The organism is Mycobacterium sp. M23085, assembly GCF_045343915.1.
Lineage (GTDB): Bacteria > Actinomycetota > Actinomycetes > Mycobacteriales > Mycobacteriaceae > Mycobacterium.
Genome location: NZ_CP174280.1, coordinates 519,043 through 634,385, shown reverse-complemented (window position 1 = coordinate 634,385; position 115,343 = coordinate 519,043). Strand labels below are relative to the sequence as shown.

Below are 115,343 nucleotides of genomic sequence, written 5' to 3'. Positions count from 1 at the left end.
GCGTCGCGCTGGTCCGCACCGCCGACCGCCGGCACCGTTTCCTGCTCACCAATCACCACATCCTGCTCGACGGTTGGTCGCTGCCCATCCTGCTGCGCGAGATCTTCACCAGCTACTACGGGCAGCGGCTGCCCGCCGCCGGCTCATACCGGGCCTTCCTCACCTGGCTGGCAGACCGAGACCTCGACGCCGCCCGGGAAGCCTGGGGGCAGGTGCTGTTCGGCTTCGAAACCCCCACCCTGGTCGGACCGCAGGACCGGCTGGGGCAGGGGCGACGCGGCTTCGAAAAGTCCCGGGTGCCCCAGCAGACCACGCAGGCCCTCGGCGAGCTGGCGCGTTCCTGCCACACCACACTGAGCACCGTCCTGCAGGCCGCCTGGGCGGTGGTGCTGACCTCGCTGACCGGTCAGCACGACGTCGTCTTCGGCACCCCGCGGTCCCGCGTCGGCCAGCTGGAGGTCGACGATGCCGAACAGATGGTGGGCCTGCTGATCAACACGGTGCCGGTGCGCGCCAACATCACCGCGACCACCACCACCGCAGACCTGCTGGCGCAGCTGCAGAACAGCCACAACGACGCGCTCGAGCACCAGCACCTGGCGCTCAGCGAGATCCACCGGGTCACCGGCCACGATCAGCTCTTCGACACGCTGTTCGTCTACGAGAACTACCCCGTCGAGAGCGGCATGACGCTGGGCGCCGACGGGCTGGCCATCGCCGAGTTCACCAACCGGGAGTACAACCACTACCCGCTGACGGTCGAGGCCCTGCCCGGCAGCGAGCTCGGCCTGCACGTCGAATACGACGCCGACGTGTTCGACACCGCCGGCATCGGGTCGCTCCTCGAGCGATTCCAGCGCGTCCTGGTGGCGATGACCACCGATCCCACCCAGCGGCTGTCGTCGGTCGAGCTATTGGACCGCGGCGAGCGCGAACTGGTGCTCTCCCGGCTGTCGGGCGCCGGTGTCGCGGCACCGGTCGGGGTGGCGCCCCAGTTGTTGGCCGGTGCGCTGGCGATCGCCCCGGAGGGGCCGGCGGTGGTCGACGGCGGCCGGGAGTTGTCATACCGCGAACTCGACGAGTGGTCGACCCGGTTGGCGCGGGTGCTCATCGACGCGGGCGTGGGCCCGGAGCGCGCCGTAGGTGTGGCGGTGGGCCGGTCCGCCGAACTGGTGGTGGCGTGGTGGGCCGTCGTCAAGGCCGGCGGCATCCACGCGCCGGTGGACCTCGACCATCCGGTCGAGCGGGTGGCCGCGGTGCTGAACGCCGTCGACGCGGTGTGCGTGTTGACCCGGGGCACCGACGAGGTCGTCGGCGCGGGTACGCGCCCGATCGTGCGCATCGACGGGCTGGACCTGTCCGCGCACAGCGCCGAGCCGATCACCGACGCCGACCGTCTGGCACCGCTGACCGCCCATGACACCGCTTACGCGATCTTCACCTCGGGCTCCACCGGCACCCCCAAAGGCGTGCTGGTGAGCCACGCGGGCCTACTGGGATGGACTGCCGCGCAATGCGATTCGTGTGGGCTGGACACCAACACGCGGGTGCTGATGGTGGCCTCACCGACATTCGATGCGTCGGTCGGCGAAATGTTGCTGGCGGCGGCGTCGGGGGCCGCACTGGTGGTGGCACCGCCGCAGGTATACGCGGGCGAACCGCTGACCGCCTTGCTGCAGAGCCAGCGCGTCAGCGCGGCGTTCCTGACCCCGACGGTACTGTCGTCGCTGGATCGCACCCGGCTGGCCGGTTTCGACACGCTGATGGTCGGCGGCGAGGCCTGCCCGAAGGAATTGGTGGCCGCCTGGGCGCCCGGGCGGCGCATGTTCAATGTGTACGGGCCGAGCGAAACCACCATCTGGGTCACCTCCAGCACACCGCTGTCGGCCGACGGTCCGGTGCGCATCGGCACCCCACTGCCGGGCGTCTGCGCGGTGGTGCTCGACGATTGGCTGCGGCCGGTTCCGGTCGGCGTGGTGGGCGAGTTGTATGTGAGCGGGCCGGCATTGGGCCACGGCTACCTGGGCCGGGCGGACCTCACCGCGGAACGATTCGTGGCCAACCCATTCGGCGGCGCCGGGTCGCGCATGTATCGCACCGGCGACCTGGTGCGCTGGACCCGCGACGGGGACCTGGACTTTGTCGGTCGCGCCGACAGTCAGATCAAACTGCGCGGCCAGCGCGTCGAATTGGGCGAGATCGAGAACACGCTGCTGGCCTGCCCGGAGGTCACCCAGGCCGCCGTCACGGTGCTGGACAGTAACACCGGTTCGCATCTGGTCGCCTACGTCACGCTCGACCACGCGGTCAGCGCCGACCGCGACGAGGACAACGTCGAAGAGTGGCAACACCTTTACGACGATCTCTACGGGGCCGACCTCGCGGCCGGCTTCGGCGAGGACTTCCGCGGCTGGAACAACAGCTACACCGGTGAGGCGATCCCGCTCGAGGAGATGACCGAATGGCGTTCGGCCACAGTCGATCGGATCATGTCGCTGCAGCCGCGTCGAGTGCTGGAGATCGGTGCGGGCTCGGGGTTGCTGCTGTCGCAGATCGCGCCGCAGGCCGATGAGTATGTGGCCACCGACTTCTCGCCGGTGGCGATCGAGAACCTGGCTCGCTCGATGGAGCAACTACACCTCCCATGGCGCGACCGGGTACAACTGCTGACCCAGCCGGCCCACGTCACCGACGGACTGCCGCGCGGGCACTTCGACACGATCATCTTGAACTCGGTCGTTCAGTACTTTCCGAACGCGGGATACCTGGCCGAGGTCATCGACAACGCCATGGAGCTGCTGGCACCCGGCGGGGCGGTGTTCATCGGCGACGTCCGTAACCACAGCCTGCAGGGCGCATTCCAGACGGCGATCGCGCTGGCCCGGGGCGGCACCGCAGTTACCGAAGCCGCCGAGCTGCACCAGCGGGTGCGCCACGCCATGCTCGGTGAAACCGAATTACTGTTGGCCCCAGAGTTTTTCACCACCTGGGCGGTCAACTGCCCGTCTGCCGGCGGCATCGACATCCAAGTCAAACGCGGATTCGCCGACAACGAACTGAACCGGTACCGCTACGACATCGTCATCCGCAAGGCTCCCGCACCCGTGCGCTCCGTCGCCGACGCCCCCACCTGGTCGTGGACCGAATGCGCGGGCCTGGACGGGCTGCGCGACGTGTTGGCGTCCCAATGGCCCGCCGTCATCCGCGTCGCCGACATCCCGCACGCCGGGGTCATCGCCGACGTCCGCGTCGAAACGGCGCTCGCCGAGGGACAACCCGTGGCCGAGGCCATCGCCCAGGCCGGCAACGTCCCTGACGCCGCCGTCGCCGAAGAGATACATCGCATCGGTGAATCCGTCGGGTATCGCGTCGCGGTGACCTGGGGAACCCAACCCGGCACGCTCAGCGCGGTTTTCGTCGACGCCGCCGACGCCGAACCCCTGACCGATCTCTACCTGCCTCCCACCGGGGCTCGGCGGCGCACCAGCTACGCCAACGACCCCCGCGCCAACACCAAGATCGGCGAGGTGCGCGAACGGCTGAGCGCATGGCTGCCGGAATACATGGTTCCGACACACATTGTGGCGCTAGAGGAATTCCCGATGACCTCGTCGGGCAAGCTCGACCGCAAAGCCTTGCCCGCACCGGAGTACCAGGACGTGGACCGGTACCGCGCCCCGAGTACCGCGGCCGAGGAGATCTTGGTCGGCATCTACGCACAGGTGCTCGGGCTGGAGCAGGTCGGCGTCGACGACTCGTTCTTCGACCTGGGTGGGGACTCTTTGTCGGCGATGCGCCTGATCGCCGCCGTGAACACGAGCCTGAACTCCAACCTTGGCGTGCGGGCGGTATTCGAGGCGCCCACTGCCGCGGAGTTGGCGCTCCTGGCCAGCGGCGACGCCGATCGTCCGGAGCCGCTGGTGGCGGGGGAGCGCCCGGCGGTGATTCCGCTGTCGTTCGCCCAGACCCGGTTGTGGTTCATCGACCAATTCCAGGGGCCCTCACCGATTTACAACGTCACCGTGGCATTGCGGCTGCGCGGACAGCTGGACTCCGCCGCCCTGGCCGCGGCGCTGGCCGATGTCGTGGGCCGCCACGAAAGCCTGCGCACGGTGTTTGCCGCGACCGACGGGGTCCCGCAGCAGGTGGTGATTCCCGCCGAGCAGATCGGTTTCGCCTGCGCCGTCGTGGATGCGCGCGGTTGGGCGGAAGACCGGCTACATGAACGGATGGCGGCGGCGGCCCAGTACGCCTTCGACCTGTCCAGCGAAAGCCCTTTGCACACAGAGCTGTTCACTCTCAGCGACGACGAACACGTGCTGGTGGTCGCGGTGCACCACATCGCCGCCGACGGCTGGTCGATCACACCGTTCGCGCGCGACCTGGGAGTGGCATACGCCAGCCGGTGTGCGGGACACGCCCCGGACTGGGCGCCGCTGGCGGTGCAGTACGTGGACTACACGCTATGGCAGCGCGCGTATCTGGGCGATGTGGAAGACAGCAACAGCCGCATCGCCGCCCAACTGGACTTCTGGGCGGACACGCTCGCCGGGCTGCCCGAACGCCTGCAGCTGCCCACCGATCGGCCCTACCCGCAGGTCGCCGACCACCGCGGCGCCCGCCTGGCGGTGGACTGGCCGACGGAGCTGCAGCAACAAGTGAACCGGGTGGCGCGTGAGCACAACGCGACCAGCTTCATGGTGATCCAGGCGGCGTTCGCTGCTCTGCTTTCGAAGATCAGCGCCAGTACCGATGTGGCAGTGGGCTTTCCGATTGCCGGGCGGAGTGAGCCCGCGCTCGACGAGCTGATCGGGTTCTTCGTCAACACCCTGGTGTTGCGGGTGGACGTGGCCGGGAATCCCACGTTCGCCGAGCTGCTGGCCCAGGTGCGCAAGCGCAGCCTGGCCGCCTTCGAACACCAGGACGTGCCGTTCGAACTGCTGGTGGAGCGCCTCAACCCCACCCGAAGCCTGACCCACCACCCGCTGATTCAGGTGCTGTTGGGCTGGGAGAACTTCCCCGGAGAGGTCAGCACCCCCGCAGCCGGGCTGGCGCTGGGCGACCTGCAGGTCACCCCGATGCCGGTACACACCGACACCGCGCGGATGGACCTGACGTTCTCCTTGGCCGAACGCTTCACCGAGGCCGGGCAGCGTGCCGGCATCGCCGTCACGGCCGAATACCGCACCGACGTGTTCGAGGCGGACACCGTCGAGACGATGATCGAACGGCTGCAGCGGCTCTTGACCGCCGTCACCGCCGAGCCCGACCGGCGGTTGTCCACCGTGGATCTGCTGGATACCGCTGAGCACGAACAACTTTCGACTTGGGGCAACCAGGCCATCCTGGCCGAGCCGATGCAGCCGGTGACGGTCGCGGGACTGTTCGCCGCGCAGGCGGCCCGCACTCCGGACGCGGTGGCACTGACGTTCGGGGACCGGTCGATGACCTACCGCGAGCTCGACGAGGCCGCCAACCAATTGGCGCATCTCTTGGTCGGCCGCGGGGCCGGCCCGGGACAGTTTGTCGCGCTGCTGTTTTCGCGGTCGGCCGAGGCGATCGTGTCGATCCTGGCGGTGCTGAAGTCCGGGGCGGCATATCTGCCGATCGATCCGGCGCTGCCGGCCGCCCGTGTCGAGTTCATGCTGACCGACGCCGCGCCGATGGCGGCGGTCACCACCGCCGATCTGGCCGACCGGTTCGACGGCTTCGACCTGATCGTCATCGACGTGGCCGACCCGGCCGTGGCGGCGTTGCCCACCACCGCTCCGGCCGCCCCGGCGCCCACCGACCTCGCCCACATCATCTACACGTCGGGCACCACGGGTGTCCCCAAAGGCGTTGCCGTCACTCAACACAACGTGGCTCAGCTCTTCGATGACCTGCGGCTCGGTTTCCCCTTGTCGGCGGGACAGGTGTGGACGCAATTCCACTCCTACGCGTTCGACTTCTCGGTCTGGGAGATCTGGGGTGCCCTGCTGCACGGCGGGCGCCTGGTGGTGGTGCCGGACGTGGTGGCCCGCTCACCCGAGGAGTTCCACGCACTGCTGGTCCGCGAGGGCGTGACGGTGCTGACCCAGACCCCGTCGGCGGTGGGACTGCTGTCCACCGACGGCCTGGACGCGACGGCGTTGGTGATCGGTGCGGAGCCGTGCCCACCCGAGCTGGTGGACCGCTGGGCGCCCGGCCGCGTCATGGTCAACGTCTACGGCCCGACCGAAACCACCATGTGGGCCTGCAAGAGTGCGCCGCTGCGGGCCGGCTCGGGATTCCCGCCGATCGGCTCCCCGGTGACCCGGGCCGCCTTCTTCGTCCTCGATGAGTGGCTGCGCCCGGTGCCCGCCGGCGTGGTGGGCGAGCTCTACCTGGCCGGTCAGGGTGTCGGCGTGGGGTACTGGCGCCGTCCCGGGTTGACGGCATCGCGGTTCATGGCCTGCCCGTTCGGCGAACCCGGCAGCCGGATGTATCGAACCGGGGACCTGGTGTGCTGGGGACCCGACGGCCAACTGCGCTACCTCGGCCGCGCCGACGAACAGGTCAAGATTCGCGGCTACCGCATCGAACTCGGTGAGATCCAGGCGGCCTTGTCCGCGCTTGACGGCGTGGAGCAGGCGGCCGTCATCGCCCGCGAGGACAGCCCCGGAGACAAGCGTCTGGTGGGTTATGTCACCGGGTCGGCGGACGTAACCAAGGCGCGTGCCGCGTTGGCCGAGCGGCTCCCCGCCTACATGGTCCCGACCGCGGTGGTGGCGCTGGAGTCGTTGCCGGTGACGGTCAACGGCAAGCTCGACGTCCGCGCCCTGCCGGCGCCGGAGTACCGGACCGTCGACAACTACCGCGCCCCGAGTACCGCGGTCGAGGAGATCCTGGCCGGCATCTATGCCCAGGTTCTCAATGTCGAACGCGTCGGGGTCGACGACTCGTTCTTCGACCTGGGCGGCGATTCGCTGTCCACCATGCGCCTGGTCACCGCGATCAATGCCACGCTGCACAGCGACCTTCCGGTGCGCGTCGTCTTCGAGGCGCCCACCGTTGCGCAACTGGCGCCCCGCGTCGCCGAGAGCGCGGGCGGGCTGGAGCCGCTGGTGGCCGGGGAGCGGCCCGAGGTGGTCCCGTTGTCGTTCGCGCAGAACCGGTTGTGGTTCGTCGACCAATTCCAGGGCCCCTCACCGCTGTACAACATGGCGGCCGCGCTGCGGTTGCGCGGGCAAGTCGACGCCGAGGCACTCGGCGTCGCGCTGGCCGACGTGGTGGCCCGTCACGAAAGTCTGCGCACCCTGTTCCCGGCGCACCAGGGAACCCCCCGGCAGGTGGTGGTGCCCGTCGAGCGCGCCGAATTCGGTTGGGACGTCGTCGACGCCACCGCATGGTCGGCGAGCCGGCTGGACGACGCCATCAAGGCGGCGACACGCTACACGTTCGACTTGGCAAACGAAATCCCGATTCGGGCACAGCTTTTCGCGGTCGCCCAGGATGAACATCTGTTGGTGATCGTGGTGCACCACATCGCCGCGGACGGCTTGTCGCTCACGCCGCTGGGCGCCGACTTGAGTGTCGCCTACACCAGCCGCTGCGCCGGACAAGCCCCCGGATGGGCCGAATTGGCAGTGCAGTACATCGATTACACGCTCTGGCAGCGTGCCCAATTCGGGGCTTTGGACGACAGCACCAGCCGCATCGGCGCTCAGCTGGCGTATTGGGAGCAGGCCCTGGCCGGAATGCCCGAACGGCTGCAGTTGCCCACCGATCGGCCCTACCCGCCGGTGGCCGATCAGCGCGGCGACAGCGTGGTGGTGGAGTGGCCGGCGGAGTTGCAGGAGCAGGTTCGCCGACTGGCCCGCGAGCACAACGCGACCAGCTTCATGGTGGTGCAGGCCGCTTTGGCGGTGCTGCTGTCCAAGATCGGCGCGAGTTCCGATGTGGCGGTGGGCTTCCCGATCGCCGGCCGGCGCGACCCCGCCCTCGACCAGCTCGTCGGGTTTTTCGTCAACACCCTGGTGCTGCGCGTCGACCTGGCCGGCGACCCCAGCTTCGCCGAACTGTTGCAGCGCGTGCAGACGCGCAGCCTGGCGGCGTTCGAGCACCAGGACGTGCCGTTCGAGGTGCTGGTGGAACGCATCAACCCGACCCGGAGCCTCACGCACCACCCGTTGGTGCAGGTGATGCTGGCCTGGCAGAACTTCGCCGGGCACGACGACCCGGCCGCCGGTCTGGCGCTGGGCGACCTCGAGGTCACGTCCGTGCCGGTGGAGGACCAGTCGGCCCGCATGGACCTGGTGTTCTCGCTCGCCGAACGCTGGAACGCCGCCGGTGCGGCCGCCGGCATCGGCGGGCGGGTGGAGTTCCGCACCGACGTGTTCGACGCGGCGACCATCGAGACGCTGATCGCCCGGTTGCAGCGGGTGTTGACGGCGATGACCGCCGACCCCACGCACCTGTTGTCATCGGTGGACCTGCTCGACGAGGCCGAGCACACCCGCCTGAAAGAGCTTGGCAACAACGCCGTGTTGACCGCCCCGGCCGGCGCACCGGTGTCGGTGCCCGAACTGTTCGCCACCCAGGTCGCCGCCGCGCCGGACGCCGTCGCCCTGGTGTGCGAGGGCCTGTCGGTCACCTACCGCGAGCTGGACGAGGCGTCGAACCGCCTGGCGCATCGCCTCGCGGCTGAGGGAGCGGGCCCCGGACAGATTGTGGCGCTGCTGTTTTCGCGGTCGGCCGAGGCGATCGCGTCGATCCTCGCGGTGCTCAAGACCGGGGCGGCCTACCTGCCGATCGATCCGTCCTCGCCGGAGGCCCGGATCGAGTTCATGCTCGGCGACGCCAGGCCGGTCGTCGCGGTCACCACCGCCGACCTGGCCGGCCGGTTCGACGGGTACGGCGTGACCGTCATCGACGTCAACGATCGGCGCATCGACACCCTGCCCGAAACCGGGCTGCCGCTGCCGGCGCCGGACAGCATCGCGTACTTGATCTACACCTCGGGCACCACCGGTGTGCCCAAAGGCGTTGCCATCACTCATCGCAACGTGACTCAGCTGCTGGGATCGCTGGACGCCGGCCTGCCGACCGCAGGGGTGTGGTCGCAAAGCCACTCGCTGGCGTTCGACGTGTCGGTGTGGGAGATCTTCGGCGCGCTGCTGCGCGGCGGCCGACTGGTCGTGGTGCCCGAATCCGTCGCGCGTTCCCCGCAGGATTTGCACGACGTCCTGGTCGCCCAGCAAGTCAGCGTGTTGACCCAGACGCCATCGGCGGTCGCGATGCTCTCACCCGAGGGCCTGGAGTCGGTGTCGCTGGTCATGGTGGGTGAGGCCTGCCCGGCCGAGGTGGTGGACCAGTGGGCGTCCGGCCGGGTGATGGTCAACGCCTACGGCCCGACCGAGACCACCATGTGTGTGACCATCAGCGCGCCCCTGGCGCCGGGCTCGGCCGCCAACGGGCCGGTGCCGATCGGGTCCCCGGTGCCAGGGGCGGCGCTGTTCGTGCTCGACGAGTCGTTGCACCCGGTGCCGCCCGGCGTGGTCGGTGAGCTGTATGTCGCCGGACTCGGTGTGGCCGCGGGGTATGTGGGCCGGCCCGCGCTGACCTCGTCGCGGTTCGTCGCCTGCCCCTTCGGGGGAGCCGGAACCCGGATGTATCGCACCGGTGACCTGGTGCGCTGGAACGCCGACGGGCAACTGCAGTACTTCGGCCGCGCCGACGAACAGGTCAAGGTCCGCGGCTACCGCATCGAACTCGGCGAAATCCAGTCCGCACTGGCCGCACTCGACGGCGTCGACCAGGCCGTGGTCATCGCCCGCGAAGACCGCCCCGGCGACAAGCGCCTCGTCGGCTACATCACCGGCAACGCCGACGCGGCGCTGGTGCGCACCGCGCTGGGCGAACGGCTGCCCGCCTACATGGTGCCGGCCGCGGTGATGACGCTGGACGCAATTCCGTTGACCGCCAACGGCAAACTCGACACCCGCGCGCTGCCCGCGCCCGAATACACCGCCGGCGAATACCGCGCCCCGCAAACCCCCACCGAAGAGATCTTGGCCGGCATCTACGCCGAGATTCTGGGCGCCGAACGTGTCGGCATCGACGACTCCTTCTTCGACCTCGGCGGCGACAGCATCTCCGCCATGCGGTTGATCGCCGCGATCAACGCCAGCCTGGACGCCGACCTCGCGGTGCGCGTCGTGTTCGAGGCGCCCACGGTCGCCCAGCTGGCACCCCGGATCGGCGAGGGCGGAACCGGACTGGAGCCGTTGACGGCCGGTGAGCGACCCGCGGTCGTCCCGCTGTCGTTCGCGCAGAACCGGTTGTGGTTCCTCGACCAATTGCAGGGCCCCTCACCGGTTTACAACATGTCGGCCGCGCTGCGACTGGACGGCCCGCTCGACGCCGAGGCGCTCGGCGCCGCGCTGGGTGACGTGGTGGCCCGCCACGAGAGCCTGCGCACCCTGTTCGCCGCCCCCGAGGGGACACCGCAGCAGGTGGTGATGCCGGTGCACAACGCCGACTTCGGCTGGGAGGTGGTCGACGCCAGCGGCTGGTCGGCAAGCCAGCTGGAAGAGGCGATCGGTGCCACGGCCCGCTACACCTTCGACCTGGCGGGCCAGATCCCGTTGCGGGCAGAGCTTTTCCGGCTCAGCGACGACCAGCATGTGCTGGTGGCCGTGGTGCACCACATCGCCGCCGACGGCATGTCCATCACCCCGCTGGTGCGTGACCTGGGGGTGGCCTATGCCAGCCGGGCCGCCGGGCGCGGGCCGGACTGGGCGCCGCTGCCGGTGCAATACGTCGACTACACGCTTTGGCAACGCGCGCAATTCGGCGATCTGGACGACGCGAACAGCCGCATCGCGGCCCAGCTGTGCTACTGGGAAGAGGCCCTGGCCGGAATGCCCGAGCGGGTGCAGCTGCCCACCGACCGGCCGTACCCGCTGGTCGCCGACCAGCGCGGCGCCACCGTCGAAATCGACTGGCCAACCGAGCTGCAGCAACGCGTCGGCGAAGTCGCGCGCCGGCACAACGCCACCAGTTTCATGGTGCTCCAAACCGCGCTGACGGTGCTGCTGTCCAAGATCGGCGCCAATCCCGATGTGGCGGTGGGCTTCCCGATCGCGGGCCGGCGCGACCCGGCGCTGGACGAGCTGGTGGGCTTCTTCGTCAACACCCTGGTGCTGCGCGTCGACGTCGCCGGTGACCCCACCTTCGCCGAGGTGTTGTCCCAGGTGCGCCAGCGCAGCCTGTCCGCCTACGAGCACCAGGACGTGCCGTTCGAGGTGCTGGTGGAGCGCCTCAACCCGACCCGCAGCCTGACGCATCACCCGCTGGTGCAGGTGATGTTGGCCTGGCAGAACTTCGCCGGCCACGACAGCGGCCCGGCCGCCGGGCTGTCCCTGGGCGATGTCGACGTCACGCCGATGCCGGTCGACACCCAGACCGCCCGCATGGACCTGACCTTCTCGCTGGGCGAGCGCTGGACCGACGGCGGCGAACCCGCCGGGATCGGCGGCACCGTCGAATTCCGCACCGACGTGTTCGACGCGGCCAGCATCCAGGCGCTGATCGACAGGTTGCAGCGCGTGCTGCTCGCGATGACAGCCGATCCCGCCCAACCGGTTTCGTCGGTTGACCTGCTCGACGAGGCAGAGCACGCCCGGCTCGACGAGATCGGCAACCGCGCCGCGCTGAGCGTCACGGCGGCCCACACCGATGCCATCCCGGCGCTGTTCGCCGCGCAGGTGGCCCGTACCCCGGAGGCGGTCGCGCTGGTCTGCGACGGCCACTCGCTGACCTACCGCGAGCTGGACGAAGCGTCGAACCGGTTGGGACACTTCCTGACGGAGCGCGGCGCCGGCCCGGGACAGACTGTGGCGCTGCTGTTTTCGCGGTCGGCCCAGGCGATCGTGTCCATCCTGGCGGTGCTCAAGTCCGGTGCGGCCTACCTGCCGATCGACCCGGCGCTGCCCGAGTCCCGGATCGGATTCGTGCTCGACGACGCCGCCCCGATCGCCGCGATCACCACCGCCGAACTGGCCGACCGGCTCGACAGGTACGACATCAAAGTCATCGATGTCAACGACCCCGCCATCGACGCCCAGCCCGTCTCCGCATTGCCGGCCCCGGGACCCGAGAATCTCGCCTACCTGATCTACACCTCGGGCACCACCGGTGTGCCCAAAGGCGTTGCCGTCACGCATCGCAACGTCACCCAGCTGCTGACGTTCGGAGACTCGGGACTGCCGCGCACCGGCGTCTGGTCGCAATGGCATTCGCTGGCCTTCGACGTCTCGGTGTGGGAGATCTTCGGCGCGCTGCTGCACGGCGGCCGGCTGGTGGTAGTGCCCGAATCGGTGGCCCGCTCGCCCGAAGACCTGCACGCATTGCTGGTGGCCGAGCAGGTCAGCGTGCTCAGCCAGACCCCGTCCGCGGCCGGTGCGCTCTCGCCCATCGGGCTGGAGTCGGTCACGTTGGTGGTGGCCGGTGAGGCCTGCCCGTCCGAACTGGTAGACCGGTGGGCGCCGGGCCGGGCGATGATCAACGCCTACGGCCCGACCGAAGCCACGGTGTATGCGGCCATCAGCGCGCCGCTGGAAGCGGGATCACCCGGTGTGGTGCCGATCGGCTCCCCGGTGCCCGGCGCTGCGTCGTTCGTGCTCGATGAGTGGCTGCGGCCGGTGCCCCCCGGCGTGGTCGGCGAGCTGTACGTGGCCGGCGCCGGCGTGGCCTGCGGCTATTGGCAGCGCTCCGGCCTGACCGCATCGCGGTTCGTGGCCTGCCCGTTCGGCGAGCCGGGAGCACGCATGTACCGCACCGGCGACCTGGTGCGGTGGCGCGCGGACGGTCAGCTGGACTACCTGGGCCGCGCCGACGAGCAGGTCAAGATCCGCGGCTACCGCATTGAACTCGGCGAGGTGCGCGCGGCGCTGGCCTGGGTGGACGGCGTCGAGCAGGCGGTCGTGGTGGCCCGCGAGGACCGCCCCGGTGACAAGCGCCTCGTCGGTTATGTCACCGGCACCGCCGACCCGGCCGCGGTGCGTGCCGCGCTGGCCGAGCGGCTGCCGGCTTACATGATCCCGACGGCCGTGGTGGTGATGCAGGCGCTGCCGCTCACCGCCAACGGCAAGCTCGACACCCGCGCCCTGCCCGCCCCGGACTATCAGGACGCCGACCGATACCGCGCCCCGGACAACGCCGTCGAAGAAGTCCTGGCCGGAATCTACGCCCAGGTACTCGGGCTCGAGCGGGTCGGCGTCGACGACTCCTTCTTCGACCTGGGCGGCGACAGCATCTCGTCGATGCAGGTGGTGACGCGGGCGCGGGCCGCCGGGCTGGTGTGCAAGACGCGCGACATCTTCGTCGAACAGACCGTGGCCCGGCTGGCCCGGGTGGCCGAGGTGGTCGACGCCGAATCCGCCGTGGCCGACGAGGGCCTCGGGCCGGTGCAGGCAACCCCGATCATCCGGTGGCTGCAGGAGGTGGAAAACGGTGGCGGCCAGGTCGCTCAGTTCAACCAGGCGATGCTGGTGCAGGCGCCCGCCGCGGTCACCGAGGACGACGTCGTCGCGGTGCTGCAGGCCCTGCTGGATCGCCACGCCATGCTGCGGCTGCATGTGGACAAGGACGCCGCCACCGGCTGGTCGCTGACGGTGCCCGAGCCCGGCTCGGTGGATGCCCGCGGCTGCCTGCACGCGGTGGACGAACTGTCCGAGGCGGCGGTCATCGAGGCACGGTCGCGGTTGAATCCGGCCGCCGGGGTGATGCTCAGCGCGGTGTGGGCGAACGCCACCCGCCAACTCGTGGTGATCGTTCACCACCTGGCCGTCGACGGCGTGTCCTGGCGAATCCTGTTGCAGGACTTGAACATCGCCTGGGCCCAGCATCACGGCGGGCAGCCCGTCGCGTTGCCCGCCGCCGGCACCTCGTTCGCCCGGTGGTCGTCGCGGCTGGCCGAACATGCGCACCACCCGGACGTGGTGGGTCAGGCCGACACCTGGAAACGGGTGGCGGCCACGCCCGCGGCGTTGCCCGCGGTGCGGCCCGAGGTGGACACCTTCGCCACGGCCGGACACCTCTCCATGGAGCTCGACGCCGAGACCACCGGGATGCTGCTCGGTGACGTGCCGGCGGCGTTCCGCGCCGGGGTGCAAGACATCCTGCTGATCGCGTTCGGGCTGGCGTGCGCGGAATTCGCCGGCGTCCACGACGCTCCGGTCGGCATCGACGTCGAGGGCCACGGACGGCACGAGGAACTGAGCCGCGACATCGACCTCTCCCACACCGTGGGCTGGTTTACCACCAAGTACCCGGTTGCGCTTGCGGTGCAAGGGGTTTCGTGGGCGCAGGTGGCCGCCGGCGGCGCCGCGCTGGGCGCGGTGGTCAAAGACGCCAAGGAGCAGCTGCGGGCCCTGCCGGACCCGCTGAGCTACGGCTTGCTGCGCTACCTGAACAGCGACGTCGACCTGGCCGCCGCGGACCCGCCGATCGGCTTCAATTACCTGGGCCGTCAGGGCGGTGCGGCCGAACTCACCGACGACATGTGGCGGCCCGAGCCGGACGGCTGGTCGGTCACCCGCGCGGCGACCGCGATACCGATGCCACTGATGCACACCGTCGAGTTGAACGCGGTCACCGTCGACTCCGCGGGTGGCCCGCGACTGCACGCCAACTGGACCTGGGCGCCGTCGGCGTGCAGCGACGAGCAGGTCACCCGGCTGGGCCAATTGTGGTTCGAGGCCCTGGCCGGCATCTGCGCCCACGTGCGATCCGGAGGCGGCGGGCTGACGCCGTCGGACATCGCGCCCGCCCGCCTGAGCCAACAGCAGATCGACCAGCTCGCGCGGCGATATGACATCGCCGACGTGCTGGCGCTGACCCCGGTCCAGCAGGGCCTGCTCTTCCACGCCAACACCGCAGAGGCGACCGAGGACCTCTACGCCGGGCAGCTGGACATCAGCATCGCCGGCCCGCTCGACCCCGACCGGCTGCGCGATGCGGTGCAGACGATGATCGGCCGGCATCCCAACCTGGTGGCCCGGTTCTGCGACCAATACGACGAGCCGGTGCAGATCATCCCTGCCGACCCGGCGGCGTCCTGGCAATACCTGGAGCTGGACGGCGACGCCGACGCCGACGCGCAGGTTCAGCGGCTGTGCGCCGCCGAGCGCGCCGCCGTCTGCGGTGATCTCGCCGAACAACCCACCTTCCGGGTGGCCCTGGTCCGCACCGGGCCGGACCGGCACCGGCTGGTGCTGACCAATCACCACATCGTGCTGGACGGCTGGTCGATGCCGATCCTGCTGGGAGAGATCTTCGCCGCCTACTACGGCCAGCGCCTGCCGGCGGCGGCGCCCTACCGGGGCTTCGTCGACTGGCTGGCCGAGCGTGACGTCGACGCGGCCCGCGCGGCGTGGGCCGAGGTGTTCGCCGGCTTCGACGCCCCGACGCTGGTCGGCCCGCAGGACCGAACCGAGCCCGGACAGCAAAGCGTCGAGTCGTTCGCGCTGCCGGCCGAGCTCAGCCAGGCCATCAGCGACCTGGCCCGGTCCTGCCACACCACCGTCAACACCGTGCTGCAGGCGGCCTTCGCGCAACTGCTGTGCGGCCTGACCGGCCAGAGCGACGTCGTGTTCGGCACCACCGTGTCGGGCCGCCCCGCCGAGGTCGCGGGCGCGGACACCATGGTGGGCCTGCTCATCAACACCGTGCCGGTGCGGGCGAACATCACCGCGACCACCACCACCGCCGAGCTGCTCGACCAGCTGCAGGGCGCCTACAACCACACGCTCGACCACCAGCACCTGGCGCTCAACGAGATGCATCGCATCACCGGTCAGGACCAGCTGTTCGACACCCTGTTCGCCTACGAGAACTACCCGATCGACGCCAGCGCGCTGTCGGCCGATCAGGAGCTGGCCGTCACCGACGTCACCAGCCGCGAATCCACCCACTACCCGCTGACGGTGCAGGCCCAGCCCGGAAAGGAACTGCGCCTGCAGGTCGAATACGACACCGATGTCTTCGACGCGGCACGAATCGCAACGCTGATCGAGCGGTTGCGCCGACTGCTGGTCGTCATGACGACCGACCCGGCGCGGCGACTGTCGTCGATCGACGTGCTGGACGACGCCGAACGCGACCGGCTGGACGGCTGGGGAGACCGGGCCGTGCTGACCGAGCCCAGCACACCGACGTCGATCCCGGCGTTGTTCGCCGCGCAGGCGGCGCGCAGGCCCCGCGCCGCGGCGGTGACCTTCGAGGGCCGGTCCATGTCGTACCGGGAGCTCGACGAGAAGTCGAACCAGTTGGCGCACTTGCTGACCGAACACGGGGTAGGCCCGGGCGAGTCCGTGGCCCTGCTGTTCGGAAAGTCGGCCGACGCGATCGTGGCCATCCTGGCGGTGCTGAAAACCGGTGCGGCCTACCTGCCGATCGATCCGGCCCTGCCGGCGGCCCGCATCGACTTCATGCTCGCCGACACCGCGCCGATGGCCGCGGTCACCGTTGCCGAGCTGGCGGGCAAGCTGGACGCCCACCACCTGACCGTGGTCGACATCAACGACCGCGCCGTGGCGCGTCAGCCCCGCACGGCCCTGCCGGCGCCGGCTCCCGAGCACGTCGCGCACATCATCTACACGTCCGGCACCACCGGTGTGCCCAAGGGCGTGGCGGTCAGCCACCACAACGTGACCCGGCTGTTCGACGCGGCGGCCGTCGGCGTCGAGCTGTCGGCCGACCAGGTGTGGACCCAGTTCCACTCGTATGCCTTCGACTTCTCGGTCTGGGAGATCTGGGGCGCGCTGCTGCACGGCGGTCGGCTCGTCGTGGTGTCCGACGCGGTGGCCCGCTCGCCGATGGAATTCCACGCCCTGCTGGTCGCGGAGCAGGTCACCGTCTTGAGTCAGACGCCGTCGGCGGTGCGCATGCTGTCGCCGCAGGGCCTGGAGTCCGCGGCGCTGGTGATCGGCGCCGAGCCCTGCCCGCCCGAGCTGGTGGACCGCTGGGCGCCCGGCCGGACGATGCTCAACGTCTACGGCCCGACCGAAGCCACGATCTTCTCGTCGATGAGCACACCGTTGGCCGCCGGTGCGGGAGCGCCGCCGATCGGCTCCGCGGTGCCCGGGGCGGCGTTGTTCGTCCTGGACGGGTGGCTGCGCCCGGTAGCGGCGGGAGTGGTCGGCGAGCTCTACGTCGCCGGTCGTGGCGTCGGATACGGGTACATGCGCCGGCCGGGGTTGACCGCCACCCGGTTCGTGCCCTGCCCCTTCGGCGAGCCCGGAACGCGCATGTATCGGACCGGGGACCTGGTGTGCTGGGGTCGCGACGGCCAGCTGCAGTACTTCGGCCGGGCCGACGAACAGGTCAAGATCCGCGGCTACCGCATCGAGGTCGGCGAAATCCGCTCGGCCCTGGCCGCGCTGGACGGCGTCGAGCAGGCCGTCGTCATCGCCCGCGAGGACCGGCCCGGCGACAAGCGCCTCGTCGGCTACATCACCGGCACCGCCGATCCCGCCGAAGCCCGCGCGCAGCTGGCCGAACGGCTGCCGAGCTACATGGTCCCGGTCGCGGTGGTGCTGCTCGACGCGCTGCCCGTGACCCTCAACGGCAAGCTCGACGTCCGCGCCCTGCCGGCACCCGAATACTCCGCGGCCGGATTTCGCTCGCCGACCACCCCCACCGAGGAGATCCTGACCGGCATCTACGCCCACGTGCTCGGCGTCGAGCGGGTCGGCGTCGACGACTCCTTCTTCGACCTGGGCGGCGACAGCATTTCGGCCATGCGCGTCATCGCGGCCGTCAACAGCGCCATGGACGTCGGCCTCGCGGTCCGGGTCATCTTCGAATCGCCCACCGTCGCCCAGCTGGCGCCGCGCGTCGGCGAGGACACCGGGCGGCTGGACCCGCTGGTGGCGGGCGAGCGTCCGGCCGTGGTCCCGCTGTCCTTCGCGCAGAGCCGGCTCTGGTTCCTGGACCAGCTACAAGGGCCGTCCCCGGTCTACAACATGGCGGCGGCGTTGCGGATGCACGGACCGCTCGACGCGCGGGCGCTCGGCGCGGCACTGGCCGACGTGGTGGCCCGCCACGAGAGCCTGCGCACGGTGTTCGCCGCGACCGGGGACACGCCGCAGCAGGTGGTGATCCCGGTCGAGCAAGCGGAGCTGAGCTGGCGCACGGTGAACGCCGGCGGCTGGTCGGCCAGCCGGCTGCGCGAGGCCATCGACGCCGCGGCCCGCGAAACCTTCGACCTGGCCACCCAGATCCCGTTGCGCGCTTCGCTTTTCCGCATCGCCGACGACGAGCACGTGCTGGTCGCCGTGGTGCACCACATCGCCGCGGACGGCTGGTCGCTGCGGCCGCTGGTGCGCGACCTGGGCGTGGCGTACGCCAGCCGGCGCGCCGGGCGGGCCCCCGACTGGGAACCGCTGCCGGTGCAGTACGTCGACTACACGCTGTGGCAGCGCGCCCAGTTCGGCGAACTCGCCGACAGCGGCAGCCGCATCGCCGCGCAGCTGGCCTACTGGCAGGACGCGCTGGCCGGCATGCCGGAGCGGCTGCAGCTGCCCACCGACCGGCCCTACCCGCAGATCGCCGACCAGCGCGGTGCGGCCGTCGACGTGGACTGGCCGGCCGACCTGCAGCAGCAGGTCGCCGGGCTGGCCCGCGAGTACAACTCCACCAGCTTCATGGTGGTGCAGGCCGCCCTGGCGGTACTGCTGTCCAAGATCAGCGCCAGCACCGACGTGGCGGTCGGCTTCCCGATCGCCGGCCGGCGCGACCCCGCGCTCGAGGACCTGGTCGGGTTCTTCGTCAACACGCTGGTGTTGCGCGTCGACCTGGCCGGCGATCCGACCTTCACCGAACTGCTGGCGCGGGTGCGCACCCGCAGCCTGGAAGCCTTCGAGCACCAGGATGTGCCGTTCGAGGTGCTGGTGGAACGGGTCAATCCGACCCGCAGCCTGACCCATCACCCGCTGGTGCAGGTGATGCTGGCCTGGCAGAACTTCGCCGGGCAGGACAGCGAACCCGGCGCCGGGCTGGCCCTGGGCGACGACGTGCAGGTCACCTCGATACCGCTGGACACCCAGGTCGCCCGCATGGACCTGGTGTTCTCGCTCGCCGAACGCTGGACCGAGGACAACGAGCCCGCCGGGATCGGCGGGCGGGTGGAATTCCGCACCGACGTGTTCGACCCGGACACCATCCGGGCGCTGATCGCGCGGCTGCAACGCGTCCTGGAGGCCATGACGGCCGATCCCACCCGCGCCCTGTCGACAGTGGATCTGCTCGACCGGCGTGAGCACGCCCGCCTGGACGCCCTCGGCAACCGCGCGGTGCTGACCGCGCCGCCGACCACCGACGCGTCGGTGCCGGCGTTGTTCGCCGAGCAGGTGGCGCGCACCCCGGACGCGGTGGCGCTGCGCTGCGCCGACCGCTCCTGGACTTATCGGGAGCTGGACGAGGCCGCCAACCGGCTGGCCCACCGCCTGGTCGGCCTCGGCGTCGACCGTGGCGAGCGGGTGGCGCTGCTGTTCGGTCGTTCGGCCGAGGCGATCGTGGCCATCCTGGCGGTGCTCAAGGCCGGCGCCGCGTACCTGCCGATCGACCCGGGGCTGCCGGCCGAGCGGATCGGGTTCATGCTCGCCGACGCCGCGCCGATGGTCGCGATCAGCACCGCCGAACTCGCCGAGCGACTGTACGGCCACCACATCGTGGTCATCGACGTCGGTGATATCGGGGCCGCCGCCGGGCACGCCCAGCCGTCGACCCCCCTGCCGATGCCGAGCCCCGACGACATCGCCTACCTGATCTACACCTCCGGCACCACCGGTGTCCCCAAAGGCGTTGCCGTCGCTCATCGCAATGTCGCCCAGCTGCTGGCGTCCGGGGAGTCCGGCCTGCCCCGCGAGGGCGTCTGGTCGCAGTGGCATTCGCTGGCGTTCGACGTCTCGGTGTGGGAGATCTTCGGGGCGCTGCTGCAGGGCGGTCGCCTGGTGGTGATCCCGGACTCGGTGGTCCGCTCGCCGGACGACTTCCACGCGCTGCTGGTCGCCGAAAAGGTCACGGTGATCAGCCAGACCCCGTCGGCGGCGGACGTGCTGTCGCCAGAGGGGCTGGAGTCCGCGGCCCTGGTGGTCGCCGGTGAGGCCTGCCCGACCGAGCTGGTCGACCGCTGGGCCCCCGGGCGCGTGATGGTCAACGCCTACGGCCCCACCGAGGCGACGGTGTACGCCGCGGTCAGCGCGCCGCTGCAGGCGGGATCGCTCGTCGTGCCGATCGGCTCCCCGGTGCCCGGGGCCGCGGCGTTCGTCCTGGACGAAGCCCTGCGACCGGTGCCGCACGGCGTGGTCGGCGAGCTGTACGTGGCCGGCGGCGGCGTCGCGGTCGGCTATTGGCGCCGCGCCGAGCTGACCGCGTCACGCTTCGTGGCCTGCCCGTTCGGGGCGCCCGGCGCGCGCATGTATCGCACCGGTGACCTGGTGCGCTGGGGCGCCGACGGGCAGCTGCAGTACCTGGGCCGCGCCGACGAACAGGTCAAGATCCGCGGCTATCGCATCGAACTCGGCGAGGTGCGCTCGGCACTGTCCGCGTTGGACGGCGTCGAGCAGGGCGTGGTCGTCGCCCGCGAGGACCGGCCCGGGGACAAGCGCCTAGTCGGCTACATCACCGGGGGAGCGGACCCGGTCGAGATCCGCGCCCGACTGGCCGACCACCTGCCGGCCTACATGGTGCCGGCGGCCATCGTCGCGCTCGACACGCTGCCGTTGACGCCCAACGGCAAGCTCGACGTGCGGGCCCTGCCGGCACCCGAATACCGCGACGTCGACCGGTACCGCGCCCCCGGCACGCCGATCGAGGAGACCCTGGCCGGCATCTACGCCCAGGTCCTGGGCGTCGACCGGGTCGGCATCGACGACTCCTTCTTCGACCTGGGTGGGGACAGCATCTCCTCGATGCAGGTGGTGACCCGCGCCCGGGCCGCCGGCGTGGCGCTGCGGACGCGCGACATCTTCACCGAGCAGACCGTGGCCCGACTGGCGCGGGTCGCCGGTCTGACCGACGGCGAGTACGGGGTGGCCGACGAGGGCGTCGGCGAAATTCCGGCCACGCCGATCATTCGCTGGCTGCGCAGCGTGGACGGCCCGGTCGACCAGTTCAACCAGACCATGGTGGTGCAGGCACCGGCCGGCGTCACCGAGGCCGACGTGGTGACGGTGCTGCAGGCCCTGCTGGACCGGCACGCCATGCTGCGGCTGCGCGTCGACGACAGTGCCGGTGAGGATGTCGGCGAATGGTCGCTGACGGTGCCCGAGCCGGGCTCGGTCGACGCGGCCCAGCGCGTGCACGCGGTGGACCAGTTGTCCGACGCGGCGGTCATCGAGGCGCGGTCGCGGTTGAACCCGGCCGCCGGGGTGATGCTGAGCGCGCTGTGGGTGGCTTCCACCGGCCAGCTGGTGCTGATCATCCACCACCTGGCGGTCGACGGTGTGTCCTGGCGGGTGCTGCTGGAAGACCTCAACGTCGCCTGGGGCCAGCACCACCACGGGCAGCCGATCGCGCTGCCCGCCGGTGGAACGTCGTTCGCCCGGTGGGCCACGCTGCTGGTCGAGCACGCGACGGCACCGGCCGTGGTCGCGCAGGCCGATGCCTGGCGGCAGGTCGCCGCGACGCCGGCCGCGCTGCCGGCGGTGCGGCCCGAGGTCGACACCTACGAGACCGCCGAGAACATGTCGGTGACCCTGGATGTGGAGACCACCCGCACGCTGCTCGGCGAGGCGCCGGCCGCGTTCCACGCCGGCGTCAACGACATCCTGCTGGTCGGCTTCGCGCTGGCCTGGGCCGAGTTCCTGGACCCCGACCTTGCCGACGGCACCCCCATCGGCATCGACGTCGAAGGCCACGGCCGCCACGAAGAGCTGGCCGCCGGGGTGGACCTGTCCCGCACCGTGGGCTGGTTCACCACCAAGTACCCGGTGGCGCTGAACGTCGCGGGGCAGGTCGACGGGCTGTCCTGGGCGCAGGTCACGGCCGGTTCGCCGATCCTGGGCGCGGTGATCAAGGACATCAAGGAACAACTGCGCGCGCTGCCGGATCCGCTCACCTACGGATTGCTGCGCTACCTGAACGCCGAGGTCGACCTGGACGGCGCCGACCCGACGATCGGCTTCAACTACCTGGGCCGGTTGGGCGGCGCGGCCGCCGAGCTCTCCGACGAGTTGTGGCGGGTCAGCGCGGACGGCTCGTCCGTCACCGCCATCAGCACCGCGGTGCCCATGCCGCTGATGCACACCGTGGACCTCAACGCCGGCACCATGGACACCGCGGACGGCCCGCAGCTACACGCCAACTGGACGTGGGCGGCCTCGGTGCTGGACCGCGAGCAGGTCGCCCGGCTGAGCCGGTTGTGGTTCGAGGCCCTGGCCGGCATCTGCGCGCACGTACGTCGCGGCGGCGGCGGCCTGACCCCGTCGGACGTCGTCCCGGCCCGCCTGGACCAGCAGCAGATCGACGAGCTCGAGCGGCGGCAGCGGATCGCCGACGTGCTGCCGCTGACCCCGCTGCAGGAGGGCCTGCTCTTCCACGCCAACACCACGTTGGGCGGCGGGGATCACCTGTACGTGGTGCAGCTCGACCTCACCCTGACCGGCCCGCTGGACGGGGACCGGCTGCGCGACGCGATGCACACCGTGGTCAGCCGGCACCCGCACCTGGTCGCCCGATTCTGCGACCAATTCGACGAGCCGGTTCAGATCATCCCCGCGGATCCGGCGATGGCGTGGCAGTACCTCGAGTTCGAGCCCAACGGCAGCGAGCCCGAACAGCAGATCCGCCGGCTGTGCGCCGCCGAGCGCGCCGCGGTCAACGACCTGGCCGACCAGCCGGCCGTCCGCGCGGCGCTGGTGCGTACCGGTCCCGACCGGCACCGGCTGGTCCTGACCATTCACCACATCGTGCTCGACGGCTGGTCGGTGCCGATCCTGCTGAACGAGACGTTCGCCTGCTACACCGGGCAGCGGCTGCCCGCGCCCGCGCCGTATCGCAGGTTCGTCGCCTGGCTCGCCGACCGCGACCTCGACGCAGCGCGTGCGGCCTGGCGTGAGGTGCTGGCCGGCTTCGACACCCCGACGCTGGTCGGGCCGCCGCAGCAGCTGGAACTCGGCGCCCGCGGTGTCCGATCGTTTGCGCTGTCCGAGGACACCACCCGGGCGCTCAGCGAGCTGGCCCGTGCCGGCCGCACCACGGTCAGCACCGTGCTGCAGGCCGCGTGGGCGCAGCTGCTGGCCTGGTTGACCGGCCAGCACGACGTCGCCTTCGGCACCACGGTGTCGGGCCGGCCGGCCGACGTCGTCGGCGCCGAATCGATGGTCGGCCTGATGATCAACACCGTTCCGGTGCGCGCCCACATGACGGCGGCCACCACCACGACCGAGCTGCTCGACCAGATGCAGCGCGGCCACGCCGAGACGCTCGATCATCAGCACCTGGCGCTCAGCGAGATTCACCGGATCACCGGCCACGACAAGCTCTTCGACACCCTGTTCGCCTACGAGAACTATCCGCTGGACACCTCGGCGATGGCGGTCGACCACGAACTGGCGATCGCCGACGTCAACATGTACGAGCGCAACCACTACCCGCTGACGATGCAGGCCGCCCTGTCCGGTCAGGAACTGGGCCTGCGGGTGGAATACGACACCGCCGTGTTCGACACATCCACCATCGACGCGCTCGGCGACCGGTTCGAGCGGGTGCTGCTCGCGATGACCGCCGACCCGGACCGGCCGCTCTCGGCGGTGGACCTGCTGGACGCGCCGGAGCGCACCCGGCTGGACGAGATCGGTAACCGCGCGGTGCTCGCCCGGCCGCTGCCCGCGCTGCCGTCGATTCCCGCCCTGTTCGACGCGCAGGTCGCGGACCGGCCCGACGCGGCGGCGGTCAGCTGGGGCAGCACGTCGATGACCTACCGCGAACTCGACGCGGCCGCCAACCGGCTGGCGCGGCTGCTCACCGAGCAGGGCGCGGGCCCCGGCGAGTCCGTGGCGCTGCTGTTTTCGCGGTCGGCGCAGGCGATCGTGGCGATCCTGGCGGTGCTCAAGACGGGGGCGGCGTATCTGCCGATCGACCCGGCCGCGCCGGGCACCCGGATCCGTTTCATGCTCGACGACGCCGCGCCGGTCGCCGCCGTCACCACGGCGGGTCTGCGGTCGCGGCTGAACGGGTCCGACCTGACCGTCATCGACATCGAGGACCCGCGGATCGACACCCAGGCGAGCACGCCGCTGCCGGCGCCGCCGGCCGACGGCATCGCCTACGTCATCTACACCTCGGGCACCACCGGTGTGCCCAAGGGCGTCGCGATCACCCATCGCAACGTGACGCAGCTGCTGGACTCCCTGGACGCGGGCCTGCCGCGGGTGGGCGTGTGGACGCAGAGCCACTCGTACGCCTTCGACGTGTCGGTCTGGGAGATCTTCGGTGCGCTGCTGCGCGGCGGGCGGCTGGTCGTGGTGCCCGAGTCGGTGGCCCGTTCGCCGAAGGACTTCCACGCCCTGCTGGTCGACGCTGGGGTCACCGTGTTGACCCAGACCCCGTCGGCGGTCGCGATGCTCTCGCCGGAGGGGCTGGACGCGATGTCCCTGGCGGTGGTCGGTGAGGCCTGCCCGGCCGAGGTGGTGGACCGGTGGGCGCCGGGGCGCGTGATGATCAACGCCTACGGCCCCACCGAGACCACCATGTGCGTGGCGATCAGCGCCCCGCTCACGCGCGGATCCGGGACACCGCCGATCGGGTCGCCGGTGGACGGCGCGGCCCTGTTCGTGCTGGACCCGTGGCTGCGGCCGGTGCCCGCGGGCGTCGTCGGCGAGCTGTATGTGGCCGGCGACGGTGTCGCGGCCGGGTACGTCGGGCGGGCCGGGCTGACGGCGTCGCGGTTCGTGGCGTGCCCGTTCGGAGCGCCCGGAACGCGCATGTACCGCACCGGCGACCTGGTCTGCTGGGGCGCCGACGGGCAGCTGCGCTACCTGGGCCGCGCCGATGAACAGGTCAAGATCCGCGGCTACCGCATCGAACTCGGCGAGGTCCAGGCCGCGCTGGCCGCCGTCGACGACGTCGACCAGGCCGTGGTGATCGCCCGCGAGGACCAGCCCGGCGTCAAGCGTCTGGTGGGCTACATCACCGGTACCGCCGACCCGGGCGAGGTGCGCACCGCGCTGGCCGAGCGGCTGCCGGTCTACATGGTCCCGGCGGCGGTGGTCTCGCTCGACGCGATCCCGTTGACGCCCAACGGCAAACTCGACACCCGCGCCCTCCCCGCGGCGCAGTACACCGGCACCGGGTACCGGGCCCCGTCCACCACCACCGAGCGGGCGGTGGCCGACATCTACGCGCAGGTGCTCGGCGCCGAGCGGGTGGGCGCCGACGACTCCTTCTTCGACCTGGGCGGTGACAGCATCTCGGCCATGCGCGTGGTGGCCGCGATCAACGCGAGCCTCGGCGTTGAACTCGCGGTACGCGACCTGTTCGACACGCCCACCGTCAAGGGACTGAGCCAGCGGCTGCAGGCCGACGCGACCGGCGCCGACGAGCTGGTTCCGGTGCAGACGCTGCGGAACGGGTCGGGCGTGCCGCTGTTCTGCATCCATCCGGCGGGCGGGGTGAGTTGGCCCTACCAGGTTCTCGGGAGATACCTGGATTGCCCGATCTTCGGCATCCAGCAAATCCCAAACGCCGGCGCGGCGCCGCGGTCCATCCGCGAACTGGCCGAGATCTACGCCGACCGCATCCAGGACGTCTACGCCAGCGGGCCCTACCACATCCTGGGCTGGTCGTTCGGCGGCGTCGTCGCCCACGAGATCGCGATCGAGCTGCAGCGCCGCGGCCGGGTGATCGGGCGACTGATCCTGCTCGACGCCCAACCCGGCATCGATGACGGCATCGCCCTGCCGGAGCACGCGCTGAGCGAGCAACAGGTGCTCGACGACGTGCTGCGCGAGTCGGGGGTCGCCGACATCTCCCGGCACCGGCAGCTCGTCGATCTGCTCGTCGGCAATCTCCACGACAACATCGAGCTCTACCGGCTGCACGAGCCCGGTCTGTTCGACGGCGACATCAGCGTCTTCGCCGCGGTGCGGGATCAAAGCGATCGCAGTTCGCTGCTGGCCCGCTCCTGGGAGCCCTACGCCTCGGGGGACGTCTTGACCTACCCGGTGGATCGCACCCACAACGAGATGCTGTCCGTCGACTCGGTCGAGATCTACGCCGAACAGCTCAGGCATCTGGTCCGCGCCCAGCGTCGTCGCGAACTGGCCCCGCACGAGCGGTTCAACGCGGCGTCCGGCGACGGCGAGCCGCCCGCCAAGTGATGAGCGGTTTCGCCGGTGGGTGGCGGTGCGATCCACTTCACAAATCCGTCGATCGCGGAGATCACCACCCGTCGATCACCGCCGTACGTGGTCCGTTGCAGCAGTTTTGGCGGAGCTCACGCGCGCTTCGGTCCGGGCAGCGGTAGGGTCAAAGGCGTGTGTGGAGTCACCGGGGAGGTCCGGCTCGACGGGCAGGCGCCCGATGTAGCGGCGGTCTCAGCGATGGCCGCGGTGCTGACACCACGGGGCCCGGATGCGGGCGGCGCCTGGTCGCAGGGCCGGGTCGCGCTTGGCCATCGTCGGCTCAAGATCATTGACCTGACCGAAGCCGGCGCCCAGCCGATGGTCGACTCGGAGCTGGGGCTGTCGCTGGCCTGGAACGGCTGCATCTACAACTACAAGGAGTTGCGGCAGGAGCTCAGCGGGTACGGCTACCGCTTCTTCTCGCACAGCGACACCGAGGTGCTGATCAAGGCCTACCACCGCTGGGGCGACGATTTCGTCAGCCACCTGTTCGGCATGTTCGCCTTCGCCATCGTGGAACGCGACAGCGGGCGGGTGCTGCTCGGCCGGGACCGGCTCGGCATCAAGCCGCTGTATCTGACGGAGGACAATCACCGGGTCCGGTTCGCCTCGACACTGCCGGCGCTGTTGGCCGGCGGCGGCGTGGACACCCGGATCGACCCGGTCGCCCTGCACCATTACATGAGCTTTCACTCGGTGGTGCCCGCGCCGAACACCATCCTGCGCGGGGTCCGCAAGGTGCCGCCGGCCTCGCTGGTCGCCATCGAGCCCGACGGCAGGCGCACCGTCACCACCTATTGGGCGCCCGACTTCACCCGGCACGCCGACCGCGCGGACTGGTCGGAGCGCGACTGGGAAGACGCCGTGCTGTCCACGCTGCGGCTGGCGGTCAAGCGCCGCCTGGTCGCCGACGTGCCCGTCGGTTGCCTGCTGTCCGGGGGCGTGGACTCCAGCCTGATCGTGGGTCTGCTCGCCGAAGCGGGCCAGCACGGGCTGTCGACCTTCTCCATCGGCTTCGAGTCGGCGGGTGGCGTCAAGGGCGACGAGTTCCAGTACTCCGACATCGTGGCCAAGCGCTTCGAGACCGACCACCACCAGATCCGCATCGAGACCGACCGGATGCTGCCCGCGCTCGACGGCGCCATCGGCGCGATGAGCGAACCGATGGTCAGCCACGACTGCGTCGCCTTCTACCTGCTCAGCCAGGAAGTGGCGCGGCACGTCAAGGTCGTGCAGTCCGGTCAGGGCGCCGACGAGGTGTTCGCCGGCTACCACTGGTATCCGCCGATGGGAGACCCCGCCGCCGCCACCCTCGAGGGTGCCGTCGCCCAGTACCGCGGCGCCTTCTTCGACCGCGACACGGCCGGAGTCGAAGCGCTGGTCGGACCGGGCATCGTCGCGCCCGGCGACCCCAGCCTGCGGTTCGTCACCGAACACTTCGCGCGGGCCGGCGCCGAAACCGGGATCGACCGCGCGCTGCGGCTCGACACCACGGTGATGCTGATCGACGACCCGGTGAAGCGGGTCGACAACATGACGATGGCCTGGGGGCTGGAGGGCCGGGTGCCGTTCCTCGACCACGAGTTGGTCGAGCTGGCCGCGACCTGCCCGCCGGAGTACAAGATCGCCCACGAAGGCAAGGGCGTGCTGAAACAGGCTGCGCGGCGGGTGATTCCGGCGGAGGTGATCGACCGCCCCAAGGGCTACTTCCCGGTCCCGGCGTTGACCCACCTCGAAGGCCCGTACCTGGAAATGGTCCGCGACGCCCTCTACGCGCCGACCGCCAAGGAGCGCGGCCTGTTCAACACCGACGCGGTCGACGCGCTGTTGGCGAACCCGAACGGCAAGCTGACCCCGCTGCGCGGCAACGAGCTGTGGCAGATCGCCCTGCTCGAACTCTGGTTGCAGCGTCACGGTGTAACGGGCCCGGTTGCATGACCACCGCCGATCCGTCCGGCGACCACACCGAGGCGATCACGCTCGGTCTGCACGACGCGTCGCCGCCCGAGCTCGTCGACGCGATGGCCAAGGATGTCGAGCTCGAATTGGGTTGGGGCCGGCTGATTTTCGGGCAGACCTTCGCCGATTCCCAGCATCTGGTCGAGGCGCTGCGCCGCGAGGGACCCGGCCGGCGTGACATCTGCATCTATGCCCGGGAATCCCACGTGGTGGTCGCGGAGGCGCCCACCGAGCTGTTCATCGACCCGAGCCACACCTACCGGCTGCGGTTCACCGCTGAGACCAAGAACCTTGCGCCGTCACCGCTGGGCGTGACCGTGCGCACGCTCAACGACCCGATCGACGCCGACGCGATGAATCGCGTCTATGTGCGCTGCGGCATGGTCCCGGCCGGCGTCGACGTGATCTGGGACAACCATCAGCACGTGCCGGCGGTGAAGTACCTGCTCGCGGTGCGCGACGAGGACGAGGCGGTGGTCGGCACCGTCACCGGCGTGGACCACAAGTTGCTGTTCAACGACCCGGAAGAGGGGTCGAGCCTGTGGACCCTGGCGGTCGATCCGGCCGCCGGGTTGCCCGGCGTCGGCGGCGCCCTCACCAAGGCGCTGGCCGAGCACTTCCGCAGCGCGGGCCGCGCCTACATGGACCTGTCGGTGGCGCACGACAACGCCGCCGCCATCGGCCTCTACGAGAAGCTGGGTTTCCGCCGCGTCCCGGTGCTCGCGATCAAGCGCAAGAACGCGATCAACGAGCCGCTGTTCAGTCCGCCGCCCGAGACGATCGACGACCTCAACCCTTACGCCCGGATCATCGCCGACGAAGCGCTGCGCCGCGGGATCTGGGTCGAGGTGCTCGACGCCGAGACCGGCGAGATGCGCCTGACCCACGGCGGGCGCAGCGTCATCACCCGGGAATCGCTGTCCGAGTACACCTCCGCGGTGGCCATGTGCCGCTGCGACGACAAGCGGCTGACGCGGCGCCTGGTGTCCGAGGCGGGCATCACCGTGCCCCGCGCCCGGCTGGCCACCTTCGACGAAAGTGACTTCGCGTTCCTCAAGGAGGTCGGCGAGGTCGTCGTCAAACCGACGCGTGGCGAGCAGGGCAAGGGCATCACCGTCGGGGTGGTCCCGGACAACGGGCCCGACGACCTCAGTTCGGCCCTGGCACGGGCGCGGCAGCAATACCCGGACGTGCTGATCGAGCAGCGGGTGACCGGCGACGACCTTCGGCTGGTGGTGATCGACGGCCGGGTGGTGGCCGCCGCGCTGCGATTGCCGCCGGAGGTCATCGGCACCGGGGAGCACAGCGTGCGGGACCTGATCGCGGCCGAGAGCCGGCGGCGTTCGGCGGCCACCGGCGGCGAGTCCCGCATCCCGCTCGACGATCTCACCGAGTCGACGATCGCCGAAGCCGGCTGGACGCTGGACGACGTGCTGCCGCAGGGGACACGGCTGCGGGTTCGCCGCACCGCCAACCTGCATCAGGGCGGCACCATCCACGACGTCACCGCGCAGGTGAACAGCGAACTGTGCCGCGTCGCGGTGACCGCGGCCGAAGCGATCGGCATCCCGGTGACCGGCATCGACCTGCTGGTGCCCGACGTGACGGGCGCCGATTACGCCTTCATCGAAGCCAACGAGCGCCCGGGGCTGGCCAACCACGAGCCGCAGCCCACGGCCGCGGCCTTCATCGACTTCCTTTTCCCCGGCCACCCCGGCCAGCCACAGCCCTGGACCCCCGAGGAATCCCGGTCCGATCGCGGCTGACCCCGACGGGCGCTGCGCCGGGGCGATACCCCGCGTAGGGCTAGTGACGGGCGGCGGTGGGTATCTCTGTCAAACCAGAACGGAGGCTGCATGAGTGCGAGCGCGCAAACCAAAACCATCTCGACCCATGTGCCGGCGCGGCTGGACCGGCTGCCGTGGTCGCGGTTCCACTGGCGCGTGGTGGTCGGCCTGGGTGGGGTGTGGGTGCTCGACGGGCTCGAGGTCACCATGGTGGGCAACGTGTCGGCCCGGCTCATGGAGCACAACAGCGGCATCTCCCTGAACGCCGCGCAGATCGGCATGGCGGCTGCCATCTACATCGCCGGGGCCTGTTCCGGGGCGCTGTTCTTCGGTCACCTGACCGACCGCTTCGGGCGGCGAAACCTGTTCATCCTCACTCTGGCCATCTATCTGGTGGCCACCGTCGCGACCGCGTTCGCCTTCGCGCCGTGGTATTTCTTCGTGGCCCGTTTCTTCACCGGCTCCGGCATCGGCGGCGAATACGCCGCCATCAATTCGGCCATCGACGAGCTGATCCCGGCGCGGGTCCGCGGCCGGGTCGACCTGGTGATCAACGGAACCTATTGGGTGGGTTCGGCCGCCGGCGCGGGCGGGGCGCTGATCCTGCTGAACACCTCGAACTTCCCGGCCAACGTCGGCTGGCGGCTGGCCTTCGGCATCGGCGCCATCCTGGGCATCTTCGTGCTGCTGGTGCGGCGCAACGTCCCGGAAAGCCCGCGCTGGCTGTTCATCCACGGCCGCGACGAGGAGGCGGAGCGGATCGTCGGCGACATCGAAGAGGCGGTCCAAAAGGAGACGGGCGAACCGCTGCCCGAGCCCCAGGGCAAGGCGCTGCGGATCCGTCAGCGCACGACGATTTCGTTCCGGGAGATCGCCGCGGTGGCGTTCAAGCTCTATCCGCGCCGCGCGGTCCTCGGGCTGGCACTGTTCATCGGGCAGGCGTTCCTCTACAACGGCGTCACCTTCAACCTCGGCACGCTGCTCAGCCAGTTCTACGCCGTGCCGTCGGGCATGGTGCCGGTGTTCTTCGTGGTGTGGGCCCTGAGCAATTTCGCCGGGCCGCTGGTGCTCGGGCACCTGTTCGACACGGTCGGCCGCAAGCCGATGATCACGCTGACCTACATCGGTTCCGCTGTCGCGGTGGTGGCGCTGGCGGTGGTGTTCGTCACCCAGGCCGGCGGTGTGTGGGCCTTCATCGGGGTGCTGATCGTCGCGTTCTTCCTGGCGTCGGCCGGCGCCAGCGCGGCGTACCTGACGGTCAGCGAGATCTTCCCGATGGAGACCAGGGCGCTGGCCATCGCATTCTTCTACGCGTTGGGCACGGCGATCGGCGGGATCACCGGCCCGCTGCTGTTCGGTCAGCTGATCAACTCGGGCATGCGCACCGAGGTCGTCTGGTCATTCCTCATCGGGGCGGTGGTGATGGCCGCGGCCGGCCTGGTCGAACTGTGGCTCGGCGTCGCCGCCGAGCAGCGTCCGCTCGAGGAACTGGCGTTGCCTTTGACCGTGGAAGATGCTGAGGACCAGGAAGATTCGGAACCGGTGACGGATTAGACCGGTCAGCCGGACGCGGGAGACGGTGCGAATTCAGCGGTTGTCGTCTTCGCCGGTGGCGCGTTCGGTGAGCCCTTCCCGGGACAGCGCCCGGACGAATCCGTAGGCCTGCATCCCGGCCGGGCCGGGATTGTCGAAGATCCATTCGTTGATTTTCGCCAGCGCGTTGGCCAGGTCGTCGCGCTTGACCCGCACCAGGTAGGTCTTCCGGTCGTCGTCGGGATCATCGAGGGAGTCGGCGACCGCGACGGGGTTTTTGAACGCGTAGGCGATGCCGTGCACCGCGTCGTGGTTGAGCGCCCATTGAATTTCACTGGGGCGCAGCCGGTTCACCGCCAGATTACGGTAGTCATGGTCGTCGTCTGAACTGCTCACCGGGCCGGTGATCCTATTCTGTGTGCATCGAGGAAGTGGACTACTGTCAAGTACAGGGATCTCGCGGGAAGCGATTCGATCCGATTTCACGCCGGGCATTTTCATCATAGGAAGACGCGCCGTCGGCTGCATGCCGAGCGCATTGCGGACGCGAATTCCGGCACGCCAGGCCGCGCTCAGCGGCAGTATTTCAAATACAGATAGCCGTCGCAGACCAGCGCGTGCTGCAGTTGCATGGTGACCGGGGCGGGCAGTCGCGCCGGATGTGTCCGGTGGCCCACCGGCTGGCTCGCCGCCAGCTTCGGGGCCAGTGTCACGCAGATCTCGGTGACGGCGTCGGCTTCCACCAGCTCGTCGAGCAGCGTCGGTCCGCCCTCGCACAGGATGCGGTGCAGGCCCTGCTCGCGCAGCATCGCGACCGCGCGCGAGACGTCCACGGAGTCCTCCCCGGCGACCATCACGTGTTGCCGATCGTCGTCGAGGTCTTGTCGGGCCGCGGTTCGCGCGCAGGTCACCAGGATCGGTGGCTGGGCCGGATTGCTGAACAGCCGCGGCGGTAGTTGACCGCTGCGGCTCACCACCGCGATCGGGGGTGGTTCGGCCCGCCCTTCGTGGTGCCGTCTGGCCCGCGCGGCATCGCTTAGTGATACCGGGCCATAGTTTTCGGCGCGGGCGGTGCCGGCGCCGACCAGCACGACGTCGGCCAGGCCGCGCAGGATTTTCAGGAGCCGCTGATCGGTGGGGCAGGACAGCGGACCGGCGCGGCCGTCGAATGCGGCGGCGCCGTCGGCGCTGAAGATCATGTTGGCGCGCACACCATCCGGGGGATCGGCGTAGAAGGGTGCGAGCTCGAGGATGCTGGGGACGGCGCTGATCCGGGGCGACACGCTCACCCGGCTAGGCCTCGTGGCCCGGTTGCAGCTCGCGCACGTCGCCGAAGGACACCCAGGTGTCCAGTTCCCGCGGCGGACTGCCGCCCATCGGCGCGAGCAGGTGCCCGACGTGGTCGCCGAGCGAGAATCGTTCCAGGATCTCACCGGAGAACCAGGCGGCGGCGTCGTCGAGGATGGGCAGCTGTTCGGGGCCGCGATGCCAGGCACATCGGTCGAATTTGTTGACCTCGTCGCTGGTCTGGCTGCCGAACAGCTCCGGCACCTCCAGGTGCTGGTGGTCGAACACGTGCACGGCCAGGTGGGAGGCGGCGCGGGCGACGCGGAAGGTGTGGTTGCGGCGGGACAGGCCGACCAGGAACCGGGGCGGGTGGATGCTGGTCTGGCTGGCGAAACCCACCAGGCAGCCGGCCGGGGTGCCGTCGGCCTGAGTGGTGACGACGAACATCGGATAGTTCAACAGCGCCACCAGCTTGTCGAATGCTTCGGTTCCCTCGTCGGACATTCGGTCAGTCTTCCCCATCCGGCCCACGGGGAATCGCGTAGTGGTGAATCAGCCGCCGGCGTGGCCGGCCTAGCTTGGGCGGTATTCGACGGAGTCAGGCGCGATTTCGGTTGCGCCGCAATCGCATCGGGACGATAAAGTGCCGAATCAGGTAGGCGGCCACGCCGATGGCCAGCACCGCCACACCGGAAACGACAGACCACGGTGGCATCGCGAACGCCAGCACCAGGCAGCCGAGCAGCCCGATCACCGGGATGGCGCGGTGCGGGCGGCCCTCGTCGCGACGGAGGGTGAATGCGGAGGCGTTGGCGACGGCGTAGTAGATCAGCACGGCGAACGACGAAAAACCGATGGCGTCGCGAAGGTCGCTGGTGGCGGCCAGGATCGCCACGACGACGCCGATCAGCAGCTCCGCGCGGTGCGGCACCCGGAATCGTGGATGCACGGCGGCCAGCGAGTTGGGGAGATGGTGGTCCCTTGCCATGGCGAATGTGGTGCGCGAGACGCCGAGGATGAGCGCGAGCAGGGACCCCACCGCCGCGACCACCGCCCCCACCCGAACGATGGGGACCAGCCAGCCGGTGCCCGCCACGCGGGCCGTTTCGACCAAGGGGGCGGCGGTCTGGGCGAGGCGGATCGGCCCCAGGACCGCGAGCGCCGCGACGGCCACCAGCGCGTAGACGGCCAGGGCGATGGTGAGTGCCAGCGGTATCGCCCGTGGAATGGTGCGGGCCGGGTCGCGCACCTCCTCGCCCAGCGTCGCGATGCGCGCATAACCGGCGAAGGCGAAGAACAGCAGACCCGCGGCCTGAACGACGCCGCCGGTGGTGATGCCGGTGAGGTGGAGTCGATCGGCGCCGGCCGCCGGGGAGGTGAAGGCGGCCGCGATCACCGCGGCCAGCACGGCGAGCACCGCGGCGACGATGATGCGGGTCAGCCAGGCCGACTTCTGCACACCGGCGTAGTTCACCACCGTCAGCGCGGCCACCGCCGCGACGGCCACCGCATGCGCCTGCGCCGGCATGGCATAGAACCCGACGGTCAAGGCCATGGCCGCGCACGACGCGGTCTTGCCGACGACGAAGCCCCACCCGGCCAGGTATCCCCAGAAGTCTCCCAACCGTTTTCGGCCGTAGAGATAGGTGCCGCCCGACGCGGGATAGCACGCCGCCAGCCGCGCGGAGGACGTGGCGTTGCAGTAGGCGACCACAGCCGCCAAAGCCAGGCCGAGCAACAGTCCGGAGCCGGCGGCGCGCGCCGCGGGACCCAGTGCCGCGAAGATCCCGGCACCGATCATCGACCCCAGCCCGATCACCACCGCATCGAAAACACCCAGACTGCGCCGCAATTCGCCACTGTGTGCCGGGGCGTTCATCGGCGTCGGTTCGGACACTCGGCCCCCTCGAGTCGAAGAAAACAACTGGTGCCGTCTTGCGCAGGCCTAACCTATCAAACCAATTTGATGTATTGTGCGGAACATGGCGGCAGCCGATCCCGCGGGCGTTCCACCGCTGATGCGGATGGCGTCGCATCCGCTGCGGTGGGCGCTGCTGACGGAGCTGGCGTCCGGGGACCAACGGGTGCGGGAGCTTGCGACCGCCATCGGCGAGCCGCAGAACCTGGTCTCCTATCACTTGCGGCTGTTGCGTTCGGCCGGACTCATCGATGCGCGCCGCAGCAACTTCGACGGCCGCGACAGCTACTACCGGTTGAACCTGACTCAATGCGCCGCGGCATTCGGTGAGGCCGCCGCCGCATTGCATCCGGCGTTGGCGCCCGCCCTGCCCGCCAAACCGCCACCGCGGTCGGTGTTGTTTCTGTGCACCGGGAACAGCGCGCGGTCGCCCATGGCGGCGGCGCTGCTGCAGAAGCGGGGCGAGGGCCGCATTCGGACGGCGAGCGCGGGCAGCCATCCCAACTCGTGTCTGCACGTCAACGCCATACGGGTGATGCGCGACGAGTACGACATCGACCTGCGCGGCACCCGGCCCCAGCCGCTGGCCGCTGTCTCCCGGCGCCGCTTAGACTGCGTGATCACGTTGTGCGACAAGGTGCGCGAATATGTGCGCGACCACGATCTGCCCACCACGACGCATTGGAGCCTGCCCGATCCGTCGGCCGCCGGCGGCGCATACCCGGAATTCCGGCGGGTGGCAAGCGAATTGAGCGATCGCGTCGATTTCTTCATACCCGTTCTCGGCGGCCACGCGGATGGGCGGTGATCATGGGGCTCACCCGGCGCGAATTCTGGGCCTGGGCCGGCATGGCGCTGACGGCCGCAACCGGGACCGCCGCCGCCGTGTCGGGGGCCGGTTGTTCGCACCCACCGGCCGCCGGCCCGCCCAGCGGGAAGGCCGATTACACGCTGCGGATCGGCTCCGGGAAGGTCGAATTGGCCCCGGACCGGATCGTGTCGACCTTGACCTATAACGGCCAATTTCCCGGTCCGCTGCTGCGGTTCACGCAGGGGCGGCGCGCCTGGGTCGATGTCTTCAACGACACCGATTCCCCGGAGCAGTTGCACTGGCATGGCCAGCACCTGGCGGCTGACGTCGACGGCGCCGCCGAAGAGGGAACGCCCGACATTCCCGCGCACGGCATGCGCAGGATCTCCTTCGTCCCCGGCCCGGCGGGCTTCCGCTTCTATCACACCCACGTCGTCCCGCGCGCCGATCTGTCCCGGGGGCAGTACAGCGGTTTGGTGGGGCCGGTCTACATCGAGCCCGCCGGCAACGCGGGCGCCTACGACCAGGAAGTCTTTCTGACGCTCAAGGAGTTTGAGCCAGCGTTCACCCGCGGGGGTGACATGGCCAGCGACTTTCTGGCCGGTGAGCCGGATCGGGAGCTGAAGGACAGAGGCGAGTCGTCGATGGCCGCTTCGCTGGCGCGCGGTGAGCCACCCGGCAACGAGGTGGGCTATGGGGCCTTCGCCGTCAACGGGCGGATGCTCGGCCACGGCGAACCCATCCGGGTGCAGGCCGGTCAGCGGGTGCTGCTGCATGTTCTCAACGGCAGCGCCACCGAAACTCGCAGTTTGGCCCTGCCCGGGCACACCTTCGACATCGTGGCGCTGGACGGCAATCCGGTACCCACCTCGGCGGCGGTGCCGGTGTTATGGCTCGGCGCGGGCGAACGGATCTCGGCCCTCGTCGACATGACCAATCCGGGTGTCTGGGTGTTGGGCGATCTGTCCGACGACGACCGCGGCCGCGGCATGGGAGTGGTCGTCGAATACGCCGGGCGCGCCGGGGATCCGGGATGGGCGCCACCGCCGCCGTTTCGGTGGGACTATCGGCTGTTCGGCACGCCCGAGCCGGGCAGCGTCCCACCACCCGATCACGCCATCGACATGTTGATCGAGAAACGCAACGCCGCCGACCACGGTTTCAACGTCTGGACGATCAACGGTGTGCCGTTCGCGATGGACGCCGACAAACCGGTGCTCGACGTCGAGCGTGGTAGGCGCTACCGGTTGCGTCTGCGCAACGGCAGCGACGACCTGCATCCCATGCACTTGCACCGGCACACCTTCGAGGTCACCCGATTCGCCGGAACGCCGACCGCCGGCGTGCGAAAGGACGTCGCCATGCTCGGCGGCTACCAGAGCATGGAGATCGACTTCGTCGCCGACCAACCCGGCCTTTCGCTGCTGCATTGTCACCAACAGATACACATGGATTACGGGCTCATGCTCCTGCTCAACAGCGCCTGATCGGCGCAGGTGGTATCAACGTCACAACGTCGCGAGTTGGGGAAGCACCTCGGCGGCGAACAGTTCGTAGTTTCCCGCCAGGCTCGCCAAGTTCGTCGGTGCCCGCACATACACCCGGGAGATGCCGAATTCGGTGTAGCGGCCCAACTCGTCGACGATCTGCGCCGGGGAGCCGCAGAATGTGGTCCCGTCGAACGTCTGTGACGCGAAGTTGGCGGGATCGATCGCGGTCGCGGCCTGCTCGCGGCTGTGTCCGACGCCGATCAGGGCGCTCATCGAGAAGACGATGCCGTCGGGGTCGCGGCCGATCTCCTCGGCGGCCGCGCGGACGAGTTCGATCTGGCCCGCCGGGTTTTTGAGTTCGCTTCGGTGCTGGTCGCCCGGCGCGCGACGGCGGCTGGTCTGCAGGTTGAACTCGTCGGCGAACCGCGCCGCCAGCGCGGGTGTGCGTTTCCTGCCGGTGCCACCGAGAATGATTGGCGGACAGGGCTTTTGCCGGGGCTTGGGCAGCGCGGGGGAGTCGCGCAGCTGGAAACACCGGCCGGTGAAGGTATAGCTCTGTCCCACCGGGGTCCGCCAGAGGCCGGTGATGAGCTCCAGCGCCTCACCCAGCCGATCGAATCGCTCCCCAGCGGGCGGGAACGGAATTCCGCAGGCGAGGTGTTCCGGCTCGAAATACCCTGCACCAAGACCGAACTCGATGCGACCTTCGCTCATCTCGTCCACTTGCGCCACCACGATCGCCAGCGGGCCGGGGTGCCGAAACGTCACCGATGTCACCAATGAGCCGAGCCGAATGCGTGCCGTTTCGCGCGCCAGTCCGGCCAATGTCGTCCAGACGTCCGTCGGCCCGGGCCGGCCGTCGCCGGCAAACGGGTGATAGTGATCGGACAGAAAGAATCCGGCATAACCGAATTGCTCGGCCAGTCGCGCCGAGTCGACCAGTTCCTGGTAGGTCGCGCCATTGCTGGGGTCGGCGAAGATTCGGCACTGCATCGGCTCTCTCCTCACCGCAGCGGGTCGTTCTGGCGCACCCCGCGATACATGCCCCAGCGCACGATCCACGGCATCACCACACGCTCAACCGACCAGGACGGGAAGCGGAACGCATGGCCGGTGGGCAGGAAGACCTCCAGCCCGTTGGGCTGTATACCCACCAGCGAGCCCCACCGCCGCGCCGGTGCGCGGTAGGTACGTAGCGGCCGGCCGGCGAAGTCGGCGAGGACGTTGCGCGCCACCAAGGCGTCGCCACGGTTTCGGGCGGAGCTGCGCAACGGATCGGTCGCCGCGACGTCGCCGACCGCGAACACGCCGCGATGGCCGGGCACCCGCAGCTGCGGCGTGACGCGCACAAACCCGCGCTCGTCGAGCAGCTCCGGTGGCAGCCACTCGGTGTTGGGCCGCACCCGCCCGATCGCCCACAACACGACCTCGGCGTCGGCCGGGGGTTGCCCGGTGCTCCAGTGGACGGGTCCGCTGGTCAGTTCGTCGCCCGCGAACCCTTCGGTCAGCACCGCGCGGTGCCCCGGGTGGACGCCGACGCCGAGCCGGGTCAGTCGGCCGCGGATCCGCTGCCATATCCGGGGGTGATGTCCGCCGAGCGCGGCCTCGCCGGGGAAGTACAGGTCGATCCGCTTGTCCGGCCAGGTGGTTGCCATGTTGAGGGCGCTGCTGACCGCCGCCGCCCCGCCGCCCACCACGACCACCGACGCGGCGGCGGCCAGCCGGTCGTGCGCGGCCCGCAGTCCCGCGCCGATCTCGGCGGCCGACTGTAAGGTCGGCTGGCGCCAAAAGCCGTTGCTGACGCCGGTGGAGATGATCAGCGCGTCGTAAGCCTCGCCGATGGCCGTGCCGTCTTCGCTTCGGCCAAAGACGGTTTGAGAGGCCAGGTCCACGCCGGTCAGCGTCGCCTGCACCGTTCGAACGCCGTCGAGGCGGCGGAACCGGTCGAACGGGATCCAATAGTCGCGCGCCCAATCACGCGGACGCGAGAGCCGGACGCCGAGCTCCTGGCCGCTCACCAGCGCCGGTTTGGCCGAGATCCCGACCACGTCGGCATGCCCGGCGAGCCGGATCGCCGCCAGGACGCCCGCATCTCCGAGCCCGGCGACGATGACACGCCTACGGTTCATGCCGCTATCCTGCCCTGCGTAGCTGCGGACCAGCCGTTGACCGATCCGAGAGCGAGGAGGCCACGTCAGTTGATCGTCTGGCGCAGAACCGGTGGCCCGGAGCGGCTGGGGGAGTTCGCGGCGGCGGCGCATCCGCGGGTGAGCGCCGCGCTGCGTACCGCGGTGCGTGCGTCGGCCCCGCGTCCCGACGCCGCCCGGCGCGCCGCCAAGGATTTCGAGAAGGGCCTGATTCCGGCGGTCGTCGCCGAGATCCGGTGGTCGTTCACCCGGCCGCGCACCTGGCTGATGGGTGTGGTGGCCAACGTGGTCTTCGCCGCCGGCTGGCTGCTGGTGCAGCCTCTGACGCTTGGCCGTCACCACGATTGGGTGATCCTGGTGGGCAGCTACTTCTCCTCGTGGGTCCTCGCCGACGTCACCACCACCAACTTCCTGGGGGCCGATCACTACCGCATCCTTCGCGGGCTATCCGACGGGGTGCCCTTCTGGCGAATCCTGTTGATCAAGAACCTCGCCCTGCTCGCGATCGTCGGGCTGCCCACCCTGGCCGCCGCGGTCGCGTTGACGCTGTGGCTGGAAACGCCGGGCCGGCTGGGCATTACGATCCCCACCGTCACGGTGCCCGTCGTGTCCTGGCTGGGCGTCGGCAATTTCATCTCGGTGCTACACCCGGTCAGTGTGGAGCCGCTGCTCCGGCGCTGGCGCCAGCGCGGCGATCTGCGCCGCACCCGCAGCTGGGTGCTGGCCCTGACGCTGCCCTATGCGCTGTATTACGTGGCCGATCCGATGAACGGTGTGGAGCACCGAGTGTTGTGGCAACAGGTGCCCGCGCTGATCTGGCCGGTGTTCGGGCGCGACACCAAGAGCTTCGTGCACCTCGCCATTGCGATGAGCGTGTGGGTCGCGGGCAGCATCGCCGCGGTGTATTGGGTGCGCAGCCGCGGCTTGCGGATCCGCTAGGACACCTGGGGTTTGATCTCTTCGATGACCCACTGCGCGTAATCGAGGTATTCGTCCACGCCGCTGACGGCGGGGACCGGAACGGCGGTCACGGTCACGCCCTGCGCGGCGAGCCAGTTCAACCGGTCGACGATCTGCGCCGCGCTCATGCCCGGCCGATCGGTGGCGCGGCGGGCGACGTGTCCTTCGCCCACCCGGTTGGTGCCCAGCCCGTGCATCACTTCGAATTCCCGACCGTCGTAGGCGGGTTGGGACTTGATGTAGTCGAGTTTCTCGGCGATGTGTTCGGGGGCTGTGAGAAACGGCCACCAGCCGGACCCGAACGTGGCCGCCCTGCGCAGCGCCGCGTCGGCGTCGCCGCCGATCCAGATCGGAAGATGGGGCTTTTGAACCGGTTTCGGCTCGAAGGCGATGTCCGCGAACGACACATACCGGCCTTCGAACCGGGGCGTGTCGTTGGTCCACAATTCGACGATGGCGGCCAGGTATTCGTCGGCGATGCGGCCCCGTTCGTGGAAGGGCACTGAAAGCAGCTCGAACTCGCGGGCCAGCCACCCGACTCCGAACGTCACCATCATCCGGCCTCCGCTCAACCAGTCCGCGGTGGCCAGCGCTTTGGCCAGCACGATGGGGTGCTGCAGCGGCAGGATGGTGACGCAGGAGTTGATGGCCGCCCGCTCGGTGGCGCCGGCGATGAAGGCCTGCGCGGTCGTGGAGTGCAGGTAGTGCGGCCCGGACAGCTCGACATGGTCGGTGGGGATGACGAGATGCTCGGGCACCGCGATCATGTCGTAGCCCCACCGGTCGGCGCATTGCATCATGCGTCGCTGTTCGGGTCCGGTGACGGCGGCTTCCCAGGGCTGGGTAATCGCCTTGAGGCGCAGCAGGTGCGGAACGGGGAAGGCGAATTTCACGGGCGTCCCAGCCAGCGGTCCATGTGCTCCAATCTAGGGGGCGGTGTTGTTAACCTGGCGGCATGGACTCCGAAACGGACCCTGCCAGCCAAAAGCTGACCAACGCGGCGCTTGCCGCCACCAGCTGGGCGCTGCTCGGCATGATGTCCTACGAAGAGGAAGTCTCGGGCTACGACCTGAAGAAGTGGATCGACTGGAGCGTCGACCTGTACTACTGGAGCCCGTCCTACAGCCAGATCTACACCGAGCTGAAGAAGCTGGAATCGCTGGGCTTGGTGACATCGCGCGTCGAGCGCGACGAGGGCACCCGCAGTCGCCGGCTGTACAAGATCACCCCGGCCGGGATGGACGCGGTCACCGAGTGGACCAACCACGCGCCCGTGGACCCGCCGGTGCTCAAACACAGTGTGCTGCTACGTGTTACGTTCGGCCACCTCAGTAATCCGGGGCGACTCAAGGAACTGCTGCAAGAGCATGTGGCTTCTTCGGAGGCCAAGCACCGCAAGGCCGTCGAGGACGCCGAGGGGGCCGAGGCGGAGCCCGCGTGGGCCTACTCGGTGCTCGCGCTGCGCTGGGCGGCCAAGTACTACGCGGCCGAGCGCGAGTTCGCGCTGCAGATGATCAAGGAGATCGACGAGGCCGACACCATCCTGCAGAGCGCCGCCAAGGGTGGCTTCGGCAAGCCTCGCCCCACGCCCGGTTACTGGCGGGAGGTCGAAAAGCAGGTCGAGGCCAAGCGCCGAGCGGACTAGATCTGAGGTGGCGACCGGTTTCGCGCGGCACCGGCCTGCAGGGATCCCTTCCGAGGGATTATGGATATCGAAACCGTATAGCGAAATCACTTGTGTCCCTGCGGTTTCAGGAGTCTCTGAACGTCGATTTTTGTCGGCGGGCTCCGATAGTTTCGGGATATGAGTTCGGGTGGCTTCGCAGACGGTGACGTCGCGACGGCGGCCTTCGATGCCCTGGATGCCGCGATCGACACCGTGGTCGGGCTCGACTCCCAGATGCTGCACTCCCGGGAGCGTCTCGCGCTACTGCGACGCTACGAGCACGCGCGGCGCCGTCTGTCCGCCGGGGAATATCCGCTGATCAATCAGCTCCAGCAGGAGGCCACGCCGGCGGAATTGGGCGGCAGGCTCTCCCATGCGATCGCCGACTGGACGTTGACCAGCCGCGCCGAGGCCGGCAGGCGCGTGCGTGAGGCCGCCGATTTGGGTGAGCGGCGCGCGCTCACCGGCGAACCCCTACCGCCCGTGCTGGCGGCCACGGCCGCCGGGCAGCGCGCCGGACGACTGGGGATAGAGCATGTGGCGGTGATCCGCCGCTTTTACCACCGGCTGCCGGGCTGGATCGATGACGACACCCGCACGCACGCCGAGGCCCACCTGGCGCGCCTGGCCGCACGGTACCGGCCCGATCAGTTGACTGCGCTGGCCGATCGTTTGGCGGACTGCCTCAACCCCGACGGCAGCTACAGCGACGACGACCGCGCCCGCCGCCGCGGCCTGACCCTGGGCAAGCAGCAACCCGACGGCATGTCGGCGCTGCGCGGCTGGCTCACGCCCGAATTACGTGCCTCGCTGGAGGCGGTGTTGGCCAAATTGGCCGCCCCCGGCATGTGCAATCCGTTCGATGAGGCGCCGTGTGTGGACGGCGCGCCCGCCCAGGAGGCCATCGACCGCGACGTCCGCTCGGCGGCACAACGCCAGCACGACGGCCTCAATGCCGCCCTGCGCGCGATCTTGGCCTCCGGGGACCTGGGCAAACACAATGGATTGCCGGCCTCCATCATCGTCACCACCACGCTGGCCGAACTGGAAGCCGTCACCGGGCACGGCATCACCGGTGGGGGCACCCGATTACCGATCAGCGACGTGATCCGCCTGGCCCGCCACGCGCATCACTATCTGGCGGTCTTCGACAAGGGCAAGGCGCTGGCGCTGTATCACACCAAACGACTCGCCAACCCTGGCCAACGAATCGTTTTGTATGCCAAAGACCTTGGATGTTCGGCACCCGGCTGCAACGTCGGGGGCTACTACTGCGAAGTCCACCACATCACCGACTACAGCAAGTGCCACACCACCGAGATCGACAATCTCACCCTGACTTGCGGACCCCACCACCGACTCCTGCAACCACGCGGCTGGAGCACCCGAAAACGCGCCAACGGTGATACCGAATGGATCCCGCCCCCGCACTTGGACCGAGGCCAGCCGCGCACCAACACCTTCCACCATCCCGAGAAGCTGCTTCGCGATGGAGATGACGACGAAGACCACAGTCCAGGGGCGGCGTAGCGGCTAGTTCTGTTGGTGGCGATCTGCTGCGCCCGCCACGCCCCGGCCCGCCGCCTCCCGCGCCGCGATGTAGCCGTAGACCAGTCCTTGCGCGATCGTCGCGCCCGCGCCCGGGTAGGTCGTGCCGAACGCGTTGGCGGCGGTGTTGCCGATCGCGTACAGCCCGGCGATCGCGCCGCCGTCTTCGCGCAGCACCCGCGCCCGCTCATCGGTCCTCAGCCCACCGCAGGTGCCCAGGTCGGACAGCACCATCTTCACCGCGTAGAACGGGCCATTGACCACGGGGCGCAGGTTCGGGTTCGGCTTGATGGTCGGGTCTCCGTAGTAGCGGTCGTAGGCGCTGGCACCGCGGCCGAAGTCGGGATCCTCACCGGCGGCGGCGTTTTGGTTGAAGCGGGCCATCGTCGCAAAGAACTCCGATACCGGGAGGCCGATTCCTGCGCCCAGCTCGGTGAGGTTGTCGGCTCGCATCGCGATCCCGGCGTCATACCATGCCTGCGGGACGCGCATGCGCGGAAACAGTTCGGCGCCAAAGACATAACTGTTGCGGTACTGCTGATCGAAGATGATCCACATCGCCTCGACCGGGCTGCCGGCGCGCTCCAGCTCGAGCACCCGCTGCCCGAATGACATGTAATCCGCCGCCTCGTTGGCGAACCGGCGCCCGTTTTGGTCCACGATCAAACAACCCGGCAGCGACCGCTCGGCCAGCATCACCGCGGGCGCCTTACCGGGCAGCGGTGCGACAGCGGGGAACCACCACGCCTGATCCATCAGAGCGATGTCGGCACCGATTTCCTGGCCGGCGCGGATTCCGTCGCCGGTGTTGGCGGCGGCGCCCAGACTCAGGTTGGCGCCCTACGATTCCGACTGAAATTTCCACCGCATGTCCATGTGGTGGTCGAAGCCACCGGTGGCCAGCACCACGCCGCGCCGCGCGGTGATCGTCACCTCGCGCCCACCGTGCTCCACGACGGCGCCGGTCACCCGGTCGCCGTCGCCGCACAGGCGTGCCAACGTGGTGTCGGTCCACACCGGGATGCCCGCGCCCAGCACCCCGGTGAACAGCCCGGCCGTCAGGCCCTGTCCGCCCGCGGCGTAGCGCCGGCCCAGCATGCGGCCGCCCACACCCTGCGCCAGCCGCTTGCCGTAGACCGGGATTCCCCTGCGCGGCATCCGGGCCACCAGGTTCATCCAGCGGTAGTCGGCGCCCGTCGTCGGCATCGGGATCGTCACTTCCATCAGGCCGGGCTCCAACCGGGTCCGGTATTGGCCGAGCAGCGAGGTGTCGAAGGGGTGGCACTCGCAGGTGCGCCCGGCCCTGCTGCCGCCGGGTTCCTCGGGGTGGTAGTCGGAGTAATCGCGGGCCCAGAACAGCCGCAGCGGCGTGGTCCGGCGCAACATGCCCACCGTCGCGCAGACATGCGCCACGAACGCCCTCGACCGCTGCGCGGGCGCCGACCCCGCGACCACCGAGTCCAGGTAAGCGTCGGCGCGCTCCGCGGTGTCGCCGGCGTGCGCTTCGGCCAGCACCGGGCTGGCCGGCAGCCACAGAGCGCCGCCGGACCGGGCGGTCGAACCGCCCACGTACGACGATTTCTCCACGATCAGCACCGACAATCCCAATTCGTGGGCGGCCAGCGCCGCGGCCATGCCGGTGCCGGAGCCGACGACCAGCAGGTCGACGGCCGTGTCGGCCACGGGAAGTCCGGCGGGGATCGTCGCGCTGCGCGTCGTCACGCCCAAAACGCTAGGCCGCGGCACCGCGGCACAGGAAGAGCCGTCCTGATGAGTGGAACAACGGGCCCCGCGGATGGGCCCGGGGGAGTTGAATCAGGCCCATGACGTCGCACACCGAGGCCGACCAGATTCGGTTCATTGAAGCGCAGGCCGCGCCGACCCGGTTCGCACGCGGCTGGCACTGCTTGGGGCTGACCAGGGATTTCGGCGACGGCAAGCCTCACGCGATCAACGCCTTCGGACAGAAGCTCGTCATCTTTCGCAGCGGCGACGGGAACATCAACGTGCTCGACGGCTACTGCCGGCACATGGGCGGTGACCTGTCCCAGGGCGAGGTCAAGGGCGACGAGATCGCCTGCCCGTTTCACGACTGGCGCTGGGGCGGCGACGGTCGCTGCAAGCAGGTGCCCTACAGCAGGCGGGCACCCAAGTTGGCCCGCACGCAAGCGTGGACCACGCTGGAGCAGGACGGCATGTTGTTCGTATGGAACGACCCGGAGCGCAAGCCGCCGCCACCGGAGGTGACGATCCCGCGCATCGAGGGGGCCACCAGCGACCAGTGGACGGACTGGCATTGGTACACCACCGTGGTGCAGAGCAATTGCCGCGAAATCATCGACAACGTGGTGGATATGGCGCACTTCTATTACATCCACGGCGCCTTGCCCACCTACTTCAAGAACATCTTCGAGGGGCACGTCGCGACGCAGTACATGAACGGCGAGGGCCGCCCCGACATGGCCGGCACCGAAGGCGCGCAGATGCTGGGCAACACCTCGGTGGCGTCCTATTACGGCCCATCCTTCATGATCGACGACCTGACGTATCACTACGAGTACGGCGACGCCAAAACGATCCTCATCAACTGCCACTATCCGATCGATGCGAATTCCTTTGTGCTGCAATACGGAATCATCGTGCAGAAGTCGGAGGCGATGCCCGGCGACGAGGCGATGCGGACCGCGATCAAACTCGGCGATTACGTCAAGCTCGGTTTCGAGCAGGACGTGCAGATCTGGCGGCACAAGGCGCGCATCGACAACCCGCTGCTGGTCGAGGAGGACGGCCCGGTATACCAGTTACGGCGCTGGTATCAGCAGTTCTACGTCGATGCCGCCGACGTGCAACCGGACATGGTGGACCGCTTCGAATTCGAGCTCGACACCACCCGGCCCTATGAGGCGTGGATGAAAGAGGTCCAGGCCAACATGGCGGCCCGGGCCTGATGACGCTGAAATCTTCGGTGCGCGAGGACAATCGGCTCGACGACATGCCGATGGTGCCGGTCGCGTGCCGGAACTGTGGCGCGCGGGTGCTGGCCCGCAAGAGCAGCTGGAATCAGACCAGTGTGCAGTGGAACGCCGAGGCCACGGCCCGGTGCGCCGAGCGCGCCGAAGCGCGAAAGATCGTCACACCGGGGAGCCGCGGTGTCTTCCTGGTGTGCTCGGCGCTGAGCGCGTCGATCCTGGACGCGATGCGCCGCGGAGATTTGTCCGTCGTCGACGAAACGGACTGCACACCAGGGTAATCCGGTGGATTATCCCCGAGGGATCTCGTCTTTGTGCCGCGGGCAGTACGAGTAGATGCTCTGGGCGACGAAGAAGCCGGTGTGAAACTCGGGTAGACCGCTGCTGGCCAGCACGTCCTGCATCACCTCCATGGGCGTTTCGCCGGTGTCGAGTCGCGCGCAGACGTAGTGGGCGGCTTCGACCGCATGGCCGGCGGAGGCCTGGTCGATGATGCCGTGCTCCTCCAGGGCCGCCAGGAATTTCTGGTCGGTGGTGTCGGCATGGCTGAGCGGCGCCCCTGCCAGCAGGCCGACCGATGCGGCCGCCACAGCGAAGAGCAGACGGTTGACCATGTCTCGCTTCCTGAAGTGTGCTGGAACCGGATCCGGTGGCCGGAAGCGGCGCTTCATTCGCTCCGATTTTGCCGCAGATCCTGACGGTGTTCTCCGATCATCGTACAAAGCCTATCGCATTGACGAGAGGTCATGGGTACCGTCATGCCATCGGGTCGACGGATGCCGCTGCGCGGCAAGCTAATTCGCCCGCTGCGCCGTCGACGCCCGCTGATCGCGATCACGCTGGGTGACTACGGCGAGATCGGATCCGGGCGGGACGTCAAGACATGGGCGGCACGACGTGGCCATCGTGGATGGAAGCATCCGACTGTGGCGTAACTCACGACCGTTGTCCAGGTCCGGGCTCGCCCGGCCGGAGGGGTTGCCGCGGCGTGATGAATACGCCGTTGGCCTCCACCGTCACACCGTCGACGTTACTGAGATGGCCGGTCGCGTACGTCTTGCTGCCGTCGACCCGGTCCACCCGAGCCTCGGCACGCAGTGCGCCCAGCCGGGTGGGGCGCAGATAGCGCACGGTGATGGTGCCGGTGTAAGCCGGTTTACCCGGCTGATGCGACGTCGCGCCCAGAACATGGTCCAGGATCAGAGCGCACATGCCACCGTGTACGTGGCCGGGTGGCCCCTCGTAGCCGGCGCCGAGGTGCACATCGGCATGAACGCCGCCGTCCGGGTCTCGCTGGACAACTAGCGGCGGAGCGATCGGGTTGTGCGGCCCGATGGCCACATTGCCGGCGACGATCGTTTTGCCGTCGTCAGCCATATGCAAAGGGTATGGCGCCGCCGCGCGTTGGACGCGGGTAAGTTCCGCCCACTGGGAGGCCGCTTACCGCCTTAGCTCACGCGTACTGCAACACGGGCCGATGAGCCGGGCGCAGCGGGCGCAACGGTTGCAGGTTGGGGGCGACGTGTTGCGGGCCGTCCTCGGCGTGCCGCCAGATGCCCATTGCGGTCATCCGGACCGGGGCGATCAGTCGCTGGTCGAACGTCATCCGGTTCATCGGCCCGCACACCGACACCGCCGCGACGGCTTCGCCGGGCCCGCCGATAGGTGCTGCCACGCAACCGAACCCGAGCAGCGACTCCTCACGCTCGAAGGCGACGCCGTGCGCGCGCACCCGTGACAACTCGACGGCCAGCTGCGAACCGGTGGCGATCGAGTACCTGGTCTTGCGGACCCGCAGGTCCACCGGGGCGTCCTGGTCGCGGTAGGCCAGGATCGCCTTGCCGACGGCGGTGCAGTGCGCGGGCTGACGGCTGCCCACCCGCGTCGGTATCGGCGTCAGCGCCGAGTCGCCGACCTTGTCGAGGTAGACCACGTCGGGCCCGTCCAGAACCGCGAGGTGCACGACGAGCCCTGTGGCACGGTGCAATTCGCCCAGCAGGGGACCGGCGGCGCGCACCAGGCGGTCCTGGTGCACGGCCAGCGAGCCCAACTCGACCAGCCGCATGCCCAGCTCATAGTCGCGGCCGTTGCGGCGCAGCCAGCGCAGCTGCACCAGGCGCTCGAGCATCCGGTGCGCCGAGGAGCGCGGCAGGCCGGTGCGCCGGACGATCTGGGCCAGCGTGAGCCGCCCGGGGCCGTCGAAAGCGTCCAGGACGAGCGAGATGCGATCGATGACCGCGGTGGGAGTTTCGGCGGGCACGGACACAGAGCCTCCTGGCTGGCATATTCCTATTAGGAAGACTTTCTACCACACCGTTGTGGCCGCTGTCACACGACACGCGAGGATCGCGAGCGTAAGCGCACTGCGAAAAGCCACGGCGAAAAACGCAGCGGTGATCGCAAGCGCGGCGCAGCCGGGCGCGGCGGGTCGCCGCCATCGGTACCAGTGTGCTTACGCTCGCGGCGACGGCGGAGGCTCAGCCCTTGGCGGCGGAGCGGCCGGCGCGGCGGCCGTAAAAGCTGCCGTCACCCAGCGAAACGCCGCTGGCATACCCCCACGCTGCCAGGCCGGCGGTGCACCGGCCGGCGGCGAACAGCCCCGGAATGGGTTCGCCGCTGACGTGCAGCACCTCGGCGTCCAGCGTGGTCGCCAGCCCGCCCAGGGTGAACCCGCCGGTGTTCTCCCGCAGATCGACGGCGCCGACGGGGGAGCCGATCGGCTTGATCCACTCCGGCTTCTTGTGCAGCAGCGGGTCCTCGCCGCGCGCGGCGCCGTCGTTGTACGCGGCCACCGTCGCCTGTAACGACCCCGGTGGCAGCCCCATGTCGCTCTCCAGGTCGGCGACGGTGTCGGCCACCCACGTCGCGGGGCGCAGCATGAACTTCGGCGACCACGACGCCATCGCCTCATCCTGCGCATCGCCGTCGATGATCAGATAGGCGACGTTGTCCTGCTGATAGAGGGTGAGCTGCCCGATCCGGCCCGGGTAGGTGTCCTCCGCGACGAAGCGCTGGCCGCGGCCGTTGACCAGGATGCCGCGCACCAACTGCTGCGGGTCGATGAAGATCGCCACCTCGGTGGCGTCCATGTGCGCGAGATCGGCGCCCAGCGCCTGCGCCATCCGGATCGCCTGCCCGTCGTGCTGCTCGATGGAAGCGGCGGGCCGGCCGGCGATCCGCGGCGCATACCGCTGAACCATCGCGTCGTTGTAGGCGAAACTGCCCGTCGCCAGCACCACACCCGACCGCGCGCGGATGTTCAACTCGGTGCCGTACTTTCGGGCGCGGATGCCGACCACCCGGCCGTCGGATGCCACGATCAGCCGTGACACCCGCACGTCGTACAGCGCCCGGGCGCCGGCCGCGGTCGCGGTTTCCACCAGCGGCTTCATCAACATGTAGCCGGCGCTGGCCTCGCCCTGCTTCTTGTTCTGCATCTGCGGGACGTGCCCGCGCGGTGCGGGGGTGGCGATGGTGTTGAACGGAAACGAGTTCTCGCCGCCGCTGTACATCAGGCCCTGGTCACCCATCGGCTCCCAGCCGGGCTCGGAGAAGAACTCGGCCTTGAACGGCACGCCGCAGCCGACCAGCCAGTCGAAGTGCGCGACGCTGCCGGCGCAGTAATCGGCGATCCTGTTCTCGTCGGCACCGGGGCCCATCGCCACGTTCAGGAAGGCCGCCATGTTGTCGACGGAATCGGTGAAGCCGCAGGCCGTTTGGACCGGGGTGCCGCCGCCGAGATAGATGAAGCCGCCGGCCATCGACGCGGCGCCGCCCCAGGAGCCGGTGCGCTCCAGCACCAGGACGTCGGCGCCGGATCGGGCCGCCTCCACCGCCGCGGCCGCACCGGCGACGCCATAGCCGGCGATGACTACGTCGGCCTCGTGGTCCCACGAAGTGATGCAGGACGCCGCGACGGGCGTCACGTCCGATTCGGGTGTCACAGCCGCATCGCCGCGGGCATCTCGCCGATCCACTGGTGGCCCCAGTAGCTGTCGGCGGTGATTTCCTCTGCGGTGTAATAGGTTTCGTCGACCCGCATCCCGTCGGTGCCGAATTCGATGTCCCAGTCACCGGGCGCGCGGACGTAGAACGAGACCATCTTGTCGTTGGTGTGCCGTCCCAGGGTGGACGACAGCTGGAATCCCTCGGCGTTGACCCGGTCCAGCGCCTGTCCGACCGCGTCCAGGGTGTCGACCTCCACCATGATGTGGACCAGGCGCGGGTCGCGCTGGTGTGCGGCCGGCACGATCGCCAGGCTGTGGTGTCGTTCGTTGATACCCAGGAATCGGACCCGCACCGGGCCAAACTCTTTCGGCAGCGGCACCCGGAACGCGCCGCGGGCGCGGAAGCCCAGCACCTCGGTGTAGAAGTCGAACAGCCCGCTGGGGTCGGTGGCCGGCACCACCACGTGGCCCATACCCTGGTCGCCGGTGACAAACCTCGCGCCGAACGGCGTGACGACCGGGCTGTGGTCGAGCACCGCGCCGTGGAACACCTCCAGCGTGGTGCCGGCGGGATCCTCGAACGTGATCACCTCTTCGACGCGGCGGGCCTCGGCCTCGTCGGGGGACAGCTGTTTGTATGCCACGCCGGCGCCGTCGAGCGTGGCCCGCACTCGCTGCAGCGCGGGGTGGTCGCGCACCTCCCAGCCCACGGTCAGCACCCGGTCGCTCTCACCGGGCACCACGATCAACCGGGCCGCCCGCTCGTCCATCCGCAGGTACAGGGCGGACGGATCGGGGCCCTTCCCCTCGGCGAAACCCAATACCCCGAAGGCAAATTGGCGCCAACGGTCGATGTCGTTGGTTGAAATCGTGATGTAGCCCAGGCTTTTCAGGTCGCTCACGGATGCGTCTCCTGCTCAGATCAGTGCCCGCAGCGGGCCCTCGGGCGGGTCGATGCCGATCGAGCTCAGCGCCGACGCGTGATAGGTGGTGCCGGGCACATGGATGGCGTGCATCTGCCCGACGTGCACGTCTCGCCAATACCGTTGCAGCGGTTTGTCCATCCGCGCCGCGTTGCCGCCCGAGCGGGCGAAGATCTCGTCGACCGCCGACACCGCCCGCCACACCGCGCGAACCTGAGTGCGGCGCCCGGCCGCACGGTCGGCGAACGACACCTCCTTGCCGGCCGCGACCATGTCGTAGATGCGGTCGGCGTTGGCCAGCAACTCCTGGCGCGCGGCGTTGATGTCGGCGGCCGCCTCTCCGATCGCATACATGACGTACGGGTCGTCCTTGATCGCGGTCCCGGTGGCGCCGACCCGCCCACGCTGATAGTCCAGATGTGCGGCCAGCGCCCCCTCGGCGATGCCGATGGTCGCCGCGGAGATGCCCAGCGGGAACATCGTCGACCACGGCATCAGATACAGCGGCTCGGTCATGCCGGCCTCGCGTTGCGCGGTGCCGTCCATCACCTTGGTCGCGTCCATGGTCCGGTAGCTCGGCACGAACGCATCGGAGACGATGACGTCCTTGGAGCCGGTCCCGCGCAACCCCACCACATTCCACGAGTCGTCGACGATCTCGTAGTCCTTGCGCGGCAGGATCATGTGCAGCATCTGCGGCGGCATCAAGGGGATGCCCTTTTCGTCGCCGAGCATGGCCCCCAAGATGATCCAGTCGCAGTGGTCGGTGCCCGAACTGAACTGCCAGCGGCCGTTGAACAGGTAGCCGCCGTCGACGGGTTTGGCCACCCCCTGCGGCGCGTACGGGGACGCCATCCAGGTGTCGACGTCGTCGGCCCAGATCTCGGCGGCGACTCTCGGGTCCGCATAGGCCAACTGGTAGGGGTGCACGCCGACGACGCCGACGATCCAGCCGGCCGCCGGATCCAGCGCCGCGGTGGCCATCGTGGTCTCGGCGAACTCGCGGGGGTGGACCTCGAAGCCCTGGTACTGCCTGGTCTGCAGCAGCCGGATCAGGCCGGCTCCCTTCATCAGCTTGACGGTGTCGTCGGTAAGCCGCCCGATCCGTTCGGCTTCCGCGGCCTGGTCGCGCAACTGGTCGGCCATGGCGTGAACCCGGTCGAGTACCCGCTCGCTCATATCGTTGTCCTTACCTGTGTGGGCCTAGTAATGGTCTACCGCAGTCCCGGGCTGTCCCAAAGGAAATCCCGATGAGCGGACACCCGGCAATCAGAATTCGACATGAACGTCGGTGCCGGCCACCCTCGCCTGGCAGGCCAGTATCAGGCCGGCCGGGCGATTCCCGGCATCGGTCGATGGTCGCGGCGCGAAGGCCGGACCGCGGCCCCCTCGCGCCCGGTGGTCGGGAAAGCGCGCGCGAACCGTCCGGTGACCGGGAGCCGCCGTGGTCCGCGCTGCGCGAGGCTTTACGGTGACATCTTGTGAACAACGTCGGCCCACAGTCTCTGGACGTCGTCGTGGTGGGCGCGGGGTTCGCCGGCCTGTACGCGCTGCACCGGCTGCGTAGTCAGGGCCTCTCGGTCCGGGTGCTGGAAGCCGCGCCCGAGCTGGGCGGCACCTGGTATCACAACCGCTATCCGGGAGCGCGCTGCGACGTCGAGAGCGTCGACTACTGCTACTCGTTCTCCGACGAATTGCAGCAGGAATGGACCTGGACCGAACGGTATGCCACCCAGGCCGAGATCCTCGCGTATCTGAACTGGGTCGCGGACAAGCTGGACCTGCGCTGCGACGTCGCGCTGCGCAGCCGCGTCGTTTCGGCGACACTCGACGAGGCGACGCTGCGCTGGACGGTCACCACGGATGCGGGGCAGGCCCTCTCGGCGCGATTCTGTTTGATGGCGACCGGTCCGCTGTCGGCGGCGCTGACGCCGGACTTCGCCGGCCTGGACACTTTCGCCGGCGAGATCTACCACACCGCGCGGTGGCCGCACCAGCCCGTCGAGTTCACCGGCAAACGGGTCGCGGTCATCGGCACCGGATCCTCGGGCATCCAAGCGATTCCGGTCATCGCCGAACGCGCCGCCCACCTCTACGTGTTTCAGCGCAGCGCGAATTACAGCGTCCCGGCCGGCAACAAGCCGTTGTCGACCGAGGAGCTCGACGAGATCAAGGCCGGCTACCCGCAGCGGCGCGCGCTGTCGTGGCGCAGCGGCGGCGGCTCACCGCACGTCACCGCCCCGAAGCCGACGATGCAGTGCACCGCCGACGAGCGTCGCGCGGCCTTCGAAAGGCGTTGGCAGCTCGGGGGAGTGCTGTTCTCCAAGACGTTCCCGGACCAGATGACCGATCTGGAGGCCAATGAAGAGGCCCGCAAGTTCTACGAGGAGAAGGTCCGGGCCGTCATCGACGATCCGGCGGTCGCCGATCTGTTGATCCCCACCGACCACCCGATCGGTACCAAGCGAATTTGCACCGACAGCAACTACTTTCAGACATTCAACCGCGCGAACGTGTCACTGGTCAGCGTCCGTAATACCCCGATCGAATCCGTCGACGCGGCCGGGATCAACACGAACGATGCGCATTACGACGTCGACATGATCGTGCTGGCAACGGGTTTCGACGCGATGACCGGGGCGCTGGGCAAGATCGACATCATCGGGCGGCGCGGCACCGTCCTGCGTGACGACTGGGCGCACGGGCCCCGCACCTACCTGGGGCTGGGCGTCGACGGCTTCCCCAACCTGTTTTTGATCTCGGGTCCGGGGGCGCCCGCCGTGCTGGCGAACATGGTGCTGCACGCCGAGGCCCAGGTGAACTGGATCGCCGAGGCCATCGCCTTCCTCGACCGGCACGGTTACGCCGCGCTGGAAGCCACGGTGGACAGCGTGGACGGCTGGGGCGCCGAATGCGCCCGCCGGGCCGAGACGACGCTGTTCACCAAGGCGAACTCCTGGTACATGGGCGCGAACGTGCCGGGCAAGCCACGCGGCTTCATGCTGTTCACCGGGGGCTTCGCCACCTACAACGACATCTGCGCCGAGGTCGCCGAGGCCGGCTACCGTGGCTTCGATCTCATCGAACGATGACGGGATTGCTGGGCAAGGTGGTCCTGGTCACCGGTGCCGCCAAAGGCACCGGGCGGGTGCACTGCGCGCGCTTCGCCGACGAGGGCGCCGACGTGATCGCCCTTGACGCCGACACCGCGGCCGACGAGTTGCGCGGCACCGCAAGCGAAGTCGAGGGCCGCGGTCGGCGATGCGCGACCGGCCTGGCCGACGTCAGCGACCTCGACGCGGTGACGGCCGCCGTCGATGCCGGCGTGGCCGCGTTGGGCCGGCTCGACGTCGTGGTGGCCAACGCCGGAGTCCATCTGCCCGGCGCGCCGTCCTGGGAGCTCGACCCTCAGATCTGGCAGCGCACCCTCGACATCAACCTCACCGGCGTCTGGCATACGGTCCGGGCGAGCGTGCCGCACATCGGTGACCGCGGCGGCTCGGTGGTCATCATCAGCTCCACCAGCGGGCTTCGCGGCCTGCCCAATACCGCGCACTACACCGCCAGCAAGCACGCGGTGGTGGGACTGGCGCGCACCCTGGCCAACGAACTCGGACCGCGCGGCATCCGGGTCAACACCGTGCACCCCGGTCCGGTGGCCACCCCAATGGTGTTGAATGAGGCCACCTTTCGGCGGCTGCGACCGGACCTGGACACCCCGACCGCGGCCGATGCGGCCGAGGTGCTGCAGGCCCGGAACCTGCTTCCGGTGCCCTGGGTCGAGCCCGTCGACATCGCCAACGCGGTGCTGTTCCTGGCTTCAGACGCGGCCCGCTACATCACCGGCACCCAGCTTGTCGTCGATGCCGGCCTGACGCAGAAGACGACATGACCGTGACGGCCGAAGGGCGTCTGACAGGGAAGGTCGCGCTCATCACCGGTGCGGCGCGGGGGATCGGCCGCGCGCAAGCGGTGCGGTTCGCGCAGGAGGGCGCCGACATCGTGGCGCTCGACGTCTGCGGCCCGGTCGATACGGTGATCATCCCGCCCAGCACCCCCGCTGACCTCGAACGGACGGCCGAATTGGTCGCCGAGGCCGGCGCCCGGGTACACACCGAAATCGTCGACGTGCGTGACCTCTCCGGCATGTCGACCGCCACCGACCGCGCTGTCCAGCGCTTCGGCGGCCTGGACGTGGTCTGTGCGACCGCGGGGATCACGTCCCGCGGGATGGCGATCGACCTGGACGAAAACGCTTGGCGCACCATGCTCGACGTCAACCTCACCGGGGTGTGGCATACCTGCCGCGCGACCGCGCCGCACCTCATCGCCCGTGGGGCCGGGTCGATGGTCCTGGTCAGTTCCATCGCCGGCCTGCGCGGGCTGATCGGCGTCGCGCATTACACCGCCGCCAAACACGGCGTGATCGGACTGATGCGCAGCCTGGCCAATGAGCTTGCGCCGCACGGTGTCCGGGTGAACTGTGTCAACCCGACCAACGTCGATACACCGATGATCCACAACGACGTGGTCAGCAGCGCGTTCCGGCCGGACCTGGACCGTGCGCCCACGCGCGCGGAATTCGCCGAGGCGGCCCGCTCGATGAACATGCTCGCGGTGCCCTGGGTGGACGCGGTGGACGTGGCCAACGCCGCGCTGTTCCTGGCCTCCGACGAGGCGCGCTACATCACCGCGATCGTCTTGCCCGTCGACGCGGGAGCCACCCAGCGAGGCGGAAACTGATCACGCTGGCCGGCTGCGGGACAGGAACGCCAGCACGGTGCTTTCGAACGCGTCCTTGGCCTCGATCATCGCCCAGTGTCCGGAGTTGGGGAAGATGTGCAGTTCCGCGTTGGGAATGGTGCGCATCGGGATCAGCGCCATGTCCGGCGGACTCACCCTGTCGTCTCGGCCCCAGGTCAGCAGGGTGGGCGCGGTGAGCTTGTGCATTGTCGCCCACGGCAGTGGCCGGTCGGAGGCGTTCAGCGCGGCGTTCATCCCGGCGAACGCCGCCTTGCCGTACATCCGCCGCGCCGCGGCCAGGGTGTCCGGGTCGGTGGCCAGCTGCCAGCGTTCCTCGATCAATTGCTCGGTGACCAGCGCCTGGTCGTAGACCATCGACTTGAGCCAGTCGACCAGCCGTTGCCGCGTCGGGTCCTCGACAAACTCCTGCAGCAGCCGAATGCCTTCGCTGGGACTGGGACTGAAGATGTTGGTGCCGATGCCGCCGATGGTCACCAACCGGTCGACGCGGTCCGGATTGTGGGTGGCGAAGTTGATCCCGACGCCGCCGCCCATCGAGTTGCCGACGATGTGCACCTTGTTGATGCCGAGCGCGTCCAGGAACGGCGACACCGTACCGAACGCGGTCACCATCGGATGGCCGCCGAAGTCGTCGCTGACCCCGAAGCCGGGGAATTCCAAAATCAAACACCGATAGTGGGCGGCGAAGGCGGGCAGCACGCCGCGGAAGTTCCGCCAGCCCGTGACACCGGGCCCGGACCCGTGCAGGAACAGCAGCGCGGGACCGGACTGTGGGCCGCCGCTGTCGTAGTAGCGCAAAGCGCCCTTTTCGGTGCTGATTTCGCGCAGGTCTTGCGCTGCGATGGTCGTCGGTTCAGAGGTGTCTGCCACGCATGTCACCCTGCCATGCCGTGGCGGCGACGGCGGACGGGGTTCCGCTGAACGGGCCGCTCAACGTGGGCCGTGTGCGGCCTCGCCGCAATTCAGCAGTTCTTTGAGCGCGGCGGGGAATGCGTCGGCGAGGTCCCACAGGTCGGGAACCAGGTCGGGGCAGGAGATGATGCCGATGCCGAGCCGGCCGTTGAGCGACATCACGGTGATGTTGAGCGCGGCGCCGGCGATGATCGGGCCGAGCGGATACATCGCATCGAGCCGGCAGCCCAGGAAGTAGAGCTGCTCCTGCGGGCCGGCGACGTTGGACATCACCAGGTTGTGTGGAGGCTTGTCGGGCAGCGGGATGCGGGGCAGCAGTTTCCTGGCCGCGTCGAACGCGGTCTGCCCGACCACCTGCGTCCAGTCGTGCAGCAGCGTCGGGCCCAGCGCGGCGGAATGGTCCTTGGCCGCGGCGTTTCCGGCGGCGACGCTGGCCAGCCGTGCCGCGGGGTCGTCGATGTGGGTGTCCAGCCGGCAGAGCATCCAACTCATCTGGTTGCGGCCGGTGCGAGTGGACTTGTCGCGGACCGACACCGGCACGCTCGCCACCATCGGGATGTCCGACAGTGCGCCGCGGTCCTGGAGGTACTGTCGCAGCGCTCCGGCGCACATCGCCGTCACCACGTGGTTGACCGTCACCCCGAACCGGCGTTTGACGGCCTTCACGTCCTCGAGGTCCACACTGGTCAGGGCGACGTTGCGGCGCCGGGTGAACGAGCCGTTGAACGCTGTCGGGGGCGCCGCGAACGGAGCCGCCATGGTGTTGCCGCCGCCGCGGGCACGCAGCAGGGTTTCGGCCAGGGTCAGCGCGGTTGCCGGCACGATTTTGGCCAGACGCCACGGCCGCAGTGCCGCGCCGATCAACCCGCCGGCAGCGATCCGCAGCGGATTCGCGGCGCCGGCACGCGCGGCCGGTTCCGGTGGCGGGGCGTCGGGCGCGGTGCTGCACAACTGCGCCAGCAGGTTGGCCCCGCCGACGCCGTCGACCACCGCATGGTGGACTTTGAGCACCGCGGATAGCGCGGCGGTGCCGTGCAGGCCTTCGATCACCCACATTTCCCATAGCGGACGATCCCGGTCGAGCGCCAGCCCGGCGACATGGCCGCAGAGCTCCGCTAATTCCTTGGGCCCGCCGGGCGAGGGCAGGGCGACGCGGTGAAGGTGGCGGGCCAGATCGAACCGATCGTCGTCCACCCATACCGGATGGTCGAAGTTGAGTTGGTTGTCGGCCAGCTTGAGGCGGAATTCGGGGACGGCGTCCACTCGCACCGACAGCGCCTCACGGAAGCGCTCGAAGCTGTAGCCGCCCGGCATCGTCGTGGGGTCCAGCTCCAGCACGCAGCAAATGTTTAACGGCTGCGTCGGCGATTCCAGGTTCAAGAAGAATGCGTCTAACCCACTGAGTCGTTGCATCATGCTCGTCTCTGTTTGCGCGGCCGTGACCGCTGGTCACATGACCGGCGGTCAACCCGGAACTCCCGACGGGACGTACGATCGGGGCGGCCGCAATGTTCTGCTGTGACTCTGTATCTGTAGCCGTTGAGGCGGTTTTGGCAAACATGTCGCCGTACATTGCCGGCTATGCGCCGGTCGATCGGCGGCCGGCGACGGCGGCCGCGCGGGTCAGCGCGCCGGCCGGCAGCAGCGCCCCGGTGATCACGCGGACAGCATGTTTGACGCGCCTAAAGCGCCTGTCGCGGTGCCCCGGAGAGCTCGCCGGCCATCGCCGACTCGGGTGCCGACCAGTCTGTCGAGACCTTGCGGTGCTTGATCAGCCAGGAGTCGCCGTCGGGCACCAGGATGTCGCGATAGCGGCCGTAGTGGTCAAGCCCGATGTGGGTCACCACGGTGAAGTACGAATCGACCCGGGCCCGCTCGGGTGTCACCTCGGTGAACAAGACGTTCGCAACGTTATGGCGCACAATCGGTTTGACGCCGGCCGCGACAGCGACCTTCCCGGTGACACCGCCCAGAAAAGCCCCGATCTCCGAACGCCCGCGCAGCGGCTCGATGCCCCGTATTTCCAGGATGCCGTCGACGCAGAACGTTTCAGTGAGGCCGTCGAGCCGTCCGGAGTCGCCGGACCAGTTGTAGCGCGCCAGGGTGTCCCGGATTCGCTCGCGGGCGATCAACTCCCACACTTCCACCGTCACGACTCCTCGCGCCGCAGCTGCATCTTCGGCCCACCAGCGTAGGCGCACCCCGTGGCGCTGTGGACTTGAGGCGGCGCAGGCTATTCGTCGCCCACGTTTCGAGAATGCACCGGCTGGGCAATAAGGGGGGGCGAGCGCACCACACGGGCGTGGTGCGCGACACGGAGGGAGAACGCATGTCGGACAGGAGCGGTCCCGAGGAAGCCATCGAGGGCATCGTCGAGGGCGTCAAGGGCAAGGTCAAGGAAGTCGCCGGCGCGGTCGCCGGACGCGACGACCTGATGCGTGAGGGCAGGGCCCAGCAGGACAAGGCCGACGCGCAGCGCGAGGCGGCCCAGAAAGAGGCCGAGGCCGAGAGCGCCCGCAAGGCCGCCGACATCAACGAGGCTCGCCAGAAAGCCGAACAGTAGCGGTAATAAGCGGTGGCCCGGTCACAGGTGTGGCCGGGCCGCCGCTTTGTCGCGGCCCGGGAAGAAAAGCCGGGCGCGGGCGTCGAACGACGGCATCGGGCCCTGGGCGGGCTGAGCCCGAATCTTGCCACTTCCGCTACCGCAGGTAGCGGAATACAGTGGGTGAATGAAACCGGGTGAAGACGGTACGCACCTGCGCACGTGTCCGTTGTGTGAAGCCATGTGCGGCTTGGAGATTCACGTCGAGAACGCCCGTGTCACCGGTATCCGCGGCAACCGTGACGACGTGTGGAGCCGCGGACACCTTTGCCCCAAAGGCACCTCGCTTGCGGCCCTGCACGACGATCCGGACCGCATCCGCCGGCCGATGATCAAGGTCGACGGCCAATGGCAGGAAGTCGGCTGGGACGCGGCGTTTCGTCGCTGCACCGAGCTGCTGAAGCCGGTGATCGACAAGTACGGCATCGGTGCGGTGACCGCCTACACCGGCAACCCGCTGGCGCACTCGTTCTCGCTGGCCCGCTACGCGGGCGTGCTGCTGGGCATGTCCGGCATGCCGGTCACCTATTCGCCGGGCACGGTCGACCAATGGCCGAAGAACCTGTCGTCGCACCTGATGTACGGCCTCTGGTGGAACTTCCCGGTGCCCGACATCGAGCGCACCGACCTGCTGGTGATCATGGGTGCCAACCCGGCGGCGTCACAGGGCTCACTGTTGGCGGCGCCGAACGTGATGGGTCTGATCGACGGGATTCGCAAGCGGGGCAGGGTGATCGTCATCGACCCGGTGCGCACCCTGACCGCCGCGCGCGCCGACGAGTGGCTTCCCATCGTGCCGGGAACCGACGCGGCGCTGTTGCTGGCCGTCGCGCACACCCTCTTCGACGAGGACCTCATCAGACCGGGCCCGCACGTCGACGGTGTCGACACCATGCGGCGCGCCGTAGCGGACTGGCCACCAGAACGGGTCAGTGCCGTTGCCGGCATCGGCGAAGACCGCATTCGCCGGCTGGCCCGCGAACTGGCGGCCACCGAGAAGTCGGTGGTGTACGGCCGAATCGGCTTGTGCAATCAGGAGTTCGGCAGTCTTGCCAGCTGGCTGGTCGACGTCATCAACATCCTCACCGGTCATTTCGACGCTCCCGGCGGGGCGATGTTTCCCAAACCGGCGGCCTGGTCGATCGCCTCAGAGCCACTGCCCGGATTAGAGGGCGGCGCACCGGAATTCGGTCGCTGGCACACCCGGGTCCGCGGCGCCAAGGAGGTGCTCGGTCAGGCACCGGTGTCCTGCATGGCCGAGGAGATCGCGACACCGGGCGACGGACAGCTCAAGGCGCTGATCACGATCGCGGGCAACCCGGTGCTGTCCACCCCCTCCGGTGGCAAGCTCGATGAAGTGTTGCCGATGCTGGAAGCGATGATCTCCGTTGACCTTTGGCTCAACGAAACGACGCGGCACGCCGACGTGATCCTGCCCGGCCTGTCCCCGCTCGAGCAGCCGCACCACGACGACCTGATCCTGCTCTTCGCCATCCACAGCATCGCGAATTATTCGGCGCCGGTGTTCGATCCGGGTGATCGCCCGCACGAATGGGAGATCTTGATCCGACTGACCGGCCTGTGCACCGGCACTCCCGCCGAAGATGTCGACGTCGCCGCCATCGACGACGGCTTCTTCGACTACCTGGCCTTCACCCGCGGCCTTGACGGAGCGGAGATTCGCAAGCTCTACAAGCACGGCGGACCCGAACGCATGCTCGACCTCACGCTGCGCACCGGGCCCTTCGGCGACCAGTACGGTAAGAAGCCGGACGGGCTCACCCTGGACATGCTCAAGGCCAACCCCAACGGCATCGACTTCGGGCCCATGGTGCCGCAGCTGCCCGACATCCTCGGCACACCCGACAAGAAGATCCGGCTCGCCCCGCAATACCTGCTCGACGACCTGCCGCGGCTGGCCGCGCGCATGGAGCGGCCCGCCGAGCCGCTCGTCCTGGTGAGCCGCCGGCACCTGCGATCCAACAACAGCTGGCTGCACAACGTGCCCGCGCTGATGAAGGGAAAGGACCGGTGCACGTTGCTGATTCACCCCGATGACGCGGCCCGGTGCGGCGTGACCGACGGTGACATCGTGACGGTGAAATCGGAAGCCGGCGAGATCGCGGTTCCCGTCGAGGTCACCGAGTCCATCAGGCCCGGTGTGGTCTCCATGCCGCACGGCTGGGGGCACGGCAAGCCCGGTACCCGCATGTCGGTGGCCAACAGCTCGCCGGGCGCCAACACCAATGTGCTGTCCCCGCCGACGTTTATCGACGAGCCGTCCGGCAACGGGGTACTCAACGGCATCCCGGTCACGATCATCGACGAGCAGGCCCGGTTTCGCCCCGCGCCAACCGCCTGAAGCCTCAACTTTCCCCAGCCCCACAGAGCATTACAGTCCCACAAAGCATTTCGCGACGAACAGGCGCTTTCGGTAACCTCTCGACGCCCTATCGCCCTGACGCCCCTGTCTCCTGTTAACGGGCGATGCGCCGTTGTGGTTCATGTCACGGCGGCGATGACCGGGTGAACCTTTACCGGGTACCCGTCGTCCGCATGGGTATGACTGCAACAACCTATTCCACATCCCCGCATCGGGGTGCTAGCCGAAGGCGCGGCGCTCCACGCATCGCCGGCACCGCGGTGGCTTTCACGCCGCACCGCTACAACCAAGACGAGGTCGCGCGCGAACTCACCGAATTCACCGATCCGGGTTTTCTGCGCTTCGCGCAAACCGCCGGCGTCGACCAGCGCAGCCTCGCGCTGCCGCTCTCGCGTTACCCGAGACTGAGCGGATTCACCGAAGCCAACGATGCGTACCTCGAAGTGGCCGTCGATCTCGGTGAGCGGGCGATCAATTCGGCGCTGGCGACCGCCGGCGTGGCGCCGCACGAGGTCGACACGATCGTGATGGTCTCCAGCACCGGAATCGCCGTGCCCACCATCGACGCACGGCTGATGGCACGGGTCGGGCTGCGGCCCGATGTCAAGCGTGTCCCGCTGTTCGGGCTTGGTTGTGTGGCCGGCGCGGCCGGAATGGCGCGCGTCCGCGACTACCTGCACGGCTATCCCGATCAGGTGGCCGTGCTGCTGTCGGTCGAGCTGTGCTCGCTCACCCTGCAGCGCGACGACACCTCGGTGCCCGCACTCATCGGGGTCTCGTTGTTCGGCGACGGCGCCGCCGCGGTCGTTGCCACCGGCGCGGACCGAATTCCGGCGCCCGACAGCGCAACATGCCCCCGTATCCTGGCGACCCGTAGCCGCGTCATCCCCGAAACCGTTGACGTGATGGGCTGGAACGTCGGATCGAGCGGATTTCAGCTGGTGATGTCGAGAGATGTCCCGAAGATGGCCGACGACTACCTGCGCGGCGAGGTCGACGCATTCCTGGCCGAGCACGGGCTGTCCATCGCCGACATCTCGGCCTGGGTGTGTCACCCCGGCGGCCCGAAAGTGCTCGACTCGATCGAAAACGCGATCGGCCTGCCTCCCGCGGCACTGATTCACAGCCGAAACTCTATGCGCGAGAACGGAAACGTCTCCTCGGTGTCCGTGCTGGACGTCCTGCGCCGTACGCTCGCCGCCCCGCCGGGCCACGGCGCCTTCGGAGTGATGCTGGCGATGGGACCGGGTTTCTGCTTCGAGCTGCTCCTGTTGCAGTGGTGAAAGGGGCGCCACCATGTACTACTACCTGTTCATTGTCGCGATAGGCGCCGAACGCCTGGTCGAGCTGGCGGTCGCCCAGCGGAACGCCAGATGGTCAATGGCGCACGGCGGCAAGGAGTTCGGGCGTGACCACTACCCGGCGATGGTCAGCATGCACGCACTGCTGCTGATTTCGTGCGTCGTCGAGACGTGGAGTCTTGGTCGGCCGTTCATCGGATGGCTGGGCTGGCCGATGCTGGCCGTCGTGGTGCTCAGCACGGTCGTCCGTTGGCGCTGCGTGCGCGTGCTCGGCAAACGCTGGAACCCCAGGCTGATCGTGATCCCGGATGCGCCGCTGGTTGCGCGCGGCCCGTACCGCTGGGTCCGCCACCCCAACTACACGGCGGTCGCGGCCGAGGTGGCGGCGCTGCCGCTGGTGCATTCGGCCTGGCTGACCGCCATCGTGTTCAGCGTGGCCAACGCGCTGGTGCTCACCGTCCGCATCCGCGCCGAGAACGCGGCACTGGGTTATGCCTGATCAGGGGGCTATCGGCCGATTGGTCCACTGGCGATCGGGCCGGCGCGTCGAGCGGAACCATCCGCCGGCGGCGCCGGTGCCGCCGTCGGTGGGGATGACGTGGCCGGTGACGAACCCCGACAGTTCGGAGGCCAAAAACAGGATGACCCTGGCCTGATCCTCGGGCCGGCCCATCCGCCCGACCGGAACCCACTGCGGCCACTGCGCCTGCTCCTCGGCCGAAAGCCATTGCGAATACGGCACCTGCAGGGATTCGGTGACGTCGGGGGCGATCGCGTTGACCCGAATTCCGTCGTTGCCCACCTGGACCGCAAGGCTGCGGGTGAACGCGTTGACGGCGGCCTTGAAAGCGGCATACACCGGGTCTTCCGGGTAGCCCCGCAGCGCCTCGATCGACGAGACGTTCACGATCGCACCGGTGTGCCGCTCGACCATGGCGGGCAATATCGCGTGGGTCAGCAGGAACACGTGGTGCAGGTTGACCCGGTAGAGCTCGTCCCACAGCCGCGGGTCGGTGTCGACGAAGTTTCCGGGGTGGCGCAACCAGTGGCCCACGTTGTTGACCAGCACGTCCACCCGGCCGAACCGATCGAGGACCGTTCGGGCCAAGGCGGTGACGTGGTCGGGATCCCGGACGTCGGTGGTCACGGCTGAGGCCGAACCGCCGGATTCGACGATCGAGGCCGCTGTCGCGTCGGCGAGGCCGGCGTCGATATCGGCGATCACGACGTCGGCGCCGTGTTCGGCGAACAGCCGCGCGGTCGCGGCACCGATACCCCCGGCGCCGCCCGTGACCACCGCCACCCGGTTGGTCAGGAGGGGATCGGGAGGCTTAGCGTGTGTCATCGCTCATATAGTGGGCCACTCGGCGACCTCGGCAACAGCCGGTCCGGCCCGATCGCGTCCACGCGGCGACCGCGAGACGAATAACGCGGTGGTACCCATCGCTGCGCACGGCAAACAGTGATCTACCCAACATTTCCCGCCCGTTAATTTCCCGTTAGCCCTCCGCCGCGGCGGGTATTCGGTTCCAACTTAGGAGGTTGAAGCCCAATGGTGAGTACAGCCGAACCGACACATATATTGCCGAGCGTGGCGATGACGCGTCGGGTCCATCATCGCCATAGCCCGCAGTCGGTCGCGGTCGGACTTGCCAGCCGCTTGATCGTCAAGAATGCCGTCCGGGCGTGGGCGCTGACGCCGAACCTGCAATGGCCGTTCGAATACATCGACGAAGTCGCGGGGTTGGTCCCACGCTTCGGATCCGCGCCAAAACCCGAATCGGTGCGGCTGAAGAACTGCGCCGCGGAATGGGTTCGCGCGCCCGGCGTGTCGGAGCAGCGGGCCATTCTGTACCTGCACGGCGGCGCGTTTTTGACCTGCGGCCTCAACACTCACCGTTCCATGGTGACCCGGTTGTCGAAGGCCGCCGATGCGGCGGTTCTTACCGTCGCGTACCGCAAGCTACCGGCACATCAGATAACCGACGCGATCGACGACGGAATCAGCGGCCTGCGTTGGCTGCTGGATCGCGGCTACGACGGCGACCAGATTGTCGTGGCCGGCGACTCCGCCGGGGGATACCTGGCGTTCATGACCACACTCCTGGCGATCCAGGACGGCATCGCGGAGCCGGCCGGGGTGGCGGCCGTCTCGCCGTTCACCGACGTGGATCCGGTGCGAAAGCTCAAGCACCGCAACGCACGCAAATGCTCGATGTTCACTCGTCGGGCATTCTCGCGGTTCGCCCAATTCCTCAGTAACGCACAGGTTGTGGAAGGTCAGGGCGATTCCACCGTTGCCTCCCCGGTGGACGCCGACCTGTCCTCGTTGCCGCCGGTCACCATCCACGCCAGCTTGGACGAGCTGCTGCTCGCCGACGCGGAACTGATGGCGAAGCGCTTGGAAGCCAGCGGAATCCGCTGCGACCTGCATCTGTGGGAAGGACAGATCCACGACTTCCCTTTGGCCGCAGACGTTTTGCCCGAGGGCAGGCGGGCGATCAAATACCTCGGGGATTTCGTCAAAGACGTGACAGCCGCTCGCGCCAAGGTCCCGAGCATGCGCAGCCTGCGCAACGCCGCGGTGGCCGGTTGAAGGCGACGAAAGTAACTGCGCCGCAAGCTGGTTCGCCGTCCGACTGCTTTAACGGCTTCGGCCGCACCGTGCCGTTTTTGTGGACGCGGCGTCGCCGCCCGTCGCGATGAATCCGTACTGGGCGAAGAACGCCGCGCATAAGGCGCGCCGCTGCCGTTACAGTGGGTCCTGATGACCCCACCAGCTCCGCCTGCGCTGACCGTGCGGTACGAGGGAGCCGAGCGCACCTTCGCGCCGGGCAACGATGTAGTGATAGGACGCGACCTGCGCGCCGACGTGCGAGTCGCTCACCCGCTGGTTTCTCGCATCCACCTCATTGTCCGGTATGACCAGGGCCGCTGGATCGCCATCGACAACGGCAGCCTCAACGGGCTCTACGTGCACAACCGTCGCGTCCCGGTCGTCGACATCGCCGACGGCCTGCGGATCAACCTGGGCAATCCGGACGGCCCGGCGCTCACCTTCGAGGTCGGCCGCCATCAGGGATCGGCCGGGCGGCCGCCGCTGACGACGTCGATACCGATCGTCAGCAACCCCAGCGAACCGCCGGCCCGGGTGCCGCACAGCCCGTCGTTCGGCGGGCAGCGCCCCGGTCAGTCCCAGCAGCCGGCGTCGGCCTCGTTCCGCCACCCGGTCCATCCGCCCCCGGCCGCGCAGCCGCGGCACCCTACCGCCGGCCTACCGAGCGCCCCGCCCAGCGGACCCCAGCACGCTCCACAGATTTACCGGTCGCCGTCGATGCACGCTGCGCCGCCGACCACCGCGGAGCCGGCGCCGCCCCAGACGGGCCGCATCGGCGGCGACTCGTCCGCCATCGCCACCTCGATGATGAAGATCCTGCGGCCGGGCAAGGCGGGGCTGGACGTGCCCGGCGCGATCAAGATCGGGCGCGCGAACGATAACGACATCGTCATCCCCGAGGTCCTGGCCTCGCGCCACCACGCCACCCTCGTCCCGACGCCTTCCGGCACCGAGATCCATGACAACCGCAGCATCAACGGCACCTTCGTCAACGGCGCCCGAGTCGATTCGGCCGTGCTGCACGACGGTGACGTCGTCACCATCGGAAACATCGACCTGGTCTTCCACGGCGGCACCCTGGCGCGCCGCGACCAGACCGCGACGGAGACGCGCAGCGGCGGCCTGGACGTGCGGGGGGTGACCTGGACGATCGAGAACAACAAAACGCTGCTGGACAACATCTCGCTGACCGCCCTGCCAGGCACCCTGACGGCCATCATCGGGCCCTCCGGCGCCGGCAAGTCGACGTTCGCCCGCCTGGTCGCCGGGTACACGCATCCGACGACCGGGACCGTGTCGTTCGAGGGCCACAACATCCACGCCGAATACGCATCGTTGCGCAGCCGGATCGGGATGGTGCCCCAGGACGACGTGGTGCACGGGCAGCTGACCGTGCAGCAGGCGTTGATGTACGCCGCCGAACTGCGGTTGCCCCCCGACACCACCAAGCAGGACCGCGCCCAGGTGGTGGCCCGGGTGCTCGAAGAACTCGAGATGACCCAACACCTGCACACCCGGGTGGACAAGCTGTCCGGCGGACAGCGCAAGCGCGCGTCGGTGGCGCTGGAGTTGCTGACCGGGCCGTCGCTGTTGATCCTCGACGAACCGACCTCCGGCCTCGACCCGGCGCTGGACCGGCAGGTGATGACCATGCTGCGGCAGCTGGCCGACGCCGGACGTGTGGTGCTGGTGGTCACCCACTCGTTGACCTACCTGGACGTCTGCGACCAGGTGCTCCTGCTGGGTCCCGGCGGCAAGACGGCGTTCTGCGGGCCGCCCAGTCAGATCGGTCCCGCGATGGGCACCACCAACTGGGCCGACATCTTCAGCACCGTCGCCAATGACCCCGACGGCTCCCGTGCGCGCTACCTGGCCCGGACCGGGCCGCCGCCGGCCCCGCCTCCCGCGGAGAAACCCGCCGAACTGGGCGATCCCGCGCACACCAGCCTGTTCCGGCAGTTCTCCACGATCGCCCGGCGCCAGATGCGGCTGATCGTCTCGGACCGCGGCTACTTCATCTTCCTGGCGCTGCTGCCGTTCATCATGGGTTCGTTGTCCATGTCGGTGCCCGGCGACGTCGGCTTCGGGATCCCGAACCCGATGGGCGCCGCGCCCAACGAACCGGGCCAGATCCTGGTGCTGCTCAACGTCGGCGCGGTGTTCATGGGCACCGCCCTGACCATCCGCGACCTCATCGGCGAGCGGGCCATCTTCCTGCGCGAGCAGGCGGTCGGGCTGTCCACGTCGGCGTACCTGCTGGCCAAGGTCTGCGTGTACACCGTCTTCGCGATCATCCAGTCGGCGATCGTCAGCATCATCGCGGTGCTCGGCAAGGGCGCCCCGACCCAGGGCGCAGTGGCGCTGGGCAAGCCCGGTTTGGAGCTGTTCGCCGACGTCGCCCTGACCTGCGTCGCGTCGGCCATGCTGGGGCTGGCACTGTCGGCCGTCGCCAAGTCCAACGAGCAGATCATGCCTTTGCTGGTGGTCGCGGTCATGTCGCAGCTGGTGTTCTCCGGTGGGATGATCCCGGTCACCGCGCGCGTCGGGCTGGACCAGATGTCGTGGGCGACACCGGCGCGGTGGGGATTCGCGGCGTCGGCCTCCACCGCCGACCTGCTCAAGCTGGAGCCGGGACCGGTGATTCCCAAGGATTCGCACTGGCGGCACACCCCGGCGGCGTGGTGGTTCGACGTCGGCATGCTGTTCGTCATCAGCGCCGTCTACCTGGGTTTCGTGCGCTGGAAGATCCGTCTGAAGGGCGGCTGAGCGCGCGCCGGGTTTCAGGCGCCCTTGCGGGCCATCTGCTCGGCCGCGGCACGCATGCGGTCGGACAGCTGCAGCAGATCATGCTCGCGCACGCCCAACGGCAGGGTGTAGGCGAGTTGCCGCAATTCGACGGCGTAGTTGCGCAAATCGTCGCGCAGCCGCATCTCAACAGTGGGCATAACTTCTCCCTAGGGTCCCTCGGGCTGGGCAATGCCTGGTCCCCGTCGACCGGCCGATCAGAAAATCTTGGCAGCCCGTCCGTATAACCGCGAGAGGACCGACGCGTTTTAACGGGAGTTTGACAGCGTATTTACAGTTCGGGCGCCGGCTTGACGTCCGCGCCCCAGCCGCGGGCTCGATCACGAGGCAATCCGAAAATCCCTGCGCCATCCTGCCGTGGCGTTAGGCTGACCACGCTTGCTGAAAAGGCATGCGGAAAGGCACAGGCGCCGGAATGGATTTCGAACTCGACGCTGAGCAGCGCGCCTGGCTCACCGAGGTCCGTCAGTTTCTGCACGATAACGTGACCCCGGAATTGCGTGCCGAGCTCGCCGAGCACGACCTGGAGTTTCCCGACGGCGAGGTGGCAGGGTTTCGCCGGAAGATCGGGGCCAAGGGCTGGTTCGGGCTGAACTGGCCGCGCGAATACGGGGGACTGGGGCTCGGCGCTGTCCACCTGCATCTGCTGATGAGTGAATTCGAATATTGGGGTGTGCCCGGTCCGGACCTGACGGTGACGTCGGTGGCGCCGATGATCATGCGGCACGGCACCGAGCGCAACAAAACCGATTGGCTGCCGCTGATCGCCAGGGGCGAAATGATCTGCGCCGTCGGCTATTCCGAGCCCGAGGCGGGAACCGACCTGGCCGGCCTGCGGACCACGGCCACCCGCGACGGCGACGAGTGGGTGATCAACGGCACCAAGACCTGGAACAGCGGCGCCCAGCGGGCCACGCACGAATGGCTGTGCGTCCGTACCGATCCGGGCGGTGCCCGACATCGCGGCATTTCGGTCATCATCGTGCCGATCGACAGTCCGGGCGTCGACATCCGCCCGCTGTACGCGTGGTCGGGTTATCGCACCAACGAGGTGCACTTCCAGGATGTGCGGGTGCCCGTCACCAATCTGGTCGGCGAGGTCAACCGCGGCTGGACATACATCACCGGTGCGCTCGATCTCGAGCGGGGTGCGCTGACCAACGCCGGAGACCTGCGCCGCGCCGTCGATGAGTTGCACGAGCTGGCGCGGCGGCCGCGGCGCGACGGGACCGTGCCCGCCGACGATCCGTCGCTTCGCCGGCGGCTCGCGCAGGCCGAGGCCGACGTCGCGGTTGCCGTTCTGATGGGCTACGAGGCCGCCTCGATCCTGGATTCCGGTGTGATACCCAGCGTCGAGGTCAGCGTGGAGAAGGTGTTCACCAGCGAGCTGCGCCAGCGCATCGCCTCCCTGGCGCTGGACCTCCTCGGCCCCGACGGCCTGCTGGCCCATCGCGGCGAACAGGCCCCGCTGGCAGGCAGATTCGAGCGGCTCTTCCGGGCCGCCCCACTGATGCGCTTCGGCGGCGGGACCAACGAGGTGCTGCGCGACATCATCGCCCAGCGCGGCCACGGCATGCCCTCCTATGGGCGTTGACTGAAGAGCCACGCACTCCGCCGATGAAGACGATCCCCACCGCCGAACAGCGCGACTTCGCCGCGTCCTTGCGCGCGCTGCTGGCCGCCGAGAACCCGATCGGTATGGTGCGTGCCCTCGACGAACCCGGCGGGGACCGCCGCACGCCGGCATTGTGGAAGGCGCTGGCCGACGCGGGCGTCTTCGGCCTGGCCATCGCCGAGGAGTACGGCGGGGCCGGCGGCTCGCTCGACGACCTCGCCGTCTTCTACACCGAGGCCGGCCGCGCGCTGTGCCCGACGGCCGTGCACAGCAGCGTTCAGGCCGCGCTCGCCGTCGACCAGCTCGGCTCCCCGGACGCCAAGGCCCGCTGGCTGCCGCCGCTCGCGTCCGGCAGCGTGCGGGCCACCACCGCGCTGTGGAACGCCCGCGACGCCGCCCGCGTCGCCCCCGCGCTGCGGGCCGAGCCCGCCGCGCAACGGTGGCGGCTCAATGGCACCGCGGACTACGTCCTGGATGCCGACGTCGCCGACCTCCTCGTGGTGTCGGCCGCGGCGGACGGGCGCACCCTCGTGTTTGTTGTCGACGTCCGCGATGTCGGTGTCGAACGGCTCGACATGGCCGGTGGAGTCCGGGCGTTCATGTTGCGCTTCGACAACGTCGCCGCCGAGGCGGCGCTGCCCGGGGTGACCGCGCTGGCGCTGCGCCGGCTCGCCAACACCGCCGTGGCGCTGGGGTCACTCGACCTGGTGGGCGTCGGCCAGGCCGTGCTTGACCGCACCGTCGACTACACCAAGCTGCGGCATCAATTCGGCCGGCCCATCGCGTCGTTTCAGGCCGCCCAGCATCTGGTCGCCAACATGCACATCGCCCTGGCGGGGGCGCGCTTGGCCGCGCACGCGGCGGTGTTCTGGCTGGCGCGGGGCCGCGTCGCGACCAGGGAGACGGCCGTCGCGCGCATGCACGCGGCCACCGCTGCGCGGCTGATCACGCTGGACGCCCACCAATTGCACGGCGGCATGGGCTATGTCACCGAGACCGACCTGCACCTGTGGAGCGAACGCGCACGGCTTGGCTCGACTTTCGGCGGCGGGCCCGACGTCGCCGCTTCCTGGCTCGAGCAGAGCCTGCACGACGAGACAGCCGAAGGGGAGCGCCATTGAGTGAGGACAGTTTGATCGATGCGGAATCGGCCTCACGCGTGGGCACGGTCGCCGCGTCGGCGACCGGTGAGGTGAACCGGCGCGACTGGCAGCGCTGGGCCGCGGCGGTGGGTGACCACAACCCGCTCTATTTCGACCCGGATTACGCCAGGGCCAACGGATATCGCGACATCATCTGCCCTCCGTTGTTCCTGCAGTACGCGATCCTCGGCGTCGCGCCGCTGCAGTCGCTGCGTCCCGACGGATCGTCCGGCGCCGTCTCCGGCAGCCTGGCCTTTCCCCGGGCCCCCAAGCGGATGGCCGGCGGCGAAAGCTTCACGTTTCACCTGCCGGCCTATCACCGCGACGAGATCGACATGGTCCGCACCATCGCCTCGATCGTCGAAAAGCGGGGCCGTTCGGGCGCATTCGTTCTCGTCACCTGGCATACGGTGTATCGCAACCGGCATCGCGACCTGCTGGCCGAGGCGTCGACATCGATGATCGCCCGTCCCTAGGAGCGTGCCATGACCGACCCGCGGCTGCCCGATCAACCGTTTTTCGAAGACGTCGCCGTGGGCGAGCGCATTCCCACGCTGACCGTCACCGTCGACGAAACCCAGATGTTCTTCTTCAGCGCCGCCACCTACAACGGCCACCGGATCCACTACGACAAAGAGTGGGCCCGCGACACCGAAGGCTACGACAACGTCCTGGTGCACGGGCCGCTGCAGGCGGCGTTGTTGTCCCGCGCCCTCGGCGACTGGATCGGTGGGCGCGGCCGGCTGGTGTCGTTCTCGGTGCAGAACCGGGCCGTCGCCTATCCCGGCGAGTCGCTCAGCTTCGGCGGCGAGATCACCGGTAAACGACTGAGCGACACGGGAACCGGGCTGGTCGAGCTCGTCATCGCCGGGCGCCGCGACGACACGGTACTGATGCCGGGCACGGCGACGGTCGCGCTGCCGGTGCGGGGAGCCCAGCCGTGACCGGGCTGCGCGGCGAGGCGGCCATCGTCGGGATCGCGGAGTTGCCCGCCGAGCGGCGTCCGACCCGCGCGCCGCTGTTCACCCTCGACCAGTACGCGGCGCTGGCGAAGATGGCGATCGAGGACGCCGGGGTCGACCCCGGCTGTGTCAACGGCCTGCTGACCCACGGCATCGCCGAGTCGGCGATGTTCGCGCCGGCCACGCTGTGCGAATACCTGGGCCTGCCCCTCGATTTCGGTGAGCGCGTGGATCTCGGCGGAGCCACCGCCGCCGGAATGATCTGGCGGGCCGCGGCGGCCGTCGAACTCGGCATCTGTGCCGCGGCGCTCGCCGTGGTGCCCGGCTCCGCGTCGGTGCCCCAGTCGCAGCGGCGACCCGCACCGGGCCCGAATTGGCATGGGGCGTCGTCGAACAACTACGGCTCGCCGCAAGCCGAATTCGAGATTCCCTACGGCAACGTCGGCCAGAACGCGCCCTACGCACAGATCGCTCAGCGTTACGCGGCGGAGTTCGGGTACGACCCGGCCGCGGTCGCCAAGATCGCCGTTGACCAACGCACCAATGCGTGCGCGCATCCCGGCGCGGTGTTCCACGGCACCCCGATCACGGTGCATGACGTGCTGGAAAGCCCGATGATCGCCGACCCGATCCACATGCTGGAAACGGTGATGCGCGTGCACGGGGGAGCCGGAGTGCTGATCGCCGACGCCGACATCGCCCGCCGCGGGCGCCACCGCCCGGTGTGGATCAAGGGCTTCGGCGAACACATCGCCTTCAAGACCCCCACCTACGCCGAGGACCTGCTGTCCACCCCGATCGCACGCGCCGCCGACCGGGCGTTCGCGATGGCCGGGCTGGACCGGTCCGATGTCGATGTCGCGTCGATCTACGACTGCTACACCATCACCGTGCTGATGAGCCTGGAGGACGCCGGATTCTGTGCCAAAGGCGAAGGCATGTCGTGGGTGACCGGGCACGACCTGACCCACCGCGGTGACTTTCCGCTCAACACCGCCGGCGGCCAACTGTCCTTCGGTCAGGCCGGCATGGCCGGCGGCATGCACCATGTGGTCGACGGCGCTCGCCAGATCATGGGCCGGTCCGGCGACGCGCAGGTGCCCGACTGCCACACCGCATTCGTGACGGGCAACGGCGGCATCATGAGCGAACAGGTCGCACTGCTGCTGCGAGGGGACTAGCGATGAGCCACCCCGTGCCCGAGCCCACGCCCGTATCGCAGCCCTTCTGGGACGGCCTGGCGCAACACCGCATCCTTGTCCAGTATTCGCCGTCAGCGCAGCGCTACGTGTTCTATCCGCGCACGCTGGCACCGGGCACCCTGGCCGACGACCTGCAGTGGCGCGAAATCGACGGTGCCGGAACGCTATACACCTACACCATCGCGCGCCGGCCCACCGGCCCGCCCTGGAACGACGCGCTGCCGCAGCTGTTGGCGGTGGTGCAGTGGGACGCCGGACCGAAAGTCAGCACCGAGCTGGTCGACGTCGACCCGGGCGACATTCGGATCGGGATGCGGGTGCGGCCGGTGTTCTACGATCTGCCTGAAGAAGGCATCACCCTGCTGAAATATCGACCCGCATGACCTCGACGACGAGGTCGGAGGTGCACATGGACGACCCGCTCAACGGCGTAGTGCAGGCGATGCTGGAGGCGTTGAACGCCGGGTTCCCGCGCGTCGAGCAGATGACCGGACCGCAGGCGCGCGCCGCGGTGGCGCAGCGGCGCGTGCCGGTCAACAACCTCGACGACGTGCGCGGCGCCACCGACCGTGTGGTTCCGGGCCCCGACGGCGCCGTGCCGGTACGCATCTACGAGCCGCACGGTGAGCCGTCGACGGGCCGCGCCGCAATCGTGTTCTACCACGGCGGCGGATTCGTCTTCTGCGACATCGAATCTCACGATGGTTTCTGCCGGGCCCTGGCCCGCGGCGCCCAAGCCGTCGTAATCTCGGCCGACTACCGCCTGGCTCCCGAGCATCCGGCCCCGGCGGCCGCGCTCGACGCATTCGCGGTGTTCGCCTGGACCGTCGAGCACGCCGCCGAGCTGGGCATCGACCCCGCCCGCACCGCGGTCGCCGGTGACAGCGCCGGCGGCAACCTGGCCGCGGTCACCGCCATCCTCTGCCGCGACCGCGGCGTCACCCCACCCGCCGCGCAGCTGCTGATCTACCCGGCGCTCGATCCGACGTGCGACACCGACAGTTACCGTCGCTATGCCACCGGGCACTTCAACACCCGCGCCGCGATGCGGTGGTACTGGAGCCAATACCTGGGCACCCGAACGGGTTTCGACCCGCCCTATCTGGTCGCCCCCGCCCGCGCGGACACTCATGCGGGGCTGCCGCCGGCGGTGATCGTGACGGCGGGGCGCGATCCCCTGCACAGCGAGGGCTGCGACTATGCCCGCCGGTTGCGCGGTGCGGGAGTGCCCGTCGTGCACCGCGATTTCCCCGGGCTGTTCCATGGCTTCATGACGATCCAAGCGTTTCCACCGGCGGCGTCGGCGCAGCAACTGGTCTGCGCCGACCTGCGCGAGCTGCTGCATGCGGCGGACCGGGGCGCGGTGTCGTGACCGAGGTCAGTGACGTCATCGTCGTCGGCGCCGGGTTCGCCGGGCTGTACGCCGTGCACCGCGCCGTCTCGTCGGGACTGTCGGTCACCGCTCTCGAGGCCGCGCCCGACGTGGGCGGCACCTGGTACTGGAACCGCTATCCGGGCGCGCGCTGCGACGTCGAAAGTGTGGACTACTCATATTCTTTCGACGAAGAACTGCAACGGAGCTGGCAATGGACCGAACGGTTCGCCGCCCAACCGGAAATCCTGGCCTACCTGCGGCACGTCGCCGACCGCTTCGGCCTGCGGCGCCACTACCGATTCGGCGTCGACGTCATCGGCGCCGCCTTCGCTCAGGGGCGTTGGCAGGTCGAAACCGCGAACGGTGACAGCTATGCCGCACAGTTCCTGGTGTGCGCGACCGGCTGCCTGTCGGCGCTGAATCGGCCCAACATCCCTGGCGCCGAGGACTTCTCGGGCCAGGTGTATTTCACGGCCTCCTGGCCGCGCGACGACCCCGAGTTGCGCGGCAAGCGGGTGGGTCTGATCGGCACCGGATCATCGGGCATCCAGGTGGCCCCGATCATCGCTGCCGAAGCCGAAAGTCTGGTGGTGTTCCAGCGATCCGCCAATTACACCATCCCGATGCCCAACCGGCCGTGGTCCGTCGAGGAACAGCGGCTGATTCAGGAGCAGTATCCCGAGCGTCGCCGGGTGTCCGCGTACGCCGCGGCGGGCACGCCGCACGGCACCTATCACAAGAACGCCCTCGACACCGACGCTGCGGAGCGGTCCGAAGTTTTGTGGAGGCGATGGCGCGAGGGCGGCGTTTTGTTCGCCAAGACCTTTCCCGACCAGACCAGCGACTTGTCCGCCAACGACGTCGCCCGGACGTTCGCCGAGGAGCGGATCCGGGAGATCGTCACCGATCCCGTCGTCGCAACGGATCTCATCCCGGTCGATCATCCGATCGGGACCAAACGAATCTGCACCGACGACGGCTACTACGCCACCTTCAACCGCGCCAACGTCCGGCTGGTCAACCTGCGTCGCGAACCCATCGAAGCGATCACCGTCGACGGCGTTCGAACCAGCGAGACGACTTATCCCTGCGACGTGCTCGTCTTCGCCACCGGCTTCGACGCCATGACCGGAGCGTTGACCCGCGTCGACCCGAAAGGCCCTGGGGGAGAAGGACTGCGCGACATCTGGGCCGACGGCCCGGTGACCTTCCTGGGGTTGATGGTGCCGGGACTGCCGAACCTGTTCACCATCAGCGGGCCGGGCAGCCCCTCGGTGCTGGCCAACATGGTGCTGCACGCCGAGGTTCAGGTCGACTGGGTCATCGATCTGGTGTGCGCGGCGCGGCATCAAGGGGTCAGCGAGGTCGAACCACGCCGCGATGCGGCGCTCGCGTGGACCGAGCACGTGGCCGGCGCGGCCGAGCGGACGCTGTTCCCGAGGGCGGCCTCGTCGTGGTACCTGGGCGCCAACATCGAGGGCAAGAAACGGGTCTTCATGCCCTACATCGGCGGTTTCGGCACCTACCGGCGGCACTGCGACAAGGTGGCCGCGAACAATTACGCGGGGCTGGTGCTGACCACCCGATGACGCCGTCGAAGAGGAAGTGAACCCGTGCCCGAGACGGTTCAACAGCTGCTGCGGCAGCGTCGCGACGACGACACCCCGGCGCTCGCGCACGGCGATCGCACCTGGACCTGGCGCGAGCACCTCGCCGAGGCCGAGGCGGAGGCCGCGACGCTGATCGGCCTCGCGGATGCGGCGCGGCCGCTGCACGTCGGCGCGCTGCTGGGGAACTCGCCGGCCATGTTGCGGGCCATGGCCGCGGCCGCACTCGGCGGCTACGTGTTGTGCGGGATCAACACCACGCGGCGCGGCGCCGGGTTGCTGGCCGACATCCGGCGATCCGACTGCCAGCTGCTGCTCGTCGACCCCGAGCACCGAGGACTGCTGGATGGATTGGACCTCAACGGTATTCAGATAGTGGACGTGACCGGCGGGCGGTACGCCGAAGCCGTCGCCGCCGCGCCGCCGCTGGTCCCGGTTCGCGAGGTGGCGGCCGCCGACACCCTGATGATGATCTTCACCTCGGGCACCAGCGGCGACCCGAAGGTGGTTCGCTTCGCCCATGGCATGGCGATCATGTGCGGTGCCAGCCTGATCTATCAATACGACGTCACCGCCGACGACGTGTGCTACCTGTCGATGCCGCTCTTCCATTCCAACGGCGTCGCGGCCGGGTGGGCGGTCGCCATCGGCTGCGGGGCCACCATGGTGCCGGCCCGGTTTTCGCCGTCCCGCTTTCTCGACGATGTCCGCCGCTATCGGGTGACATACCTGAACTACGTCGGCAAGCCGCTGGCCTTGATCCTGTCCACTCCCGAACGTCCCGACGACGCCGAGAACACCCTGCGGGTGGCGTTCGGCAACGAGGCCACCGATCGCGATATCGCGGAATTCGCACGGCGTTTCGGCTGCCGGGTCATCGACAGCTTCGGCTCCAGTGAATTCGCGGTCATCGTGGTGCGTGAGGACGGCACCCCGCCCGGCTCCATCGGCAAGCCCTACCCGGGGGTGAGCATCTACAACTCGACGACGCTGCGGGAGTGCGATGTCGCGAAGTTCGACGCGCACGGGGCGCTGACCAACTTCGATGAGGCCGTCGGTGAGCTGGTCAACACCCAGGGCGCGGGGCCCTTCGCCGGCTATTACAACGACCCGGGCGCCACCGCCGAGCGGTTGCGGCACGGCATGTACTGGTCGGGCGATCTGGCCTATCGCGACGCGGAGGGCTGGATCTATCTCGCCGGCCGGACCACGGATTGGATGCGGGTGGACGGGGAGAACTTGGCGGCCGGCCCGATCGAGCGGATTTTGGCACGGCTGCCCGAAATCAGCCAGGTCGCCGTGTACGCGGTCCCCGATGACCGGGTGGGCGACCAGGTGATGGCCGCCCTGGTGCTGCGGCCGGGGGCAAGCCTGAGCCCGGACGATTTCGAGCAATTCCTCGCCACGCAGGCCGACCTGTCCCCGAAGGCGTGGCCTCGCCATGTGCGCATCAACGATGCGCTGCCCGCGACCGCGACGAACAAGATCCTCAAGCGAGCGCTGATCGCCGCGGGCGTCACCGCGCAAGGCGGTCTGTTGTGGACGCGGCCCACCCGTGGCACCAGTTATGCCCCGGCGGGAGAACCCGCCGACGGCCGTGCGGCATCGACGTTCGCGGGCTGATCAACGAGCGGGCCGCCTCAACCTGCTTCCTCGGTGACGGGCGCTTCGCCAAATCGCGCCAGCACCAGAGTTCCGGACACGGCGACGGCGAACCCCGCGATCACCAGCCAGCCGAGCCCGTCGCGCGCGGTGTCACCCAGCCACAGCACCCCGACCAACGCGGGCGCCAGCGTTTCGCCGACCACCATGCCCGCGACGGCCGTGGTCACCGATCCGCGATGCAGCGCGGAGGTGAGCAACAGGAATCCTGCCGCGCCCCCGGCGGCCGCCGCGTACAGGGCGGGGTTGGTGTAGAAGGAGCGTTTGGTGGGGTCGATCGCGTCGACCAGGCGCACCCCCACCTCGACGACGCCGAAGCCGCTCCCGGCGCCCAGCCCCAGTGCGAGGGCACGCCCGCGGTCGGGCAGCCGTCCCGCGGCGGCACCGCCGGCGAAGATCGCCGCCACCACGCCCAGCAGTGCCCAGCCGAGCCCGGCAGGCGCGTGCCGGAAGTGGCCCGGACCGGCGGCCAGCGCGAGGACGACCAGGCTGACGCAGACAACGCCGACGGCCGTCCACTCAGCCGGCGACAACCGCGCGGACAACACCCATGCCGCGACGACGCCGGTGACCGCGATCGAGGCGGCCAGCGCCGCCGCGACCACATAGATCGGCACCAGGCGCAGCGCGGCGACCTGCAGTAGGAACCCGGCGACGTCCAGGCCGACGCCGAGCAGATAGCGCCACTGCCGGACGGCTCGCAACAGCAACACCGCGTCGACACCCGAGCCGCTGCCCGCTTCCACCGATCGCGTCCCGGCCGCCTGCAGCACGGTCGCCGTCCCGTAACACACCGAGCAGCCCAGGGCGAGGAGGAAGCCGGTCAGCACATCCACCGACATTAGGCGTCGCGGCGGCGGCCGCTTTCCCCTGACCCGCCGAAACGGCAGAACAAACGTTTGGGCGACGCTCACCCGGGGCACCTCACAGGTGTCTGTCGCAACAGCCGAAAATCGAGTATCAGCGGTCAGTGAACGCCTCAATTATATTTGCGCGCCCATTGTGCATATTCCTAGCGTTGTGCAGCAACAAGATTCAAAATTGCGTTTAAAGTGGGTGCACAGTTGTGTACTCTAGCGACATGGCTGAACGCGGCGCTGAGCCCCGAGTCCCCCGGGGGCGTCGGTGGTTCCTGCGCGCCGTGCGGCGGCTGTTCAGCCCGCTCCAGCCCGATGACTACCTCGAGATGATCAACCCGTTGTGGACCACCAAGGAGTTGCGCGGGAAGGTCGAAGCGATCGAGGCGCAGGGCTCGGAAGCGGCCAGCGTTCTGATTCGCCCGGGTTACGAGTGGCCCGGCCACAAGCCCGGCCAGTACGTACGCCTCGGCGTGGTGATCGACGGTGTCTACCACTGGCGCGCCTACTCGCTCACTTCGGACCCCAGGCCCGAAGACGGGCTGATCAGCGTCACGCCGAAGCGGGTCGACGGCGGCGTCGTTTCGCCGTATCTGGTGCACAAGATCCAGCCGGGGGATCTGGTGCGGCTGGGCGAAATCGAAGGCGTTTTCACGCTGCCCGAGCCGGTGCCGGACAAGATGCTGTTCATCAGCGCCGGGAGTGGCATCACGCCGATCATCAGCATGCTGCGCGACCTGGACCATCGCGACGAACTGCGCGACGCGGTGGTCATTCATTCCGCGCGGACCCGCGAGCAGGCCATGTTCCTGCCCGCCCTGGAAGAGCTCAACGAACGCCACGAGGGAATGCGACTGGATCTGCGCCTCACCTCCGAGCGGGGGCGGCTGACACCCGAGGACCTCGATGAGGTGTGCCCGGACTGGCGGGAGCGCGAGGCGTTCTGTTCGGGTCCGGGCGAGATGCTCGACGCTCTGATCGAGCACTGGGAACAACACGGGGATTGCGAGCGCCTGCACTTCGAGCGGTTCCAACCCAAGATCGGCGGCGACGCCAACGCCGGCGAGGGGGGCACGGTCTGCTTCCTCGACAGCGACAAGAAAGTCGAATGTGACGGCGGCACATCAATACTCGAGGCGGGGGAGAAGGCCGGTCTCAACCTCGCGTTCGGCTGCCGGATCGGCATCTGCCACACCTGTGTAGGCACGCTGAAATCGGGCAAGCTGCGCGACCTGCGCTCGGGTGACGTGATCGAGCCGACGGAGCAAGACGTGCGGATCTGCATCAACACCGCCGAAGGCGACGTCGAACTCGAACTGTGATCGAAAGGAGCGGCTCGTGACAACTGCCGTCAAAAGGGCTGGGGAGACACCGCTTTCCCGCTTTGGGGAACAAGAACTGGAAAAGCTCGCGAAGGAATTCGACGCCATCCACGACGAGGTGTTCGCCGACCTGGGCGACCGGGACCGTCGTTACATCAAGAACGTCATCTCGGCACAGCGACAGATCGTGGTGGCCGGCCGGGTGCTGTTGCTGGCATCGCGCTCGAAGACGGCGTGGCTGTTGGGCACCGCCTGCCTGTCCATGGCCAAGATCTTGGAGAACATGGAGATCGGCCACAATGTCATGCACGGTCAATGGGATTGGATGAACGATCCCGACATCCACTCCTCGGTGTGGGATTGGGACACGGCGTCGACCGCCGAGTCGTGGAAGCACTCCCACAACTACATCCACCACACCTTCACCAACATCCTCGGCAAGGACAAGGATCTCGGCTACGAGATCATGCGGATCGACCCCAACCAGAAATGGGAGCCCCGCTTCCTGTTCCAGCCGATCTACAACCTCCTGCTCACGCTGCTGTTCGAGTGGGGGGTTGCCGTCCACGACATGGACATCGAAGCCATCCGCAAGCGCGAGAAGCCGTGGTCGGAGGTGCGCAAGGACCTGCGCGGCATCGGTGTCAAGGCGCGCGCGCAGATCTACAAGGACTACCTCGGCTGGCCGGCGATCAGCGCCGGGGCGTTCGCGCTCACCCAACTGGCCCTGCGCGGCAGGCTCGAGCAGCCGGCCAAGTCACGGTTGGGCAGGAGGCTGCGCAAGGTGTCCAGCGGTGGTCGCATCGGCGCCGCCGCGAACTTCCTCGACAAAGTCGCACCCGGCGTCGAAAGTACCTACCTGCGCACGCTGGCCGCCGATGCGATTGCCAACGTGATCCGCAACGTGTGGGCGCACGCGATCATCTTCTGTGGCCACTTCCCGGACCAGACCTACACGTTCACCCAAGAGGAGACCGAGAACGAAACGCGCGGCGGTTGGTACGTACGCCAGTTGCTCGGCGCCGCGAACATCGACGGCAGTCCGCTGTTCCACATCATCAGCGGCAATCTCGGTTATCAGGTCGAACACCACCTCTACCCGGACATGCCGAGCAGCCGATACTCCGAGATCGCGCCCCAGGTCAAGGAGATCTGCGAGCGTTACGAATTGCCGTACAACTCCGGCCGGTTCGGCAAGCAGTGGTTCATGGTGCACCGCAGCATCTTCCGGCTGGCGTTCCCGGGTGGAAAGCCGCGGCCAAAGCCCGGTCCTTACCACGGCAACGTCCATCGGCCCGACCCGGGACGTCCCAGCGAGGGAGATCGGTTCCGTGACCGGGTTCCCGCCGAACACCCCGCGGCCGGTCCCGAACACGACTCCGGTGGTGTTGAGGTGCAGCCGCCACCGCGCGGCCAAGACTGACGGCGCGCCCACTTCGCGCCGGCCGTGGGTGGTTGCTAAGCGGATTCCGTATCGCGCCACCGACGGGTGGAGCGCTGTCCGGCCCTGAGTAGCGTTACCCGCAAAGGGGTTTGGGCCGGGTCCGGGAGCGCAATGACGGGCCCCACCATCGAGCAACCGGCCGACGTCGAGATCGGCGACATCACGATTCGCCCCACCGTGCAGGGCCAGGGTTCGCAAAGCAAGCGCTGGATTTGAACCACGGTCGCCGCCCGGTCGTGAATGATCACTGATGACACAGACAGGGTCGCTGATTGCGGGGGGCGAATGAAGCCAACGCGGACGACCGGCAGGCGCGCCACGGCTGACATCGAACCGACCGACCGTTTCGCCCGGCTGTGGCGCAGTCCGCTGCGCGGACCCTGGCTGACGTCGGTATTCGGCTCGGTGCTGTTGGTGACGCTGCCGATCGTCATCCTCACCGGCCTGCTCTCCTACATCGCCTACGGGCCGCGGTTCGGCCAAGCCATCCCCGGCGACGTCGGCTGGCTGAAGCTACCCACCTTCGACTGGCCCACCGATCCGTCATGGCTCTACCGGCTGACCCAGGGGCTTCATGTCGGGCTAGGGCTGGTGCTCATTCCCGTGGTGCTGGCCAAGCTGTGGTCGGTGCTGCCCCGGCTCTTCGTGTTTCCGCCGGCGCGGTCGATCGCCCAACTGCTGGAACGGGTTTCGCTGCTGATGCTGGTCGGCGGGATCCTGTTCGAGATCGTGACCGGCGTGCTGAACATCCAGTACGACTACATCTTCGGCTTCAGCTTCTACACCGCGCACTACTTCGGCGCGTGGGTGTTCATCACCGGCTTCGTCATGCACGTCGCGATCAAGAGCCGGCGCATGTGGGCCGGTCTGCGCTCGCTGTCGCTGCGCGACGTGCTGCGCACCGGATTGGCCGACACCGCCACGGAGCGCTGGGAGCCGGACGGGCTGGTCGCCGCCGACCCGAGCCCTGCGACGATCAGCCGCCGAGGGGCCCTGGCGTTGGTTGGCGGCGGCGCGCTGTTCATGGCCATCATCACCGCGGGGCAGACGCTGGGCGGCCACACGCGCCCGGCCGCACTGCTGTTGCCGCGGGGCCGCAGCCGCGGTGACGGGCCCAACGACTTCGAGGTCAACCGGACCGCGGCGGCGGCCGGGATTTCCGCCGAGAACACGGGTGCACGCTGGCGGCTCACTCTCAGCGGTGGCGCCCACCAGGTGACTGTGGACCGTGCGGCGCTGCTGGCAATGCCTTTGCACACTGCGGTGCTGCCGATCGCCTGCGTGGAGGGCTGGTCGACCACTCAGACCTGGACCGGCGTGCGTCTGGGCGACCTGGCTCGATTGGCCGGCGTGCCCGTGCCGGAATCGGCGCACGTGTCGTCGTTGGAGCGCTCCGGCGCGTTCGGACAGGCGACCTTGCAGGGCAGCCAGGTGCTGCACCCCGATGCGCTGCTGGCGTTGCGTGTCAACGGCACTGACCTGTCGCCGGATCACGGCTTCCCGGCGCGCATCATCGTGCCGGCGCTGCCCGGGGTGCACAACACCAAGTGGGTGGAGTCGATTGCCTTTCGGGCGGCCGCAAATGCATAGCGCCCGAACGCTTTTCGGCAGGCTCTACGGGTCGAGCCCATTGCATTTGCTGACCCTGGTCGCCGGATTCGCGCTCCTGGCCTACGTGGTGGCCACCATCAAACCGATCACCCTGTGGAACCCACACGTGTGGTGGCAGTCGATCATCGTGTGGTTCGCCGCGGCCATCGTCGCGCACGACCTGGTGTTGTTCCCGGTCTACGCGTTGGCCGACCGGCTGCTGTCACGCGGCAGTGTTCGTCCCTCGGTGCAGCGCGTACCGGTGGTCAACCACGTGCGGGTGCCGGCACTGGGCGCGGGCCTGACGCTGCTGGTGTTCCTTCCCGGCATCATCGAGCAGGGCGCTCCCACGTACGAGGCCGCGACCGGTCAAACGCAGGGTCCTTTCCTCGGGCGCTGGCTCCTGTTGACCGCAGCGATGTTCGGGGTCAGCGCCGCGATCTACGCCGTGCGCGTCGTGAGACGATGAACCGGGCCGTCCGCTAGTCCGTCGAACCCGGCTGACCTGGCCTGCCGCATCACGACGGCGCGAGCTGGCGCACCTTGTCGCCCCACTAGAGGACCCGCCCCAATGGCACACCGGTGCGGCTGAGCGGGAAATAACGAAAAACCAGGAGCAAAGGGGCCACGCGGCTGCTAACAGCACGAAAACCTTGCTTTTCACCGGTGTTAACATTTCCGCGTCGCCACGGCGAGGTGCAGTGTTCCGGGCGCCCGGGTGCGCCCCAGGAGGCCGTAAAACTCTTGTGCCGCTATCGATCTCAACCATTTAGCGCTCCGCGCCAAGGCGGGTTCGAGCGAGTCAAGCGTGCCGGACGACCTCGAAGGATCCGTGGCGCGCGCTTCGCCTGCCGCATGTGCCCGGTGCGGCGGCTACAGTGGTGAGTCGTGGGAACGCGACAATGCGGGGTGGCGGCGGCATGGTCCGCCTGCTCGGCCGCGCTTATCTTGACTTTCGGCGGCATAGCGCCGGTGACCGCCACGACCGGTGCCACAACGGCCCATCCGGATATCTGCTTTATCGGCGTCAACTGCGGCTGCACTCGAAACTGCACTCCACCGCATCCCCAGGTGCCAAGCAATATCGGCAATCCGTCACCTCCCCCGCCCCCGTCCGCTCCTGCCCCGCCCCGCGCAGTCGACCCCTAACCGGCTTGGGAACCAAGAGACTCAACTGTGGCGATGCGTAAAACTTGCGGGGTCGCAAACGATCGGCTGCGTGAGGCCGTGGAATTGGTCGGGAGCCCTGGGCAGGTCCTGCGCGTCTCACGGCAACCAGCTGCAGTGGGCGTGGTGGGGAGTCGACGAGCCAAGGCAACTGCGGCGTGGTGCATCTGCGCGGCCGCGCTTGTCTTCGCGGTCGGAGACGCACTGTCGATGACGGTGGCGATGACGTCCGCATCGTCGTCGGACGTGTCTACCGTGCCTCCGTCACCGTCGACCCCCGGCGGCGCCTTGCCGGTCCAACCCGCCGGCGGAGGCGGCTGCATTATCGGCCTCAACTGTGGTTGCACTCGAAATTGCCACCCACCGCACACCCCGCCGCCGGGCAGCGCGGCCGCGCCGCAACCCGCGCCGCCCGCCCCGCCGAATCCCTAGCGCCGAAACCACGGGCGGCTTTCCTATCATTTGGTGATGAGCGCCGGTGGGCTGCAAACCGTGGGCTCGCCGGCATTCACCGACGAGGACTCGGCACGGTTTCGTGCCGCCGGCTGGTGGTGCGATTCGACGCTATCGGACGCGGTGCGCCGCAACGCCGAACTGACGCCGGCCCGTCCCGCCTATCTGGACTACGGTGGACCCGCCTTAAGTTGGCATGAATTCGACCGTGCCGCAACTCGTTTAGCAGAGACACTCGCCGGTGTCGGCGTCGCCCGCGGCGACCGGGTGGCGGTATGGCACGGCGACTCCGCCGCCATACATGTGCTGTTCGTGGCGGTGGAGCGCTGTGGGGCGGTGGTGGTCGGCATCGGCGCGCGCGCCGGCACCCGCGAGGCGTCGGCGATCCTGCGCAGCGCCCAGCCCAAAATCCTGATCAGCGACCGGCCCCGGGCCCGGGCCGCCGCGCAGGTGGCCGGCGAACTGCGGGTGCCCGGGTTGGTGCTGAGTCACGATGACGGGACGCTACAGCTCGACGTCGACGCCGCGCCCAAGGCGCTGGCGGCCGGCTCCGAACTCGGTCCGGACGACGTGTTCCTGATCAACTCGACGTCCGGGACCACCGGGCTGCCCAAATGCGTCGTGCACACCCAGAACCGCTGGCATTACTTCCACCAGAAAGCCGTCGCCAACGGGGCGCTGACCCGCGACGAGGTGTTTCTGCCGGTCATTCCCACCCCGTTCGGGTTCGGGCTGTGGACCAGCCACACCACCCCGATCTACCTCGGCGCCACCGCGGTGATTCTGGACCGGTTCAGCACCGAAGCCACCTGCGAGGCGATCGCCCGGCATCAGGTCACCGTATTGTGTTGCGTCAGCACCCAATTGACCATGCTGATGGCGAACCCTGCCAGCCGCGGCCACGATCTCAGTTCACTGCGCGTCGTGTACACCGGCGGGGAGGCTTTGCCGTATCGGCCCGCGGCCGAATTCGAGGATCTCACCGGTGCGAAAATCCTGCAGTTCTACGGCTCCAACGAGACCGGGATGCTCAGCGCGACCACCATCGACGACTCGCGCGAGCATCGGCTGCGCACCGCCGGGCGTCTCGTCCCCGAAATGTCGGTGCGGCTGTTCGACGGAGATCGCGACATCACCGAGACGGGGCGCGGCCAGCCCGCGTGCCGGGGTCCGGCGACCAGCCTGGGGTACCTCGGCGGCACCGACCACGACAAGCTGTTCACCCGCGACGGGTGGATGCGCATGGGCGACATCTGTGAAATCGACGCCGACGGCTACCTGCGCGTCACCGGCCGTACCTCCGATTTCATCCTGCGCGGCGGCAAGAACATCAGCGCAAGCCAGGTCGAAGACGCCGTCATGACGCATCCCGCCGTCGGGATAGCGGCGGCGGTCGCCATGCCCGATCCGGTGTTCGGCGAAAAAGTCTGCGTCTACGCCGAACTCACCGACTCCGCCACCGTGGACCTGCCCGGGCTCGTCGAACACCTGCTGACGTTGGGGGTTTCCAAGGAACTGCTGCCCGAGCGGCTCATCATTGTCGATGAGCTGCCCCGATCATCCGGCGGAAAGATAGCCAAAGGACGGTTGCGCGAGGATATTGGAGCCAGAATGGAGGCCGGTGATGAACGCTCCTGAGGCACGGCGCGGCGGGTTGGAAGTCTGGGCGCCGTCGGTGGTTCCCCCCGTCGGCGTCGACCTCTCCAGCGAGCAGGCGCTGGCCATCGCCTTCCGTCACCTGGCCGGCATCGGGTTCGCCGAGAACATGGCCGGGCATATCACCTGGCAGCCCGACGGCCGGACCGACATGTTCGTCAACCCGTGGGGGCTGTGGTGGCAGGAGATCACCGCGTCCGACATCTGCGTGGTCGACGCCGACGCGCGCGTGGTCAGCGGGCGGTGGGACGTCACCCCGGCCATCCACATCCACACCGAGCTGCACCGGGTGCGCGATGACGCCCGAGTGGTGGTCCACAACCATCCGTACTACGCCTGTGTGCTTGCCGCCTTGGGCCGACTGCCCGAGCTGGTGCACCAGACCGGTTCGCTCTTCCTGGATGACCTGTGCCTGGTCGAGACCTACGACGGCGAGATCGACAGCCCCGCGCGCGCCGCGGAACTCGCCGCCCGGATCGGCGGCGCCAATCTGACGATCCTGGCCAACCACGGCGTCATCGCGACCGGACGCAACCTGCCCGAAGCGGTCTACCGCGCGGCATCCATCGAACGGGTCTGCAGGCTGGCCTACGACGTCATGCTCACCGGCAGGGATCCGGTGGCCATGAACTGGTCGGACATGGCCGGCATGCAACGGTCGCTGATCGAACGGGCGGCCGACGTGTACTGGGCCGGGGCGGCGCGCATGACCATCAAGGCCGATCCCGATGTGCTCACTTGATCGCCGCCGTCGAGTGTGCGGCTACGGCGGCGACACGCCGACAGTCGTCGCCACCACTGCACACCGAAGGCCGTCATTGCACACGCAATATGCCGCCCCGCAAGGAGATTGACGAGTGAAATCGATCGACGAGCTGGCCACCGACCTGAACTTCACCACGGCCAAGACCGGCGCCCAGCGCTCGGTCACCTTTCTGCCGGATCCGCCGCGGGCCCCGCGCCGTTACACGGTGATCTCGGTGGACGATCACATCGTCGAACCCCCGGACACCTTCACCGGCCGCCTGCCACGCAAGTTCGCCGACCGCGCGCCCAAAGTCGTCGAGACCGACAGCGGAGGGCAGACATGGGTCTACGACGGCAAAGAACTGCCCAACGTGGGCTTCAACGCGGTGGTCGGACGGCCGGTTGCGGAGTACGGCTTCGAGCCCGTCCGATTCGATGAAATGCGCAGGGGCGCATGGGATATCCACGCACGTGTCAAGGACATGGACCTCAACGGCATCTACGCCTCGCTGAACTTCCCGTCGTTTCTGCCGGGCTTCGCCGGTCAACGCCTGCAGCAGGTGACCAGCGACCGCGACCTGGCGCTGGCCTCGGTGCGGGCCTGGAACGACTGGCATCTCGACGTCTGGGCGGGGTCGTATCCCGACCGGATCATTCCCTGCCAACTGCCCTGGCTGCTCGATCCCGAGCTCGGCGCGAAGATGATCTATGAGAACGCCGAGCGCGGGTTTCACGCCGTGGCCTTCAGCGAGAACCCTGCGATGCTCGGGCTGCCCAGCATTCACACCGACCACTGGGATCCGCTGATGGCGGCCTGCGCCGAGACCGGCACGGTGGTGAACCTGCACATCGGATCGTCGGGGTCGTCGCCGGCCACCACCGCAGACGCGCCACCGGACGTGCAGGGCGTGCTGTTTTTCGCCTACGCCATCTCCGCCGCGGTCGACTGGCTGTACTCCGGATTGCCCAGCCGGTTTCCCGACCTCAAGATCTGCCTGTCCGAAGGCGGAATCGGTTGGGTGGCGGGGCTGCTCGACCGCCTCGACCACATGCTGAGTTATCACGCGATGTACGGCACCTGGCAGGCGCTCGGTGAGCCCCTGACTCCGGCGGAGGTGCTGACCCGCAACTTCTGGTTCTGCGCGGTCGAGGACAAATCCTCATTCGTACAGCGTGACCGGATCGGCGTCGACAACATCATGCTGGAAGCCGACTACCCGCACTGCGACTCGACATGGCCGCACACGCAACGAACCATTCACGAGCAGATCGGCGATCTGCCCGCCGATGTCATCCGGAAATTGAGCTGGGAGAACGCGTCTCGGCTATACCGGCATCCAGTGCCGGCGGCGGTGCAACGGGACCCCGAGGCGTTCTGACCGGGCCGCGCGCCGCTATCGCGTTGATAGGGATGCGGACCGAACATCGGATGAGGAAATGGTCGTGACCACTACGGACAAGGTGGACTTCAGTTCCGTGCGTTGGGGCTCGGTGGAGTGGACCAACCTCGTCACGCTGTACCTGCGAGCGCATGAAAGCCGAATGGAACAGCCCATTCTGGGGGACAGGGCCGCCGCCGACGCGGTGAACCGCATCGACTACGACTTCAAGCGGATCCATCGGATGTCCTGGCCCGCGGCCAACCAATACCTGGTCGCGCTGCGGGCCAGGCAGCTCGACGACTGGTGCGCCGACTTCCTCAACCGACATCCGAATGCCATTGTGCTGCACCTGGGTTGCGGCCTCGACGGCCGCTTCTTGCGGCTAGGCCCACCGCCGTCGACGGTGTGGTTCGACATCGATCAGCCGAGCGTGATCGGGCTCCGCCGCCGGCTCTACGACGACACCGACCACTACCGGATGATCGGCTCGTCGGTCACCGAACCACAGTGGCTCGACCAAGTCCCCACCGGACACCCGACGCTGATCATTGCCGAGGGCCTGCTGATGTACCTGCCCGAGGACGACGTCCGGCGGCTGCTGCGGCGCCTGACCAACCGATTCACCGGCGGCGAAATGCATTTCGACACGCTCTCGGCGCTGGCACCGCTGCTGTCTAAGCTCTTCACCAGAGGAATCATCAAGTGGGGCATCCGGGACGTGCGCGAGATCGCCACCCGGAATCCCCGGCTGCGGTTCCTCGAGCAGACACCCGTGCTGACCGACTACCAGCGCATCCCGTCGGCCGCGGTGCGGTTGATCTACAAGCTGACCTGGCTGACGCCGGTCGCCACTACGACGTACTCAACCGCTTCGAATACTGACCAGCGATCACAGGTCGGATGCCAACCGGCGCAGGATGTCGACCGCGGGCTCCGCGGTCGCGTGCCGGTATCCGGTGCCCGCCCACAGGTGGACATAGTCCGGCCTGCCCGCCGCCGCGGCGGCCTTGCGCAGTGGGCTGGTCAGGTAATGAATCGCGGGATAACCGGCCGGTGCCTCTGCTTCGTGGGCGTCGATGAACGCGTTGCGCAGGCCGCGGGCCGGGCGGCCGGTGAAGGCGCGGGTCAGCACCGTCTCGGTGTAAGCGGGATCGGCCAGGGCCGCCTGATGAGTGGCCGACGCGCCGCTTTCGGTGGCGCGCAGCAGCACGGTGCCCACGGCGGCCGCGGTCGCGCCCGCGCGGATCACCTCGGCCACCGCGGCGGGGGTGGCCAGCCCGCCGGTGGCCAGCACCGGCAACGGCACCTTCGCGACGACTTCCTTCACCAGGTCGACGATCGGGACCGGCGTCAACGGCCGCAGCGGCGAGAGGGTGCCGGAATGGCCGCCGGCGGCGGCGGCCTGCACGACGAGCATGTCGACGCCGGCGTCGTGCGCCTGCGCCGCCTCGTCGGCCGTGGTGACCGTCTGCACCACAACGCTGTCGGCCCGTCGCAACGCGGCGATCACGTCGCGAGACGGAATGCCGAAGGTGAACGACACCATTGGAACCGGGTCGTCGAGCAACAGCGCGATCTTCTCGTCGAATCTGTCGTCGTCCTCGATGGGCTCCGGTGGCAGCGTCAGGCCGAACTGGTCGGCCTCGGCCTGAACGATCGCCGCGTAGTCGCGGTAGCGCTGTGGATCGACCGGCACCGGATTGGGCGCGAACACGTTGACGCCGAATGGAATACCCTCGGCGCGAACGGCTTTGATCTCCGCCTCGACGGCTTCGACGGTCTTGTATCCGGCCGCGAGCAAGCCCAGGGCGCCCGCACGGGTGGCCGCCGACACCATGGCAGGGGTGGTCGGGCCGCCCGACATCGGGGCCGCCACCAGCGGAACGGACATTCCAAACTGCGCCAACATCTCCATGCCCTTTCGCTCTTCCGCCGCGGTGCATCCCGGTACTGCCTGCCTCGACAATATCGGCGCCGAGCCGGTGCGGCAGCATTCCGCACGGCGACGCACCTGGCAGGATGCTTGAGCGTGACGCGCCCCAACTTCCTGGTGATCGTGGCAGACGACCTCGGCTTTTCCGACATCGGCGCATTCGGCGGCGAGATCGAGACGCCCAATCTCGATCGGCTGGCCCACGCCGGGATCCGGCTCACCGACTTCCACTCGGCGCCGGCCTGCTCACCGACCCGGGCGATGCTGTTGACCGGGACCGACCACCACATCGCCGGCATCGGCACCATGCTCGAGGTGGCGTCGCCGGAGTTCCGCGGCGCGCCCGGATATGAGGGGTATCTGAACGACCGGGTCGTGGCGCTGCCGGAATTGTTGCGCGACGCGGGGTATCTGACGCTGATGTCGGGCAAGTGGCACCTCGGCGCGACGATCGAGACCTCGCCGTGGGCACGCGGTTTCGAGCGTTCGTTCGCCCTGCTGCCAGCCGGGGCCAGTCACTACGGCGGCTCGGCTGCGCGCGGGTTCTCGCCCGTGCCAACGCTTTACACTGAGGACGATCAATTCGTCACCGTCGGCGACGACTTCTATTCGTCGGACTCCTATACCGACACGCTGTTGCGGTATCTGGATGAGCGCGCCCCCGACGACGACCGGCCCTTCTTCGCCTACCTGCCCTTCCAGGCTCCGCACTGGCCTCTGCAGGCGCCCGATGAATCGGTCGCGAAATACCGGGGCCGCTACGACGCCGGGCCGGACGCGCTGCGTGAGGAGCGACTGGCCGCCCTCAAGCGGCTCGGTCTGTGCCCGTCGGATGTCGTCGCACACCCGGTGGTGGCCGACGGCGCGCCGGAGTGGGCGGACATGACCGACGAGCAACGCGCACACTCGGCCCGCAGCATGGAGGTCTACGCCGGGATGGTCGACCGGATGGACTACAACGTCGGCCGGGTTATCGACTACCTTTCGGCCAGTGGGGAACTCGACAACACCGTCGTCGTCTTCCTGTCCGACAACGGCGCCGAGGGCGCCATCGTGGAGGCGATGCCGCTGCGCGGTCCGCAGATCGCCGCGCAGATCGAAAAGCACTGCGACAACAGCCTGGACAACCTGGGCCGGCCCACGTCGTTCATCTGGTACGGCCCCCGCTGGGCGCAGGCGGCCACCGCGCCGTCGCGGCTACACAAGGCTTTCACCACGCAGGGCGGGATCCGCGTGACGGGCTTCGTCACCTGGCCTGGCTTCGCCCGACAACAGCAGATCGGCACCGCGTTCAGCACCGTGATGGACGTCGCGCCGACCCTGCTGGAGCTGGCCGGAACCACGCATCCGGGCACGTCCTACCGCGGCCGCGAGGTGGCCGCGATGCGCGGTCGCTCACTGGTCGATTACCTCACCGGCGCCGCCGAGACGGTGCACGACGCCGACACCGGCACCGGGTGGGAGTTGTTCGGCCGCCGTGCCATCCGCCAGGGTGACTGGAAGGCGCTGTACCTGCCGGCACCGTACGGCCCGGGCCGCTGGCAGCTCTACGATCTGGCATCCGATCCCGGTGAGATCGACGACCTGGCCGCATCGCGGTCCGACAAGCTGGCCGAGCTGCTGGCGCTGTGGGATCGCTACGTCGAGGAAACCGGCGTGATCCTGGACCCCGTCTCCGTGTACGAAGTCGAACTCTGACCCACCCGCTTCTCGATCACGCGCCGGGTCGATGGGCCTCGAACAGCTCGACCGAACCGCTGTGCCGTGCAACCAGGACTTCCAGTCCCGCATCGCTCATCCAGCGCTGCACGTCACCGGCCTGGGGCGTATCCCCGAAAAAGCCCGCCGCCTGCAGCGCGGTCACAAAACGATCCTGGCGCCGGCCGCGACCGCGTACACACGTGCTCCCACGAAGAATCCCACCCGGCTTGAGCACGCGGGCTAGTTCGACGACCGCCGCTCGCGGGTCGGGAAGGCAATGCAGCCCGTTGAACGTCAGTGCCAGGTCAAAGGTGTTGTCCTGGAAGGGCAAGTCGGTGATATCGGCCTCGGTGAACTCCATCAGGTCGGCGACGCCCAACTGAGTTGCCCGGCTGTGCGCCCGCCTGAGCATGTCCGAGGATATGTCAGCGGCCACGTAGCGGCAGTCCTGGCCAGGGCGCAAGCCACGGAAGGCGAATCCGCCACCGCTCGGGATGTCGAGTATCTGCGCGCCGGCGGGAGCTGCACCGACACGCTTAACCTCTTTGAGGAGGTCGTGTAACGTCGCTCCCCACAACGCTTTTGCGCCCACCGCGGCGACACTGTCGTGCATTGCGGCCGTGTTGTACAACGCCGAGGCCACCCGAGCGCCACGCCAGCGGTCCGTCACCTGCCCCATCCGCTGACTCTAACTGAACAACGGCCTGACGGCGGCGTCACGCGGGACGACCTACCAATTGAGCCAATTGCGCCGCGCCCTGGGCGGTTTGGGTGGTCAGCACGATCCGCCCAGAGGTGGCCGGTTGTTCGATGATCGGCGCCTCCAAAACCATGTTGTCCCGGATGAAGGCCATGTGGTCCTGCAGATGCGTGCCCGTGAATGCGGCCCAGGCGGCCGCCGACGGCGGATCCAGTACCAGGGTCAGTTCGTAGTAGTCCGCGGTCAACGACTTCGGGGGATCCACATGGACGAGCCCCAGCTGCATGGTCTCGGGATCCAGCGTGTACACGGTGTTTCGCCCGATATCACAGGTGGTGAGTACGTCGGCCGGCTTAACGGGGGCGTTCGGATCGATGGCCGGGCACTTCACCGCGGGCGTCGTCGGCTGTGACTTGGTCACCGGCCGAACCGGCAACGGCGCGATCTTCACGGCCGGCGGCGGTGGCGGAGGCGGCGGCGCGGTCGTGCTGGGCGGCGCGGTGGTCGATGAACTGGGCGGCGCGGGCTTGTGCGTCTGCTGACAGCCGCACATCACGGCGGCGAGCAGGCCGATGGACCCAAGCCAGGCGACCGCATTGCGCGCGCTGAACCTATTGTGAATCATCCGAATACACTCTACTCGCAGGATCACTTAATCCATGTCGACTAATCCATGTCGACGGGAACTCCTGCACCGCAATTCCTTTGGCGTCTGAGAGCGCGATGCGTTGAAATCGCGTAATTGGGTGAAAGTCTGGGTGAAAGTCGTCGGAGCCGCTTGGCCTGCAGCCATGTGGCGTGCCGATGACCACGGGAACAAGCTCTTTACCGACACTACGAATATAGAGTAAGGTCGCGGACTAAGAAAATCATGGACAAACGACGAAAGCCCAACCCCGCCGAACGCCGCCGTGACCTATGTGATGCGGCGATCCGGTTGTTGGCTGATGACGGGGCCAAGGGGCTGAGCCACCTGAAGGTCGATCGCGCCGCCGGGGTGCCGGACGGCACGACCTCGTTCTATTTCCGGACGCGCTCGGCGCTGTTGCGCGCCGTCGCCGAGCGCTCGGCCGAGTTGGACCTCGCCGAACTGCAGGCGATCGCGGACAGCTCGCACACCGCGGGTGTGGACCGCGCACCGTCGCGGTTGTCTCAGGTGGTCATCCAGGCCGGCAGCGATCCGCAGCTGTACCGGACCAGGGCCCGCTACGAGCTGACCTTGCAGGCCACCCGCGACCCCGCGCTGGCCGCGATTCTGCAGCAGGCTACCGACGAGTTCACCAAGCTGCACCGCGAAATCCTGGTCCAGCTCATGCCGCACGGCGCCGAGCTGGATCCGGCCGTCGTCGAGGATTTGAGCAACGTCACGCTGACCTTCATCAATGGCCTGCTGCAGCGGTTCGCCCACGGTGACCGAATCGTCGACAGCGCCGAACAGCTCGACGGAATCCTGTCGGCGATCGCCGCCGGGATATTGAAGAGTTCGAACAAGGGGCGGCTGACCCAGGCCGGCGGCCTGCAGGCGGTGCGCCGCGGGGCGGCCGGATCCGGGTGAGGGCGCCGCGCGGACACGGCGCGCCGGGCTCTGGATCTTGCCAGGGCATCGGCTGTATGGTTCTCTACGAGAATAGAGTAAGACCACGTTTCGGCGCCGTTTTCAGCGGCGCTTGTACGAAAGTCGAAGCGACGCATTTAAGCGGAGTGTACAAATTGCCCGGACCGAATCCATCGCTGCGACGCTGGCGGCGCTAGCCCTGGTGCAGGTAATGCGGGTACCGAAAATTGCAGCGGTAGGAGGGTTTTCGTGACGGCGAGCACCGATAGCCATGTTCGTTTTGATCCATACGATGTCGATCTGATCGCCGACCCGTATCCCATGTTCAAGCGGCTGCGGGACGAGGCGCCGCTGTACTACAACGCCGAATACGACTTCTATGCGTTGAGCCGGTTCGCCGATGTCAACAAGGGCATCCTCGACCACCAGACCTACAGCTCCGCGCGGGGCGTGATCATGGAATTGATCAAGGCCAACCTCGAGATCCCGTCGGGCATGCTGATCTTCGAGGATCCGCCGATCCACGACGTGCACCGCAAGCTGCTGTCGCGGATGTTCACCCCCCGCAAGATCGCCGCGCTGGAGCCGATGATCCGCGAGTTCTGCGCGCAATCGCTGGATCCGCTGGTGGGCTCCGGTCGGTTCGACTTCGTCACGGACCTGGGCGCGATCATGCCCATGAAGGTGATCAGCGCGCTGCTCGGGATTCCCGAAGAAGACCAGGAATTTATCCGCGATCGCGGTAACGCCCAGCTACGCACCGAGCCCGGCAAGCCGATGAGTGCCGCCGAGCACGGCCTGTCGGTGGGTGAGCAGTTCGAGGCCTATATCGACTGGCGGGCTGAGAATCCGTCCGACGACATCATGACCGAGTTGCTCAACGTCGAATTCGTCGACGAGACCGGTACCACGAGGCGGCTGAGGCGCGAGGAAATCCTGGTGTACCTCAATGTGGTGGCCGGAGCGGGCAACGAAACGACGACGCGGTTGATCGGTTGGGCCGGCAAGGTTCTCGCGGAGCATCCCGACCAGCGCCGCGAACTTGTCGACAATCCGGCGCTCATCCCGCAGGCGATCGAGGAGCTGCTGCGCTTCGAACCGCCCGCCCCGCACATGGCGCGTTATGTGACGCGCGATGTCATTGCGTATGACCAGACGGTCCCGGAAGGCAGCGTGATGCTGATGCTGATCGGCGCCGCGTGCCGCGACGAGCGGCAATTCGGGCCCGACGCGGGCGAATTCAACATCCACCGCACCCCCCGGCCACACCTCACATTCAGCGTCGGCGCCCACTTCTGCCTGGGCTCGGCGCTGGCGCGACTGGAAGCCCGTGTCGCCCTGGAGGAAATCCTCAAGCGGTTTCCGGAGTGGGAGCCCGATCTGGCCAACGCCACGCTCAGCCCGACATCGTCTGTGCGGGGCTGGGAAACCCTGCCAACCGTGGTGCCCTGATGACCGGCCGGGTCGAGGGCAAGGTGGCATTCGTCAGCGGCGCGGCCCGTGGTCAGGGCCGCAGCCACGCCGTCCGCCTGGCGCAAGAGGGCGCCGACATCATCGCGATCGACGTCTGCGGACCGATCGAGAACCTGGCCTATCCCCACTCGACGCCGGAAGACCTCGCCGAGACGGCGGATTTGGTCAAGAACCTCGACCGGCGCGTCGTGACCGCGCAGGTGGACGTTCGCGACTATGACGCGCTGAAGGCCGCGGTGGACAGCGGTGTCGAACAGCTCGGCCGCCTCGACATCATCGTCGCCAATGCCGGCGTCGGCACCGACGGCAGGAAGCTGCACAAGATCCGCGAAGACGTGTGGCAGGACATGATCGACATCAACCTCAGCGGCGTGTGGCATACCGTCAAAGCCGGAGTGCCGCATGTCCTTTCGGGCGGGCGTGGTGGCTCCATCGTGCTCACCAGTTCGGTGGGCGGCCGCAAGGCCTACCCGAATACCGGACACTACATCGCTGCCAAGCACGGCGTCATCGGGTTGATGCGCGCGTTCGCCGTCGAGTTGGGGACCCACATGATTCGGGTCAATGCCGTGCTGCCCACCCAGGTCAGCACCACGATGGTGATGAACGACAACACCTATCGGCTCTTTCGCCCGGACCTGGAAAACCCCGGGCCGGACGACTTCGCCCCCATTTCGCAAATGATGCACACGCTCCCGGTGCCATGGGTGGATGCCATCGACATCAGCAATGCTGTCCTGTTCCTCGCCTCTGACGAATCTCGTTATGTCACCGGCGTTTCGCTTCCCGTCGACGCGGGCAGCTTGCTCAAATAGGCGCTAACCCCAAGTGAAAGAAGAAAGCCCATGCCCGAATACGACTACGAAAAACTGAAGAAGGAAGCCGAGCAGTACATCAAGTTCGAGAAGGACAAGAAGAACCGGATCGCCTATATCACGTTCAACCGCCCGGAAGAGCTCAACTCGACCACGCTGGGCATGCGGCACAACTACGCGGACCTGATCCACAAGTGCAACGTGGACGACGACGTCAAGGTGGTCGTGATCCGTGGCGAGGGGCAGGATTTCGGCAGTGGTGGCGACCTACCCGAGCAGCGCCCGATGCTGGAGAACCCCGGACTGCCGCTGCATCACGAGCTCGCGATCAACGATGACGACGTCAAGTACCCGCCGGGTGGTTCCTACCGTTACCTGTCCACCGTCACCGACTTCTACGCCAAGGCCCGCGCCGGAAACCGCCCGCTGCAGGAGCTTCGGAAGATCAGCATCATCGAGGCCAAGGGCTACTGCTACGGATGGCACTTCTATCAGGCCGGCGACGCCGACCTGGTGATCGCCAGCGACGACGCCCTGTTCGGGCATCCGGCTTTCCGTTACGTGGGCTGGGGACCGCGGCTGTGGTGGTGGGCCGAGACGATGGGCCTGCGCAAGTTCTCCGAGATGCTGTTCACCGGACGGCCGTTCAGCGCGAAGGAGATGTACGACTGCGGCTTCGTCAACAGTGTGGTGCCGCGGGACAAGCTGGAGGCGGAGACCGAGAAATACGCGCTGGCATGCTCGAAGTCGCGCCCCACCGACACCGTCGCGGTGCAGAAGACCTTCCTCGAGCTGTACAAGCAGCACAAGGGTGAGTACTTCGGCAGCCTGCTGACCGGCATGGTCGAGGGCATGCTGCCGATGATCAAAAACGATGCGGAAGAGGTCGACCTCACCGGCGGCACCTTCGAGAAGGGCCTCAACAATGTGGTCAAGGACAACGACTTGAACTTCCCGCCGGAGTGGCGTCTGAGCCGCTCGGGGCGCGCGAAGCCCTGACCGTCTTGGCGGGACGGGCATGTCCGCGCTGACGGGTATCAGGGTCGTCGAGTTGGCCGAATCCGTCGCGGGGGAGTATTGCGGCAAGCTGCTGGCCGACTTCGGCGCCGAGGTCATCAAGATCGAGGCACCGAAGCGAGGCAGCGCGACCCGCGCCATGGCACCGGTCCTCGCGGACGGGTGTGAAGGCAGCGGCCTGTTCGCCTACCTGAACACCAACAAGCGTTCCGTGGTGCTCGATCTCGGCTCGGCCGACGACGTGGAGCGGCTGCACCGGCTGATCGACACCGTCGACGCGGTGATCGAAGACCGGCCCGGGGACTGGCCCGCGCGTCACCCGTCCGTGGTCTTCTGCTCCATCACCCCGTACGGCCGGGGTGCGGCCCCCGAGTTCGACAATGCCCGGAGCATCAACGTGTTCCACGCCAGCGGGTGGGGATATCACACTCCGAGCCACCCGGATCCCAGCAGGCCGCCGCTGCAGGGGCCGGGCCGCTTTCTGGCCGACTACGAAGCCGGGCTGGAGGCGGCGCTGTGTCTGGCGTCGTCCTTGTGCGGACGACTACGCACCGGCCAGGGCGAGTTGATCGACATCTCCCAGCAGGCCGTGCTGGTCTCGCGCGCCGATTGCATACTGGGTCGTTTTATCACCGGCGAGGTGCCGGCCGACGGTGAGCGCGATGATTACGATCAGGCCGGACCGGCCTCGTTTTTTGCCTGCGCCGATGGTTTCGTCTACCTGTACATGACCAGCCGGGCCCACTGGGCCGGGCTGAAAAATTTGATGGGCCAACCCGAATGGCTCGACGCGTTCGAGGACGACTGGCTGGAGTTCTCCGTCACCGCCGAGAAGGTCAGCGGGTTTCAGCGGGGGTTCGCCGACTGGGTCGCCGGTCTGCCGAAAGAGGAGGCATCGGAACGGGCTCAGCGGCTCGGAGTGCCGCTGGTGGCGGTCAACGGCGCCGCGGATCTGCATCGCTCGCCGCAGTACCGGCATCGCGGTTTCTTCCAGCGGGTGAGCCACCCGGTGCTGGGCGAAGCGGCGTATCCGACCGTGCCGTATGCGTTCAGCGCGTCACCCGCGCGAATCGTCAGTGCCGCACCAGAACTCGGTGAGCACACGCGGTTGGTCATGGAGAACCGCGACAACCCGCGCGCACGGCCGACCGCGAAGTCGAGGCAACTCAAGCCGCCCCGGGACCCGCGGGGCGGCCCGCTGGAAGGTGTGCGCGTCGTCGAGCTCACCAAGGTGTGGGCAGGCCCGTACGCCGGAAAACTGCTGGCGATGCTGGGCGCCGAAGTCGTCAAGATCGAAACGGCGGACAGTCCCGAGGAAATGCGCGCGTACGGCGGCACCGACATCAACCATGCACCGTACTTCTTGAGCATCAACCCCGAAATCCTCAGTGTGGACCTCGATATCAAGTCGGCTGAGGGGATGATGCGGCTGCGCGAGCTGATCGCCCGCAGCGACATCGTCATCAACAACCTGCGCCCCGGCGCCATGGAACGCCAAGGCCTGGGCTATCGCCAGCTCACCGAGATCAAACCCGACATCATCTCCGTGTCGATCAAGATGTGGGGCAACGACGGGCCGCTGGGCCACCAAACCGGTTATGCGCCATGCTTTGCCGCGCTGGCCGGACCGGCGTCGCTGGTCGGCTACCCCGGCGGGCCGCCGCTCGGGACCAGCATGCGCTACGGCGACTCGACGGTGGGCGCCGCCGCCGCGTATGCCGCTGTGGTGGCACTGCTGCATCGGGAGCTCAGCGGCACAGGCCAATTCGTCGACGTCTCGGCCGTGGAAACCCTCTCCTCGATGATCGGTGACTGCCTGCTGGAGCAATCGCTGACCGGGCGACCACTGGGTCCCGGTGGCAATGTCCACCCGGACATGTGCCCGCATGGCTGTTACCCGTGCGCCAACGGCGCCTGGATCGCGGTGGCGGTCGCGGATGACGCCGAATGGCGCAGCTTGTGCCAGACGCTCGGTGCCGCACCACTGGCCGACGATCCGCGCTACGCCACCCAAGGCGCGCGCCACCGGCACGCCGAGACGCTCGACGCGGACCTGGCCCGGCTCACCCGAGACCGGGAAGCGGACCCGCTCGCGGCAAGCCTGCGCGCGGCCGGAGTGCCGGCAGTCAAGAGCGCCACAGCGCCGGATGTGATCGCCGATCAGCGGCTGTGGGACCGCGAACTGTATCGTTTCGTCACCGATCACCGCGAAGGCCAGCGACCGGTGCTGGGGCCGTCCTGGCGGCTGGCGCGCTGCCCGGCGCGGATCGCGCGCGGCGCACCGGACCTGGGCGAGCACACCGACTACGTTCTACACGAGATACTCGGCACGCGACCGATGGGCGGAATATGACGACTCTGGCACGCACCGTGGCTCTGGTCACCGGCGCCAGCAGTGGCATCGGTGCGGCAACGGCGCGCGCGCTGGCCGCCCAGGGAGCGGCGGTGGCGTTGCTCGCGCGCCGGGCCGACCGGTTGGCGGAGTTGAAAGCCGAGATCGAATCCACCGGTGGCACAGCGCTGGTGGTGGCCGCCGACGTCACCGATGCCGAACAGGTGGCGTCCGCGGTGCGACGCACCGCCGCGGAACTGGGACGCCTCGACATCCTGGTGAACAACGCCGGCCTGATGCAGTCGGCGCCCGCGACCGAGGCGCCGCTGCGCGATTGGGACCAGATGGTGGCGGTCAATGTGCAAGGTGTGCTGTATGCCAGCCACGCGGCGCTTCCACACCTGATCGAGGCGGCCGCGGACTCGCCGCGCGGGGTGGCCGACCTGGTCACCATCAGTTCCACCGCCGGCTGGGTGGCCCGGCCGAACACCGCGGTGTATTCCCTGACCAAATTCGGTGTGAACGCATTCAGCGAGGGCCTTCGCCAGGAGGTCCTCGGCAAGCGGGTCCGGGTCGGAGTGGTCGGTCCCGGAACCGTTGACACGGAGATCTTCAGTCACCTGGCCGACACGTCACGCGAGGCGTTCGAACGCCAGACGGCCGGCATGGTCATGCTGCGACCCGAGCACATCGCGGATGCCGTGTTGTTCATGGTGACCCGCGACCGGCGGGTGGCGGTCAACCACATGCTGGTGCGCTCGGCCGAGCAGACCTGGTAGCGGCGTGGTTTCGGATTGGGTGATCGGCGATCATTACGGATTGCCGCTCCCGGCCGGCCCCGCGGCCTTGCTCAGCGGGGGAGCGCCCTTTCTGACCCGGGCGTTTCGGGCCGCCGGAGTGCTCACCGAGAACGGCGTCGCCCGGATCGGCGAGTTCCGGGAGATCAGCGGCGGCAGCACGGGGCGCAAGGCGATGCTGTCGATCGAATACGACTGGCCCGCGCCGGATTTGCACACCGATCTGTTCGTCAAGTTCTCCCGCGATCTCGACGACCCGGTGCGCGATCGCGGCAAAACCCAGATGGACTCCGAGGTCCGGTTCGCGTCGTTGGCGCGTGTGCCCGAGTTCCCCATCGCGGTGCCCAGCCCGCAGTTCGCCGACTACCATGCTCCGAGCGGCACTGGCATCTTGATCACCGAGCGAATCAAGTTCGGTGCCAACGGGATCGAAACCCAGTACCACAAGTGCCTCGACTACGAGATGCCCGAGCCGTTGCAGCATTACCGGGCGCTGCTGACCGCGCTGGCGCGACTCGCCGGCACCCACCGGTCCGGTCGGCTGCCCGCAGAACTGACGGCGCACTTTCCGGTGGACGTGCGGGCCGCCACGGTGGGAGAACGCACGCCTTTGTCTATGGAGAAATCCATGGAGAAACTGGGACGACGCCTCGAACAGCTGGCCGGATTCATTCACACCCATCCCGGCCTGGTGCCCGACGGCGTGGGCTCGCCAGAGTTCCTGGCGCGCTTGGCCGATGAGGCGCCGCGATTGGCCCGTCACGAGGACGCGATCATCGAGCAGCTGGCCGCCGACGCAGATTACGTCGCGCTGTGCCACTGGAACGCCAATATCGACAACGCCTGGTTCTGGCGGGATGACGACGGCGCCCTGCGCTGCGGCCTGATGGACTGGGGCTGCGTCAGCCAGATGAATTTTGGCATGGCCCTGTGGGGAGCCATGTCCGGCGCCGAAACGGCCATGTGGGATACCCAGCTCGACGACTTGCTGCAACTGTTCGTCGCGGAATTCGGGCGCTACGGCGGCCCGCGCCTGGATCCGGACAGGCTGCGCCGGCACACGCTGCTGTATGCGGCGGTGATGGGACTGGCGTGGCTGCTGGACGTACCGGCGTTGATACGCAAGCGATTCGACAACGCGCCGAGCAGCCGGACGGATCCGCGAATCAGGGACGACGAGAGCGTACGCGCCCCCCTGCAGATGTTGTCGAACCTGCTAGTGCTGTGGCACCGAAATCCGCTGGGTGACCTGCTTGGCGACGCACTGGACGAGGAGGGGCGCGTCGCCTAGGGCGCGTCGTCGTCTCGGTCGCGGAGCAGCTTTTCGGGATGGTGAAACACGTTGACGCGTGGCCTTCCCCGATCCAGATGCGGGGGCGGCCGCCATTCGGTGTCGCCCTTGGCGTTCTTGCGGGTGGTCCAGCCACCCGGCCGCAGCAGGCGGTGGTGGGGTCCGCAGGCGAAGGTGAGGTTGTTGACGTCGGTGGTGTGGCACCCGGCCCAGTCGTTGACGTGATGGAGTTCGCAGTAGTAGCCGGGTAGCGTGCAGCCCGGAGCCGAGCACCCGCGGTCCTTGGCGTACAACACGATTCGCTGAGCCGGCGAAGCCAGGCGCTTGGTGTGATACAGCGCCAGCGCCTTGCCCTGGTCGAAGATCGCCAAGTACTGATGGGCGTGGCGGGCCAGACGGATCACGTCGCTCATCGGCAGGATGGTGCCGCCGCCGGTCAAGCCCCGCCCGGCGGCGGCTTCCAGCTCCTGGAGCGTGGTGGTGACGATGATGGAAGCCGGCAGGCCATTGTGCTGACCCAACTCGCCCGAGGCGAGTAACCCTCTGAGCGCCGCGTTGAGTCCGTCGTGGTTACGCTGGGTGCCGCTTCGGGCGTCGCTTTCGATGGCTTGCTCGCTGGGACTGCCTTCTATACAGGGGTTTTCGTCATCGGGATTGCACATGCCGGGGGCCGCGAGTTTGGCCCAGACGGCTTCGATTGTGGCGCGTGCTTCGGGCGTCAGCCAGCCGCGCAGCTGCGACATGCCGTCGGCTTGCTGATCACCCAGCGTCAGGCCGCGCTGCCGGGCGCGGTCCTCGTCGGTGAAGTTGCCGTCGGGGTTGAGGCAATCGGCCAAGACCGCTGCCAGCTTGTCGAGCTGTTCGGGCCGATACCTGGTTCCCTCCAGGGCGAGTTTGGCCTCGGCCTGCTCGCGGGTGCCGGCGTCTATCCAGCCGGGCAATCGGTGGTAGAACTTGCGGATGACCGCGACCTGACCGGGTCCCAGTGTGCCGTCGCGTTGCGCGGCCGCGGTGGCGGGCAGCATCGGCGGCACGGGTTCGCCGGTCAGGCCATGGCGCGGCCCGAGATCGCGCGCCTCCTTGATGCGCCGGGATGCTTCGGAGCGGCTGATCAGCGTGGCCTCGGTGATCGCATGGGTCAGCGTGCCGCCGAGTTCTTGGGACGGTGCTTGGCGCGCAAGCGAATTGATGATCGGATGCTCGACAGCCGGCAATCGGCGCCGCACCTTTTCGCAGCGTTCCAACACCGCCAACTGCTCGCGGGTGGCCAAAGCATCACAGTCATACCCGACCAGGTCGTCGAGGGCGGCGTCGATGGTGTCAAACGCCGTCGACAAGGCCTCCCGATCTACGCTCACACCCTGAAACTATCGGAGGCCACCGACAAATATCGCCACCGTGTGACCGCTGAAACTAAAGTGGCACAAGGGAATTAAGAGTACTGGTATTCGTGAGTTAGCACGCAGGGGGCAGGCCGACCTCGCTAGCTCCAGGACGGGCTGGTAGTCAGTGCCTCGGCGCCATCCGCGGTGATATGCACGGTGTCCCGGCGGAACACCGCGCCGACGTCGCGCTGCCACACGTAGCCGGTGATCGCCAACACCATCCCGGCTTCGAGCCGGTCGTGTTCGCCCGCGGCCAAAAGGCTTTCGGACACCACCGGTGGATCGAACCCCAACCCCAGCCCGTGCGCGACAGGCATCGGCGGGATCGGCTCGCCGGCCGCCGCATAGGCGGCGAGCAGATCGCTGGTGGGCGCGCCCGCACGACAGGCCGCAAGCATCCTGTCGCTCAATCGATTCGAGCGCTCGAGCAGCGCACGGGCCTCGCCGGAGACGGTATCGCCGGCTGGCCAGGTGCGGCCGACTTCGGCGACATAGCCATTCGCCAGCGCGCCCGCGGCGAACGCGACCAGGTCGCCCGATCGGACCTCATGCGCAGCGGCGCGCCGCCACGGCTGTTCACGCGACGTCACCCATGCCGCGTCCTGGGTGGCCGGGGTGCTCACCCCGCCCGCGGCCATCGCCTCCATCATCACCCCGGCCAGTCTCCGCTCCGAAACACCCGGCGCCAACTCGCCCAGTGCCGTGGCAAGTCCACGTTCGGCGACATGCACAGCCTGGTCCATCGCGGCGATTTCGTCGCTGGTCTTGATGCGCCGCGCCGCACGCATCGCCGGCTCGGCATCGACGAGTTCGGCGTTGGGGAACGCCTCGGGCAGCAGCGCCGCGAAAGTGGGCGTGATCGCGTCGGTCCCGACCCGTCGCGCCGTCTCGGCACCGTCGACCTTCTTCAGCACGTCGATGAGGGTCATCGGATTCCAGGCAAGCCCGTACAGGTGATCGTGGCCGATCTCCTCCGGCACCCCCTCATCGTCGGTGCTGTTGAGATACATCTCTCCGGTGGCGCGCACCAGCACGCACATCGGGCCGAACGGCCGGGTACCGGCTATCCACAGCTGCGGCGCGCCGGTGACGTAACGGATGTTGGCCTGGCGGCCGAGCACCAGGATGTCCAGGCCGTGCTCCGCCATTTCGGCGAGGGCGCGTCCCCTGCGGCCCGACCGCAACGCGCGCGCGTCGGGCAGAACTTCAGTCGCCATAGGGGGTGTAGGGGTAGTCGGTAATCGGCGCGTAGCCGTCTTCGGTGATCACCACGATCTCCTCACTGCGGTAGCCGCCGGTGCCGTCCTCCCACATCACCGGTTCCAGAACCAGGACCATGCCGGGCGGAAAGACGAAATTGTCGTCGAACGCCTCGCCGAGATCCGTTCCGATCATGGGCGCTTCGGCGGGGTAGGTACCGATGCCGTGGCCGAGGTAAAAGTGCGGCAGCCACGGTTTGCGACCGCCGTTGGCCGCGATCGCGGCACGTGCCAGATCACCCGATGTCGCACCGGCTTTGGTGACCGCGAGCACGGCCTCTAACACGGCGCGCCACTGCCGAAACTGGTCTTGCTGTTTGGGTGTGGGCTTTTCGCCGACGATCCAGGTGCGGCCGAAGTCGGAACAGTATCCGTGGTAGGTGATGCTGATGTCGGTCCACAGCACGTCACCCGCGGCCAGTTCCCGGTCGGTGGGGAGCAGCGGCAGCGCGAGATCGCCATGCGTCGTCCACACCCCGGTCGCCCGTGACGTCGGCATCACCTGCCAGATAGCCTCCAGCATGTTCGTGGTGGCGCCCAGTTCGAACGCGCGACGGACAAAGGTGGCGGACAGATCGATCTGTCGCACACCGGGTTTCAGCGCCTTCTGCACGTCGACGATCGCCCGTTCGGTGATGCGGGCCGCCCGGCGCAGACACGACAGCTCGTCGCGGGTCTTCACCAATTGCGCGGCGCCCACCACGATCGCCGCATCCGTCGGCGGTCCGGCCGGAAACAGCTTGGCCGCCGCCCGTCGCATGGCACCGGTGAGTTCGTCGACGGCGACATTGGCCCCCGGCGGGATCAGTCCGGCCAGCTTCCGCGCGAAATCCTGCACGCCATGGTCGAATTCGAGATAGGCAGGGCCGTGCAGATGGTCGTCGGGCACCGGATACTCCGCGGCCGCGCCGCTGCGCAGCGGCATGAACAGGTGCGGATGCACGTCGTCGGCGAAGACGACCGCGACCGGGCGCTCCACGTGCGACAGGCCGGCGTCCAGCAGCGGCCAGCTGGCCCCGGTCGCGTATCCGACGTAGCCGTTCATCAGCAGGATCAGCGCGTCGACACCATATTCGGCCATCGCGGACCGCAGCCGCGCTCCGATCTCGACACGCATGCGGGCCCAGTCCGGTTCCTCGGGGATATCGAGCACCGAGCCATGGGCGGTCAACGAATACTTGCCGCTCACCGGGTCAGCACGCCGATCCGTTCGAGATCGGCCAGATAGAACCTCCGGCGCCAGATCCGGCTTCACCATGTCACGGGCAGCTCGTAGAGGCCGTAGGCCAGGGCGTCATGTTTGAACGGAAGGTCATCCAGCGGCACGGCCAGCCGCAGGGTCGGAACGCGGCGCAGCAGCGTGGGCATCACGATCTGTAGTTCCATGCGGGCCAGTTGCTGACCCACGCATTGGTGGCGGCCGTAACCGAAGCCGACGTGCGGCCCGTCTTCGCGGAGCAGATCCAGCCGGTCCGGGTTGGGGAACTGGCGGACGTCCCAGTTGGCTGGGGCGACGTCCAGGATGATGCCTTCGCCGGCGCGGATCGTCTCGCCGCCAATCTCTATGTCCTCGATGGCGATTCGTCGCTGCCCGGTCTGGATGATGCTCAGGTAGCGCATCAGCTCTTCGACCGCGGTGGCGATCACCTTCGGGTCGTCGGTGTCGCGGAGCAGCGAGCCTTGATCCGGGTGTTCGAGCAACGCGGCAATGCTCAGGCTGATCATGTTCGCGGTGGTCTCGTGGCCCGCGATCAGCACGCCGGTGGCCAACTGCGCGGCTTCGCGCACGCTGATCTCTTCGACATTGACCCGCTCGGCCAGGTCGGACACCAAATCCTCGGAGGGACTGTGCATCTTCGTCCGGACCAGGTTGGCCAGATACTTCGCCAACGAGGCGGCGCCCTGGGCGGTGTCCTCCTCGGTCGCGTAGCGGCCCATGCCGCGCTGGGCCTGTGTCTGGAAGAATTCCGCGTCCTCGTAGGGCACGCCCAGCAGTTCGCTGATCACCAGGGAAGGGACCGGCAGTGAGAGGGTGGCGACGACGTCGCCCGGCTTCGGGCCCGCCAGCAGCGCGTCGATGTGGTCATCGGTGATCTTCTGCACCGCCGGCCGCAGCGCTTCGACCCGCTTGAACGTGAACGGTTTCGACAGCATCCGGCGGAACCGGGTGTGTTCCTCGGCATCGGAGGTGAACACCGAGCGCGGTCGCTTATGCACCGTGGCCAGCATGCCTTCATTCCAGTGCGGATAGCCGGGTAACCGGTCGTCGACACTGGTGCGGGAATCGGTGAACAGCGCTCGGATCGCCTCATACCCGTGGATGAGCCAAGGGGTGCTGCCATCCCAGATCCGGACCCTGCTCAGCTGCCTGTCGGCGTTGAGCTCCAAGACCTCGGGCGGCGGGGCGAACGGGCAGCCGGGCGCCCGTGTCATCGGAAACTCCGGGATATCGGTGGCGGTGGATCCTGCGGTCATCGTGCTCCTCGGTGGTTGGCGTGGCCGGTCGGCTGCGCTGCTGGGCCGTCAGTCACTCCCACGTGGACCGGCGCGCGCCACAGGCCGACGATCGCGTCGATCAGCCCTTCGCCGGCCACCGGCCACGCCGAACGCGACCGCGGGCCGTGTTCGGCCAGTGCGCCTTCGTGCTCAGCGCAGGTGTGCATGAGCAGGTTGCGCACCATCACCATCCGTTCGGAACGCACTCGCTTGGGCAGTTCGGGAAGGCAGCGGTCGATGCCGTCGAGCGTCTGCACCAGCAACGGTGACGCCAGAGCGTCTTTGGTGACCACGTGGCGGTAGGCCGGATCAGCCATCACCTGTGCGGCGAACCGGGCGTACCAGGTCGGGTTGCCCAGCGCAGACAGGTGATCGGTCAACGGGCGCACCAACGCGCCGACCCAGTCCCGCAGCTCGGTCGAATCGCCGATCGCGGTCAGCATTTGGGCGCGCAGCTCCTCGATCGGCTCGCGATGCTTGCTCTCGATCGCACGGAGCAGGTCGACCCTGGTGCCGAAGTGGTAGCACGCGGCGGCGTTGTTGCCCTGTCCCGCCGCCTCGCTGATCTGCCGGTTCGATACGGCGTACATTCCGCGTTCGGCGAAGAGCACTTCGGCGGCCGACAAGATGGCCTCCCGGGTGCCGGTCGACCTGTCGGAGCGAGCGGCCCGCTCGGGAGTCATCGCCTCAGTGAACACCTCGCGCCGGGTTAAATCAAGCAATTTATTTCGCTGAGGTCCGCGGCGCCCAGGTGCTCGCCGAAATCCCGGTTCGTCAGCGGTATTTCATCGTCCTGACGCTTCGGTCCGGGAGCCGCGGACTTACAGTAATCCCATGAACCCGCTGCAGCGGTGGGTCCGCAACCCGACGGCCTACCGTGTGCTGGTGCTCAACGGTCACCAGATGGTGGAGGCGCTCGAATCCGTGCTTCGCTTCCTGACCGGCGGCCGGCTCGGGGCCCTGGACCTGGCGGGGCTGCCCAACGTGCGGATCACCATCTCGGGCCGCAAAACCGGCCTCGCCCGCAGCGCGACCGTGCAGTACGTCCCCTGCCGCGACGGCCTGCTGTTGGTCGGATCCAACTGGGGGCGCCCGCTTCACCCGTCCTGGTCGGCGAATCTGAAAGCGGCGCAACGGGTAACCGTGCGGCGTCGCGGCCACCGGTTCGTGGCGACGGTGCGGCTACTCGGTGGCGGGGAGCGCGACGAAGCCTGGGCGAAGGCGCTGGCGTACTGGCCGAATTATCGACTCGCCCAGGAACGTGCCGGCCGGCGCCGATTTCGGCTGTTTCTTCTCACTCCCACCGCCTGACGGACGGTCGGCGCGGCCGTTGTCAACCGGGGTGCCGCCGGCGGCGTCGTCAGCCCGGGTGGTTCTTCGTCAGGCGGGCGATCTCGTTGCCCCACACCGATTGCGCACCGGCGTCGCCCACGCGGTAGATCTGGACCATCGACGAGATTCCCACCGCCAGCACGAGTATCGCGACGAGTATCCGGGTGACGGCGCGGCCCTTGTCGGATTGGCGCTCGATCTCGCGCACCACGACCAGCACGACGGCGGCCGCCAGCAGCGCGGCGGAGAAGTAACTCATCAGGCTGCCCCGCTCGGCGTGTTCGCGCAGGATCGGACTGGGGTTAGTTCTCAGGTCGTAGAGCCAGCCGCCGGCGTTGATCGTGATGGGCGTCAGCACCATGTTGACCACGGCGAGGAGCAACGTGAGCCACATCAGCTGCCCGCGCCGCGCTGCCGGCCATAACCCGCACACGATGTCCAGCAACGCGGTCAGCGGCACCAGGACCAAGACAAAGTGCAGCAGCAGGGCGTGAGCCGGCATGCCGTTGATGACGTTCATAGCGTCCCCCCGATTGCGGTGTGCGACACCTAGCCGCCAAGCCCTTTCTTGATGGCCGCGTCTTGCTTCTGGCCGACGTCGTTGACGAAGTCGGGCGGGGCCAGCGTGTCGGTGGGGCCGTCGAATTCGACCGTTGCGAACGCCTTGCCCTCGGCGAAGAGCAGGATTACCACACCCTTGCTGCGGTCCGGCGTGTTGCCCATCAGCATCGTTCCGCCACTGCCGATGTTCGAGGGTTGTGTCGTCGGGTCCTTGATCAGACCACCCTGCTCGCCTTTCGCGGCGTTCAGCGCGTTCGTGGCGGCGTCGGGGTCGTCGTAGACCTGGATCGTCACCTTGATCGCGTGACTGCCGTCATCGTCCTTGAAGGTGGTAGCCACGCCCGGCTGGCCGTTGGGATTGCTCGTCGGGGGCGCGGCGGTGAAGGGGACCGGGGCGTTGATGTCACCGGGCTGGATGAGCAGCTTGGCGTACTCGCTGGGCTGCGCCGGTGCCGGTGCCGCCGCTGCCGAGCTGGGGCTGGTGGTGGCCGAGGTCGCCGAGGTGGCCGATCCCGACTTCGACGGCGACGGCTGCGACTTGTTGCCACCGCAGCCTGCCACCAACACCGCCAGCGCCGTCGTCGCTGCGACGCCCGCGATCACCGTTCGTGACATCCCCATCGCGTCCAGCTCCCTTCCAGGTGTCCTGGCGACAAAGTCGGATTTTCCTTCGATCGCACAGTACAGGGCTGCGCGGCGGGGTCCGCCGCGCAGCGTCCTGGGGGAACTGGCCGCCTACTCGAGTTGATCGCGCAGGCTGGTCAGCGTGTTTGCCAAGATGCGGGACACCTGCATCTGCGACACGCCAATCCGTTCCGCGATCTGGCTCTGCGTCATGGATTCGAAGAACCGCATGCGCAACACCTCGCGTTCGCGCTGCGGCAGGGTGGCAACCAAGACCCGCAGCGCTTCCCGATTGGTGATGTGTTCGATCTGCGGATCGATGTCGCCAACCGAGTCGGCCACCGAGCGAGGCGATCCCGAACTGTCGGCGCCGAGCGGTGCATCCAGGGAGTCGAGCCGATACGCGTCACCCGCGACGAGGCATTCGACGATCTCCTCCCGCGGTACCTCGAGGACCTGGGACAATTCGCCGGCGGTCGGCGCGCGTCCGAGCTGCTGGGACAGATCCGCCGTCGCCCGGCTGATCTGCACGTGCAACTCGCGCAACCGCCGCGGGACGCGCATTCCCCAGCTGTAGTCGCGGAAGTAGCGCCGGACTTCGCCCATCATGGTCGGCACCGCGAACCCGATGAAGCTGGGCCCCTTCGCGGGATCGAATCGGTTGACGGCGTTCATCAGCCCCAGCCGCGCAACCTGAATCAGGTCCTCGAGACCTTCGCCCCGCCGGGCGAAGTGGCTGGCCACATGATCCGCCAGCGGCAGGCATCGAGACACGATGCGTTCGCGCTGGTAAGCGTACTCATGCGATTCGGCGGGCAACTGCTGCAGCGCCAGAAACATTTCGACGACGTCGTCGTATGAATCGTCTTTCTTGCTCGTGGGTGCAGGAGCTGGACGGGTTGCAGAAATTACATTTGTCATCGGCTGGCCCACCCCATGTTCGCTCGATGAATCGTGTAAACGGTTGCGCGAGAACAAGTTTGCATGCTGACTCTCTCCTTGAGTCGTATGCAATGGGACGTTGCAGCTTTGCGCACATCTCGCCCCCACTGCATCTCAATCCGCCGGACGGTCGATCAACCAACGCACGAAGGAGCGGGGAGCTGGCTGGGGCTGATTCGCCGGAGCCGTACCAAGCTCAGTAGCCGTGCGGCTCACTGGACCGCTTTTAGCTAAACGGCGACACGTCCATAACGGACTTCATTCGAGACTATACGCCCCTTCGCCCACCCCGGCGCGGGGCCGGTGATGTGGGTCGCGGGTTTTTCCGGCCAATGCTCAGCGCGCGCAAACAAAGCGTCAGCAACCCGGCCTATCCCGGCGCTACAACCCCACCGGCGCCGTCAAATATGTCGCCGAGCTGCGCTATCCCTCGAGTCACGTCGACGCTTCGCGCGGTTTGCAGCAAACCACATTCGGTCCGATTTCGGGCTGGCGCCGCCGGTGGCTAGCGGTTGCACGTTAATTCGCGGGGCGCTGCCCGCGGCGGTTGCCGGTGGGAAGGGCGTCGTCTGCCTCGGTGGCCGGCCTGCGCCGCGATTGCGCAGCGCAGAGGCCCCAGAGACCGCTCAATCGCCCGGTTGGTAGAGATTGCTCGATGCGCGCTGAGCCGTGTTCTCGCCGTGTTCGGCGGCGTTGGTTCGCATTTTTGATTCGGCTGGGTACTGTTCGCCTAATGTTCGTGACCTCGAGCGAGCGCCGGCTTTGCCACCGGTGGCGAGACCAATTCGCGCCCAACGCTTTACGTAGCCCTCGGCGCGGTCGCGGCGCCACCGGGCGATGAGCGGCGCCGAGGCTCCGCTGGCCGGCCGCGGCGTGGTGGTATCCGGCGGCAGTCGCGGTATCGGGCGGGCGGTCGCCGAGCTGCTGGGCGGCCTGGGGGCCGGTGTGGTCGTCAACGGTCGCGATGAACACGCCGTGCACGAGACGGTCGCCGCGATCACGGCGGCGAGCGGACGGGCCACCGGGTTGGTGGGAGCCGCGGACGAACACGGCGTCGCCCGGTCGCTGATCGAAGAATGCGTGAGCTCGTTCGGGCGGCTGGACACGCTGATCAATTGCGCGGGCATCGCCGAACCGCCTGGCTCGTCGATATTGACGATCACCCCGGACGAATTCGACAGGCTGATCAGCGGCCACCTCGGCACGGCTTTCCACACCTGCCGGGTGGCCGCTCCGGTGCTCGCCGCGCAGGGGCACGGCGCCATCATCAACACCAGTTCGGTGGCGTTTCTCGGCGATTACGGCGGGACGGGATATCCGGCCGGTAAGGGCGCCGTCAACGGCCTGACGATGGCCATCGCCGCCGAACTGAAGCCCTACGGCGTGCGGGCCAACGTGGTATGTCCCGGGGCCAGGACGCGGCTGTCCACCGGTGCCGAATACCAAAAACACATCGAAGACCTGCACCGCCGGGGACTGCTGGACGAGACGACCATGCGGGCATCGCTCGACAGCGCTCCACCGGAGTTCGTCGCACCGGTCTACGCATATCTCGCCAGCGATCTGTCGCGTGACGTGACGGGTCAAATCCTTGTTGCCGCAGGCGGTTTCGTGGGTCGCTTCGAACGCCAAACCCCGCGACTGCTCGGCTACCGCGACCACCACCAGGCGGGGCCGTGGTCGGTCCAGGAGGTGCACGGGATGGTCGGCGGAACCGGCCGCTGCTGAGCCGATCCCAGGCCCGTCAGACCCTTTTGGCGGCGAAATCGGCCGCTTGGTCCACCAACCCGGCCTCCACGTACTGGCGGTGGGCGGCGGGGTTGCCCGCGCCCGAACAGACCGGGTCGCCGGGGACGCACAATTCGAGCGTCTTCGCCGAATACAGCGGCCCGATGGTCACCGGCGGCTGGTTGATGATGCTCATGAACTGGCTCGACGGCTTGCCGAACAGCGCCACCGCTGCCACGTGATTGGCCACCTCGGCCGGCATCGGCTGCAGAGCCTGCACCAAGTGCACGCCGTCCGGCACGGCGCTTTCGGTGACGAACCCCATCACCGCGGCGCCCTGCGAGTAGCCACCCAGCACCATCTTGGTGCGGGGGCAGTTCGCCGCCATCTGCTCGATATGATTGCCGGCGTCGCTGATGCCGTCGGCGGCCGTGGGGAAGTCGGTACTGGCCGGATAGTCGACGGGGTACACGTCCACCGACTTACCGCCGACGTGCGAGCGCAAGGTGTCGACGAAATTCTGCCCGACGCGGCCGATTCCGGGCGGCTCGGTGGTACCCCGGGCGAACACCACCTCGACGTCGGGGCACGGAGCCGCGGACGCCGATGCGACCGAGCCGATCAGCGGAGCCCAAATCGGCGACAGCACAGCACAAGTCAACACAGCGAGCGGATTCGCCTGCACGGCGTGATCCTGCCACAGGATGGCCGCGAGCGCGCGTTGTGCGGCCGTCCGCCGGCCCGGATGTGACGAAGACCTCCACTCAGCAAAGGGCAGTGCGCCGTTCAACCGCCCGGCCGGATCCGTCGCGCCGCCATCGTGGCTGGCTAACCGGCACGCTGCGGGGAGGCGACCGGGTCCTCCTACCTTGGGGCGCTGCAACTTTCATGCCACCGATGCACCCAGGATCAGGTTGACCGCCTCGTCGAGCTGCCCGGAGATCTCGGCGAAGCTGACGAACCGGGCGGTCATCAGCGCACCGGAAAAGGTCATCTGCAGCGTGGATTTCACGGCGCGGGGCCAGCCCGGGCCGAGCGCCGCCCCGATCCGCTTGGCCACTTCTTCGCCGATCTGTTCCCGGATCGGTGTGACCGCCGGATCGTCGGCCATCAACGCGGCGCCACAGGCGGCGGTCAACTCGGGCTCGTCGGCGACAACGACCGCCATGTCGCGCAGGGTGGCGGTGACTCGGGTCTTGGTCGTGTCGTTGACGTCGGTATGTAGTGGCAGGTCGCGCAGGAAGCGCAGATACACCGCCGCGACGAGCGCGCTTTTCGAGGGAAAGTAGGTGTAGGCGCTGGCCGCCGATACCCCGGCCCGGGTCGCGACCGCACGCATCGTCAGGTTCGCGTACGAGGATTCCCGTAGCTCCGCCAGCCCCGCGTCGAGGACCTTGCGAATGGTCTGCCCGGGCCGACGATCTGACCGCCGGGCCGCGCTCGCGCCGGCCGATTTGCCGGCGACGACAGGGGACGACGTATCTCTAGACACTCGTCCAGTGTAGAAATGTGAGCTGCAGCCAAACAACAACATCCATTCGGCACGCTCCCTCGCGGTTCTGCTGGCGGTTTGGCCAGGCGCTCGCCCGGCCGCCGCACTAGCGTTCCCGATCGGGTGATCGATTACGGACAAGTGTCCAGAACAACGCTGACTGTCACTGGCGCAGCCGGTTCTAGAGTGGCGCCTATGGGCGAGGCGGACCGGCATCGCTGGGACGAACGGTACGCGGCGAAGGGGCCGCCACCGTTGAGTTCGGTGGGGCCACCCCCCGTGTTCGCGGACCACGCCGACGTGTTCCCCACGGCAGGCCGGGCCCTGGACCTCGCCTGCGGACAGGGGACGGGGTCGGTCTGGCTGGCCTTCCGCGGCATGCAGGTAGTGGGGCTGGACATCTCGCCGGTGGCCATCAGCCACGCGCGCGAATTGGCCCAGCGCGCCGCCGTGGGCAACCGCTGTCGCTTCGACGTCGTCGATTTCGACGACGGTCTGCCGGGCGGGGCGCCGGTCGACCTGATCCTGTGCTGCAAGTTCCGGGACCCCCGCCTCGACCGGGCGATCATCGAACGGCTGTCGCCGGGCGGCCTGCTGGCCATCGCCGCGCTGAGCGAGGTCGGGGCGAGTCCCGGTGCGTTCCGGGCCGCGGCAGGGGAACTGCCAGCGGCCTTCACGGGCCTGGATCTGATCGGCGCCGACGAAGGCGACGGTCAGGCGTGGCTGCTGGCTCGACGCTGATGTTGAACTATCGAGCGCTTCCCTGCGCACGGTTCGACCGGCGACGATCCAGCCGTCGCGGGGGCGTGGCCGCGCGATGAGATACCGCAGGCTCGGTGGGTGCGGAATTGCTGTTCGGTGACCGACCGCCATTCCGACGACGCCGTTGCCCGCCGGTGTTCGCTCGGTGTTGCCGAGGCGACTGCGCGGCAGCCATGGCGGGAGCGGGCGCCTGGTAGGGCGCGATCTCACCGACGAGTGCCTGCACCGCCTCCGACGTCGCGGTCACCTGCTGCGGAGCGACCT

The 115,343-nt window shown here is 68.4% G+C and carries 80 protein-coding genes and 3 pseudogenes (2 of these 83 only partly in view); 49 read left to right on the top strand and 34 right to left on the bottom strand.

The genetic code is table 11. From position 1 onward, the window contains the following. From ACIUM1_RS02620 to ACIUM1_RS02605, 4 genes are all read left to right on the top strand, one after another. Nucleotides 1-26,348, top strand: partial view of a non-ribosomal peptide synthase/polyketide synthase gene (locus ACIUM1_RS02620; protein ID WP_406815744.1) — the 3' portion only. Its footprint begins 4,900 nt before the window's first position; only the last 26,348 of its 31,248 coding nucleotides appear in the window; its start codon lies off the left edge, out of view; the stop codon is at nt 26,346-26,348. A 156-nt stretch (nt 26,349-26,504) separates the two neighbouring features. Further along, nucleotides 26,505-28,310, top strand: coding sequence for an N-acetylglutaminylglutamine amidotransferase (locus tag ACIUM1_RS02615; RefSeq protein ID WP_406815743.1), 1,806 nt, complete (start codon nt 26,505-26,507; stop codon nt 28,308-28,310). Continuing rightward, entirely contained in the window at nt 28,307-30,097 is a 1,791-nt protein-coding gene (gene ngg / locus ACIUM1_RS02610; RefSeq protein ID WP_406815742.1) for an N-acetylglutaminylglutamine synthetase, read from the top strand. Before ACIUM1_RS02615 ends, ngg begins: the two co-directional genes overlap by 4 nt. A 90-nt stretch (nt 30,098-30,187) precedes the next feature. Next, on the top strand, nt 30,188-31,672 hold the full coding sequence (locus ACIUM1_RS02605; protein ID WP_406815741.1) for an MFS transporter: 1,485 nt from the start codon (nt 30,188-30,190) through the stop codon (nt 31,670-31,672). A 33-nt stretch (nt 31,673-31,705) separates the two neighbouring features. On the opposite strand, the gene ACIUM1_RS02600 is transcribed toward ACIUM1_RS02605, so the two are convergent. From ACIUM1_RS02600 to ACIUM1_RS02585, 4 genes are all read right to left on the bottom strand, one after another. Further along, nucleotides 31,706-32,047 (bottom strand): hypothetical protein, encoded by a 342-nt coding sequence (locus ACIUM1_RS02600; RefSeq protein WP_406815740.1) that lies wholly within the window; start codon nt 32,045-32,047, stop codon nt 31,706-31,708. Nucleotides 32,048-32,223: 176 nt separating this feature from the next. Further along, on the bottom strand, nt 32,224-32,940 hold the full coding sequence (locus ACIUM1_RS02595) for a pyrimidine reductase family protein (RefSeq protein WP_406815739.1): 717 nt from the start codon (nt 32,938-32,940) through the stop codon (nt 32,224-32,226). A gap of 4 nt (nt 32,941-32,944) precedes the next feature. Continuing rightward, on the bottom strand, nt 32,945-33,442 hold the full coding sequence (locus ACIUM1_RS02590) for a flavin reductase family protein (RefSeq protein WP_406815738.1): 498 nt from the start codon (nt 33,440-33,442) through the stop codon (nt 32,945-32,947). A gap of 94 nt (nt 33,443-33,536) precedes the next feature. Continuing rightward, complete coding sequence (locus tag ACIUM1_RS02585) at nt 33,537-34,817, bottom strand: APC family permease (protein ID WP_406817499.1); 1,281 nt, start codon at nt 34,815-34,817, stop codon at nt 33,537-33,539. Between the two features lie 103 nt (nt 34,818-34,920). Between ACIUM1_RS02585 and ACIUM1_RS02580 the strand changes: the two genes are divergently transcribed. Continuing rightward, the gene (locus ACIUM1_RS02580; RefSeq protein WP_406815737.1) at nt 34,921-35,664 is read left to right on the top strand and encodes an ArsR family transcriptional regulator; all 744 of its coding nucleotides are present in this window, start codon (nt 34,921-34,923) and stop codon (nt 35,662-35,664) included. A 2-nt stretch (nt 35,665-35,666) separates the two neighbouring features. Beyond that, the gene (locus tag ACIUM1_RS02575) at nt 35,667-37,154 is read left to right on the top strand and encodes a multicopper oxidase family protein (protein ID WP_406815736.1); all 1,488 of its coding nucleotides are present in this window, start codon (nt 35,667-35,669) and stop codon (nt 37,152-37,154) included. A gap of 21 nt (nt 37,155-37,175) precedes the next feature. On the opposite strand, the gene ACIUM1_RS02570 is transcribed toward ACIUM1_RS02575, so the two are convergent. Together ACIUM1_RS02570 and ACIUM1_RS02565 are read right to left on the bottom strand one after the other, a co-directional pair. Next, nucleotides 37,176-38,150, bottom strand: coding sequence for a TIGR03560 family F420-dependent LLM class oxidoreductase (locus ACIUM1_RS02570; protein ID WP_406815735.1), 975 nt, complete (start codon nt 38,148-38,150; stop codon nt 37,176-37,178). An 11-nt stretch (nt 38,151-38,161) separates the two neighbouring features. Further along, complete coding sequence (locus ACIUM1_RS02565) at nt 38,162-39,286, bottom strand: FAD-dependent oxidoreductase (protein WP_406815734.1); 1,125 nt, start codon at nt 39,284-39,286, stop codon at nt 38,162-38,164. A gap of 69 nt (nt 39,287-39,355) precedes the next feature. Here ACIUM1_RS02565 and ACIUM1_RS02560 point away from each other — a divergent pair, with 69 nt between their 5' ends. Next, nucleotides 39,356-40,243, top strand: coding sequence for a hypothetical protein (locus ACIUM1_RS02560; protein ID WP_406815733.1), 888 nt, complete (start codon nt 39,356-39,358; stop codon nt 40,241-40,243). Here the strand turns inward: ACIUM1_RS02560 and ACIUM1_RS02555 are convergent. Next, complete coding sequence (locus ACIUM1_RS02555) at nt 40,240-41,157, bottom strand: TIGR03619 family F420-dependent LLM class oxidoreductase (protein ID WP_406815732.1); 918 nt, start codon at nt 41,155-41,157, stop codon at nt 40,240-40,242. The two genes, ACIUM1_RS02560 and ACIUM1_RS02555, sit on opposite strands and share 4 nt — an antisense overlap. 62 nt (nt 41,158-41,219) lie before the next feature. Between ACIUM1_RS02555 and ACIUM1_RS02550 the strand changes: the two genes are divergently transcribed. Both ACIUM1_RS02550 and ACIUM1_RS02545 read left to right on the top strand, forming a co-directional pair. Then, the gene (locus ACIUM1_RS02550; protein ID WP_406815731.1) at nt 41,220-41,909 is read left to right on the top strand and encodes a helix-turn-helix transcriptional regulator; all 690 of its coding nucleotides are present in this window, start codon (nt 41,220-41,222) and stop codon (nt 41,907-41,909) included. Nucleotides 41,910-42,068: 159 nt separating this feature from the next. After that, nucleotides 42,069-43,460 (top strand): HNH endonuclease signature motif containing protein, encoded by a 1,392-nt coding sequence (locus ACIUM1_RS02545; protein ID WP_406815730.1) that lies wholly within the window; start codon nt 42,069-42,071, stop codon nt 43,458-43,460. A 3-nt stretch (nt 43,461-43,463) separates the two neighbouring features. Here the strand turns inward: ACIUM1_RS02545 and ACIUM1_RS02540 are convergent. Further along, nucleotides 43,464-45,200: pseudogene (locus ACIUM1_RS02540) on the bottom strand (3-ketosteroid-delta-1-dehydrogenase). A 101-nt stretch (nt 45,201-45,301) separates the two neighbouring features. Here ACIUM1_RS02540 and ACIUM1_RS02535 point away from each other — a divergent pair. Beyond that, the gene (locus ACIUM1_RS02535; RefSeq protein ID WP_406815729.1) at nt 45,302-46,426 is read left to right on the top strand and encodes a Rieske 2Fe-2S domain-containing protein; all 1,125 of its coding nucleotides are present in this window, start codon (nt 45,302-45,304) and stop codon (nt 46,424-46,426) included. Further along, the gene (locus ACIUM1_RS02530; RefSeq protein ID WP_406815728.1) at nt 46,426-46,728 is read left to right on the top strand and encodes a ferredoxin; all 303 of its coding nucleotides are present in this window, start codon (nt 46,426-46,428) and stop codon (nt 46,726-46,728) included. The genes ACIUM1_RS02535 and ACIUM1_RS02530 overlap by 1 nt, the downstream gene beginning before the upstream one ends. A 9-nt stretch (nt 46,729-46,737) precedes the next feature. Here the strand turns inward: ACIUM1_RS02530 and ACIUM1_RS02525 are convergent, their stop codons facing one another. Then, on the bottom strand, nt 46,738-47,061 hold the full coding sequence (locus ACIUM1_RS02525; RefSeq protein WP_406815727.1) for a DUF732 domain-containing protein: 324 nt from the start codon (nt 47,059-47,061) through the stop codon (nt 46,738-46,740). Between the two features lie 144 nt (nt 47,062-47,205). Between ACIUM1_RS02525 and ACIUM1_RS02520 the strand changes: the two genes are divergently transcribed. Continuing rightward, nucleotides 47,206-47,382 (top strand): hypothetical protein, encoded by a 177-nt coding sequence (locus ACIUM1_RS02520; RefSeq protein ID WP_406815726.1) that lies wholly within the window; start codon nt 47,206-47,208, stop codon nt 47,380-47,382. Nucleotide 47,383: 1 nt separating this feature from the next. On the opposite strand, the gene ACIUM1_RS02515 is transcribed toward ACIUM1_RS02520, so the two are convergent. The 5 genes from ACIUM1_RS02515 to ACIUM1_RS02495 form a co-directional block, all read right to left on the bottom strand. Further along, the gene (locus tag ACIUM1_RS02515; protein WP_406815725.1) at nt 47,384-47,824 is read right to left on the bottom strand and encodes a PaaI family thioesterase; all 441 of its coding nucleotides are present in this window, start codon (nt 47,822-47,824) and stop codon (nt 47,384-47,386) included. Between the two features lie 76 nt (nt 47,825-47,900). Beyond that, complete coding sequence (locus ACIUM1_RS02510; RefSeq protein ID WP_406815724.1) at nt 47,901-48,713, bottom strand: IclR family transcriptional regulator; 813 nt, start codon at nt 48,711-48,713, stop codon at nt 47,901-47,903. 211 nt (nt 48,714-48,924) lie between these two features. Beyond that, the gene (locus tag ACIUM1_RS02505; RefSeq protein WP_406815723.1) at nt 48,925-50,391 is read right to left on the bottom strand and encodes an FAD-dependent oxidoreductase; all 1,467 of its coding nucleotides are present in this window, start codon (nt 50,389-50,391) and stop codon (nt 48,925-48,927) included. Further along, nucleotides 50,388-51,296 carry a biphenyl-2,3-diol 1,2-dioxygenase gene (bphC, locus tag ACIUM1_RS02500; RefSeq protein ID WP_406815722.1) on the bottom strand — a complete coding sequence of 303 codons (909 nt, stop codon included), beginning with the start codon at nt 51,294-51,296 and terminating at the stop codon, nt 50,388-50,390. The genes ACIUM1_RS02505 and bphC overlap by 4 nt, the downstream gene beginning before the upstream one ends. 15 nt (nt 51,297-51,311) lie before the next feature. Beyond that, entirely contained in the window at nt 51,312-52,496 is a 1,185-nt protein-coding gene (locus ACIUM1_RS02495) for an acyl-CoA dehydrogenase family protein (protein WP_406815721.1), read from the bottom strand. A gap of 302 nt (nt 52,497-52,798) precedes the next feature. Here ACIUM1_RS02495 and ACIUM1_RS02490 point away from each other — a divergent pair, with 302 nt between their 5' ends. The 3 genes from ACIUM1_RS02490 to ACIUM1_RS02480 are packed head-to-tail and all read left to right on the top strand — an operon-like array spanning nt 52,799 to nt 56,060. Then, nucleotides 52,799-54,409, top strand: coding sequence for a flavin-containing monooxygenase (locus ACIUM1_RS02490; RefSeq protein ID WP_406815720.1), 1,611 nt, complete (start codon nt 52,799-52,801; stop codon nt 54,407-54,409). Beyond that, entirely contained in the window at nt 54,406-55,209 is an 804-nt protein-coding gene (locus ACIUM1_RS02485; RefSeq protein WP_406815719.1) for a mycofactocin-coupled SDR family oxidoreductase, read from the top strand. Before ACIUM1_RS02490 ends, ACIUM1_RS02485 begins: the two co-directional genes overlap by 4 nt. Continuing rightward, nucleotides 55,206-56,060 (top strand): mycofactocin-coupled SDR family oxidoreductase, encoded by an 855-nt coding sequence (locus tag ACIUM1_RS02480; protein WP_406815718.1) that lies wholly within the window; start codon nt 55,206-55,208, stop codon nt 56,058-56,060. Before ACIUM1_RS02485 ends, ACIUM1_RS02480 begins: the two co-directional genes overlap by 4 nt. Here ACIUM1_RS02480 and ACIUM1_RS02475 read toward each other — a convergent pair whose 3' ends face one another. The 3 genes from ACIUM1_RS02475 to ACIUM1_RS02465 all read right to left on the bottom strand — a co-directional run bounded on the left by ACIUM1_RS02475 (nt 56,061) and on the right by ACIUM1_RS02465 (nt 59,140). Continuing rightward, nucleotides 56,061-56,951, bottom strand: a complete 891-nt coding sequence (locus ACIUM1_RS02475) for an alpha/beta fold hydrolase (protein ID WP_406815717.1) — start codon at nt 56,949-56,951, stop codon at nt 56,061-56,063. A 60-nt stretch (nt 56,952-57,011) separates the two neighbouring features. Beyond that, nucleotides 57,012-58,406: a WS/DGAT/MGAT family O-acyltransferase gene (locus ACIUM1_RS02470; RefSeq protein WP_406815716.1), complete on the bottom strand. Its 1,395-nt coding sequence runs from the start codon at nt 58,404-58,406 to the stop codon at nt 57,012-57,014. Between the two features lie 269 nt (nt 58,407-58,675). After that, nucleotides 58,676-59,140 carry a nuclear transport factor 2 family protein gene (locus ACIUM1_RS02465; protein WP_406817498.1) on the bottom strand — a complete coding sequence of 155 codons (465 nt, stop codon included), beginning with the start codon at nt 59,138-59,140 and terminating at the stop codon, nt 58,676-58,678. 182 nt (nt 59,141-59,322) lie between these two features. Here ACIUM1_RS02465 and ACIUM1_RS02460 point away from each other — a divergent pair, with 182 nt between their 5' ends. The 4 genes from ACIUM1_RS02460 to ACIUM1_RS02445 all read left to right on the top strand — a co-directional run bounded on the left by ACIUM1_RS02460 (nt 59,323) and on the right by ACIUM1_RS02445 (nt 63,778). Continuing rightward, nucleotides 59,323-59,556, top strand: coding sequence for a CsbD family protein (locus ACIUM1_RS02460; protein ID WP_406815715.1), 234 nt, complete (start codon nt 59,323-59,325; stop codon nt 59,554-59,556). A gap of 166 nt (nt 59,557-59,722) precedes the next feature. Continuing rightward, nucleotides 59,723-61,957: a molybdopterin-dependent oxidoreductase gene (locus tag ACIUM1_RS02455; protein WP_406815714.1), complete on the top strand. Its 2,235-nt coding sequence runs from the start codon at nt 59,723-59,725 to the stop codon at nt 61,955-61,957. A 281-nt stretch (nt 61,958-62,238) separates the two neighbouring features. After that, nucleotides 62,239-63,261 (top strand): type III polyketide synthase, encoded by a 1,023-nt coding sequence (locus tag ACIUM1_RS02450; RefSeq protein ID WP_406815713.1) that lies wholly within the window; start codon nt 62,239-62,241, stop codon nt 63,259-63,261. A gap of 13 nt (nt 63,262-63,274) precedes the next feature. Next, nucleotides 63,275-63,778: an isoprenylcysteine carboxyl methyltransferase family protein gene (locus ACIUM1_RS02445; RefSeq protein ID WP_406815712.1), complete on the top strand. Its 504-nt coding sequence runs from the start codon at nt 63,275-63,277 to the stop codon at nt 63,776-63,778. On the opposite strand, the gene ACIUM1_RS02440 is transcribed toward ACIUM1_RS02445, so the two are convergent. Next, a complete protein-coding gene (locus ACIUM1_RS02440; protein ID WP_406815711.1) occupies nt 63,779-64,624 on the bottom strand; it encodes an SDR family NAD(P)-dependent oxidoreductase in 846 nt (281 codons plus the stop codon). It abuts the gene before it with no gap. Nucleotides 64,625-64,831: 207 nt separating this feature from the next. Here ACIUM1_RS02440 and ACIUM1_RS02435 point away from each other — a divergent pair, with 207 nt between their 5' ends. Together ACIUM1_RS02435 and ACIUM1_RS02430 are read left to right on the top strand one after the other, a co-directional pair. Further along, entirely contained in the window at nt 64,832-65,875 is a 1,044-nt protein-coding gene (locus ACIUM1_RS02435) for an alpha/beta hydrolase (RefSeq protein ID WP_406815710.1), read from the top strand. Between the two features lie 171 nt (nt 65,876-66,046). Further along, nucleotides 66,047-68,662 (top strand): ATP-binding cassette domain-containing protein, encoded by a 2,616-nt coding sequence (locus ACIUM1_RS02430; protein WP_406815709.1) that lies wholly within the window; start codon nt 66,047-66,049, stop codon nt 68,660-68,662. A gap of 14 nt (nt 68,663-68,676) precedes the next feature. On the opposite strand, the gene ACIUM1_RS02425 is transcribed toward ACIUM1_RS02430, so the two are convergent. After that, nucleotides 68,677-68,841 (bottom strand): hypothetical protein, encoded by a 165-nt coding sequence (locus tag ACIUM1_RS02425; RefSeq protein ID WP_406815708.1) that lies wholly within the window; start codon nt 68,839-68,841, stop codon nt 68,677-68,679. 275 nt (nt 68,842-69,116) lie between these two features. On the opposite strand from ACIUM1_RS02425, the gene ACIUM1_RS02420 reads away from it, so the two are divergent. From ACIUM1_RS02420 to fadD1, 9 genes are read left to right on the top strand one after another with little or no spacing between them, the layout of a single operon-like run. Then, nucleotides 69,117-70,295, top strand: coding sequence for an acyl-CoA dehydrogenase family protein (locus tag ACIUM1_RS02420; RefSeq protein WP_406817497.1), 1,179 nt, complete (start codon nt 69,117-69,119; stop codon nt 70,293-70,295). A gap of 23 nt (nt 70,296-70,318) precedes the next feature. Continuing rightward, nucleotides 70,319-71,437: an acyl-CoA dehydrogenase family protein gene (locus tag ACIUM1_RS02415; protein ID WP_406815707.1), complete on the top strand. Its 1,119-nt coding sequence runs from the start codon at nt 70,319-70,321 to the stop codon at nt 71,435-71,437. Next, nucleotides 71,434-71,934 (top strand): MaoC family dehydratase, encoded by a 501-nt coding sequence (locus ACIUM1_RS02410; RefSeq protein ID WP_406815706.1) that lies wholly within the window; start codon nt 71,434-71,436, stop codon nt 71,932-71,934. The genes ACIUM1_RS02415 and ACIUM1_RS02410 overlap by 4 nt, the downstream gene beginning before the upstream one ends. Nucleotides 71,935-71,943: 9 nt before the next feature. Further along, nucleotides 71,944-72,402: a MaoC family dehydratase gene (locus ACIUM1_RS02405; RefSeq protein WP_406815705.1), complete on the top strand. Its 459-nt coding sequence runs from the start codon at nt 71,944-71,946 to the stop codon at nt 72,400-72,402. Then, nucleotides 72,399-73,601 carry a thiolase family protein gene (locus ACIUM1_RS02400; RefSeq protein WP_406815704.1) on the top strand — a complete coding sequence of 401 codons (1,203 nt, stop codon included), beginning with the start codon at nt 72,399-72,401 and terminating at the stop codon, nt 73,599-73,601. Before ACIUM1_RS02405 ends, ACIUM1_RS02400 begins: the two co-directional genes overlap by 4 nt. A gap of 2 nt (nt 73,602-73,603) precedes the next feature. Then, nucleotides 73,604-74,005, top strand: coding sequence for a Zn-ribbon domain-containing OB-fold protein (locus ACIUM1_RS02395; RefSeq protein WP_406815703.1), 402 nt, complete (start codon nt 73,604-73,606; stop codon nt 74,003-74,005). Then, on the top strand, nt 74,002-74,994 hold the full coding sequence (locus tag ACIUM1_RS02390; RefSeq protein WP_406815702.1) for an alpha/beta hydrolase: 993 nt from the start codon (nt 74,002-74,004) through the stop codon (nt 74,992-74,994). The genes ACIUM1_RS02395 and ACIUM1_RS02390 overlap by 4 nt, the downstream gene beginning before the upstream one ends. Further along, nucleotides 74,991-76,586 carry a flavin-containing monooxygenase gene (locus ACIUM1_RS02385; protein WP_406815701.1) on the top strand — a complete coding sequence of 532 codons (1,596 nt, stop codon included), beginning with the start codon at nt 74,991-74,993 and terminating at the stop codon, nt 76,584-76,586. The genes ACIUM1_RS02390 and ACIUM1_RS02385 overlap by 4 nt, the downstream gene beginning before the upstream one ends. A gap of 24 nt (nt 76,587-76,610) precedes the next feature. Beyond that, the gene (fadD1, locus tag ACIUM1_RS02380) at nt 76,611-78,227 is read left to right on the top strand and encodes a fatty-acid--CoA ligase FadD1 (RefSeq protein ID WP_406815700.1); all 1,617 of its coding nucleotides are present in this window, start codon (nt 76,611-76,613) and stop codon (nt 78,225-78,227) included. 17 nt (nt 78,228-78,244) lie between these two features. On the opposite strand, the gene ACIUM1_RS02375 is transcribed toward fadD1, so the two are convergent. Next, nucleotides 78,245-79,108, bottom strand: a complete 864-nt coding sequence (locus ACIUM1_RS02375) for a DMT family transporter (RefSeq protein ID WP_406817496.1) — start codon at nt 79,106-79,108, stop codon at nt 78,245-78,247. A 239-nt stretch (nt 79,109-79,347) separates the two neighbouring features. On the opposite strand from ACIUM1_RS02375, the gene ACIUM1_RS02370 reads away from it, so the two are divergent. The 8 genes and pseudogenes from ACIUM1_RS02370 to ACIUM1_RS02335 all read left to right on the top strand — a co-directional run bounded on the left by ACIUM1_RS02370 (nt 79,348) and on the right by ACIUM1_RS02335 (nt 89,766). Continuing rightward, nucleotides 79,348-80,445 (top strand): ferredoxin reductase, encoded by a 1,098-nt coding sequence (locus ACIUM1_RS02370; protein ID WP_406815699.1) that lies wholly within the window; start codon nt 79,348-79,350, stop codon nt 80,443-80,445. Between the two features lie 16 nt (nt 80,446-80,461). Beyond that, a complete protein-coding gene (locus ACIUM1_RS02365; protein WP_406815698.1) occupies nt 80,462-81,868 on the top strand; it encodes a fatty acid desaturase family protein in 1,407 nt (468 codons plus the stop codon). Between the two features lie 306 nt (nt 81,869-82,174). Then, nucleotides 82,175-83,479: a molybdopterin-dependent oxidoreductase gene (locus ACIUM1_RS02360; protein ID WP_406815697.1), complete on the top strand. Its 1,305-nt coding sequence runs from the start codon at nt 82,175-82,177 to the stop codon at nt 83,477-83,479. After that, complete coding sequence (locus tag ACIUM1_RS02355) at nt 83,472-83,948, top strand: hypothetical protein (RefSeq protein ID WP_406815696.1); 477 nt, start codon at nt 83,472-83,474, stop codon at nt 83,946-83,948. The genes ACIUM1_RS02360 and ACIUM1_RS02355 overlap by 8 nt, the downstream gene beginning before the upstream one ends. Before the next feature lie 1,166 nt (nt 83,949-85,114). After that, a complete protein-coding gene (locus ACIUM1_RS02350; protein WP_406815695.1) occupies nt 85,115-86,737 on the top strand; it encodes a class I adenylate-forming enzyme family protein in 1,623 nt (540 codons plus the stop codon). Continuing rightward, nucleotides 86,724-87,497: a class II aldolase/adducin family protein gene (locus ACIUM1_RS02345; RefSeq protein ID WP_406815694.1), complete on the top strand. Its 774-nt coding sequence runs from the start codon at nt 86,724-86,726 to the stop codon at nt 87,495-87,497. Before ACIUM1_RS02350 ends, ACIUM1_RS02345 begins: the two co-directional genes overlap by 14 nt. A 115-nt stretch (nt 87,498-87,612) precedes the next feature. Further along, nucleotides 87,613-88,881: an amidohydrolase family protein gene (locus ACIUM1_RS02340; protein ID WP_406815693.1), complete on the top strand. Its 1,269-nt coding sequence runs from the start codon at nt 87,613-87,615 to the stop codon at nt 88,879-88,881. Between the two features lie 64 nt (nt 88,882-88,945). Continuing rightward, nucleotides 88,946-89,766, top strand: a pseudogene (locus tag ACIUM1_RS02335) (class I SAM-dependent methyltransferase). 7 nt (nt 89,767-89,773) lie between these two features. Here ACIUM1_RS02335 and ACIUM1_RS02330 read toward each other — a convergent pair. Continuing rightward, nucleotides 89,774-90,793 carry an NAD(P)H-dependent flavin oxidoreductase gene (locus ACIUM1_RS02330; RefSeq protein ID WP_406815692.1) on the bottom strand — a complete coding sequence of 340 codons (1,020 nt, stop codon included), beginning with the start codon at nt 90,791-90,793 and terminating at the stop codon, nt 89,774-89,776. Between the two features lie 120 nt (nt 90,794-90,913). On the opposite strand from ACIUM1_RS02330, the gene ACIUM1_RS02325 reads away from it, so the two are divergent. Beyond that, entirely contained in the window at nt 90,914-92,515 is a 1,602-nt protein-coding gene (locus ACIUM1_RS02325; RefSeq protein WP_406815691.1) for an arylsulfatase, read from the top strand. 16 nt (nt 92,516-92,531) lie between these two features. On the opposite strand, the gene ACIUM1_RS02320 is transcribed toward ACIUM1_RS02325, so the two are convergent. Together ACIUM1_RS02320 and ACIUM1_RS02315 are read right to left on the bottom strand one after the other, a co-directional pair. Further along, on the bottom strand, nt 92,532-93,197 hold the full coding sequence (locus ACIUM1_RS02320; protein WP_406815690.1) for a class I SAM-dependent methyltransferase: 666 nt from the start codon (nt 93,195-93,197) through the stop codon (nt 92,532-92,534). Between the two features lie 37 nt (nt 93,198-93,234). After that, on the bottom strand, nt 93,235-93,843 hold the full coding sequence (locus ACIUM1_RS02315) for a SecDF P1 head subdomain-containing protein (protein ID WP_406815689.1): 609 nt from the start codon (nt 93,841-93,843) through the stop codon (nt 93,235-93,237). Nucleotides 93,844-94,089: 246 nt separating this feature from the next. Between ACIUM1_RS02315 and ACIUM1_RS02310 the strand changes: the two genes are divergently transcribed. From ACIUM1_RS02310 to ACIUM1_RS02280, 7 genes and pseudogenes are all read left to right on the top strand, one after another. Beyond that, entirely contained in the window at nt 94,090-94,773 is a 684-nt protein-coding gene (locus ACIUM1_RS02310; RefSeq protein ID WP_406815688.1) for a TetR/AcrR family transcriptional regulator, read from the top strand. A gap of 249 nt (nt 94,774-95,022) precedes the next feature. After that, the gene (locus ACIUM1_RS02305; protein ID WP_406815687.1) at nt 95,023-96,225 is read left to right on the top strand and encodes a cytochrome P450; all 1,203 of its coding nucleotides are present in this window, start codon (nt 95,023-95,025) and stop codon (nt 96,223-96,225) included. Next, nucleotides 96,225-97,061, top strand: coding sequence for a mycofactocin-coupled SDR family oxidoreductase (locus tag ACIUM1_RS02300; RefSeq protein ID WP_406815686.1), 837 nt, complete (start codon nt 96,225-96,227; stop codon nt 97,059-97,061). The genes ACIUM1_RS02305 and ACIUM1_RS02300 overlap by 1 nt, the downstream gene beginning before the upstream one ends. Before the next feature lie 30 nt (nt 97,062-97,091). Next, on the top strand, nt 97,092-98,060 hold the full coding sequence (locus tag ACIUM1_RS02295; RefSeq protein WP_406815685.1) for an enoyl-CoA hydratase/isomerase family protein: 969 nt from the start codon (nt 97,092-97,094) through the stop codon (nt 98,058-98,060). Further along, nucleotides 98,057-100,431, top strand: a pseudogene (locus ACIUM1_RS02290) (CaiB/BaiF CoA transferase family protein). Before ACIUM1_RS02295 ends, ACIUM1_RS02290 begins: the two are co-directional and overlap by 4 nt. Beyond that, a complete protein-coding gene (locus ACIUM1_RS02285; RefSeq protein ID WP_406815684.1) occupies nt 100,428-101,189 on the top strand; it encodes an SDR family NAD(P)-dependent oxidoreductase in 762 nt (253 codons plus the stop codon). Before ACIUM1_RS02290 ends, ACIUM1_RS02285 begins: the two are co-directional and overlap by 4 nt. A gap of 19 nt (nt 101,190-101,208) precedes the next feature. After that, on the top strand, nt 101,209-102,498 hold the full coding sequence (locus tag ACIUM1_RS02280) for a hypothetical protein (RefSeq protein ID WP_406817495.1): 1,290 nt from the start codon (nt 101,209-101,211) through the stop codon (nt 102,496-102,498). On the opposite strand, the gene ACIUM1_RS02275 is transcribed toward ACIUM1_RS02280, so the two are convergent. The 5 genes from ACIUM1_RS02275 to ACIUM1_RS02255 all read right to left on the bottom strand — a co-directional run bounded on the left by ACIUM1_RS02275 (nt 102,495) and on the right by ACIUM1_RS02255 (nt 108,336). Continuing rightward, the gene (locus ACIUM1_RS02275) at nt 102,495-103,856 is read right to left on the bottom strand and encodes an HNH endonuclease signature motif containing protein (RefSeq protein WP_406815683.1); all 1,362 of its coding nucleotides are present in this window, start codon (nt 103,854-103,856) and stop codon (nt 102,495-102,497) included. The genes ACIUM1_RS02280 and ACIUM1_RS02275 overlap by 4 nt on opposite strands. A gap of 125 nt (nt 103,857-103,981) precedes the next feature. Beyond that, nucleotides 103,982-105,100 carry a M24 family metallopeptidase gene (locus ACIUM1_RS02270; protein ID WP_406815682.1) on the bottom strand — a complete coding sequence of 373 codons (1,119 nt, stop codon included), beginning with the start codon at nt 105,098-105,100 and terminating at the stop codon, nt 103,982-103,984. Next, complete coding sequence (locus ACIUM1_RS02265; RefSeq protein ID WP_406817494.1) at nt 105,090-106,259, bottom strand: M24 family metallopeptidase; 1,170 nt, start codon at nt 106,257-106,259, stop codon at nt 105,090-105,092. The genes ACIUM1_RS02270 and ACIUM1_RS02265 overlap by 11 nt, the downstream gene beginning before the upstream one ends. A 134-nt stretch (nt 106,260-106,393) precedes the next feature. Further along, entirely contained in the window at nt 106,394-107,617 is a 1,224-nt protein-coding gene (locus ACIUM1_RS02260) for a cytochrome P450 (RefSeq protein ID WP_406815681.1), read from the bottom strand. Next, nucleotides 107,614-108,336 carry a TetR family transcriptional regulator gene (locus tag ACIUM1_RS02255; RefSeq protein ID WP_406817493.1) on the bottom strand — a complete coding sequence of 241 codons (723 nt, stop codon included), beginning with the start codon at nt 108,334-108,336 and terminating at the stop codon, nt 107,614-107,616. Before ACIUM1_RS02255 ends, ACIUM1_RS02260 begins: the two co-directional genes overlap by 4 nt. 136 nt (nt 108,337-108,472) lie before the next feature. Between ACIUM1_RS02255 and ACIUM1_RS02250 the strand changes: the two genes are divergently transcribed. Then, complete coding sequence (locus tag ACIUM1_RS02250) at nt 108,473-108,949, top strand: nitroreductase family deazaflavin-dependent oxidoreductase (protein WP_406815680.1); 477 nt, start codon at nt 108,473-108,475, stop codon at nt 108,947-108,949. Between the two features lie 49 nt (nt 108,950-108,998). On the opposite strand, the gene ACIUM1_RS02245 is transcribed toward ACIUM1_RS02250, so the two are convergent. From ACIUM1_RS02245 to ACIUM1_RS02235, 3 genes are all read right to left on the bottom strand, one after another. Next, on the bottom strand, nt 108,999-109,490 hold the full coding sequence (locus ACIUM1_RS02245; protein ID WP_406815679.1) for a DUF2231 domain-containing protein: 492 nt from the start codon (nt 109,488-109,490) through the stop codon (nt 108,999-109,001). 29 nt (nt 109,491-109,519) lie between these two features. Continuing rightward, a complete protein-coding gene (locus ACIUM1_RS02240) occupies nt 109,520-110,152 on the bottom strand; it encodes a hypothetical protein (protein ID WP_406815678.1) in 633 nt (210 codons plus the stop codon). A gap of 114 nt (nt 110,153-110,266) precedes the next feature. Beyond that, a complete protein-coding gene (locus tag ACIUM1_RS02235; RefSeq protein WP_406815677.1) occupies nt 110,267-111,076 on the bottom strand; it encodes a SigB/SigF/SigG family RNA polymerase sigma factor in 810 nt (269 codons plus the stop codon). 858 nt (nt 111,077-111,934) lie between these two features. Here ACIUM1_RS02235 and ACIUM1_RS02230 point away from each other — a divergent pair. Beyond that, nucleotides 111,935-112,825, top strand: a complete 891-nt coding sequence (locus ACIUM1_RS02230; RefSeq protein WP_406815676.1) for an SDR family NAD(P)-dependent oxidoreductase — start codon at nt 111,935-111,937, stop codon at nt 112,823-112,825. Nucleotides 112,826-112,841: 16 nt separating this feature from the next. Here ACIUM1_RS02230 and ACIUM1_RS02225 read toward each other — a convergent pair whose 3' ends face one another. After that, nucleotides 112,842-113,474, bottom strand: coding sequence for a cutinase family protein (locus ACIUM1_RS02225; RefSeq protein WP_406815675.1), 633 nt, complete (start codon nt 113,472-113,474; stop codon nt 112,842-112,844). Between the two features lie 237 nt (nt 113,475-113,711). Then, nucleotides 113,712-114,317: a TetR/AcrR family transcriptional regulator gene (locus tag ACIUM1_RS02220; protein WP_406815674.1), complete on the bottom strand. Its 606-nt coding sequence runs from the start codon at nt 114,315-114,317 to the stop codon at nt 113,712-113,714. Nucleotides 114,318-114,512: 195 nt separating this feature from the next. Here ACIUM1_RS02220 and ACIUM1_RS02215 point away from each other — a divergent pair, with 195 nt between their 5' ends. Then, nucleotides 114,513-115,058, top strand: coding sequence for a class I SAM-dependent methyltransferase (locus tag ACIUM1_RS02215; RefSeq protein ID WP_406815673.1), 546 nt, complete (start codon nt 114,513-114,515; stop codon nt 115,056-115,058). A gap of 7 nt (nt 115,059-115,065) precedes the next feature. Here the strand turns inward: ACIUM1_RS02215 and ACIUM1_RS02210 are convergent, their stop codons facing one another. Beyond that, nucleotides 115,066-115,343, bottom strand: the 3' portion of a protein-coding gene (locus ACIUM1_RS02210; protein WP_406815672.1) for a DEAD/DEAH box helicase. 1,099 nt of this gene lie beyond the right edge of the window; the window shows 278 of its 1,377 coding nt (coding positions 1,100-1,377); its start codon lies off the right edge, out of view; it ends in the stop codon at nt 115,066-115,068.

Excerpts from the sequence above, each read along its gene's own strand:
- ngg (WP_406815742.1), top strand. The coding sequence starts at position 28,307 with ATGACCACCGCCGATCCGTCCGGCGACCACACCGAGGCGATCACGCTC.
- ACIUM1_RS02605 (WP_406815741.1), top strand. The coding sequence starts at position 30,188 with ATGAGTGCGAGCGCGCAAACCAAAACCATCTCGACCCATGTGCCGGCG.
- ACIUM1_RS02590 (WP_406815738.1), bottom strand. The coding sequence starts at position 33,442 with ATGTCCGACGAGGGAACCGAAGCATTCGACAAGCTGGTGGCGCTGTTG.
- ACIUM1_RS02585 (WP_406817499.1), bottom strand. The coding sequence starts at position 34,817 with ATGAACGCCCCGGCACACAGTGGCGAATTGCGGCGCAGTCTGGGTGTT.
- ACIUM1_RS02580 (WP_406815737.1), top strand. The coding sequence starts at position 34,921 with ATGGCGGCAGCCGATCCCGCGGGCGTTCCACCGCTGATGCGGATGGCG.
- ACIUM1_RS02575 (WP_406815736.1), top strand. The coding sequence starts at position 35,667 with ATGGGGCTCACCCGGCGCGAATTCTGGGCCTGGGCCGGCATGGCGCTG.
- ACIUM1_RS02570 (WP_406815735.1), bottom strand. The coding sequence starts at position 38,150 with ATGCAGTGCCGAATCTTCGCCGACCCCAGCAATGGCGCGACCTACCAG.
- ACIUM1_RS02565 (WP_406815734.1), bottom strand. The coding sequence starts at position 39,286 with ATGAACCGTAGGCGTGTCATCGTCGCCGGGCTCGGAGATGCGGGCGTC.
- ACIUM1_RS02550 (WP_406815731.1), top strand. The coding sequence starts at position 41,220 with ATGGACTCCGAAACGGACCCTGCCAGCCAAAAGCTGACCAACGCGGCG.
- ACIUM1_RS02545 (WP_406815730.1), top strand. The coding sequence starts at position 42,069 with ATGAGTTCGGGTGGCTTCGCAGACGGTGACGTCGCGACGGCGGCCTTC.
- ACIUM1_RS02535 (WP_406815729.1), top strand. The coding sequence starts at position 45,302 with ATGACGTCGCACACCGAGGCCGACCAGATTCGGTTCATTGAAGCGCAG.
- ACIUM1_RS02530 (WP_406815728.1), top strand. The coding sequence starts at position 46,426 with ATGACGCTGAAATCTTCGGTGCGCGAGGACAATCGGCTCGACGACATG.
- ACIUM1_RS02525 (WP_406815727.1), bottom strand. The coding sequence starts at position 47,061 with ATGGTCAACCGTCTGCTCTTCGCTGTGGCGGCCGCATCGGTCGGCCTG.
- ACIUM1_RS02520 (WP_406815726.1), top strand. The coding sequence starts at position 47,206 with ATGCCATCGGGTCGACGGATGCCGCTGCGCGGCAAGCTAATTCGCCCG.
- ACIUM1_RS02515 (WP_406815725.1), bottom strand. The coding sequence starts at position 47,824 with ATGGCTGACGACGGCAAAACGATCGTCGCCGGCAATGTGGCCATCGGG.
- ACIUM1_RS02495 (WP_406815721.1), bottom strand. The coding sequence starts at position 52,496 with ATGAGCGAGCGGGTACTCGACCGGGTTCACGCCATGGCCGACCAGTTG.
- ACIUM1_RS02485 (WP_406815719.1), top strand. The coding sequence starts at position 54,406 with ATGACGGGATTGCTGGGCAAGGTGGTCCTGGTCACCGGTGCCGCCAAA.
- ACIUM1_RS02480 (WP_406815718.1), top strand. The coding sequence starts at position 55,206 with ATGACCGTGACGGCCGAAGGGCGTCTGACAGGGAAGGTCGCGCTCATC.
- ACIUM1_RS02470 (WP_406815716.1), bottom strand. The coding sequence starts at position 58,406 with ATGCAACGACTCAGTGGGTTAGACGCATTCTTCTTGAACCTGGAATCG.
- ACIUM1_RS02460 (WP_406815715.1), top strand. The coding sequence starts at position 59,323 with ATGTCGGACAGGAGCGGTCCCGAGGAAGCCATCGAGGGCATCGTCGAG.
- ACIUM1_RS02455 (WP_406815714.1), top strand. The coding sequence starts at position 59,723 with ATGAAACCGGGTGAAGACGGTACGCACCTGCGCACGTGTCCGTTGTGT.
- ACIUM1_RS02445 (WP_406815712.1), top strand. The coding sequence starts at position 63,275 with ATGTACTACTACCTGTTCATTGTCGCGATAGGCGCCGAACGCCTGGTC.
- ACIUM1_RS02440 (WP_406815711.1), bottom strand. The coding sequence starts at position 64,624 with ATGACACACGCTAAGCCTCCCGATCCCCTCCTGACCAACCGGGTGGCG.
- ACIUM1_RS02435 (WP_406815710.1), top strand. The coding sequence starts at position 64,832 with ATGGTGAGTACAGCCGAACCGACACATATATTGCCGAGCGTGGCGATG.
- ACIUM1_RS02430 (WP_406815709.1), top strand. The coding sequence starts at position 66,047 with ATGACCCCACCAGCTCCGCCTGCGCTGACCGTGCGGTACGAGGGAGCC.
- ACIUM1_RS02425 (WP_406815708.1), bottom strand. The coding sequence starts at position 68,841 with ATGCCCACTGTTGAGATGCGGCTGCGCGACGATTTGCGCAACTACGCC.
- ACIUM1_RS02420 (WP_406817497.1), top strand. The coding sequence starts at position 69,117 with ATGGATTTCGAACTCGACGCTGAGCAGCGCGCCTGGCTCACCGAGGTC.
- ACIUM1_RS02415 (WP_406815707.1), top strand. The coding sequence starts at position 70,319 with ATGAAGACGATCCCCACCGCCGAACAGCGCGACTTCGCCGCGTCCTTG.
- ACIUM1_RS02405 (WP_406815705.1), top strand. The coding sequence starts at position 71,944 with ATGACCGACCCGCGGCTGCCCGATCAACCGTTTTTCGAAGACGTCGCC.
- ACIUM1_RS02395 (WP_406815703.1), top strand. The coding sequence starts at position 73,604 with ATGAGCCACCCCGTGCCCGAGCCCACGCCCGTATCGCAGCCCTTCTGG.
- ACIUM1_RS02390 (WP_406815702.1), top strand. The coding sequence starts at position 74,002 with ATGACCTCGACGACGAGGTCGGAGGTGCACATGGACGACCCGCTCAAC.
- ACIUM1_RS02375 (WP_406817496.1), bottom strand. The coding sequence starts at position 79,108 with ATGTCGGTGGATGTGCTGACCGGCTTCCTCCTCGCCCTGGGCTGCTCG.
- ACIUM1_RS02370 (WP_406815699.1), top strand. The coding sequence starts at position 79,348 with ATGGCTGAACGCGGCGCTGAGCCCCGAGTCCCCCGGGGGCGTCGGTGG.
- ACIUM1_RS02360 (WP_406815697.1), top strand. The coding sequence starts at position 82,175 with ATGAAGCCAACGCGGACGACCGGCAGGCGCGCCACGGCTGACATCGAA.
- ACIUM1_RS02355 (WP_406815696.1), top strand. The coding sequence starts at position 83,472 with ATGCATAGCGCCCGAACGCTTTTCGGCAGGCTCTACGGGTCGAGCCCA.
- ACIUM1_RS02350 (WP_406815695.1), top strand. The coding sequence starts at position 85,115 with ATGAGCGCCGGTGGGCTGCAAACCGTGGGCTCGCCGGCATTCACCGAC.
- ACIUM1_RS02345 (WP_406815694.1), top strand. The coding sequence starts at position 86,724 with ATGAACGCTCCTGAGGCACGGCGCGGCGGGTTGGAAGTCTGGGCGCCG.
- ACIUM1_RS02330 (WP_406815692.1), bottom strand. The coding sequence starts at position 90,793 with ATGTTGGCGCAGTTTGGAATGTCCGTTCCGCTGGTGGCGGCCCCGATG.
- ACIUM1_RS02320 (WP_406815690.1), bottom strand. The coding sequence starts at position 93,197 with ATGGGGCAGGTGACGGACCGCTGGCGTGGCGCTCGGGTGGCCTCGGCG.
- ACIUM1_RS02315 (WP_406815689.1), bottom strand. The coding sequence starts at position 93,843 with ATGATTCACAATAGGTTCAGCGCGCGCAATGCGGTCGCCTGGCTTGGG.
- ACIUM1_RS02310 (WP_406815688.1), top strand. The coding sequence starts at position 94,090 with ATGGACAAACGACGAAAGCCCAACCCCGCCGAACGCCGCCGTGACCTA.
- ACIUM1_RS02300 (WP_406815686.1), top strand. The coding sequence starts at position 96,225 with ATGACCGGCCGGGTCGAGGGCAAGGTGGCATTCGTCAGCGGCGCGGCC.
- ACIUM1_RS02295 (WP_406815685.1), top strand. The coding sequence starts at position 97,092 with ATGCCCGAATACGACTACGAAAAACTGAAGAAGGAAGCCGAGCAGTAC.
- ACIUM1_RS02285 (WP_406815684.1), top strand. The coding sequence starts at position 100,428 with ATGACGACTCTGGCACGCACCGTGGCTCTGGTCACCGGCGCCAGCAGT.
- ACIUM1_RS02270 (WP_406815682.1), bottom strand. The coding sequence starts at position 105,100 with ATGGCGACTGAAGTTCTGCCCGACGCGCGCGCGTTGCGGTCGGGCCGC.
- ACIUM1_RS02265 (WP_406817494.1), bottom strand. The coding sequence starts at position 106,259 with ATGCGTGTCGAGATCGGAGCGCGGCTGCGGTCCGCGATGGCCGAATAT.
- ACIUM1_RS02260 (WP_406815681.1), bottom strand. The coding sequence starts at position 107,617 with ATGACCGCAGGATCCACCGCCACCGATATCCCGGAGTTTCCGATGACA.
- ACIUM1_RS02250 (WP_406815680.1), top strand. The coding sequence starts at position 108,473 with ATGAACCCGCTGCAGCGGTGGGTCCGCAACCCGACGGCCTACCGTGTG.
- ACIUM1_RS02245 (WP_406815679.1), bottom strand. The coding sequence starts at position 109,490 with ATGAACGTCATCAACGGCATGCCGGCTCACGCCCTGCTGCTGCACTTT.
- ACIUM1_RS02240 (WP_406815678.1), bottom strand. The coding sequence starts at position 110,152 with ATGGGGATGTCACGAACGGTGATCGCGGGCGTCGCAGCGACGACGGCG.
- ACIUM1_RS02235 (WP_406815677.1), bottom strand. The coding sequence starts at position 111,076 with ATGACAAATGTAATTTCTGCAACCCGTCCAGCTCCTGCACCCACGAGC.
- ACIUM1_RS02230 (WP_406815676.1), top strand. The coding sequence starts at position 111,935 with ATGAGCGGCGCCGAGGCTCCGCTGGCCGGCCGCGGCGTGGTGGTATCC.
- ACIUM1_RS02215 (WP_406815673.1), top strand. The coding sequence starts at position 114,513 with ATGGGCGAGGCGGACCGGCATCGCTGGGACGAACGGTACGCGGCGAAG.